This is a genomic window from Cytobacillus oceanisediminis, from assembly GCF_022811925.1.
Classification (GTDB): domain Bacteria; phylum Bacillota; class Bacilli; order Bacillales; family Cytobacillaceae; genus Cytobacillus; species Cytobacillus oceanisediminis_D.
Genome location: NZ_CP065511.1, coordinates 4,658,265 through 4,772,500 on the forward strand (window position 1 = coordinate 4,658,265; position 114,236 = coordinate 4,772,500).

The 114,236-nt window shown below is 42.2% G+C and carries 101 protein-coding genes, 20 tRNA genes, 2 pseudogenes, 1 riboswitch and 2 other annotated features (1 of these 126 only partly in view); of the genes and pseudogenes, 37 read left to right on the plus strand and 86 right to left on the minus strand.

Annotated elements, in window-relative coordinates:
• Positions 1-64: 64 nt before the first annotated feature.
• Positions 65-667: a 30S ribosomal protein S4 gene (rpsD, locus tag IRB79_RS23355; RefSeq protein WP_009333317.1), complete on the plus strand. Its 603-nt coding sequence runs from the start codon at positions 65-67 to the stop codon at positions 665-667.
• Positions 668-765: 98 nt separating this feature from the next.
• Here the strand turns inward: rpsD and tyrS are convergent, their stop codons facing one another.
• Entirely contained in the window at positions 766-2,025 is a 1,260-nt protein-coding gene (gene tyrS, locus IRB79_RS23360; protein ID WP_243505342.1) for a tyrosine--tRNA ligase, read from the minus strand.
• 77 nt (positions 2,026-2,102) lie between these two features.
• Positions 2,103-2,328, minus strand: a binding site (T-box leader).
• 154 nt (positions 2,329-2,482) lie between these two features.
• Between tyrS and IRB79_RS23365 the strand changes: the two genes are divergently transcribed.
• On the plus strand, positions 2,483-5,368 hold the full coding sequence (locus IRB79_RS23365) for a transglycosylase domain-containing protein (protein ID WP_243505345.1): 2,886 nt from the start codon (positions 2,483-2,485) through the stop codon (positions 5,366-5,368).
• Positions 5,369-5,549: 181 nt separating this feature from the next.
• Here IRB79_RS23365 and acsA read toward each other — a convergent pair whose 3' ends face one another.
• Positions 5,550-7,268, minus strand: a complete 1,719-nt coding sequence (gene acsA / locus IRB79_RS23370) for an acetate--CoA ligase (protein WP_243505352.1) — start codon at positions 7,266-7,268, stop codon at positions 5,550-5,552.
• A 221-nt stretch (positions 7,269-7,489) separates the two neighbouring features.
• Between acsA and IRB79_RS23375 the strand changes: the two genes are divergently transcribed.
• The 3 genes from IRB79_RS23375 to IRB79_RS23385 all read left to right on the plus strand — a co-directional run bounded on the left by IRB79_RS23375 (position 7,490) and on the right by IRB79_RS23385 (position 10,036).
• Positions 7,490-8,122, plus strand: a complete 633-nt coding sequence (locus IRB79_RS23375) for a GNAT family N-acetyltransferase (protein WP_243505354.1) — start codon at positions 7,490-7,492, stop codon at positions 8,120-8,122.
• Positions 8,123-8,219: 97 nt separating this feature from the next.
• Positions 8,220-8,867, plus strand: coding sequence for an acetoin utilization AcuB family protein (locus tag IRB79_RS23380; RefSeq protein WP_243505356.1), 648 nt, complete (start codon positions 8,220-8,222; stop codon positions 8,865-8,867).
• Complete coding sequence (locus tag IRB79_RS23385) at positions 8,864-10,036, plus strand: acetoin utilization protein AcuC (RefSeq protein WP_243505358.1); 1,173 nt, start codon at positions 8,864-8,866, stop codon at positions 10,034-10,036. Before IRB79_RS23380 ends, IRB79_RS23385 begins: the two co-directional genes overlap by 4 nt.
• Positions 10,037-10,120: 84 nt before the next feature.
• On the opposite strand, the gene motS is transcribed toward IRB79_RS23385, so the two are convergent.
• From motS to IRB79_RS23405, 4 genes are all read right to left on the minus strand, one after another.
• Positions 10,121-10,858: a flagellar motor protein MotS gene (gene motS / locus IRB79_RS23390; protein WP_243505360.1), complete on the minus strand. Its 738-nt coding sequence runs from the start codon at positions 10,856-10,858 to the stop codon at positions 10,121-10,123.
• Positions 10,848-11,666: a flagellar motor protein MotP gene (gene motP, locus IRB79_RS23395; RefSeq protein WP_243505362.1), complete on the minus strand. Its 819-nt coding sequence runs from the start codon at positions 11,664-11,666 to the stop codon at positions 10,848-10,850. Before motP ends, motS begins: the two co-directional genes overlap by 11 nt.
• A gap of 269 nt (positions 11,667-11,935) precedes the next feature.
• Entirely contained in the window at positions 11,936-12,934 is a 999-nt protein-coding gene (gene ccpA / locus IRB79_RS23400; RefSeq protein ID WP_221878634.1) for a catabolite control protein A, read from the minus strand.
• 250 nt (positions 12,935-13,184) lie between these two features.
• The gene (locus IRB79_RS23405) at positions 13,185-14,261 is read right to left on the minus strand and encodes a bifunctional 3-deoxy-7-phosphoheptulonate synthase/chorismate mutase (protein ID WP_243505364.1); all 1,077 of its coding nucleotides are present in this window, start codon (positions 14,259-14,261) and stop codon (positions 13,185-13,187) included.
• Between the two features lie 279 nt (positions 14,262-14,540).
• Here IRB79_RS23405 and pilM point away from each other — a divergent pair, with 279 nt between their 5' ends.
• On the plus strand, positions 14,541-16,718 hold the full coding sequence (pilM, locus tag IRB79_RS23410) for a cell division protein FtsA (RefSeq protein WP_243505371.1): 2,178 nt from the start codon (positions 14,541-14,543) through the stop codon (positions 16,716-16,718).
• A 27-nt stretch (positions 16,719-16,745) separates the two neighbouring features.
• Here the strand turns inward: pilM and ytxJ are convergent, their stop codons facing one another.
• The 3 genes from ytxJ to IRB79_RS23425 form a co-directional block, all read right to left on the minus strand.
• Positions 16,746-17,075, minus strand: coding sequence for a bacillithiol system redox-active protein YtxJ (gene ytxJ / locus IRB79_RS23415; RefSeq protein ID WP_243505373.1), 330 nt, complete (start codon positions 17,073-17,075; stop codon positions 16,746-16,748).
• Positions 17,076-17,173: 98 nt separating this feature from the next.
• Positions 17,174-17,677 carry a YtxH domain-containing protein gene (locus tag IRB79_RS23420; RefSeq protein WP_243505374.1) on the minus strand — a complete coding sequence of 168 codons (504 nt, stop codon included), beginning with the start codon at positions 17,675-17,677 and terminating at the stop codon, positions 17,174-17,176.
• A gap of 22 nt (positions 17,678-17,699) precedes the next feature.
• Positions 17,700-18,185 (minus strand): DUF948 domain-containing protein, encoded by a 486-nt coding sequence (locus IRB79_RS23425; RefSeq protein ID WP_243505376.1) that lies wholly within the window; start codon positions 18,183-18,185, stop codon positions 17,700-17,702.
• Positions 18,186-18,412: 227 nt separating this feature from the next.
• Between IRB79_RS23425 and IRB79_RS23430 the strand changes: the two genes are divergently transcribed.
• Positions 18,413-19,528, plus strand: a complete 1,116-nt coding sequence (locus IRB79_RS23430) for an aminopeptidase (protein ID WP_243505377.1) — start codon at positions 18,413-18,415, stop codon at positions 19,526-19,528.
• 82 nt (positions 19,529-19,610) lie between these two features.
• Here the strand turns inward: IRB79_RS23430 and murC are convergent, their stop codons facing one another.
• The 8 genes from murC to IRB79_RS23470 form a co-directional block, all read right to left on the minus strand.
• On the minus strand, positions 19,611-20,906 hold the full coding sequence (murC, locus tag IRB79_RS23435) for a UDP-N-acetylmuramate--L-alanine ligase (protein WP_113882561.1): 1,296 nt from the start codon (positions 20,904-20,906) through the stop codon (positions 19,611-19,613).
• 201 nt (positions 20,907-21,107) lie between these two features.
• Positions 21,108-21,761, minus strand: coding sequence for a hypothetical protein (locus IRB79_RS23440; protein ID WP_243505379.1), 654 nt, complete (start codon positions 21,759-21,761; stop codon positions 21,108-21,110).
• A gap of 37 nt (positions 21,762-21,798) precedes the next feature.
• On the minus strand, positions 21,799-22,896 hold the full coding sequence (locus IRB79_RS23445) for a nicotinate phosphoribosyltransferase (protein ID WP_243505381.1): 1,098 nt from the start codon (positions 22,894-22,896) through the stop codon (positions 21,799-21,801).
• Positions 22,897-23,062: 166 nt separating this feature from the next.
• Positions 23,063-26,155: a DNA translocase FtsK gene (locus IRB79_RS23450; protein ID WP_243505383.1), complete on the minus strand. Its 3,093-nt coding sequence runs from the start codon at positions 26,153-26,155 to the stop codon at positions 23,063-23,065.
• 337 nt (positions 26,156-26,492) lie between these two features.
• The gene (locus tag IRB79_RS23455) at positions 26,493-27,293 is read right to left on the minus strand and encodes a DUF1444 domain-containing protein (RefSeq protein WP_243505385.1); all 801 of its coding nucleotides are present in this window, start codon (positions 27,291-27,293) and stop codon (positions 26,493-26,495) included.
• Between the two features lie 189 nt (positions 27,294-27,482).
• Positions 27,483-27,800 (minus strand): thioredoxin family protein, encoded by a 318-nt coding sequence (locus IRB79_RS23460; protein ID WP_243505393.1) that lies wholly within the window; start codon positions 27,798-27,800, stop codon positions 27,483-27,485.
• Entirely contained in the window at positions 27,797-28,819 is a 1,023-nt protein-coding gene (locus IRB79_RS23465; RefSeq protein WP_243505396.1) for a PTS sugar transporter subunit IIC, read from the minus strand. Before IRB79_RS23465 ends, IRB79_RS23460 begins: the two co-directional genes overlap by 4 nt.
• Positions 28,820-28,989: 170 nt before the next feature.
• Complete coding sequence (locus IRB79_RS23470; protein WP_243505398.1) at positions 28,990-29,502, minus strand: hypothetical protein; 513 nt, start codon at positions 29,500-29,502, stop codon at positions 28,990-28,992.
• A gap of 163 nt (positions 29,503-29,665) precedes the next feature.
• On the opposite strand from IRB79_RS23470, the gene IRB79_RS23475 reads away from it, so the two are divergent.
• Positions 29,666-30,112, plus strand: a complete 447-nt coding sequence (locus IRB79_RS23475; protein WP_243505400.1) for a YtoQ family protein — start codon at positions 29,666-29,668, stop codon at positions 30,110-30,112.
• A gap of 21 nt (positions 30,113-30,133) precedes the next feature.
• Here IRB79_RS23475 and IRB79_RS23480 read toward each other — a convergent pair whose 3' ends face one another.
• Together IRB79_RS23480 and IRB79_RS23485 are read right to left on the minus strand one after the other, a co-directional pair.
• Positions 30,134-30,646, minus strand: coding sequence for a DUF84 family protein (locus tag IRB79_RS23480; RefSeq protein WP_243505407.1), 513 nt, complete (start codon positions 30,644-30,646; stop codon positions 30,134-30,136).
• Between the two features lie 54 nt (positions 30,647-30,700).
• Complete coding sequence (locus tag IRB79_RS23485; protein ID WP_243505415.1) at positions 30,701-31,774, minus strand: M42 family metallopeptidase; 1,074 nt, start codon at positions 31,772-31,774, stop codon at positions 30,701-30,703.
• Between the two features lie 235 nt (positions 31,775-32,009).
• Here IRB79_RS23485 and IRB79_RS23490 point away from each other — a divergent pair, with 235 nt between their 5' ends.
• Positions 32,010-32,324 (plus strand): PepSY domain-containing protein, encoded by a 315-nt coding sequence (locus tag IRB79_RS23490; protein WP_009333347.1) that lies wholly within the window; start codon positions 32,010-32,012, stop codon positions 32,322-32,324.
• A 169-nt stretch (positions 32,325-32,493) separates the two neighbouring features.
• Here the strand turns inward: IRB79_RS23490 and IRB79_RS23495 are convergent, their stop codons facing one another.
• Positions 32,494-33,336 carry a YtnP family quorum-quenching lactonase gene (locus tag IRB79_RS23495; RefSeq protein ID WP_243509636.1) on the minus strand — a complete coding sequence of 281 codons (843 nt, stop codon included), beginning with the start codon at positions 33,334-33,336 and terminating at the stop codon, positions 32,494-32,496.
• 166 nt (positions 33,337-33,502) lie between these two features.
• Complete coding sequence (gene trmB / locus IRB79_RS23500; RefSeq protein WP_243505417.1) at positions 33,503-34,141, minus strand: tRNA (guanosine(46)-N7)-methyltransferase TrmB; 639 nt, start codon at positions 34,139-34,141, stop codon at positions 33,503-33,505.
• A gap of 232 nt (positions 34,142-34,373) precedes the next feature.
• On the opposite strand from trmB, the gene IRB79_RS23505 reads away from it, so the two are divergent.
• Complete coding sequence (locus IRB79_RS23505; RefSeq protein WP_243505419.1) at positions 34,374-34,652, plus strand: YtzH-like family protein; 279 nt, start codon at positions 34,374-34,376, stop codon at positions 34,650-34,652.
• Between the two features lie 3 nt (positions 34,653-34,655).
• Here IRB79_RS23505 and IRB79_RS23510 read toward each other — a convergent pair whose 3' ends face one another.
• From IRB79_RS23510 to thpR, 5 genes are all read right to left on the minus strand, one after another.
• Complete coding sequence (locus tag IRB79_RS23510) at positions 34,656-35,429, minus strand: phosphotransferase family protein (RefSeq protein WP_243505421.1); 774 nt, start codon at positions 35,427-35,429, stop codon at positions 34,656-34,658.
• 602 nt (positions 35,430-36,031) lie between these two features.
• Positions 36,032-38,182 (minus strand): type I pullulanase, encoded by a 2,151-nt coding sequence (gene pulA / locus IRB79_RS23515; RefSeq protein ID WP_243505423.1) that lies wholly within the window; start codon positions 38,180-38,182, stop codon positions 36,032-36,034.
• Positions 38,183-38,244: 62 nt separating this feature from the next.
• Positions 38,245-39,231, minus strand: coding sequence for a diacylglycerol/lipid kinase family protein (locus tag IRB79_RS23520; protein WP_243505425.1), 987 nt, complete (start codon positions 39,229-39,231; stop codon positions 38,245-38,247).
• The gene (locus IRB79_RS23525; protein ID WP_243505427.1) at positions 39,221-40,198 is read right to left on the minus strand and encodes a nuclease-related domain-containing protein; all 978 of its coding nucleotides are present in this window, start codon (positions 40,196-40,198) and stop codon (positions 39,221-39,223) included. The genes IRB79_RS23520 and IRB79_RS23525 overlap by 11 nt, the downstream gene beginning before the upstream one ends.
• A gap of 65 nt (positions 40,199-40,263) precedes the next feature.
• The gene (thpR, locus tag IRB79_RS23530) at positions 40,264-40,842 is read right to left on the minus strand and encodes an RNA 2',3'-cyclic phosphodiesterase (protein WP_243505438.1); all 579 of its coding nucleotides are present in this window, start codon (positions 40,840-40,842) and stop codon (positions 40,264-40,266) included.
• 255 nt (positions 40,843-41,097) lie between these two features.
• Between thpR and cysK the strand changes: the two genes are divergently transcribed.
• Complete coding sequence (gene cysK, locus IRB79_RS23535) at positions 41,098-42,030, plus strand: cysteine synthase A (RefSeq protein WP_243505439.1); 933 nt, start codon at positions 41,098-41,100, stop codon at positions 42,028-42,030.
• A gap of 49 nt (positions 42,031-42,079) precedes the next feature.
• Here cysK and dat read toward each other — a convergent pair whose 3' ends face one another.
• The 5 genes from dat to IRB79_RS23560 all read right to left on the minus strand — a co-directional run bounded on the left by dat (position 42,080) and on the right by IRB79_RS23560 (position 47,824).
• Positions 42,080-42,949, minus strand: a complete 870-nt coding sequence (dat, locus tag IRB79_RS23540; RefSeq protein WP_243505446.1) for a D-amino-acid transaminase — start codon at positions 42,947-42,949, stop codon at positions 42,080-42,082.
• A gap of 87 nt (positions 42,950-43,036) precedes the next feature.
• Entirely contained in the window at positions 43,037-44,455 is a 1,419-nt protein-coding gene (pepV, locus tag IRB79_RS23545; RefSeq protein ID WP_243505448.1) for a dipeptidase PepV, read from the minus strand.
• A 103-nt stretch (positions 44,456-44,558) separates the two neighbouring features.
• Entirely contained in the window at positions 44,559-45,737 is a 1,179-nt protein-coding gene (locus IRB79_RS23550) for an ABC transporter permease (RefSeq protein WP_243505450.1), read from the minus strand.
• Complete coding sequence (locus IRB79_RS23555) at positions 45,727-46,443, minus strand: ABC transporter ATP-binding protein (RefSeq protein ID WP_243505452.1); 717 nt, start codon at positions 46,441-46,443, stop codon at positions 45,727-45,729. Before IRB79_RS23555 ends, IRB79_RS23550 begins: the two co-directional genes overlap by 11 nt.
• A 106-nt stretch (positions 46,444-46,549) precedes the next feature.
• Entirely contained in the window at positions 46,550-47,824 is a 1,275-nt protein-coding gene (locus tag IRB79_RS23560; protein WP_243505454.1) for a M48 family metallopeptidase, read from the minus strand.
• A 455-nt stretch (positions 47,825-48,279) separates the two neighbouring features.
• Between IRB79_RS23560 and IRB79_RS23565 the strand changes: the two genes are divergently transcribed.
• Positions 48,280-48,501: a DeoR family transcriptional regulator gene (locus IRB79_RS23565; protein WP_026041817.1), complete on the plus strand. Its 222-nt coding sequence runs from the start codon at positions 48,280-48,282 to the stop codon at positions 48,499-48,501.
• A 64-nt stretch (positions 48,502-48,565) separates the two neighbouring features.
• Here the strand turns inward: IRB79_RS23565 and IRB79_RS23570 are convergent, their stop codons facing one another.
• Together IRB79_RS23570 and IRB79_RS23575 are read right to left on the minus strand one after the other, a co-directional pair.
• Complete coding sequence (locus tag IRB79_RS23570; RefSeq protein WP_243505461.1) at positions 48,566-49,285, minus strand: pseudouridine synthase; 720 nt, start codon at positions 49,283-49,285, stop codon at positions 48,566-48,568.
• 92 nt (positions 49,286-49,377) lie between these two features.
• Entirely contained in the window at positions 49,378-50,991 is a 1,614-nt protein-coding gene (locus IRB79_RS23575) for a putative polysaccharide biosynthesis protein (RefSeq protein WP_243505469.1), read from the minus strand.
• A 230-nt stretch (positions 50,992-51,221) separates the two neighbouring features.
• On the opposite strand from IRB79_RS23575, the gene IRB79_RS23580 reads away from it, so the two are divergent.
• On the plus strand, positions 51,222-52,490 hold the full coding sequence (locus IRB79_RS23580; RefSeq protein ID WP_243505471.1) for a BaiN/RdsA family NAD(P)/FAD-dependent oxidoreductase: 1,269 nt from the start codon (positions 51,222-51,224) through the stop codon (positions 52,488-52,490).
• Between the two features lie 29 nt (positions 52,491-52,519).
• Here IRB79_RS23580 and IRB79_RS23585 read toward each other — a convergent pair whose 3' ends face one another.
• The 6 genes from IRB79_RS23585 to IRB79_RS23610 all read right to left on the minus strand — a co-directional run bounded on the left by IRB79_RS23585 (position 52,520) and on the right by IRB79_RS23610 (position 60,083).
• Entirely contained in the window at positions 52,520-52,702 is a 183-nt protein-coding gene (locus IRB79_RS23585) for a sporulation protein Cse60 (RefSeq protein ID WP_243505479.1), read from the minus strand.
• A 107-nt stretch (positions 52,703-52,809) separates the two neighbouring features.
• Positions 52,810-53,115 (minus strand): rhodanese-like domain-containing protein, encoded by a 306-nt coding sequence (locus IRB79_RS23590; protein WP_243505485.1) that lies wholly within the window; start codon positions 53,113-53,115, stop codon positions 52,810-52,812.
• A 165-nt stretch (positions 53,116-53,280) separates the two neighbouring features.
• Entirely contained in the window at positions 53,281-55,698 is a 2,418-nt protein-coding gene (gene leuS, locus IRB79_RS23595) for a leucine--tRNA ligase (RefSeq protein ID WP_243505492.1), read from the minus strand.
• Between the two features lie 204 nt (positions 55,699-55,902).
• Positions 55,903-56,126: a binding site (T-box leader), on the minus strand.
• Between the two features lie 111 nt (positions 56,127-56,237).
• A complete protein-coding gene (locus IRB79_RS23600) occupies positions 56,238-57,014 on the minus strand; it encodes a 3-hydroxybutyrate dehydrogenase (protein ID WP_243505493.1) in 777 nt (258 codons plus the stop codon).
• Positions 57,015-57,071: 57 nt separating this feature from the next.
• On the minus strand, positions 57,072-58,391 hold the full coding sequence (locus IRB79_RS23605) for a GntP family permease (protein WP_243505495.1): 1,320 nt from the start codon (positions 58,389-58,391) through the stop codon (positions 57,072-57,074).
• A gap of 330 nt (positions 58,392-58,721) precedes the next feature.
• Complete coding sequence (locus IRB79_RS23610) at positions 58,722-60,083, minus strand: sigma-54 interaction domain-containing protein (RefSeq protein ID WP_243505497.1); 1,362 nt, start codon at positions 60,081-60,083, stop codon at positions 58,722-58,724.
• A 134-nt stretch (positions 60,084-60,217) separates the two neighbouring features.
• On the opposite strand from IRB79_RS23610, the gene IRB79_RS23615 reads away from it, so the two are divergent.
• Entirely contained in the window at positions 60,218-60,577 is a 360-nt protein-coding gene (locus IRB79_RS23615) for a hypothetical protein (RefSeq protein WP_243505499.1), read from the plus strand.
• Between the two features lie 46 nt (positions 60,578-60,623).
• Here IRB79_RS23615 and IRB79_RS23620 read toward each other — a convergent pair whose 3' ends face one another.
• The 3 genes from IRB79_RS23620 to IRB79_RS23630 all read right to left on the minus strand — a co-directional run bounded on the left by IRB79_RS23620 (position 60,624) and on the right by IRB79_RS23630 (position 62,618).
• Positions 60,624-61,805, minus strand: a complete 1,182-nt coding sequence (locus tag IRB79_RS23620; RefSeq protein ID WP_243505500.1) for an MDR family MFS transporter — start codon at positions 61,803-61,805, stop codon at positions 60,624-60,626.
• Positions 61,806-62,157: 352 nt separating this feature from the next.
• Positions 62,158-62,340: a glycogen biosynthesis protein GlgD gene (locus tag IRB79_RS23625; RefSeq protein WP_243505502.1), complete on the minus strand. Its 183-nt coding sequence runs from the start codon at positions 62,338-62,340 to the stop codon at positions 62,158-62,160.
• Positions 62,341-62,354: 14 nt separating this feature from the next.
• Positions 62,355-62,618 (minus strand): YtzC family protein, encoded by a 264-nt coding sequence (locus IRB79_RS23630; protein WP_009333375.1) that lies wholly within the window; start codon positions 62,616-62,618, stop codon positions 62,355-62,357.
• A 203-nt stretch (positions 62,619-62,821) separates the two neighbouring features.
• Here IRB79_RS23630 and IRB79_RS23635 point away from each other — a divergent pair, with 203 nt between their 5' ends.
• Both IRB79_RS23635 and IRB79_RS23640 read left to right on the plus strand, forming a co-directional pair.
• Entirely contained in the window at positions 62,822-63,790 is a 969-nt protein-coding gene (locus IRB79_RS23635; protein WP_243505504.1) for a tRNA modification radical SAM protein MnmL/YtqA, read from the plus strand.
• A complete protein-coding gene (locus tag IRB79_RS23640) occupies positions 63,787-64,359 on the plus strand; it encodes a tRNA 5-(aminomethyl)-2-thiouridylate-methyltransferase MnmM (RefSeq protein WP_243505505.1) in 573 nt (190 codons plus the stop codon). The genes IRB79_RS23635 and IRB79_RS23640 overlap by 4 nt, the downstream gene beginning before the upstream one ends.
• 27 nt (positions 64,360-64,386) lie before the next feature.
• Here the strand turns inward: IRB79_RS23640 and IRB79_RS23645 are convergent, their stop codons facing one another.
• On the minus strand, positions 64,387-65,475 hold the full coding sequence (locus IRB79_RS23645) for a tetraprenyl-beta-curcumene synthase family protein (RefSeq protein WP_243505507.1): 1,089 nt from the start codon (positions 65,473-65,475) through the stop codon (positions 64,387-64,389).
• Between the two features lie 84 nt (positions 65,476-65,559).
• The gene (locus tag IRB79_RS23650) at positions 65,560-66,363 is read right to left on the minus strand and encodes an alpha/beta hydrolase (protein ID WP_243505509.1); all 804 of its coding nucleotides are present in this window, start codon (positions 66,361-66,363) and stop codon (positions 65,560-65,562) included.
• Between the two features lie 177 nt (positions 66,364-66,540).
• On the opposite strand from IRB79_RS23650, the gene IRB79_RS23655 reads away from it, so the two are divergent.
• From IRB79_RS23655 to IRB79_RS23665, 3 genes and pseudogenes are all read left to right on the plus strand, one after another.
• Positions 66,541-67,062 carry a gamma carbonic anhydrase gene (locus tag IRB79_RS23655; protein ID WP_243505516.1) on the plus strand — a complete coding sequence of 174 codons (522 nt, stop codon included), beginning with the start codon at positions 66,541-66,543 and terminating at the stop codon, positions 67,060-67,062.
• An 81-nt stretch (positions 67,063-67,143) separates the two neighbouring features.
• Positions 67,144-67,992: a C39 family peptidase gene (locus tag IRB79_RS23660; protein ID WP_243505517.1), complete on the plus strand. Its 849-nt coding sequence runs from the start codon at positions 67,144-67,146 to the stop codon at positions 67,990-67,992.
• 463 nt (positions 67,993-68,455) lie between these two features.
• Positions 68,456-69,783, plus strand: a pseudogene (locus IRB79_RS23665) (IS3 family transposase).
• Between the two features lie 66 nt (positions 69,784-69,849).
• Here the strand turns inward: IRB79_RS23665 and asnB are convergent.
• From asnB to IRB79_RS23680, 3 genes are all read right to left on the minus strand, one after another.
• Positions 69,850-71,754, minus strand: coding sequence for an asparagine synthase (glutamine-hydrolyzing) (gene asnB, locus IRB79_RS23670; protein ID WP_243505519.1), 1,905 nt, complete (start codon positions 71,752-71,754; stop codon positions 69,850-69,852).
• A 343-nt stretch (positions 71,755-72,097) separates the two neighbouring features.
• Positions 72,098-73,294, minus strand: coding sequence for a methionine adenosyltransferase (gene metK, locus IRB79_RS23675; protein ID WP_243505522.1), 1,197 nt, complete (start codon positions 73,292-73,294; stop codon positions 72,098-72,100).
• A gap of 317 nt (positions 73,295-73,611) precedes the next feature.
• Positions 73,612-73,727: riboswitch (SAM riboswitch) on the minus strand.
• Positions 73,728-73,832: 105 nt separating this feature from the next.
• Positions 73,833-74,207: a thiol-disulfide oxidoreductase DCC family protein gene (locus IRB79_RS23680; RefSeq protein ID WP_243505529.1), complete on the minus strand. Its 375-nt coding sequence runs from the start codon at positions 74,205-74,207 to the stop codon at positions 73,833-73,835.
• A gap of 218 nt (positions 74,208-74,425) precedes the next feature.
• Between IRB79_RS23680 and pckA the strand changes: the two genes are divergently transcribed.
• A complete protein-coding gene (gene pckA / locus IRB79_RS23685) occupies positions 74,426-76,012 on the plus strand; it encodes a phosphoenolpyruvate carboxykinase (ATP) (RefSeq protein WP_243505531.1) in 1,587 nt (528 codons plus the stop codon).
• A gap of 209 nt (positions 76,013-76,221) precedes the next feature.
• Here the strand turns inward: pckA and IRB79_RS23690 are convergent, their stop codons facing one another.
• Both IRB79_RS23690 and IRB79_RS23695 read right to left on the minus strand, forming a co-directional pair.
• Complete coding sequence (locus tag IRB79_RS23690) at positions 76,222-76,464, minus strand: DUF2584 domain-containing protein (RefSeq protein WP_243505532.1); 243 nt, start codon at positions 76,462-76,464, stop codon at positions 76,222-76,224.
• Positions 76,465-76,513: 49 nt separating this feature from the next.
• Positions 76,514-77,329: an alpha/beta hydrolase family protein gene (locus IRB79_RS23695; RefSeq protein WP_243505534.1), complete on the minus strand. Its 816-nt coding sequence runs from the start codon at positions 77,327-77,329 to the stop codon at positions 76,514-76,516.
• Between the two features lie 165 nt (positions 77,330-77,494).
• Here IRB79_RS23695 and IRB79_RS23700 point away from each other — a divergent pair, with 165 nt between their 5' ends.
• From IRB79_RS23700 to IRB79_RS23710, 3 genes are read left to right on the plus strand one after another with little or no spacing between them, the layout of a single operon-like run.
• Positions 77,495-78,490 carry an ABC transporter substrate-binding protein gene (locus IRB79_RS23700; protein ID WP_243505536.1) on the plus strand — a complete coding sequence of 332 codons (996 nt, stop codon included), beginning with the start codon at positions 77,495-77,497 and terminating at the stop codon, positions 78,488-78,490.
• A 22-nt stretch (positions 78,491-78,512) separates the two neighbouring features.
• A complete protein-coding gene (locus IRB79_RS23705; protein ID WP_243505538.1) occupies positions 78,513-79,292 on the plus strand; it encodes an ABC transporter ATP-binding protein in 780 nt (259 codons plus the stop codon).
• Entirely contained in the window at positions 79,270-80,079 is an 810-nt protein-coding gene (locus IRB79_RS23710) for an ABC transporter permease (RefSeq protein ID WP_035330410.1), read from the plus strand. The genes IRB79_RS23705 and IRB79_RS23710 overlap by 23 nt, the downstream gene beginning before the upstream one ends.
• 29 nt (positions 80,080-80,108) lie before the next feature.
• Here IRB79_RS23710 and ytkD read toward each other — a convergent pair whose 3' ends face one another.
• Positions 80,109-80,576, minus strand: a complete 468-nt coding sequence (gene ytkD, locus IRB79_RS23715; RefSeq protein ID WP_243505545.1) for an RNA deprotection pyrophosphohydrolase — start codon at positions 80,574-80,576, stop codon at positions 80,109-80,111.
• A 154-nt stretch (positions 80,577-80,730) separates the two neighbouring features.
• Here ytkD and IRB79_RS23720 point away from each other — a divergent pair, with 154 nt between their 5' ends.
• Positions 80,731-81,609, plus strand: coding sequence for a DUF6612 family protein (locus IRB79_RS23720; RefSeq protein ID WP_243505547.1), 879 nt, complete (start codon positions 80,731-80,733; stop codon positions 81,607-81,609).
• Positions 81,610-81,637: 28 nt separating this feature from the next.
• On the opposite strand, the gene IRB79_RS23725 is transcribed toward IRB79_RS23720, so the two are convergent.
• A complete protein-coding gene (locus IRB79_RS23725) occupies positions 81,638-81,967 on the minus strand; it encodes a hydrolase (RefSeq protein ID WP_243505549.1) in 330 nt (109 codons plus the stop codon).
• 277 nt (positions 81,968-82,244) lie between these two features.
• Between IRB79_RS23725 and IRB79_RS23730 the strand changes: the two genes are divergently transcribed.
• A complete protein-coding gene (locus IRB79_RS23730) occupies positions 82,245-82,502 on the plus strand; it encodes a DUF6154 family protein (protein ID WP_035330414.1) in 258 nt (85 codons plus the stop codon).
• Positions 82,503-82,607: 105 nt separating this feature from the next.
• Here the strand turns inward: IRB79_RS23730 and IRB79_RS23735 are convergent, their stop codons facing one another.
• Positions 82,608-83,045 (minus strand): Dps family protein, encoded by a 438-nt coding sequence (locus IRB79_RS23735; protein ID WP_206839236.1) that lies wholly within the window; start codon positions 83,043-83,045, stop codon positions 82,608-82,610.
• Between the two features lie 127 nt (positions 83,046-83,172).
• On the opposite strand from IRB79_RS23735, the gene ytzI reads away from it, so the two are divergent.
• From ytzI to IRB79_RS23750, 3 genes and pseudogenes are all read left to right on the plus strand, one after another.
• Positions 83,173-83,355: a YtzI protein gene (gene ytzI, locus IRB79_RS23740; protein ID WP_243505551.1), complete on the plus strand. Its 183-nt coding sequence runs from the start codon at positions 83,173-83,175 to the stop codon at positions 83,353-83,355.
• Positions 83,356-83,445: 90 nt separating this feature from the next.
• Entirely contained in the window at positions 83,446-84,894 is a 1,449-nt protein-coding gene (gene cls / locus IRB79_RS23745) for a cardiolipin synthase (RefSeq protein WP_243505553.1), read from the plus strand.
• A gap of 201 nt (positions 84,895-85,095) precedes the next feature.
• Positions 85,096-86,257 (plus strand): annotated as a pseudogene (locus IRB79_RS23750) (IS3 family transposase).
• A gap of 55 nt (positions 86,258-86,312) precedes the next feature.
• Here the strand turns inward: IRB79_RS23750 and IRB79_RS23755 are convergent.
• Complete coding sequence (locus IRB79_RS23755) at positions 86,313-86,786, minus strand: S-ribosylhomocysteine lyase (protein WP_243505555.1); 474 nt, start codon at positions 86,784-86,786, stop codon at positions 86,313-86,315.
• A gap of 141 nt (positions 86,787-86,927) precedes the next feature.
• Here IRB79_RS23755 and yidD point away from each other — a divergent pair, with 141 nt between their 5' ends.
• Complete coding sequence (gene yidD / locus IRB79_RS23760; protein ID WP_243505556.1) at positions 86,928-87,167, plus strand: membrane protein insertion efficiency factor YidD; 240 nt, start codon at positions 86,928-86,930, stop codon at positions 87,165-87,167.
• On the opposite strand, the gene IRB79_RS23765 is transcribed toward yidD, so the two are convergent.
• Positions 87,164-87,727: a beta-class carbonic anhydrase gene (locus tag IRB79_RS23765; protein WP_243505557.1), complete on the minus strand. Its 564-nt coding sequence runs from the start codon at positions 87,725-87,727 to the stop codon at positions 87,164-87,166. The genes yidD and IRB79_RS23765 overlap by 4 nt on opposite strands.
• 324 nt (positions 87,728-88,051) lie before the next feature.
• Between IRB79_RS23765 and IRB79_RS23770 the strand changes: the two genes are divergently transcribed.
• The 4 genes from IRB79_RS23770 (at position 88,052) to IRB79_RS23785 (ending at position 91,920) form a co-directional block, all read left to right on the plus strand.
• On the plus strand, positions 88,052-89,089 hold the full coding sequence (locus IRB79_RS23770) for a metal ABC transporter substrate-binding protein (protein WP_243505558.1): 1,038 nt from the start codon (positions 88,052-88,054) through the stop codon (positions 89,087-89,089).
• A gap of 130 nt (positions 89,090-89,219) precedes the next feature.
• On the plus strand, positions 89,220-90,581 hold the full coding sequence (locus IRB79_RS23775) for a cytochrome ubiquinol oxidase subunit I (protein WP_243505559.1): 1,362 nt from the start codon (positions 89,220-89,222) through the stop codon (positions 90,579-90,581).
• A gap of 13 nt (positions 90,582-90,594) precedes the next feature.
• Positions 90,595-91,644, plus strand: coding sequence for a cytochrome d ubiquinol oxidase subunit II (locus IRB79_RS23780; protein WP_243505562.1), 1,050 nt, complete (start codon positions 90,595-90,597; stop codon positions 91,642-91,644).
• A 117-nt stretch (positions 91,645-91,761) separates the two neighbouring features.
• Complete coding sequence (locus tag IRB79_RS23785) at positions 91,762-91,920, plus strand: DUF1540 domain-containing protein (protein ID WP_113885567.1); 159 nt, start codon at positions 91,762-91,764, stop codon at positions 91,918-91,920.
• A 382-nt stretch (positions 91,921-92,302) separates the two neighbouring features.
• Here the strand turns inward: IRB79_RS23785 and menC are convergent, their stop codons facing one another.
• The 6 genes from menC to IRB79_RS23815 all read right to left on the minus strand — a co-directional run bounded on the left by menC (position 92,303) and on the right by IRB79_RS23815 (position 99,870).
• Positions 92,303-93,409 carry an o-succinylbenzoate synthase gene (gene menC / locus IRB79_RS23790; RefSeq protein ID WP_243505569.1) on the minus strand — a complete coding sequence of 369 codons (1,107 nt, stop codon included), beginning with the start codon at positions 93,407-93,409 and terminating at the stop codon, positions 92,303-92,305.
• Position 93,410: 1 nt separating this feature from the next.
• Positions 93,411-94,898 carry an o-succinylbenzoate--CoA ligase gene (locus tag IRB79_RS23795; protein WP_243509638.1) on the minus strand — a complete coding sequence of 496 codons (1,488 nt, stop codon included), beginning with the start codon at positions 94,896-94,898 and terminating at the stop codon, positions 93,411-93,413.
• A gap of 81 nt (positions 94,899-94,979) precedes the next feature.
• Entirely contained in the window at positions 94,980-95,801 is an 822-nt protein-coding gene (menB, locus tag IRB79_RS23800; RefSeq protein ID WP_221878702.1) for a 1,4-dihydroxy-2-naphthoyl-CoA synthase, read from the minus strand.
• Positions 95,802-95,869: 68 nt separating this feature from the next.
• On the minus strand, positions 95,870-96,715 hold the full coding sequence (menH, locus tag IRB79_RS23805) for a 2-succinyl-6-hydroxy-2,4-cyclohexadiene-1-carboxylate synthase (RefSeq protein ID WP_243505576.1): 846 nt from the start codon (positions 96,713-96,715) through the stop codon (positions 95,870-95,872).
• A gap of 6 nt (positions 96,716-96,721) precedes the next feature.
• Positions 96,722-98,467, minus strand: a complete 1,746-nt coding sequence (menD, locus tag IRB79_RS23810) for a 2-succinyl-5-enolpyruvyl-6-hydroxy-3-cyclohexene-1-carboxylic-acid synthase (protein ID WP_243505578.1) — start codon at positions 98,465-98,467, stop codon at positions 96,722-96,724.
• Positions 98,464-99,870 carry an isochorismate synthase gene (locus IRB79_RS23815; RefSeq protein WP_243505590.1) on the minus strand — a complete coding sequence of 469 codons (1,407 nt, stop codon included), beginning with the start codon at positions 99,868-99,870 and terminating at the stop codon, positions 98,464-98,466. The genes menD and IRB79_RS23815 overlap by 4 nt, the downstream gene beginning before the upstream one ends.
• Before the next feature lie 416 nt (positions 99,871-100,286).
• Here IRB79_RS23815 and IRB79_RS23820 point away from each other — a divergent pair, with 416 nt between their 5' ends.
• Both IRB79_RS23820 and IRB79_RS23825 read left to right on the plus strand, forming a co-directional pair.
• Entirely contained in the window at positions 100,287-101,219 is a 933-nt protein-coding gene (locus tag IRB79_RS23820; protein ID WP_243505592.1) for a 1,4-dihydroxy-2-naphthoate polyprenyltransferase, read from the plus strand.
• A 290-nt stretch (positions 101,220-101,509) separates the two neighbouring features.
• Entirely contained in the window at positions 101,510-102,265 is a 756-nt protein-coding gene (locus IRB79_RS23825; protein ID WP_243505605.1) for a TraR/DksA C4-type zinc finger protein, read from the plus strand.
• Positions 102,266-102,330: 65 nt separating this feature from the next.
• Here IRB79_RS23825 and IRB79_RS23830 read toward each other — a convergent pair whose 3' ends face one another.
• Complete coding sequence (locus IRB79_RS23830; protein ID WP_035330432.1) at positions 102,331-102,543, minus strand: hypothetical protein; 213 nt, start codon at positions 102,541-102,543, stop codon at positions 102,331-102,333.
• A 154-nt stretch (positions 102,544-102,697) separates the two neighbouring features.
• Here IRB79_RS23830 and IRB79_RS23835 point away from each other — a divergent pair, with 154 nt between their 5' ends.
• Entirely contained in the window at positions 102,698-103,546 is an 849-nt protein-coding gene (locus tag IRB79_RS23835; RefSeq protein ID WP_243505607.1) for a dimethylarginine dimethylaminohydrolase family protein, read from the plus strand.
• A gap of 321 nt (positions 103,547-103,867) precedes the next feature.
• Here the strand turns inward: IRB79_RS23835 and IRB79_RS23840 are convergent, their stop codons facing one another.
• Genes IRB79_RS23840 through glgB form a run of 5 tightly spaced genes read right to left on the minus strand, consistent with a single transcriptional unit; the run spans position 103,868 to position 111,833 of the window.
• Positions 103,868-106,279, minus strand: coding sequence for a glycogen/starch/alpha-glucan phosphorylase (locus IRB79_RS23840; RefSeq protein ID WP_243505609.1), 2,412 nt, complete (start codon positions 106,277-106,279; stop codon positions 103,868-103,870).
• Positions 106,269-107,720, minus strand: coding sequence for a glycogen synthase GlgA (glgA, locus tag IRB79_RS23845; RefSeq protein ID WP_243505618.1), 1,452 nt, complete (start codon positions 107,718-107,720; stop codon positions 106,269-106,271). The genes IRB79_RS23840 and glgA overlap by 11 nt, the downstream gene beginning before the upstream one ends.
• Entirely contained in the window at positions 107,717-108,745 is a 1,029-nt protein-coding gene (locus tag IRB79_RS23850; protein ID WP_243505619.1) for a GlgC family sugar phosphate nucleotidyltransferase, read from the minus strand. The genes glgA and IRB79_RS23850 overlap by 4 nt, the downstream gene beginning before the upstream one ends.
• A 54-nt stretch (positions 108,746-108,799) precedes the next feature.
• Positions 108,800-109,945, minus strand: a complete 1,146-nt coding sequence (locus IRB79_RS23855; RefSeq protein ID WP_243505620.1) for a glucose-1-phosphate adenylyltransferase — start codon at positions 109,943-109,945, stop codon at positions 108,800-108,802.
• Entirely contained in the window at positions 109,887-111,833 is a 1,947-nt protein-coding gene (glgB, locus tag IRB79_RS23860; RefSeq protein WP_243505621.1) for a 1,4-alpha-glucan branching enzyme, read from the minus strand. The genes IRB79_RS23855 and glgB overlap by 59 nt, the downstream gene beginning before the upstream one ends.
• Before the next feature lie 223 nt (positions 111,834-112,056).
• Between glgB and IRB79_RS23865 the strand changes: the two genes are divergently transcribed.
• Complete coding sequence (locus tag IRB79_RS23865; protein ID WP_243505622.1) at positions 112,057-112,254, plus strand: hypothetical protein; 198 nt, start codon at positions 112,057-112,059, stop codon at positions 112,252-112,254.
• A 91-nt stretch (positions 112,255-112,345) separates the two neighbouring features.
• Here the strand turns inward: IRB79_RS23865 and IRB79_RS23870 are convergent.
• The 20 genes from IRB79_RS23870 to IRB79_RS23965 all read right to left on the minus strand — a co-directional run.
• Positions 112,346-112,417, minus strand: a tRNA-Glu gene (locus IRB79_RS23870).
• A gap of 4 nt (positions 112,418-112,421) precedes the next feature.
• Positions 112,422-112,512, minus strand: a tRNA-Ser gene (locus IRB79_RS23875).
• Positions 112,513-112,517: 5 nt separating this feature from the next.
• A tRNA-Asn gene (locus IRB79_RS23880) sits at positions 112,518-112,592 on the minus strand.
• Between the two features lie 14 nt (positions 112,593-112,606).
• Positions 112,607-112,683, minus strand: a tRNA-Ile gene (locus tag IRB79_RS23885).
• Positions 112,684-112,687: 4 nt separating this feature from the next.
• Positions 112,688-112,761 (minus strand) — tRNA-Gly (locus tag IRB79_RS23890).
• 14 nt (positions 112,762-112,775) lie between these two features.
• A tRNA-Phe gene (locus IRB79_RS23895) sits at positions 112,776-112,851 on the minus strand.
• 23 nt (positions 112,852-112,874) lie between these two features.
• Positions 112,875-112,951 (minus strand) — tRNA-Asp (locus IRB79_RS23900).
• A gap of 3 nt (positions 112,952-112,954) precedes the next feature.
• Positions 112,955-113,028: transfer RNA gene (locus IRB79_RS23905), tRNA-Met, on the minus strand.
• Positions 113,029-113,045: 17 nt separating this feature from the next.
• Positions 113,046-113,138: transfer RNA gene (locus tag IRB79_RS23910), tRNA-Ser, on the minus strand.
• A gap of 13 nt (positions 113,139-113,151) precedes the next feature.
• Positions 113,152-113,228 (minus strand) — tRNA-Ile (locus tag IRB79_RS23915).
• A 17-nt stretch (positions 113,229-113,245) separates the two neighbouring features.
• Positions 113,246-113,322 (minus strand) — tRNA-Met (locus IRB79_RS23920).
• An 18-nt stretch (positions 113,323-113,340) separates the two neighbouring features.
• Positions 113,341-113,416 (minus strand) — tRNA-Ala (locus IRB79_RS23925).
• Positions 113,417-113,425: 9 nt separating this feature from the next.
• Positions 113,426-113,502: transfer RNA gene (locus IRB79_RS23930), tRNA-Pro, on the minus strand.
• A 7-nt stretch (positions 113,503-113,509) separates the two neighbouring features.
• A tRNA-Arg gene (locus tag IRB79_RS23935) sits at positions 113,510-113,586 on the minus strand.
• 15 nt (positions 113,587-113,601) lie between these two features.
• Positions 113,602-113,690: transfer RNA gene (locus IRB79_RS23940), tRNA-Leu, on the minus strand.
• A gap of 6 nt (positions 113,691-113,696) precedes the next feature.
• Positions 113,697-113,771: transfer RNA gene (locus IRB79_RS23945), tRNA-Gly, on the minus strand.
• 8 nt (positions 113,772-113,779) lie between these two features.
• Positions 113,780-113,864: transfer RNA gene (locus tag IRB79_RS23950), tRNA-Leu, on the minus strand.
• Positions 113,865-113,879: 15 nt separating this feature from the next.
• A tRNA-Lys gene (locus IRB79_RS23955) sits at positions 113,880-113,955 on the minus strand.
• Between the two features lie 143 nt (positions 113,956-114,098).
• Positions 114,099-114,174: transfer RNA gene (locus IRB79_RS23960), tRNA-Thr, on the minus strand.
• A 20-nt stretch (positions 114,175-114,194) separates the two neighbouring features.
• Positions 114,195-114,236 (minus strand) — tRNA-Val (locus IRB79_RS23965) (it continues 34 nt past the right edge of the window).

Below are 114,236 nucleotides of genomic sequence, written 5' to 3' on the forward strand. Positions count from 1 at the left end.
TGTTGTGCGCATCTGTTTCTGTTTTTATTTTACCCAAATAAAAACACAAAAGGAGGAGTCTTAAATGGCTCGTTATACTGGTCCAAGCTGGAAATTATCCCGTCGTCTTGGAATCTCTCTAAGCGGAACTGGTAAAGAATTAGAAAAGCGTCCTTACGCTCCTGGACAACATGGTCCAAACCAGCGCAAAAAATTATCTGAATACGGATTACAATTGCAGGAGAAGCAAAAGCTTCGTCATATGTACGGAGTAAATGAGCGTCAATTCCGCAATTTATTCGATAAAGCTGGCAAAATGCCTGGTAAGCACGGTGAAAACTTCATGATTCTTCTTGAATCACGCCTTGACAACGTGGTTTACCGTTTAGGTCTTGCACGCACTCGCCGTCAAGCTCGTCAGCTAGTTAACCATGGTCACATCATGGTTGATGGATCTCGCGTTGATATTCCATCATACCGCGTAGCACCTGGTCAAACAATTACACTTCGCGAAAAATCTCGCAGCCTTGACATCGTTAAAGAAGCAATCGAAGTAAACAACTTCGTACCTGACTTCGTATCTTTCGATGCAGACAAGCTAGAAGGAACTTTCACTCGCATGCCTGAGCGTTCTGAACTTCCAGCTGAAATCAACGAATCTCTAATCGTTGAATTCTATTCTCGTTAATAATAGTAAAACTGCCGAATACATTTCGGCAGTTTTTTTTCTGTCTGGAAAATTCCTGGGTTGTGCAAAAAGCCCTCCGTCACAGGAGGGCTTACATTTTAGTATTTAATTAAAAAGTATTTCTTCTTTCCGCGGCGAATGACAGTAAATTGGCCTTCAATCTTGTCCTTATCAGAGAGTGTGTAGTCAAGCTCCGTTATGCGTTCTCCATTTACTGAAACAGCTCCATTCGTCACATCTTCACGTGCCTGGCGTTTGGATGGAGAGATTTTGGCAGCAACAAGCAAATCAACGATCCCCAATTCTCCGCCTTCTGAATGCTCATAAGATGGAACATCCTTAAAGCCTTGTTTGATCTCTGAGGCCGAAAGGTTTTTAATTTCTCCGCTGAATAACGCTGCTGTAATCTTAATAGCCTGTTCCAATGCTTCATCCCCATGGATCAGGCGTGTCATTTCTTCAGCAAGTGCTTTTTGGGCTTTGCGGAGATGCGGTTCTTCCTGAACAGCTTTTTCAAGGCCTTCAATTTCTTCACGGTATAAGAATGTAAAGAACTTAAGGTATTTGATTACATCCGCATCTGCTGTGTTAATCCAGAACTGGTAAAACTCATAAGGAGATGTTTTCTCCGGATCAAGCCAGATTGCTCCGCTTTCCGTTTTGCCGAATTTAGTTCCATCCGCTTTCGTAACCAGAGGGATGGTCAGACCATATGCCTTGGACCCTTCAGGCGCCATTTTGCGGATGAGCTCAAGGCCGGTTGTGATATTCCCCCATTGGTCGCTACCGCCAATCTGCATTTTGCAGTTATGGTTCTCATATAAATGAAGGAAATCCATTGCCTGCAGGATGGTGTAAGTGAATTCAGTAAAGGAAATTCCCGTTTCCAGTCTGGAAGAAATGGTGTCTTTAGCGAGCATGTAATTGACTCCGACATGTTTCCCGTAATCACGCAGGAAAGTAACGATATCCATGGAGCCTGCCCAATCATAGTTGTTAACCATGATTGCACCATTTTCACTTTCAAAATCAAAAATTCTTTTTAGCTGGTTCTTTATGCAGTCCACATTATGCTGTACAGTTTCCAGCGTCTGCAGCTTCCGCTCTTCGCTTTTACCGCTTGGATCTCCAATCAGGCCAGTGGCTCCGCCTACAAGAACGATTGGACGATGGCCTTCTTTTTGAAAGCGCCTTAAAGTCAAAAACGGCAGAAGATGCCCAATATGCATGCTGTCAGCTGTTGGGTCTACACCGCAGTATAAAGAGATTGCCTCTTTTCCGAGAGTGTTCTCAATGCCCTCTTCATCTGTCTGCTGGTAAACAATCCCTCTCCATTGCAAATCTTCAAGTAAACTCATCTTAACTCCTCCTAATTAACGGCTATTTTCAAGGCATTAACAGGGTATCACCCATACAAAAAACGCCCCTGCAAATATGCAGGGACGCATGATCATTTTTGCGCGGTACCACCCAAATTGAGGACAGCTGTCCTCCACTCTTTCAGAATAACGGATAATCCGTCCACTGCTATAACTGCTGTGCAGGTTGACAGTGAAAGCTCAGGGAGGTAATTCATCCTTCTATTTGTACCGGCTCGCAGCGAACGCCGGCTTTCTGAAACAGGGATAGAAGCATTACTGGGTTCCCATCAATGCCTGTAAAATATTTTAACGTCTAAGATAAAACATTTTTATCATAAAAATCAGCCAAATGTCAAATGCCTGTGCAAAAAAAGGAAATTTCAGATAAATGGCGAACCTTGTCATATTACTATGTCGCAATATGCTATAATAGATGTGATTTAGGGGGATTGATATGATGAAAGAAAAGTTTCAGATGTTATTTGATAAATTAAGGCAAACTCCGGGCCTTTTCGGGAATAAAAAAGCAGCTAAAGGAGCGAGTATAACGTACCAGGTTATCTGGAATCTTACTTTGCTCTTTATCATACTGGCTGTCGTTGGCGGTGCATTCGCGGGAGGACTTGGAGCTGGTTATTTCGCGTCGCTGGTAAAGGATGAACCCATCCGATCCTATGCCAGCATGAAAAAAGATATTTATGACTATGAAGAGACATCGCAAATATACTTTGCAAATAACGTATATTTAGGAAAGCTGAGAACAGACCTTGAACGTGAGGAAATTAAGCTTGATGATGTTTCGGAACACTTAATTAACGCAGTTGTCGCTACTGAAGATGAATATTTCTACGAGCATGACGGAGTGGTGCCAAAAGCGATTATGCGCGCACTGTTCCAGGAAGTAACAAATTCATCTGTTCAATCCGGCGGAAGTACACTTACACAGCAGCTGATAAAGAACCAAATCTTAACGAATGAAGTTTCTTTTGAAAGGAAAGCAAAAGAGATCCTGCTTGCTTTGCGACTGGAGAAATTCTTTGATAAAAAAGAGATATTGGAAGCCTACCTGAATGTATCTACCTTTGGAAGAAATGCATCCGGACGTAATGTTGCCGGAGTTGAAGCAGCTGCCAAAGGCATTTTTGGGGTGAGTGCTAAAGAATTAACTTTGCCTCAGGCCGCATTCATAGCAGGGCTGCCTCAGAGTCCATTCGGCTACACTCCTTTTACAAGGGAAGGAACGGTCAAAGAGAATCTGGAACCAGGTTTCTCGAGGATGAAAACCGTTCTGAAAAGAATGTATGACGATGGAAAGATTGACCAGAAGCAATACGAGGAAGCTTTGGCTTACGACCTGACCAAGGATTTCACAACGCCTTCAGAAAGCCCATTGGAAAAGTATCCATATTTGACGTATGAAATTGAAGAACGTGCAGTAAACATCATGACTAAGATTCTCGCAAAAAATGATGGATACGAAGAGCAGGACTTAAAAGAAGATGACGAGCTCCGAGAGGAATACAGGACTCTGGCAGACCGGACGATCCGCCAGAATGGCTTCCAGATCCATACGACGATTAACAAAGATATTTATGATAAAATGCAGCAGGTGAAAAATAATTACCCTTATTATGGGCCAGACAAACCTGAGACGATTAAGGACCCGGAAACCGGTGAAGATAAGCAAATCATGGAGCCCGTAGAGGTTGGTGCCATATTGATTGAAAATAAAACCGGTAAAATCATCAGCTTTGTCGGCGGACGCGATCACAAACGCGAGCAGCTGAATCATGCTACAAGCGCTCTAAGGCAAAATGGTTCAACCATGAAGCCGCTTTTAGTCTATGCTCCTGCAATGGAACTTGGAAAAGCAGCGCCCGGCACTATTCTGCCTGATGTGCCGCTATACCTAAGTCCAGGATTAAATAGGCCTTGGCCAAAGAACTATACGAATACCTATAGCGGGCTCGTCTCAGCCAGACATGCACTCAAGCATTCATACAATGTCCCAGCTGTTAAGCTCTATAAGGATATAGTCGGACAGCGGCCTGCCGCTTATCTGGAAAAAATGGGCTTTACCTCTCTGATCGGCCCTGACTATACAAACTTGTCTACATCCATTGGTTCTTTGGAATATGGGGTAACCGTTGAAGAAAATACGAACGCCTTTACTACATTTGCCAACGGCGGGAAGTTTGTTGACGCCTATATGATTGAAAAAATCACAGATAAAGACGGGAACATAATATTCCAGAATAAATCCGAGCCTGTTGATGTATTTAGTCCACAGACAGCGTACCTTACAATCGATATGATGAGAGACGTTATTAACAGCGGAACTGCCACATCGATTAAGAGCAGATTGAAGTTCAGTTCTGATTGGGCAGGGAAAACAGGTACTGGTACTGAATTCATAGATGCATGGTTCGTGGCATCCAACCCGAATGTCACTTTCGGCATATGGTCAGGATATGATACGCCTAAATCATTAAAAGCCCCTGGACCGCTAAGCTATAGTTTGCGCAATAACTATCTCTGGGCGGATTTGATGAATGCAGCATATGACGTCGCACCTGATCTTGTTGATCCGAGCGAAAGCTTTAAAATGCCGGGCGGAATCGTAAGACGTTCATTCTGTGCCATTTCAGGCCTGCTTCCTTCTGAAGCTTGCTCAAGAGCCGGTCTGGTTGAAACAGACTTATTTAATGCAAAGTTTGTTCCAACAAAGGTGGATGATAGCCTGGGCAATGGAAAACTTGTCAGAATCGGCAACAAGAAATATATGGCGCTTGATTCAACTCCTGAAGAATTTACAGAGCCGGGATTGGTTGTGAATCCAGATTATATCGAAAAGCTCTTCGGAATTAAGGCGAATCCAAGCGACCTTATTCCGAATAAAGAACGCTGGAAGAGCATACTGACTAGCGCTGACCAGCTCAAAGATAACGGTAAAGCACCCGCATCCCCAGGCATAAAAGCTTCTGGCGAAACTATTACTTGGGGTGCACATCCTGAAAATGATGTAATTGGATACCGCGTCTATAACGGCGGCAAAAAAGTTGGTACGATAAAAGCAGGTTCCTCCCTTAGCTTTAAGGCTGGAAGCGGCTCGATCCATGTAACAGCCGTTGACATTGCCGGCAGAGAGTCTGCTCCTTCCAATGTAGTAGAAATCGGCAAAAAGCCGGAAGAAGAAAAACCGAAAGAAGAGAAGCCTAAAGAAGAAAAGCCGAAAGAGGAGAAACCTAAAGAGGAAAAACCTAAAGATCCTCCTCCAGCCGAGGAAAAGCCTGATGCTGAGAAACCATCAGAACCCAGTGAAGGTGAAGAAACTAATTAAAGAAAAGCAGAATCCCATTGGCCCAAACAGGGCTTGGGATTCTGCTTTTTCTTTATAGAAATAACAATTGCCAAAAATATATTCTGGATACTTTACTAAACAATATTATCAAAGAGTTTATAACTATCAGGCTTGAAACAATAACAAAAACCGCTGCTCATTTATGCAGCGGTCTCCTCTATTAATCTTCCATTGTAGACAAATCGCCAGTTGGCAGGTCCAGTTCCCATGCTTTAAGCACCCGGCGCATAATTTTGCCGCTTCGGGTTTTTGGAAGTTTGTCGCGGAATTCAATTTCACGCGGGGCAGCGTGGGCAGCAAGGCCTTTCTTAACGAATTGGCGGATTTCTTCCACCAGTTCTTCAGAAGGTTCATGTCCGTCTCGTAAAGCAACAAATGCCTTTATTATTTCACCACGGACAGGATCCGGCTTTCCGATAACTCCAGCTTCTGCAACAGCTGGATGTTCGATCAGCTTGCTCTCTACTTCAAACGGCCCTACACGTTCGCCAGATGTCATGATAACATCATCTACACGACCCTGGAACCAGAAATATCCATCTTCATCCATATATGCCGAATCTCCCGAAACATACCAGTCACCTGGCATAAAATAAGATTCATATTTTTGCTCGTTATTCCAGATGGCATTCATCATGGAAGGCCAGCCTTTTTTAATCGCAAGGTTCCCCATGCGGTTTGGCGGCAGCTCATTTCCCTGATCATCGACAATGGCTGCTTTAACACCCGGAATCGGCTTACCCATGGATCCCGGCTTAATTTCCAGGCAAGGATAGTTGCAGATGAGCTGTGCACCTGTTTCTGTCATCCACCATGTATCATGGATGCGCATATTGAATACTTTTATACCCCATCTGACAACTTCAGGATTTAGCGGTTCCCCGACACTGAGGACATGACGGAGGGAGCTTAAATCAAACTTTTTCACAACTTCATCGCCCGCCCCCATCAGCATGCGGAAAGCGGTCGGAGCACTATACCAAACCGAAACGCCATACTCCTCAATCATTTTATACCAAGTCTCCGGATTGAATCTGCCCCCGACAATAAGGTTTGAAGTCCCTGTCAGCCACGGGCCGAAAATGCCATATGAAGTACCGGTTACCCAACCAGGGTCAGCAGTGCACCAATATACATCTTCTTCTTTTAAGTCGAGCACCCATTTAGCCGTCTGATAATGCTGAATCATTGCATTATGTACATGCAGAACTCCCTTTGGCTTGCCTGTAGAACCGGAAGTATAATGCAAAATAAGGCCATCTTTTCCGTCAACCCATTCAATTGGAAGCTTTCTGCTTGATTCAGCCATTCTTTTATTAAAGTCCACATATGGGCCTGTTTCCTCAATATTTTCCCCAACAAGGAAAACATGCTTTAAGTCAGGCAGCTGGTCAACAGGCACACGTTCCAAAAGCTCAGGTGTTGTAATCAGAACTTTTGCTTCACTGTCATCAAGTCTGTCACGGACTGCTCCTTCCATAAAGGCTTCAAACAGGGGACCCACAATGGCTCCCAGCTTAATAGCTCCCAATACTGCAAAATAGAGTTCAGGAGAGCGCGGCATAAAGATGAAAACTCGGTCTCCTTTCTCTACATCCCCATATGCTTTTAATGCATTTCCCGCTTTATTGGATAGTTCCTTCATTTCTTTGAATGTATATTTCTCATTTCTCTGTCCATCGCGATAATAAAGGGCAACCTTATTTTTTCTGAAAGATTCCGCATGACGGTCAATGGCCTCATAGGCCATATTCATGCGGCCGGTTTCTTTCCAGGAAAATTCTTTTTCCGCATCAGCCCAGTTAAAATTTTCATAAAGCTCATCATAGCTTTTTAAATTGAAGTCCCCTTGTGTTACTGGCAGCGCTTCCACTTTCATATATCGTTATCCCCCTTATTTAAGATTTGATATTATTATAGTATAAACATTATATTTTCTCAATTTTTAAAATTTTAGAGTGAAAAAAATTACTTATGAACCAAATAATAAATTGTCACAAACTTTTTTAAATTACACAGAAAATTATGTGAAAGCGCTTTATCCTCCGTGTTTTTATGTATAATAGAAGTTACATTGATCATGTCTATGGCGGTGAATAAATGGAACATAAAAAAACGTATAATGCAAAAGAATTAAAAACAGCCAAAGGAAAATTAATCATTGAGGGGCCAATTTCATCTGAAAAATTGGCAGATTATGAGTTTCATAAAGATCTTGTTGCTTTCAGGCCTCCGGCTCAGCAGCATAAAGCCCTGGTTGAAATTGCGGGATTGCCGGAGGGAAGAATTATAGTGGCCCGTGACAGACATACCATTGTCGGCTATGTTACTTACTTGTATCCAGACCCTCTTGAGCGCTGGTCTGAAGGGAAAATGGATAATTTAATCGAATTGGGTGCAATAGAAGTGATCCCTGCTTTCCGAGGTTCAGGGACAGGCAAGAACCTGCTGAAAGTATCCATGATGGATGACGCAATGGAAGACTATATCGTGATAACGACTGAATATTATTGGCATTGGGATTTAAAAGGAACTGGCCTGAATGTATGGGAATATCGAAAAATCATGGAAAAGATGATGAATGCTGGCGGTCTTGAATGGTATGCCACAGATGACCCTGAAATCAGTTCTCATCCTGCAAATTGCCTAATGGCCCGGATCGGAAAAAGAGTGGACCAGGATTCAGTGCAGCAATTTGACCGCTTGCGCTTTATGAATCGCTTTATGTATTAAATCTTATTAACAGCGTCAATACATAATTCATGCCTGTATTCAGACTATTTTTTCGGCATGAATGTATCTCCATATATTTTATAAGGAGGCATTTAAAGTGATTGTTGAAGAAATTATGAAAACGGATGTCACGTCCTTGTCAAAAGAAGACACCATTGCCGACGCCATAAGAATTATGAACGAAAAAAGAATACGGCATTTGCCTATAATAGATGAAGCGGGCAGATTGCAGGGACTTGTAACAGATAGGGACATTCGTGATGCCACACCATCTATTTTTCATACAGAACTATTTAAGGAAGATCTGCAGCGACCATTAAAAATGATTATGAAGACAGATATCATCACGGGACACCCTCTTGATTTTGCTGAAGAAATTGCTGCGGTTTTTTATGAACAGCGGATTGGCTGCCTGCCAATATTAAACGATAATAAGCTGGTTGGAATTGTCACAGAAACCGATTTGCTTCATACGCTAGTTCAATTGACGGGAGCTCATCAGCCAGGTTCGCAGATTGAAGTGAAGGTGCCAAACAGGGCGGGCATGCTGTTTGAAATCGCTGAAGTCATCTGCAAAAGAAAAGCAAATATTCAGAGTGTCCTTGTTTACCCTGACAAAACGGATGATAAATACAAAATACTGGTGATAAGGGTACAGACTATGAACCCTACGCTTGTAGTTGAAGATTTAAAAAAAGCAGGCCACCATGTTTTATGGCCCAGTCTGCCGGGGATTTCACTATGACACATGATTCAGTATTTGTTTTTTCGGAAGACCTGCTGAACTATAAATTCAGCAAAAATCATCCTTTTAATCAGATAAGGCTGAAACTGACACTCGAATTGCTCAAAAATATCAATGCCATCGATGACTGTCATATTATTCCCCCGCGCCAGGCTTCCGATGAAGAGCTTCACTTGATTCATGATCCTAATTATGTGAATGCTGTCAAGCTTGCCGGCCGGGGACAGCTTCCTGAGGATATCTGCGAAAACTATGGTCTCGGAACAGAAGACACACCTATTTTTCCAAACATGCACGAAGCAAGCTCCCTTTTAGTAGGAGGCACTCTGGCAGCCGTTGATGCAGTCATGAGCGGACGTGCTAAGCACGCACTTCACCTTGGCGGCGGCCTTCACCACGGTTTTCGGGGAAAAGCTTCTGGATTTTGCATCTACAACGATAGCTCCGTAGCCATAAAATATATACAGGAAAAGTATAAAGCCCGTATTCTGTATGTGGATACAGATGCCCATCATGGTGATGGTGTCCAATGGTCATTTTATGATGACCCGGATGTATGCACCTTATCTATTCATGAAACAGGCAGATACCTTTTCCCCGGAACCGGAAATGTAAATGAACGAGGACAAGGGAAAGGATATGGATTCTCTTTTAATATTCCCGTGGATGCATTTACTGAAGACGATTCTTGGCTTCACGCATACCGTACAGCTCTTCGGGAGGTTGCAGAATTTTTCAAACCGGATGTGATTCTGACGCAAAATGGTGCTGATGCACATTATCTTGATCCTCTTACCCATTTGTCATCTACTATAAAGATTTATAGGGAAATTCCGAAACTGGCCCATGAAATTGCCCATGAATATTGTAATGGGAAATGGATAGCCGTCGGCGGCGGCGGTTATGATATTTGGAGGGTTGTTCCCCGGGCATGGGCCATGATATGGCTTGAAATGACTGAAAACTCTAATTGTTACGGCAATATACCGGAGGAATGGATAAACAAGTGGAAAGAACACGCCCCTGTCCCTCTTCCCCTGGAATGGGACGATCCGGCTGATTTATATAAGCCTATCCCCCGTAAGAGCGAAATAACTGAAAAAAATGCCCGGACAGTGGACAAAGTCCTTTATCCCATCCGGAACAGATCAATGACAGAATCTTTATAAGAACAGCGGCCGGGAACATTTTACCGGCCGCTGTTCATTTCTGCATAAACAAATAAACAGGTCTGACTATTACCAGACCTGTTATCAATTATGAATATTGTTATCTTCATTAAATTTCGGATCAGAAATAATGATTTCAACACGCCTGTTTTTCTCCCAATTCTCCGGTCCGGAATTAGGGACGATAGGACGGGTTTCCCCGTAGCCGACAGCCATAAACCTGTGGCTGTCAAGATTATGCTTTTCTGTTAGATATCTGATTACAGTACTTGCCCTGGCAGCAGATAACTCCCAATTGGACGGATATCTGTAAGTAGTTATGGGTCGGTCATCAGTATGTCCTTCCACCTTCACAAGGTTTGGCATGTTTGCTAAAAGGGTTCCTACTTTATCCAGGAAAGAGTATGAACTGTCTATCAGACTTGCATCTCCGGATTCAAATAAAACCTGTTCCTGCAGAACGAGAACGACCCCTCGTTCCGTCCTGTTTGCCACAATCACTTTTTCTAAGCCATTCTTATCCAAAAACGACTGAATCTCCATCAGAAGCTCATCAAGCGAATCGGATTGCCCGCTGTCTTCATTTTCTTTAATTTCTTCATTTTGTCCCGGGTTCTCTGCAGGAATGATAGACGGCTGGAAATCCAGCACCTGCCTGTCCCGGAAAGAATCGGATAATGCCTGAAACTTCATTAAATCAATCTGTGACATCGAAAACAGCAGAATAAAAAATACCAATATCAGTGTGACGAGATCGGAGAAAGTCACCATCCATCTTGGGGCGCCTTTTGGAGGCTCCGGAGATCTTCTCCTAGGCTTCATAATCCAGTGCCTCCCCCTCATTTACAGCTTTCTCCAAATCTCTCCGTTCTTCTGAGGATAAAAAGGCGCTCAGCTTTTCTTCCAATATTCTCGGATTCTGTCCGGATTGAACACCGATAACCCCTTCAATAATAATCTGCTTCAAAAAAACTTCCTTCTCTGTCTTTAAAGCCAGCTTTGCTGCCATCGGCAGAAAAATCAGATTGGCCAGCAGGGAGCCATATAAAGTAGTCAGTAAGGCAAGAGCCATATTGGGCCCAAGTGTGGAAGGATCATTCAAATTCTTCAGCATCAGAACCAGTCCGATCAGGGTCCCTATCATTCCCCATGCCGGTGCGTACTCTCCGGCTCTTTCGAGAATGCTTCTCCCTTTTCTGTGCCTCTCTTCCATCGCCATAATTTCGGCATTCATAATGTCAGTAATGACATCTGGTTCTATACCATCCACAGCCAGGTAAACGCCTTTCCGAATGAAAGGATCTTCCACCTTCTCGATTTCAGCCTCAAGCGATAACAGCCCTTCACGCCGGGCACGCTCAGAGAGTTTGACAAAAATTCCAATCAGCTCGCCAACGCTTTGCTCTTCACTGGAAAAAACCTGTTTAAAAACGGTGGCCATATGCCTGATATCTTTTAAGGGAAAACTTACAAGCAGCCCAGCTATTAAACCGCCCAAAACAATAAGAATTGAAGAAGGGTCAACAAAGGATAAAAAACCATCAGCTCCTCCATTCCACATGATTCCAAAAATCAGCATAGCAAGCCCCACCATTAACCCTGCCGGTGTTAAAATATCAAACTTTCTCATACTCTCTCTCCCTGATCCATTGCGAATTGCCTTTGTCTAATGGTTTATTTATGTCCTCGAAAACAGGTACGATTGCTAAAATTGGCAGAAAGAAACGCCTTTTAATTAAGGCGCTTCTCTTTCTTCCCTTTGTCTAGCTGCAGTGCCTAGCCCCTCGAGTCACTTCGGTCCAGATGCTGAAGTCAAAGAACGACTTCAACTTCTGGCCCTCCAGCGCTTGTCGGGGCTGGTCGAGGCGCTTCCGCTTTTCTTTTATATCGGCAAGTCCATTATTTTGTTGAGCTTCGTTCTTCAATTCGGTGAGGGAGTACAACAATTTGCTCATCGACTGATTCCTTATTCATAAGTTTCGTAAGCAATCTCATGGCAACTGCACCAATATCGTACAAAGGCTGTACGACTGATGTCAGCTGAGGACGGACCATTAATGCCAATCTGGTATTGTCAGAGCTGATGACCTCAAAGTCTTTCGGGATATTATAACCTTTATCCTCCGCCCCGTGGACAATTCCCAATGCCATTTCATCAGATCCTGCAAAAATAGCTGTTGGACGCGGATCTGCCTCAAGCAGCTTTTCAAAGGCTTCTATACCTGAATCGTACGTATAATCTCCTTCAACCACCAATTCATCGCGGAAGGGCACCTCAGCTTCTTCCAATGCCCGCTTATAGCCTGCAAGCTTTTTTTCCTGATTAATCGGCTCTCGGAGAGGTCCCACCACGATAGCAGCATCTTTATGGCCTTTTTCAATAAATGACTTGGTCACATCAAATGCTGCCTGTTCATAATTAATATTTACAGATGGGATTTTGCCTGTTTCTTCAATAGAGCCAGCCAGTACGATCGGAACTGGTGACTTTTCAAACTCTTCAACATGCTCGGACGTAATATTGCCGCCCATGAAGACTATTCCATCCACCTGTTTCCCGAGCATAGTATTGAGCAAGTGCAGCTCTTTTTCAATATTTTGGTCGGAGTTGCTGAGAATGATATTGTATTTATACATTGTCGCAATATCCTCTATGCCCCTTGCCAATTCTGCAAAAAAAGTGCTGGAGATATCGGGAATGATCACACCGACTGTAGTAGTTTTTTTGCTTGCCAATCCTCTTGCAACCGCGTTGGGGCGGTACCCAAGCCGGTCAATAACTTCCATTACTTTTTTTCTTGTTGCAGGCTTAACATTCGGGTTGCCATTTACAACACGAGAAACCGTTGCCATTGATACATTCGCTTCTCTTGCCACATCGTATATTGTTACATTCATTACTGACACTCCTTCTTTAAATAGCGGTCACTTCAATTACTTTATATTTTACAGCAACACGGCGTAACCTACTCATTTTTTATCCTAATTTGTGAGTGGTTACACATGTACAATTATGTATTTAATCATACGACAGTCCAGGAATTGCCGCAATGTCAAGGCTTGTATTTTTGAAAAAAACTTAAATTTGCACTTTAAATGCAAAAAAGAGCCTCCTGCAACTGGCAGAAGGCTCTCCATATTTAGATGGCTACACTCTCAGCAATGCTGAAGATTGAAGTTCAGCCATAAATTGATCAAATTGATTCAAGTCCATTTGCTGTGCTGAATCTGATAGGGCAACAGCCGGGTCTGGATGAACTTCTGCCATTACACCATCTGCGCCGATAGCCAGCGCTGCTTTTGCTGCTGGAAGAAGCAAATCTCTGCGGCCTGTTGAATGCGTAACGTCAACCAGTACTGGCAAATGTGTTTCCTGCTTAAGAATTGGCACAGCCGAAATGTCCAGCGTATTGCGTGTTGCACGTTCGTATGTGCGGATTCCGCGCTCACATAGGATGATCTGTCCATTCCCCTGGGACATGATATATTCCGCTGCATTGATGAATTCTTCAATTGTAGCTGCAATCCCGCGCTTTAAAAGAACTGGTTTGTTTACAGCCCCCGCTGCTTTTAATAGCTCGAAGTTTTGCATGTTTCTTGCCCCGATTTGAATGACATCAATATAATTTACAGCCGTTTCAATATCATTAGGGCTTACGATTTCAGAAATAACTGCCAGATCGTATTCATCTGCCACTCTTTTTAAGATTTTTAGACCTTCAAGACCAAGACCCTGGAAATCATATGGCGATGTTCTTGGTTTATATGCGCCTCCGCGAAGGAGCTTAAGTCCTTTTGCTTTTACAGCTTCAGCAACAGTTGCCACCTGCTCATAAGATTCAACTGCACAAGGGCCAAAAACAAGATGAGGATTGCCGTCCCCTACTTTTTCACCCTTTAAGTCTACAATCGTATTTTCAGGCTTCTTTTTGCGTGAAACAAGAAGCGCCTTTCTATGATCATCTTTTTGAAGTTCAAGACCTGCTTTAAAAATTTCCTTGAACATATGCTCAATTGTTGAATTTTCAAAAGGACCGTCATTATGCTCTTTTATCAAGTCCAGCATCTTGCGTTCTCGGACAGGATCATAACGATAAACCCCTTGTGTTTCCTTTACTCTTCCGATTTCCTGAACAAGTTCTGCTCTTTCATTGATCAAAGCTAAAAGCTGGAGATTCAGCTCATCCACTCGACCGCGAAGTTTATCTAGCTCTTTATTGCTCATTTCCTGTCCCTTCCTTTCGAATCTGAATTTAAGCCGTGTTGGTTTCAGGATGTATGCACATAGCGCGCATCTAAATGCGCACAGCGTTAAACATTTCCATCTTTCTCTTTTACGGCCTCTGGATATGTGATACATTTTTTATAATTAGGGTTATTATATATGAATTATTCAGACATGTCACGAAAAATTTCTTTATTAATTAAACGCTTTTAAGTGATAAAGCAATTTCAGGGCATTATTTAAGCATTCTATGACATTTTACAAAGAAGGTGTACTGCTTTGGACGAACAAAAAAAGCTTTTTGCACTGGATATCGGCACCCGCACGGTGGTCGGAATTATTCTCGAAGAAAACGGCGGGCAATATCATGTGAAAGACATCGTGATTAAGGAGCATGCAGAAAGGGCCATGCTCGACGGACAGATCCATGATGTACTGGCTGTATCAAAAATTATAGCAGAAATCAGGGATGAACTAGAAGCAAAACACGGCCCATTAAAAAAGGTGTGCGTTGCAGCGGCAGGCAGGGCTTTAAAAATAGAAAGATCTGAAACAGTTATCAGTATTAAAGGAAAACCGATGATGCAAAAGCAGGATATACTTCACCTTGAATTAAGTGCAGTTCAGCAGGCACAGGCAATGGCTGCTGAAAAGCATGAAACTGAAAAAAGCTATTATTACTATTGTGTTGGATATTCCGTTTTATACTATCGTCTTGATAGAGAAGAAATCGGCAGTCTGATTGATCAGCAGGGGGATGAAGCATCCGTTGAAATCATTGCTACTTTCCTGCCCAAGGTTGTAGTGGAGTCACTAATCTCAGCTCTTCAAAGGGCTGGCCTGGAAATGGAAGCTTTGACACTTGAGCCAATCGCAGCTATTAATGTGCTGATTCCTCCTTCGATGAGAAGGCTGAATGTTGCTCTTGTTGATATCGGTGCCGGAACATCCGATATTGCCATTACAGATATGGGCACAGTTACAGCTTATGGAATGGTGCCTGTAGCAGGCGATGAGATAACTGAAGCAATCAGTGACCAGCTTCTGCTGGACTTTCCTTTAGCCGAAAAGGCAAAGAGAGATTTGCATTTATCGGATACAATCACTGTCACGGATATTCTCGGCTTCCAGACAGAAGTCAGCAGGGAAGAAACAATTGAAAAAATTTCTCCTGCGCTTGAACGTTTGACAAATTCCATCTGCGATGAAATATTGCGGCTAAATAACAGGCCACCAAAAGCCGTCATGCTGGTAGGCGGCGGGAGCTTAACACCTGGACTTCCTGAAAGGATAGCGCAAAGATTGGGCCTTCCAGCGAATAGAGTCGCAATTAGGGGAATTGATGCCATAAGCGGGCTGAATTTACCGGATTTTACAGACAGAGGCCCTGAACTTGTCACCCCAATAGGAATTGCCATCGCTGCTAAAAAAGCTCCGGTCCAATATTGTACAGTTTACGTCAACGATCAGCCTGTCAGGCTATTCGAGGTCAAGAACCTGACAGTTGGGGATTGTCTCCTGGCAGCAGGCATAAAAATGAATAAGCTTTACGGGAAGCCCGGACTCGCCATGATAGTCAAACTAAATGGGCAAAGCGTTACGATTCCGGGAAGCCATGGAGAAGCTCCTGTCATCAAACGCAACAGCCTTACAAGTGCTTTGGATGAAGAAATCAAATCTGGGGATATCATTACTGTTTCAAGAGGACGAGACGGATTGCCTGCTGAAGTCCGCATAAAAGATTTGATTGATGAGGTTCCGGAAAAGTCAATCACTATTAACGGAAAGCAGTACACCATCCAGCCTGCCATTACCTGTAATGAAAAAGCTGCCTCGCTAGAGCAGATCATTGCTGATCGGGATAAGGTGGAGTGCAGGATTCCGGAAACGTTTGAAGGAATCTTAAGAATTTTAAACCTAAACGATTTATTAAACGAGCTTACGCCTTTTAGAATCAGCATTAATGAAAAAGAGACATTTCTGCCCCGCCATACCGGAAAGCTTTTTAAAAACGGCCTTGAAGCGAATTATCATAGCATAGTAGACGATGGTGACAATCTGCGGATTGAAAAAAGAAGCACACTAACAGTAAAGGAATTAGCAGATATTAAGCAGCTGGCACTTCAGCAGAGGATCCCGGTCATGTTTAACGGTAAGAAATTAGAGCTTTCCAGGGGAATACTTGAATTTCAGAGAGAAGGAGCTGTCCTCACCGAAGATGATCCCATTCATGCTGGAGATGCGATTACACTCGTGAAAAAACCAATGTCTCCCTTTATTTTTCAGGATGTATTCAGCCATGTTAGTGTAGATATGCCTGCAGCATCTTCCGGAAACTTCATTCTCTTAAAGAATGGGGAAAAGACATCTTTTCATGAACCTGTAGAGCCTGGTGATCACCTCAAAATTGTGTGGCCTGCCATAAATAATAAAAATTCAAATGTGAAGTATATATAGCAAACCCATCCGATTGGATGGGTTTTTTTATCTGTTCTCCTTCACAGCATTCACCAGGGAATCATATGTAATCTTCCAATGTGATGCATGCCAGGCAACATCTCCATTATTAAATAGGATGGCCTGAGGTGACTCATGTTTGATATGAAAAGCTTCTGCAATGTGATTTGACAAAGGACGATCTTCCTGAACAACTAGGTAATAAGCATTTACATCTTGATGCTCTTTCACATAGCTTTCATATTCATCATACGCTGCTCCGCTTACCGGGCAAGTGGAACTGTGTTTTAAAACCAGCAGCTGCTCTCCTGCTTCTACTGCTTGATCAAATGCTTCTTGGCTATCAAATTTTTTCATTTTCTTGCCTCCCCAACTAAGCCAGGCAAAGCCTCGCTCTTTAAATTAAATAACGGTGAAGTAATCGTACCACTTCACCGTTGTTTAAACAAATAATATTAATTATACTTTTGCTCGGTTTCGTCAAAAGCTTTTTTCGTCTCTTCCAGCTTCATTTGGATTTCCGCATCATTTACGGGTGCGTTCCCTTCTGCCTGGAATGTCTCGTTATTGATGGCCTCTCCATTTTCTTCGGCTGCGCCGTTTGCAGCAGCTTGTCCATTTTGAGCGTCTTTCAAGCTTTTCACTTTATTTACAAGTTCATTGGATTGTTTTGTTACCGTTTGAGTTAGCACATTTGTTTTTTCTTTTGCAGCATTAGCCAGTTCGGTACCTTTTGTCATAGCTGTTTCACGGTACTGTCCTGACTTTTCTTTTAATAGGGCAGCCTTTTCGCTTAAATCGCTCTGAAGCTCCTTGCCTGATTTAGGAGCCAGAAACAGAGCGGTAGCTGCGCCAACCATGCCTCCGATTAAGGCACCAATCATGAAATCTTTCGTATTAATGTTTTCATCGGTTTTGGGCTGATTTGAATCAAATTGAGTACGGTCTTGGCTATTCATTCTCTTTTTTCCTCCTTTTAATCTAGTATTTTGCTCTTTCTCTCTGGCGTTCGGGCGGAAGCATTTGTTTCTCGCTGACATTGTACTGATAAGGGTCTTCTTTTCTCATTTTCCACTTATCTTTAATTTCAAGGAGAACATTGCTCCACTGTACCACCTGTGAGATTTTATCTTTATTCTGTTCAAGCTGTGTGTTTACAGAAGATGTGATTTTCTGAATGGATCCATTAAATTTGCGGACAGAGTCACCAACTTCTTTTACCGCAGTTACGACACTGTTCAGGTTCTCAGATTTCTGCTGAATGTCTGTAGCCAGTGAATTGGTTTTATGCAGCAGGACAGTTGTTTCCTTCGTGACACCATCTAATTGCCTTTCAAGGCCTGCCAATGTGTGTGATACATTATCTAATGTCCCCTGTAAGGATTTTAACGTTTTCGCCAGATAAATGACCAAAACAAGAAATGCTATAGCAATGACTGCTACACTTAAGTATAAAATAATTTCCAATTCTTACACCTCCGGTTGTCTGTATACTAACTTTTTACCCAGATGCACTGCCTCTAAACCAGGAGTACATTAATAGATTCCACTTGTGAAGTCCAAATTCCTTCTCTAACAGGTATTTTCATCAGTTAAAGTAAATTTTAGCACAATTGGAAAAGGTTAAACAAAACCTTTCATTTCGGGTACAATAATAGTTGTCGGAAAAATAAATTTACTGGAGGTATTTATCCATGAAAGATCCCCGTATTGCAAAACTGGCAAAAAATTTGATTAACTATTCAGTCCGACTTCAGAAGGGTGAGAAGGTCCTTATTGAAAATTTCGGACTGCAAAAGGAATTAGTGACCGCGCTGGTTAAGGAAGCATATGCAGCAGGAGGATACCCGTTTGTTTCCTTAAAAGATCATCAGGTTGATCGTTCCCTGCTTTTAGGCGCACAAGAAGATCAATTCAATATGATGGCTGAGTTTGAAGCAAATGTTATGAGCAAAATGGATGCATACATAGGACTGCGCTCCGGAGACAACATCAACGAGCAGGCTGACGTGCCGGATGATAAAATGAAAATTCATGGATCAACCATCGGACAAAAAGTGCATAGAGAAATCCGCGTGCCAAAAACGAAATGGGTGGTTTTGCGTTATCCTAATGCTTCCATGGCCCAGCTGGCTAAAATGAGCACAGAGGCATTTGAAGATTTCTATTTTGATGTCTGCAATTTGGATTACGGCAAAATGGACAAAGCAATGGACAGCCTTGTGGAATTAATGAATAAAACCGATAAAGTCAAAATAACTGGCCCCGGTACTGATCTATCCTTCTCGATTAAAGATATTCCGGCAATCAAATGCTCCGGCCAAATGAATATCCCAGATGGAGAGGTCTATACGGCCCCTGTACGTGAGTCTGTCAACGGCGTCATCACCTATAACACTCCATCTCCATACCATGGTTTTACATTTGAAAATGTAAAACTGACATTCAAAGATGGGAAAATTGTTGAAGCGGAAGCGAATGACAGCGAACGCATCAATAAAATCTTTGATACGGATGAGGGTGCGCGCTATATAGGTGAATTCGCTATCGGGGTTAACCCTTACATTCTTCATCCGATGCAGGATATTCTGTTCGATGAAAAAATTGACGGAAGCTTCCACTTCACACCTGGACAATGCTATGACGAAGCCTATAATGGCAATAAATCCAATATTCATTGGGATATGGTTAACATCCAGCGCCCTGACTATGGCGGCGGTGAAATCTACTTTGATGATGTATTAATCCGTAAAGACGGGCGATTTGTCAATAGTGAACTTGAAGCATTAAATCCGGAGAATTTAAAGTAATAAGAAAGCTCCAGGCAGTTATCAACGTTTAAAATTATATTTAAAAAGGATGCTTCCTTAGCGGAGCATCCTTTTTTATGATTTATATTTGGTTTTCGTATGCCTGCTGGAATTTTTGGATATCCCCGGCACCCATAAACATAATTACGCTATCTTCATGATTCCTTAGTACAGCCGTTTCTTCTTCATTTAGAATTTGTGCATTGGGAATTTTGGCCTTTAAGTCATCAATCGTGAGTTTTCCATGGTTTTCACGGGCAGAGCCAAAGATTTCGCATAGGTACACTTTGTCAGCCAAATTAAGACTTGACGCAAAATCATCAAGAAAGGCCTGAGTCCTTGTAAATGTATGCGGCTGGAAAACTGCGACAACATCCTTCTCAGGATACTTTTGTCTGGCAGCTTCTACAGTCGCTTTAATTTCTGTCGGATGGTGGGCATAATCATCAATAATTACCTGAGAGCCCACTTTCTTCTCGGAAAATCTTCTTTTCACCCCTTCAAAGGAAAGAAGCTGTTCCTGAACAATCTTCGCATCGATCTCTTCATAATGACATAGAGCGATAACAGCTAAAGAGTTCAAGACGTTATGATCTCCATAGGCTGGAATAGAGAAAGTCTCATAGAATGTGTTGCGTACAAATACATCAAATGTTGTTCCTTCTGTAGTTTTAACTACATTGCGTGCCTGAAAATCATTATCTTCTCCAAAACCATAAAATACCACGGGCACTTTAGCCTGGATTTTTTGCAGCTGCTCGTCATCACCGCATGCGAAAATCCCCTTATTCACTTGCCATGACATTTCCTGAAAAGCAGAGAAAACATCTTCAATGTTGGCAAAATAATCAGGGTGGTCAAAATCAATATTCGTCATTATTGCATAATCAGGATAGTAAGAAAGGAAATGCCTTCTGTATTCACAAGCTTCGAAAACAAAATATTCCGCTTCCTTGTCCCCTTTGCCCGTACCGTCTCCAATAAGGAATGAAGTTGGTTTTGCGCCTCGCATTACGTGCGCAAGCAAGCCTGTAGTGGATGTTTTCCCATGAGCTCCCGTCACTGCAATGCTCGTGAAATTCTTCATGAAATCACCTAAAAAGCGATGATAACGTACAACAGGCAAGCCAAGCTTCATTGCTTCCTCAATCTCTTCATGTGTATCCGGATATGCATTCCCGGCGATTACCGTCATGCCCGGCTGTATGTTTTCCTTTTGAAAGGGAAGGATCTTTATTCCGGATTTTTCAAGTGCCACCTGAGTAAAAAAGTGTTTCTCAAAATCGGAGCCTTGAACCTGATAATTCATATCATGCAGAACTTGTGCCAATGCACTCATTCCAGACCCCTTAATACCTACGAAATGGTAAATAGTCATATAAAGAACCTCCAACCATCGTATATCTGTAAAACAGTATATGACATATATCTAGTTTTGCGCATATCCCCTTAGAAGACATGCTCCCATGACTGTGCTGCTAAGCTTTTCCGCTGTCACTTTTATATACTTACACTTTAATGTATTGAATCATTATATCATTAATCAATTCTAAAAACTATGTAACGTATTGCCAGCTATTTATTCCCCAAAAATAAAATACAAAACATTAGATTTCAGGAAGGCTCTCCACGTAAGGTCAGGCACTTTTAATTTTGACTTCGAAAAGGCCTCCGTTAAACGGTTAACTGCTTCATTACTTTGAATAGAGATAAATGGTCCAATAGGCAGATCATACATCTGGATTGGTATCCTTCTAATAAAATACCACCCTATTGACAGTTCCGGCCGGAACACCCCGTGCTGACTTAAGAGAAAAGAAGTGTTATCTTCCGCACCGGAGGCGGAGATTTCCTTTTGACTTACATCTAAAATCCTGATGGGTTCCATGACTGATGTTAAAAAGAGAGCCCCCTGAATGAGATCTGATTCTGAAAGCTGCCGGGAATTGTTTTTTATGAACAGACTAAACATAGTTGAGCCTTGAATGGTTTTATAATCAAAGAGAAACCAATCCTGAAAAACTTCCTGCTGAATAGGCGAAAAAGCCGCTTCAGGAGCAAGACCGAGTGTTTTCCGAAATAAATGCTTTGCCCGGACTTTCTCTCTGATATTAGCTGTCCGTTCCGTATAATCCTTGCTTAATGTGTATAAACGCAGAGCATTATTCTCTCCCTGGAGCTGTTTAGCTTTACGGAAAGAATGTAAATCCAGAATTGAGCCGTCCATATCCATTTAGGATGCTCCTTACTTTCTTGTAAATAGCGTTCTGTTATTCAACCTTTTCAAGGCGGGGGTTTGGACGATAACGCCTTCCTGCCTTAGCTGCATGCTTACCGTCAATCATTACATTGTCTCCAGTGAATCCTGTGGTGATCTTCAGCAGGCTGCTTCCAATTCCATAGGTATCAACCGGAACACCCTGTTCTTCAAATTCGCGGATTCGGGATTCAGTAAAACCGCCGCTCACCACAATTTTCACATGTCGGAAACCTTCATCATCCAGCGCTTTTCTTAAAGCAAAAATCAGTTCTGCATTGACCCCGCGCGGGTCAAACGTTCCCAGCAAATGCTGATTTCTTAAGAAATATTGATCAATCATTGTTCTTGATGTGTCAACCCGGACTCCTCTAAGCTCTTTGCCAAAGGCTCTTGCCACTTTCAGGGAATCGGTGATGGCATCATTGTTGTAGTCTACCAGAGCAACTAAATCGTCTTCAGGAAACGTCTCCTGATAAGCCTTAGTAGATGCAACGATATCTCCCTCGAACATTTGGATCAATGCATGCGGCATTGTTCCCATGCCTTTTTTGCCCCACCATTCATTCATCGCATGCGTGGCCTGGGCTGTTGCACCCCCAATAAAGGCTGCATAGCCATCTCCTGCCTGGGTGATATAATGATCATCCCGGTCCCCCATGAAGATGACCTGCTTTTGAACACCAGAAACACCTGCCGCTTTTACCACATTATAGACATTCGTGGCAACTGAAGTTCTTCTGGCCAATATGCCGTCAATTATTCCTTCGAGATATCCGAAATCCTGATATCTTCCTGTAATGGTTAATACTGTTTCAAAGGGTGAAATCTTATCACCGTCTTTTAATGAATGGATTTCCAGATCATCCGGGCGGTCCGCAAATGTTTTTAATAGCGCAATGACTTCATCCGTACCGCATAGAACAGCATGATTCTTTTGGAAAAACTGCATGGTTACGATTTTATCTTCATGATATTTCTTAACAATCTCTCTTGTCTTAAGGAAGTAAACCGCTGAAAACCAGCCATCTCTTACACGTTCATCGAATTTAAAAGTCTGGTTTGTCAGACGTTTAATTTCTCCTTTAACCTTCATTTCAATTTCCTTCATCCCTAAAGCTCCTTAGAAACATTAAAGAAAGCAGGTGCGCCTGCTGACTTGGGTTTGCAAGGAGCAGGCCTCTATGCCGGCAGCCCGCCAGCTTAAGAATGCTTTCTTCGTTTATCATAGTTGTTATTCATATTATTTTAAACATGCAAGTAAAGAATACCATGGATTAATTTAATGTACTAGTGTCTTGTATGGATTCAAGATCAGCTTCTGTAATGAGGACATCCCTTGGTCTGCTGCCTCTATTTTCAGAAATGAACCCTTGTTTTTCCATCATATCAATCAGCCTTGCTGCCCTATTATAGCCTATTTTGAATCTTCTTTGCAGGCTTGAAGTGGAAGCCGTCCCCTGATCAACAACAAACTCGCATGCTTCAAAAAACAATTCATCCTCTTCTTCTATGGCATGGGCTTTTTTCAGAAGTTCTTCCTGTTCAAATAAGTAGTCGGGATCGCGTTCCCTGCGTACATGGGCTACCACATCATCAATTTCTTTATCTGAAACAAATGTCCCCTGCAGCCTCACTGGCTTTGAGGATCCATTTTCAAGGAAAAGCATATCTCCCCGGCCAAGCAGTTTTTCAGCTCCGCTTATATCAATAATTGTTCTTGAATCGATTTGAGATGACACGGAGAATGCAATTCTTGTAGGCACATTCGCCTTGATTAGGCCGGTAATAACATCCACGGAAGGACGCTGGGTTGCGATAATCAGATGAATTCCGCATGCACGGGCTTTTTGTGCAATCCGGCAAATGGCTTCTTCCACATCGGCCGGCGACATCATCATTAAGTCTGCCAGCTCATCAATCACAATGACCATAAATGGCAGCTTCTCTGAATATTGCTGATGCTCTTCTGCCAGCTCATTAAAACGGTTTATATCCCTCACACCGGCATGGGCAAACAATTCATATCTGCGTTCCATCTCCTCGACAGCCCACTTCAAGGCAGCCGTTGCTGCTTTTACATCGGTAATAACCGGGCTGACCAAATGTGGAATTCGATTATATGGTGCAAGTTCGACCATTTTTGGGTCGATCAGAAGAAGCTTCAATTCATCGGGACTCGCCTTGTACAGCAGGCTTACCAGGATCGTGTTAATACAGACGCTCTTCCCTGATCCCGTTGCACCGGCAATCAAACCGTGCGGCATTTTCCGTAAATCCGTCACAATCGGCTTCCCTGAGATATCAAGCCCCAGCACAGCCGTTAATGGGGATTGGCCAGTCTGGAACTCCGGGGTGCTGATGATCTCACTGATAAATACCGGACGGCTGCTCTGGTTCGGAACCTCAATGCCGATTGTATGCTTTCCTGGTATTGGCGCTTCGATCCGAATATCCCTTGCTGCCAGACTCAGCTTTATATCATCTGAGAGGTTCGTGATTTTATTCACCTTGACACCTGGTTCAGGCTGTACTTCAAACCTTGTTACAGAAGGTCCTTGCGTAACATTAACCACCCTCGCCCTGACATTGAAATTTTGCAGTGTGGAGTTTAACATCTGTTCCTGTTTGTAAAGCCAATCGGAAGCTTCCTCCATGATTACTGGCGGTGTCAGCAATGTCTGGGAAGGGAATTGGTAATAAAAAATTTCTTCATCCGCCAGATAATTCTGTTTATCCTCAATTCGGACCGATTCCAGTGCAGGCGGTGACTGTTCTTCCATAGGCAAATGGTTCTCCGCTGGATGATCCTCGATCTTTTCTGCTGCAGCAGCAGACTGCTGGATGTTCTCAGACGGAAACATCGCGATATTATTTTTTTTTTCGTCTGACAGTCTTGCCGTTTTATCCTGCTGATTCATTTTTTTTCTGTCATTGTTCAGCATGATGACATTAAATGGAATTGACCCTCTGGATGAAGGCTTCTTCTCTTCTTGAACATTTTCAGCCTGCTGCGGGTTTGACGCAGCAGACTTTGTTTTCGTTTCTAAGTATTCATTTGCATCTGCAGTCTGATTTTGCCCTGCAACCTCAGCCCTGTTTATTTCAGAAATTAGTTCAGCCTGAGAAGAGAACAAGCCTGTAAATTCCCCGCTATCTTCGGGATCAGAACTTAATTCAGCTTTATCAAACGTCTCCGGTCCTTCCGCTTGTGAGTTTCCCTTTTCTAAGTTTATATGGATAAACTCTTCCGAATCACTTTTAGCATCAATCCCTAAATCGTGATGGAAATCATTTTTTTCTGCACCCTCTTCAGCTTCAATCTCAAGGATCGCATGAGTGCTCAATTCGCTCTGTCCTGAGAGTTCAGCTGTATATTCTTCTTTTTCTTCTTCATGCAGAGCCTCTTCAATCAAGTTTGCGAGTGATCTGCTGATTTCGGATTCTTTTTTATGACCGATGCGACCCTCACTGTTTGGAAATTCATCGTCGGGCTTGGAAGATCCAAGCTGCCTGGCAGGTTCCTTTTGATCTTGCCATGTTGGATTTGCTTCCTCTTCATGACGCTCTGTTTCTTGGTTATCTTCCGGAACTTCAAACATTAATTCAGACGCTTCTCCTATTTTGTATTTTTTTGCTGCAGCTTCCTCTGTTTCCAATGCAGAAGCCTGTGCCTGGAAAGCTTCCAGTTTATCGGAAATGGCAGTTTCTCTTTCTTCATCCGAAACAGCTTCGGTTATCTTCGGCCGATTAGGATGAGTCTGCTGAATTTTGCGCATAACCTCATCGTATGTAAGTTCCCTGTGGTTATTTTCCTGTTCCCCGTTATCTGATTTATCTTTCGAGGCATTTGGCCTTGGTCTCTTAAATCCATATATCGGCGATGGAATTTCTGTTGGCTGGAAAGGCCTTTTCTTGCTGGCAGCCTCTCTTTCATTACGGGTCAGTACTTTTTCTTCACTGGCAGGTGGTGGCACAGTCTTTCTTTGCCGCTCCCTTTCTGCAGAACGAGGAGCCCTTTTTTCATGGATTGGAGTATCCGCCGGCTTTCTCTGCCATTCCGTTTCTCCTGCCCTTGACTGCCGTTTTTCAGTTTTTTTAACTGTCTGCCCACGATTAGGATCCTGTCTATGCTGTCTATGCTGTCTCTTAGTCTCCCGTTCTGCTTCATGGTCAGGTATGACCGGAAAGCGGAATTGGCCTTTGGGGTATTGGTAAACTACTTTAGCATCTATGTCTCTTGAACCTTCTTTCGTATTTTTAGAAGGCGGCTGTTTCTCATAGTTAGGCTCATCTGCATGCTCTTCAAATTCCTCATATTCTTCTTCATCATTTTTAAACATATGGAACAGCTTTTTAATCCAGCTCATTTATATCAACTCTTTCTATTAAAAACTTTGTTAGACTATCAATATTATTTTAGCAGTTATTCACAGATTTTGAATAAGAAATCCGAGAATGAGTCCTTATAAAGACAGAATGGGTAAATTTACAAACAAACTAAAGGTTACAGACATACTTTCGACTCAGGCGGGTGATTAAAGGTTCATATGTACAGACATCTGACTTTTTACCCGGAACTGTTTATTTCATTTGAAATAACTGATCTTTATATAATTCGGTAATGATTCTTCTCTCCTGGGGGTTTATTGCCTTGTTTTCAGCGCGTAAACAAAAAAGGACCACATTGCTGTGACCCTAAAAAAATTACTTCTTTTTATTCTTACCCAAAATAAATATTGGTTCAAACTCTCCATTCTCATATAGGAATGACAGGGAAGTGATGGGCACTCTGCCGCTCGCAAAGAAACTCATAGTCATCTGGGCGAGAACGTCATAGCCTGTTTCATTTTTTATATCAGCAATGATCAATACATCTTGATGCGGAACTGCAACGGCCATGGATCCTTCTACTTTCCGGCCCATTTCTTTGATAAAGGAATCATTCAGTATTCTGCTTGCATCATATCCATCATTCTTATTTAAGAAATAGAAAGTATTGCCAGCAACAGCATCCGATTTCATATCTGTCGACAAGGATCTTACGTTGAAGAGAGCCGTTTCTCGTATTCTTTCCGGATCCCAGCCCTCTCTTTCCATTAGCTTTGCATCAATAAGGCGATACGTTTTTCCGAGATCGAGCGCATAATAGATTCGGGTTTCAGCCGTGTGTTCATCTGTTAAAAAAGGAACTCCTTCCTGTGATTCAGCTGGAAAGGAGGTTGATCGGATGACTGGAAAAATGTTTTTTTCATGTCCGGACAAATGGACATCATCCACCATTGCTTCCAGCCCTTCCTCCACATAATAAACGACTTCGTCAATTGCCTTTTCCTTTTGCTCCTGCCATTTAGCAATAATGCCCGGAAGAGAGACGGTAATCCCTTTTCCCGTGTCTTTATTTTCAATTCTGAGCTGATCTTTTTCCCTGTCAAAAGAGAAAGTCCGATTCTCTTTTGCTAAGCGCTGCTCCAATTCATTTTTCATCTTTCTGCTATCCATTTTCATATATAAGCCCCTCCTTATGGGGATTGATTTCCGACTATCATTTTACACTAATAAACCCTCCTGCTCAAAAGAGATGCAGGAGGGTCTAAAAGCGGAAGCGCCTTGCCCACCCCCGACACCTCGAGGGGGTAGGCTGCTTGCGCTAGACAGTTATCAAAGTAAAAATTTGAACACTAAATGTAAACAGGCTTAGTTTTCCAGAGTTTGAATAAAATTCTCTATTTCTTCCTGGGTTTTGCGGTCTTTGCTGACAAAGCGGCCGAGTTCCTGGCCGTCCCTGTATCCAATGAAGCTTGGGATGCCAAAGATATCAAGCTCTATGCAAAGATCAATGAATTGATCACGATCTACATAAATAAAAGTGTATTCATTATATTTTGCTTCAATTTCAGGCAATACCGGTTCAATAACCCGGCAATCCGGACACCAGTCAGCTGAAAACATGAAAATATGTTTCCCATTGCTGCGCATCTCGTTAAATTGCTCTGCTGATTCCAGTTTTTTCATTTTCTTTCGCCCCCTGTGCTGATTTGCATGTCTCCATATTGGATCCAGCCTTTTTTCCTCATATATTCAGATAATATCAGGCTGATAAGAGCCGGTCCAATAAAATGCAATATAATGACCTTCATCCAAACATCTGAACCAAAGCCCATCGTTGTAAATGTCATTATCTGGCCAACAAGCCCGCTTGTTCCCATGCCTGCTCCTGCAGCATTGTTTTCCATTAGCCAGACGGTCGTGCCGAAGGGTGCCAGGACCGCTCCTGCAAGAGTAGGAGGAATCAGGATACGCGGGTTTCTAATAATATTAGCTACCTGCAGCATGGAAGTTCCAATTCCAATCGCTACTAATCCTCCCATCTTATTTTCCCTGAAGCTGCTCACTGCGAAGCCGACCATTTGAGCTGCACAGCCAATCGTGGCAGCTCCTGCTGCAACTCCGTGCAGATCAAGCATAAGCGCAATGGCGGCTGAAGAAATGGGAGCCGTCAAGGCAAGGCCCATTAATACCGCCACAATGATGCCCATGATGATTGGCCTTTGCTCAGTCCCCCACATAATCAGGCTTCCAAAGCTCTTCATTCCATAATCGATCCCCGGGCCAATTAATGTTGAAACGATATAACCAGCCGCAATTGTAACAAGCGGAGTTACAATGATATCAACCTTTGTTTCCTTACTGACAAGTTTTCCAAGCTCTGTGGAAATAAGGGCTGCGGCGAAGCTCCCTGCTGGACCGCCAAGAGCCGCGCCGGCAGCACCGCTGGCAATGGCTGAAAAGATAACCAGCGGCGGTGCATTAAGTCCGTATGCAACTGCAACACCAATTGCAGGGCCCATCAGCCCCATAGCCAAATTGCCCATATCCTGCAGGTATTTGAAATCAGTCTGTTCGCCAATTGTCTTAATAATCAGCCCAATAATCAGCGAAGCGAATAATCCAAGCGCCATGCTGCTCAGTGCATCTATAAAATATACTTTAGGTGAAAGGGTTACCCCTTTTCTATTCAGAAAGGCTCTCATTATTTTCCCCCTATGTAAAAGTTCTGCAACTATAAGATAACACATGTAAAGACACTTGTAATATAAAATCTTTTGTATTCTTATTGTTCTTTATAATAGGGGTTTTCTATCATATTTATTAAAATTCTTTTAAAAAAGTAAAATAAAAACGAAGGACATCGCCCTTCGCTTTAATTCTTCACCTGGACAGAATTAGCTATCTCCATCATCGCAGCGGCCTCAGAGGATAAATTCCTGGTCGCAGCCTGCGTAGATAATTTTACTCCGCCAATCCCGACTACCAATTCATGTTCATCTTTTTTTCCGCTGTTGATTAACAGGAAGCCGTTATGTCCATCTTTTGTAAACGTCTCTTTAACTTCATATACATCTTTCTGCTTTAGAGTAGCATCATATACAACCTTGCTGTCCGGACCTTCATGCTGGTTGTAAAAAAGGATATACCGTTTGGAGCCATTTTTTAAGATGATGTTATTTGGACTTTCCTCTTCTACTTCGTAGCCAAAAGGCAAATAATATTCTATATCTTCAAACTCATGGTTTGCCTTTTCAGGTGATTGGCTAAATGCTTCCTCTGCAGCATTCTTTGCGGCAGTTTGCTCTTCTTCCAACGATGCTGAACAGGCACTGAGCAGTATAAATGAAATAAATAAGAGCAAGGCTGCGGTGAATTTTTTATGCATTCTAATGTCCCCTCCTTGCATGGAATCTCATATCCTTCCCTATCATACATTTCTTCTTAATAGTCTGACAACCCTTCATACCAGGATTGAGAGCCTTTTCACTGCGTTACTTCTTAGAAGAAATGTTAAAATATAAGAATATTGCATAAAGGAGGAAAAAAGAATGGAAATAACCGTCTACTTAGCAGGTGAAATACATTCCAATTGGCGCAATGAATTAAAGGAGAAAGCTAAATCACTTCAGCTGCCTGTTCATTTTACAGGTCCTATGGAAAACCATGACCGTTCTGACATGATCGGAGAGGAAATTCTCGGGAAACAGCCGGATACAATCTTCCGTGATGAAGCCGCTTCAAGCATCAATAACTTAAGAACACAGCTTCTTATCCAAAAATCAGATCTCGTGATTGCTTTGTTTGGTGAAAAGTATAAGCAATGGAACACTGCCATGGACGCAAGTGCTGCTGCTGCACTTGGAAAACCGCTGATCCTCATCCGGCCCAATGAGCTGCATCACCCTTTAAAGGAGCTTTCAAGTAAAGCAAATGTTACAGTTGAAACGGTCAACCAGGCCTTGAAAGTTTTGTCGTACATCTTCGAAACCGAATAGAAAAAGGGGGTTAGCACTTAGCTAGCCCCTTTTTCTATATTCATATTGCCCAATAAGAAGCTTCATGACATGTGAGAACATGTCAGCACGATTTACCTGCCCATTTGTAAAAATTCCAACTGCCCCTTCATTTTTGCGGACGTTTTCTTTATTTGCGTAATCATCCATTACAGGACCCAATTCTTCGCCAGCAAGAAGCCTTGCTGAAATTTCCTCAAGAAGCGGAATCCTGGCTCCCCCTGCAATAATCGGAGGCTGTCCTTTTTCCGCCAGTGCTCCCCAGTTACAGAGAAAAAGCCCGTATTCTGTTTTTTGCACACCGCCTTCAAGGCCGATGCCAATTTGACCGCCGGATGCTTCAAGGGCTCCATAGGCTCTATTGATGGCCCCTTTTATGGTTTCTTCATCCGAGAATGGCTGGTCGTTTACTCCTGAGGGCACATCTTCGGATATAATAGCAGCTTCATAATGGCTAAAAGCAGTTTGTACTGCCAAAATCTTTGCGGGATTCTTTGAACCAATGATGACTTTCATGAGAACTCCTTTCATATTACAGGAAAAAGAGACAGCATCTGCTGTCTCATCTGCTTAACTGTTTTGACGGATCGTTTCTACCGTTGAACGGTCACAAGCTTTTACAAGTTTAACAAGCAATTCTTTTGCCGCTGCATAATCATCGACATGTACGATAGATGCATGTGTGTGAATATAACGGGAGCAAATGCCGATTACGGCACTTGGAACACCTTCGTTGGATATATGAACTTTACCTGCGTCTGTTCCGCCTTGCGAGACGAAATACTGATATGGGATGTTGTTCGTTTCGGCTGTATCCAGAACAAATTCCCTCATGCCGCGGTGCGTTACCATTGAACGGTCCAGTATGCGCAGAAGAGCTCCTTTGCCTAGATGGCCAAATTCATTTTTATCACCGGTCATATCGTTGGCAGGGCTTGCATCCAAAGCAAAGAAAATATCAGGATTGATCATATTTGCTGCAGTCTGTGCACCTCTTAAGCCAACTTCTTCTTGAACTGTTGCTCCGGAATAGAGAATATTGGGAAGTGCTTCACTCTGGACTTCTTCTAAAAGCTCCACCGCCAAACCGCAGCCATAACGGTTATCCCATGCTTTCGCCAGGATTTTCTTTTCATTTGCCATTGGTGTAAATGGACAAATCGGCAGAATTTGCTGTCCTGGCTTAATGCCTATTCTTTTTGCATCTTCACGGTCATCTGCACCAATGTCAATCAGCATATTCTTTATTTCCATCGGCTTGCTGCGCTTTGCTTCGTCTAAAAGATGCGGAGGAATTGAACCGATAACTCCCGTTACAGGTCCATTATCTGTAATAATTTGGACTCTTTGTGCCAGCAAAACCTGGCTCCACCAGCCTCCCAGTGTCTGAAAACGGATCATGCCATTATCAGTTATGGAAGTGACCATGAATCCAACTTCATCCATATGGCCTGCCACCATTACAGTTGGGCCGCTTTGATCGCCTCTTTTTACGCCGAAGATGCCTCCAAGCTTATCCTGAACGACTTCTTCTGTATACTGGCTGATTTGTTCACGCATGAATTTCCGTACTAAATGCTCGTTTCCAGGTGCCCCTGGCAACTCTGTCAATGTTTTAAAAAGCTGCAATGTTTTTTCGTTCATTATTCTTCTCCTTTATCACTTTCCAAATTGGCTATGTAGAATATGTATAATTTCATTTTACAGAACTTTCATACGTCTTTCCACCATTTCAGACATGAAACTTCGATTGGCGAAATTTAGGCTGTGTATTATTTATTTTAGTTTAAGCCTATTTTTGGTAAGATAGAATTGGAAAACAGCTAAAAAAATGTAAAAATGAACTACTTTTTTATCATCAGCCTGGGGAGGTGCAATTATGAATTGGAAGTCATTTATGTTAGGTGTTGGGGTTGGTTTGGCAAGCGGATACGCAGCAAGGGAATTGCTCTCGCAAAAAACTGCTGTTTCCCCGGAGAAAGCTTTGGCAAATGCAAAGGATGCATTTAAACAGGAAGGACCGATAAGCGGATCATGGATTCATATGAAAGCTGAACCTTATGAAAAAGGACATTTAAAATATCAGGTTTATAAGGGCGGCATTTCGAGGTTTTCGGGTGAAGAAGCCGAGCAGTATGAATTCATTGCCGACGCAGAGACTGGAACCATTTTGGACGTTTTTCCACTGCATTAAGAAAAGCGCAAGAGCCTTGCCCACCCCCGACAAGCACAAGACGGGCCTCACGGAAAGGCGTCCTTTGCCTTTTTGGGAGGATCGGCTTGTGACCTCGAGGGGGTAGCCGCTGGAGCTAGACAGTTATCGACGTTCAAAGTGAATTAAAAAATCCCCGGACGGGGATTTTTTAACTTTGTTTCTTTTCCACTTTCTCAAGCATGTTTCCTGATTCATCCCACTTGACTGACCGGTAAAAAGCATCATGGTAAAAAGTGAACCATGCATTTTTTTTCAACCCGTATCCCATCCATTTTTCCTTGGCGCTTATGGAATCCATCGGGTAGTCATCGTAAGCGAGAACCCATAATACATTCGCATGGGCATGAGTTGGCATGATATCAGCCATATGAATGACGGTCTCATCCTCATCTTCTATAACAAGTATAGAATGTCCATCACTATGGCCGCCTGTATGCACCATTTTAATAGGGCCGAGCGTCCACTCTCCCTCAAAGACTTCCACCTGATCCTGAATGGACTCCCAGTTTTCTTTCCAATATGTATTCCTTGAGCGGATATTAGGATTTCTCATTTCTTCCCATTCCACTCGTGATGCAATGATTCTGGCATTTGGAAATACAGAAGAAAATTTTCCTTCTTCCGGTTTTGTCAGTCCGCAGGCATGATCAAAATGAAGATGGGTCATAAGGATATAATCAATGTCCTCGGGTGACAAGTCGTGCTTGGCTAAATCCTGTTCAACAAAAGACTCTTCAAGCGCTCCGAAATTCCTCTTCTGTTTATCATTCAGCTTCCCGTTTCCAAGACCCGATTCGACTAGAATATTTTTACCGTCATATTGAATAAGAATGGGATCTGTTCTCAGTTCGATCTGATTATTTTCATTGCAGGGATATCTTTTAGACCACAAAGGCTTAGGGACTACTCCAAACATGGCTCCTCCATCAAGATGTGTGACACCTCCGCGAAGCCAGTACAGATTTACGTTCTTTAACTCCAATGCTTCCATCATTATCTCCTCCATTTAAGTTTTCTGAGCAAGCGCTCGCTTTCCCCATATCTCATATTAACATTTAAGCGCTTACTTGTAGAAATATTTAGATTATTTCATGTACATGCAAACAGCCAATATTGCAATATCAATAAAAAAAGCCTATCCATCCGGATAGACTTGCTTATCTGTATTGGGCTTCACATCGGAATATACGGCTCCCCCTTGAAGAAAACTTCTCTTCATATTCGGTCATGATGTTTCCTTCATAATCGCTATTGTGAAGGTCCAGGCTGACAAATGTCAAAAGCATGCCGTACTCGGAGAAACTCATAAGAGATGATTCAAACAATCCCTGGTTATCAGTCTTAAAGTGAATTTCTCCCTTATCTCCAAGGATATCTTCATAAATCTCCAGGAAGCTTCGATAAGTCAGCCTGCGTTTTGCATGGCGTTTCTTTGGCCATGGATCTGAGAAATTGAGGTAGACACGATTGACTTCGCCTTTTTCAAAGTAATCCCGAAGATCATTGGCATTCATATTGAGAAGCTTTACATTTGGAAGTTCATCCTCGATGATACGATCGAGAGCAGTGACAATGACGCTTTCAGCCAGTTCAATTCCAATATAGTTGATATTTGGGTTTGCTTTTGCCATACCAGTTATGAAGCGGCCTTTTCCTGTCCCAATTTCTATATGAAGGGGCTGATTTTTATCAAATGCTTCATTCCACTTTCCTTTAAATTTTTCAGGTTCTGAAATTACATATTGCGGATATTCGGCTAGTTTATCTTTCGCCCAAGGTTTATTTCGCTGTCGCATTATGACACTCCTAAAAATTAATATCGTTCAAACAATATCATGCCTATCACAGTGATGCAACTTTAATTTAGGGGGATTTACTGAATTGGTTCATCCCTTGTTTGTAGTTTAACCCAATGGCATCCAAACGCCTAAATTACAATCGCCAATGAATAAAAACAAAAGGAATCCACAACCTAAAAGTGAATTCCTTTTGTTTTTATTTTCAGGTTCTATAGAAAGGATGTTTTTCATGCCGCTTGGACACCAGGATCAATTAAATTTATTAAAAGATATTTTAAGCAATCATCAGACAGATTGCTGTGGCTCTATTTCAGAATGTGAACAATTGGAACGTTTGGTAAAATCATTAATGATCAACGGAAATATTAATCAAAACGTAAAAACAGTATTAGAAGAAATTTATGAATACAGTCAGCACGGGATCAATTCTTCCCAATTGGATAATCACATTGAATCCCATCAGAATGAATTATCACAATGGGTACAGGATATAGATCAATTTTCGTAATTCTTAAAGGAGCTCATCCAGATAGGAAAGCCACTTTTCCATTTCCTGGTACCTGAATTTATTTTTATGCCATTGGATAGATGTCAAAGTCTGTGCAACCACATACCATTTCATGCGGAGCAGCAAATCATCTGTCAATTGAATGCCGTACCGCTCAAGCCAATTTGGCCATTCTTCTTTAGGAATATACCAATACAATAGCATCCCCAGATCAATGGCCGGATCTGCTATCATGGCTCCATCCCAATCAATCAAGTACAGCTGGTTGTTTTCCGAAAGCAGCCAGTTGTTATGATTCACATCGCAATGGCACACCGTATTTTCCTCACAGCGGATATGCGAGACCTCTTTCTTCAGGAAATCGACTGACTGAATAACAGCAGCCTGCTCCTTCAGGTCACAATCCAGTTCTTCCTCAATCAAACGCAAAAGGGTTTCGGGCTGCAGCGGAGACTTCCCCATTCTTGTCAGCATACCAAGTAGCGGCTTTGAAGAATGAATTTTCCTCAAAAGCTTTGCTACGCTTTCCTGGTTCATGTCAGAAGCTTTAAGCTCTCTTCCATTAAGCCATTGCTGGGCAGTTATAACGTCCCCATTTTCCATTCTTTTTGTCCAGATAAGTTTCGGGACGATTCCTTCCGCAGACAGAACCGCCAGGAAAGGAGAAGAATTTCTTTTAAGAAAAAGCCTCTGCTCTTCGTGCTTTGCATAGAAGGCTTCCCCTGTCGCCCCTCCGGCGGGAACAATCTCCCAGTCATGTCCAAATAAATGTTCCAAAATTGTTCACCTGCAATTTAGTAAGCCATTGGTTGTAGAAAAGCGCAAGCGCCTTGCCCACCCCCGACAAGCACAAGACGGGCCTCCCGGAAAGGCGTCCTTTGCCTTTTTGGGGGGATCGGCTTGTGACCTCGAGGGGGTAGGCTGCTTGCGCTAGACAATTCTCGAAGTTAAATAATAAAAAGTTGAAAAATAAGCCCTGTTTTTTGCAGCAAGACTTATTTTGCCATGGCCGATAAAATGGCCTTTGCTTAGTTATGTTGAGTTCTATTCGACTATACTGCTTTTTCGCAAATATAGCTGTTTATCAGGTTAATCAAGTAAAGCACCTATAAAGCACAAAGTCAATCAGGCAAATACAAAACCAGCAATGTACTGGGAACTTAAAATAAAAAAAGAGCTATTGATGTAAGTTCCTCACAATAGCCATCTTTATAAATTTTATTCTTACTGGCTTTTTTCGTCAAGTGCATCTATTTAGGTTTACGGAATATCATCTGAAAAAATGAAGATTTTTCTGGTCAATTCATCAGTATTTTCTATTTAAGGATAATGTTTGCAGAAAATAGTACTGAACAGCCCGTATTCCTCTCAAACTTCTTCTATCTTCTGCAAACCAATACATATGAACATAATGGCGGCATTTCAAATCTGGTGTTAATCTTGCGAATAGTGGAAATCCCGGCTTCACGTTCATCCGCAATAAGGTCCCAATCCCCTTCCGGGAGAAAAATTTCTTCTTCTGTCATTGAAGGATTGATTATAACGGCGGCATGGCTGCACTCTGCATTTTGATCACTGCTTGTTAACACATAACCTAATAGCGGTTTTTTAATATCCAGAAACCGCATGGAATTCCGGATCATTTCTGCATTGGCAAGCCTGAAAAGAGGAATTGACCTTCTAATGCTGATCATCCCTTTAATATATTTAACATTATTTAAGTAATGGGATTTCCTCTCCCAGTCCAGATTATTAATGGAGTCTGGGGCACGGTAGCTGTTTCCATTTCCTTCTTTGGTCCGAAAGAATTCCTGTCCGCTATGCAGAAATGGAATTCCCTGGGAAAGGAGTACCATTGCGGTTGCCAAGCGGTGCTTTTGCTGCTGCACAAGAGGATCCGCATTTTCAGAACAAACCTGTATTTTATCCCATAGAGTATGATTATCATGGGATTCCACATAATTTACAGATTGAGACGGGGAAAGGAAAATACCTTTTTCCTTTTTTTCGAGGCCAATGCTTCCACCCAATACCTGCTTTGCCGCATCATAGTAATAATCATTCCCCAATGCATATCCTTTATCATATAAATTAAACGTACTGCCTTTGATGGAATCTCTGAACCAGTCATTGAATTGGCCGATTCCCGGCATCTTTTCCTGATTGCGGATGCTTGCTTTTTGGTCATCCGGTATAGGGGTATTCAAATCCCAGCCCTCACCAATAATAATGACGGATGGGTCAATCGATTCCGCATTCTGTCGAACCTCATTCATCGTTTCAATATCGAGGATACCCATCAAATCAAACCTGAACCCATCAATTTGATATTCCTTCATCCAGTATGATACGGAATCAACAATAAATTTCCGGGCCATCATGCGTTCAGAGGCAAAGTCATTTCCAACTCCGGTGCCATTTGACGGCATTCCATATTCATCATGCCGGAAGAAATAGCCCGGTACGATTTTTTCAAAAGAAGAATGCTCGCGAATATAAACATGATTATAGACTACGTCCATAATGACTCTAAGTCCCTGGGAATGAATAGCCTGAATTAAGGTTTTCAATTCTCTGATCCGCGAATAGGGATCTAGAGGATCAGTAGAATAACTTCCTTCCGGAACATTAAAATGGAGCGGATTATAACCCCAGTTGTATTCTTCTTTTGGACTTTTTTCATCCACACCTTCAAAGTCATGGACAGGCAGAAACTCAATATGAGTAATACCGAGCTGCTTGACATATGACAGGCATGTCGGCTCCCCATCTCTGCCAACAGTGTTTGTCTCTCCCGCTCCTAAATAGAGGCCTTTCTGTGCTGCCCCGCTCTCGGGATGAATGGTAAAATCCCTAATATGTGTTTCATATATGATGGCATCTGTCGGCTGAAGAAGCGGCGGAAGCTCCGGCTTCTTTATTTTTGTATTTTCCAGATTGACTACCGCACCATATTCCCCATTTCTAGCCGAAGATACTGCGTATGGATCAACAGCTTCTTTCCACTCCAGGTTAATGCATATAAGGAAAGAATAAAGAAAACGATCCAGGTCGCCTTTTACTTCACAGCTCCAGACTCCTCTCTCTTCTCTGCCCATCGGAATAAGCTCAGCTTCCTCCTCCAATGCTCTTTTAAGCTTCAGCTTTACCTTTGCAGCTGTCGGAGCCCAGAGCCTGAAATGCGTCCTTTCTTTGCTGTACGAGAACCCCAGCGGACCGTCATAATAGAATTTCTCATCAAAATCACTTGTTCGAATAACAGCACCAATTTGCAGATCTGTTTTTCCCCCATATTCATCCACTATCCAATATTGTTTCCCGAATTCCACTTCATGGTCTATTCTGCATGTATATTTAACGGCATCCTCAATCGGCATGCTTTTCAATATTTCAACAGGAAAATCTTCTTCCCAGTCAGTAAGGAGAGAGAACCCGGAAGAACGTCCCTGATGATAGCTGAAAGGAAGTATAATCGTAATGATGTGCATTTCGTCTAAGTATGCATTAAAAGCCCGTTCAATCGTTATCATTCCGAATTCATCTCCTTTACTTAGTCGGACGGTAATTTAAGATCAGCTCTCTCCTAAAATCATCACCCATCTTTTCCATTGCCTATAATTACAGGAAGGGCTTCGGGGCAAACAGAGGCTGAAATCGGGGTGCTGCCTAAGGCCTCGCCATCTGCGTGAGCAGGGATGGGGTGTGAAGATCTAATGCTGATATTTTGGCCCTGAAGAACTGTGACTTCTTTAAATCCTATATGACGCCCCTTGAAGACAGAGGCAAATACAATCAAAAGTTTAATTCTTGATATATTGTGGACGACCGTAACATTTAGAATTCCATCAAAAGGATTTGCATCCGGGGAAATCTTCATACCGCCTCCATAGAATGGCTGATTGGAAATAGTAATAAACCAGGCTGAGCTAAAATGGAGTTTTTTGCCATCAATGACGATTTCAAGATCAGAGCATTTATAGGTAAACAGCTCTTTTACAAGAAAGAGAGCGTATACAAATTTGCCCAGAGATAACTGATTCAAGATACCTTTCATCCTTGAACTGTTTACTTTCCGGGAAATCAGTGCATCAAATCCAGCACCCATATTATTAATAAAATATGTTTTTTTCCCATCTATGTGTCTAATCATTCCGATATCAGCTTTCACAGAAGAATGATTGATCCCCTTAAGGATTGAGTTTAAAGACTCTGCGGGGTCTTTAGGAACTCCAAAGCCCCGCGAAAAATCATTCCCAGATCCTCCCGGAATAAATCCGACAGTCACATTCTGATGCCTCGCAGCGCCATTCATAATCTCATGAACCGTCCCGTCTCCGCCCACAGCAACAAGATACAATCTTTGCCCGCCTGCCTGTTCTGCATAAATCTTCGCCAATTCCCTGGCATGGCCGTGATATTCTGTCCTAACTGCAGAGTAAGAGATATTTTCCTCTTTCAGCATCATCTCAACTTTTTTCCAGACTTTCAGACAATAGCCATTTTTCGCCTGCGGGTTAATAATGAACTTAAGCTCTTCCCTGCTATGAGCTTTATCTTCGAGGGAATTTTCATGATTCATCCCGATTCTCCCACTCCAGCCTTTTGACTGATGCAGTCTGGCAATATTGAAGCAGTGCCTGTGCCCCTTTTAATTGAACATGCTTAAGAGGCGAACGCTGGCTTCTCATTGTCTGAAACCATTGATCATAGTTCCTTTTCTCGATTAGCTGAACATCAATAGGAGCTGCTGGATAATCAATATAGCCATTTCGGGTAAGTACAGCTTTTTTAATCGGCAATTCAATAGAATGAATTTCAAATATTTTACGGACAATCTTTTCAGTTCTATTTAATGCAAGCAGCGGATTCAGGACCTTCCTTTCTTCCCCTTTTCCCTTTTTTGTCCAGAATCTATCCTTCGAACCTGAGAATACCGCTGAATCTTCTTCCTCCAAAAAGCTGATGCACCATACCTCTGTCGGACTTATAACAATGATTTCTGTTTCCACCGGCGCCTTTTTCAGTAAAAAGATCGGATTGTACATGACAAGATACGTATCCGGATATCTTTGCAAAAAATACTTTAGCTTCTCATCATAATAGTAATGCTTATCGGGAAATGATTTTTCCGTTAGTGTGGAGGTTGCCCATTTCATCTGGAATCGGTAAAGCTGGTCTAGAAACTGGTGTTTTAAATTCTCAATTGTTTCTGGACGCACAGCAAAGGAGGCTTCAAATTCAAGCACATCTTCCTCCTTTTTCAACTCATTCCCGGCAGCCTTGTTTTCCTCTAATTCTTCATTTTTCCCCTGCTTTAATAACCCCTTTAGCTTTTCCATCAGCGGCTCTTTTTCTTCCTCAGGCCAGTCTTCCGTGCCGGCTGTATATTGCTGCCCGGATTGGGGGTTGAAGGATTCATTTGTTTCCCATGCTTTATGCCATTTATCCCACTGCTGTTTTTTTAGCCTGACAAAACGGGAAGGATATACAAAAATGTCCTGTTGGTAACGTGAAACATAATCCTGCAATTTAATTAACTGTCCCATTCTCCTAGCCCTGCTTTCGTATATAACTTTCTATCTATCATTTACAGTTAAAGTATGTATTTATTTTATTCCGCCAAAAGCGGAAAGATGGCAATGCTTTCATATTTCGGTGTTTTGTCCAGATGGGTCTGGTATAGGACTACTTCTGAAGCCTTAAATTCAAGGAGCCCGTCTATAAATGGACTGTTATCGTCCAGCATACTTTCCTGAAATGGATGAGTGCCAGCCCATTTTCTTGCCATTGTGATATGAGGTTTAAATGGTCTTGTCTCCAATTCAAAGCCCGCTTCTTGACATGCTGAATATACTTTCGATCTTAATTCTTGGAGATGTTTGTCCTGCTGTGTTCCACACCAGAAAATTCTTGGCGCGTCTTGTTTTCCGAATACGCCAAGTTTGCAGATATGAAGGGGAAATCTTTTTTCGTTTCTGATTGAGTCAGCGACAAGCTTGGCTGCTTTCTGCAGATTTTCTTGGGGGGCAGACCCAAGAAATGCTAGTGTAATATGATAATCCTCATGATGGACCCAGCGGCTAAAAGGCAGCTTTGAACTTAAATTCCCGCAGTATTCTTTCAATTTTCCCTTTATTTCATCCGGTAATTTCAACGCAAAGAAAAAATGATCATTCAATTGTTTGGACACTTGAGATTCCTCCATATTTTCACTTATTTTAACAAACATCAGTTAAAATTGGCAGATACTTTCTGTTTGTCCTCTCATTTTAAGTATTTCTTCCAATTCCTTTTGATTTGATTGGAATAGTCTGTTTTAGTATGATGGATATAATATGAATAGTTATAGATTTCCTTTGTTAGGATGAAATTAAACAGATGGACATAAAATAACAAAGTATTAAACTTCCTTGTTATTACAGTCTTATTCGAAAGGGAGAGTCAGATGAAAGTTGTCAACAATCTCGCGGACTTAATTGGAGATACTCCACTTGTTAAATTAAATAAGCTCGCCCCTGAAAATGGAGCAAGTATTTATGCAAAGCTTGAATTCTACAATCCAAGCCGCAGTGTAAAAGACCGTGCGGCATATAATATGATTGTCGAAGCTGAGAAAGCAGGCAAATTGAAACCAGGTTCAACCATTATTGAACCAACCAGCGGAAACACCGGCATCGGGCTTGCAATGAATGCAGCAGCACGCGGCTATAAGGCCATTCTGGTTATGCCTGATACCATGACGGCAGAGCGCATCAACCTTTTGAAAGCATATGGAGCAGAAGTTTTCCTGACTCCTGGAGATGACAAAATGCCCGGTGCTATTAAAAAAGCAAATGAACTGGCGGAGGAAATTCCTAACAGCTTTGTGCCGATGCAATTTGAAAATAGGGCTAACCCTGATGCACACCGCCATTCAACTGCAGTCGAAATTATTGAGGGCATGAAGGAAATCGGCAAACCACTTTCTGCCTTCGTTGCCACAGCAGGTACGGGCGGCACGATTACCGGTACAGGTGAAGTTTTGAAAGAGCATTATACTGGATTGGAAGTGCATGTTGTAGAGCCAAAAGGCTCACCTGTCCTATCGGGCGGAAAGCCTGGCAGGCACAAGCTTGTCGGCACAAGTCCCGGATTTGTTCCGGAAATTCTCAATACGGATGTTTATGATGAAATCCATCAAATCAAAGATGAAGAAGCATATGATACGACACGCAGAATGGCAAGAGAAGAAGGGATATTAGTCGGTCCATCCTCAGGAGCAGCCTGCTATGCCGCCATCCAGGTAGCAAAAAGGTTAAAGCCGGATGATGTTGTCGTATTTATTGTGTGTGATACTGGAGAAAGATATCTTTCAAGCGATCTGTTTCAGTTTGAATAAGTAAGTTAAAAGACCCCAGGGCTTGTTCCTGGGGTCTTTCGTTTTAGAACTATCTAATTTTTACCGTCAAACTGCCGCACTGTTTTTCAATTGCCTCTTCAAAAAGGTTCTGTAATTTATTTGTGATGGGACCAGGACTTCCATTACCAATCGGCTTTCCTTCAATCTCTGTAATCGGAGTAATTTCAGCTGATGTACTGGACATAAAGACTTCATCCGCGTCCAGAAGATCTTCCTTTGTAAAAGCAGATTCCTCAAGTGCAACTCCATTTTCCCTGCAGATCTCATTGATCTTACGGCGGGTAATGCCATTTAGGATCAGATTTGTTGCTGGATGAGTATATAGTGTCCCATCTTTTACGATTGCAATATTGGAGGAACTCCCTTCAGTCACCGTATCCCCGCGATGCTGAATCGCTTCATAGCAGCCCGATTGTGCTGCTTTTTGCTTTGCCATGATATTGCCAAGCAAGTTCAGACTCTTTATGTCACAGCGCAGCCAGCGTATATCTTCAATCAAACTAGCCTTAACACCATTTCTCATGCTCTCAACAGGTCTTGAGGTTTCACGGGTATAGGCGGTAAGCACTGGTGCAACGTCTGCACCAGGATAAGCATGATTTCTTGGAGAAGTCCCCCTGGAAAATTGCATATATACGATTCCCAGTTCAAGATTATTCCTTTCGATCATCTCTGCAAGCATCTGTTTAAGCTGCCCTATAGAATAAGGGATATCGAGCTCTATTTTCCTTCCGCTCTCAAGAAGCCTTTCAAGGTGCTCATCTGCCGTAAACATTTTTCCGTTATAGACGCGGATTACTTCATAGACGCCATCACCAAATTGATAGCCCCGGTCCTCGATATCTACTTTCGCTTCTGATCGTTCAATCAAGTCTCCGTTTAAAATAACATATTCCATTTCCCTGCCACTCCCTGTATATGTTTTTTTGTCTAATCTATTAGCTGTTTATGTAAAATCTTTCAGCCATCATATCAGGTTTCAGAGCTATTTCGCAAGTTCATAAATCGCCTGTGCATAAATAGCTGCAGCTTTTATTAAATCCTCAATAAACACATATTCATCTTTTTGATGGGCCACGTCTTCCCTGCCTGGGAAAAGCGGGCCAAACGCCACACCAGACTTCAAGGAACGTGCATATGTGCCCCCGCCAATGGATAAAAGCTCTGCCTTTTCGCCAGTCTGCTGTTCATACACTTTTTTCAGGGTTTGGATAAGAAAATCATCTTCTTCCACATGATGCGGCTTGGCATCAGTGAAATTCTCTAATCTGAAATGTTCGTCTTCAATCAATGACTGAAGCTTATTTTTCGTATCATCCATATTGTTAGTGACGGGATACCGTACATTAAGGCCTAAACGGCCGCCATTTTCTTTCGTATATGAAAGTTTTCCTACATTAACGGTTAAATCACCGGTAATCTCATCCGTACAGGCGATGCCAAGCTTTCTTCCTCTGGAATCATCACATAAGTATCGTGATACAAACTGAAAATATTGGCATGCCTTCTCATCCAGCTGAAGGGATGCCAGGAATGATGCCATTAGAATACCTGCATTTTTCCCATTATCAGGCTCCATCCCATGAGCCGATACCCCCTGAAGCTCCAGAATCAGTTCGCCGTTATCTATGTAATACTTTCCTTCAAGCTCAGTCTTTTTCAGGAAATCAATATACCTTTGCACCACTTCAGTGTGTTCAAGATGGACTACAAGACTAGCTTTTGCAAAATCAGGAACCATGTTATATCTTCTTCCTGATTGGAAATGCACGACCTCTGCCAATACTTCCCTGTCTATTTCTTCGGTATGGCCAATTTGGACAAGATCAAAATCAGAGAGGCCCTTTTCTGCATAGATGATTGGGAAATCTGCATCAGGTGCAAATCCCATTGCTGGCATTTCTTCGTGTTTAAAATAATGCTCTACACAGCGCCAGTCACTTTCTTCATCTGTTCCAATAATCATTCGGACCCGTTTGCTTAATGGCAGCTCTAATTCCTTTACAATCTTCATAGCATAATAAGCAGCCATCGTTGGGCCTTTGTCGTCGATCGCACCTCTGGCAAAAATCTTTCCATCGCGAATTTCTGCACCAAATGGGTCGCTAGTCCATCCATCTCCTTCAGGAACTACGTCGACATGACAAAGTACACCAACAATTTCTTCACCCTCTCCAAATTCCAGATGACCAGCCAGGCTGCCGACATTTTTGACAGTGAATCCATCCTTTTCTCCAAGTTCAAGCATGAAATCGAGCGCTTCCTTGACACCTTCACCAAGGGGCGCATCCTCTGCTGCATTCTCTTCATCCAGCAGGCTTTTAATTCTCAAAAGTTTTTGAGTATCTTCAATTAAAGCGTCTTTTCTGTTATTAACCTCTTTTTGCCAATCCAATACGTTCATAAAGTTACCTCCTTATCCTGATTTGAATATTTATGATTTACCCATTATAACCCATTTTACCTGCAATTTGCTTATGGGACTGTTTAATAAAAACATACCTTTATTATGCACCAAGAATGCTGAACCTTGCCAAGATGATTGTCAAGACGCTTACAATCAGGCCTAAGATTAAAATGGCGAGGAAGAATAAGGCCATGACCGTTCTATTCCTTGCAGTGAAATAGAAATCTTTTTCACTATATTTTTTCGTAAAGGGATGGGACATAATGGCTTTATCCCAGGTGATGGAAAGCCATGTATACATTAAGAAAAGGAAGACACCCGACACAATTACTTTTATCCATAGTGGCGGAATGGAAATAATCCCCGCTGCGCTTACGGAAATGATTTGAAAATAACTGAAAATATATGAGGGATTCCGTATGAAAATCTTTATAAATAATTCTATCAGTCCCGTAATGGGTGTTCTCTTTTTAAAGATCCGTCTGGAGTTTCTGAATAATAGAGGTTTTGTCCTCATTGAAATAGCAGGCTTTTCTATTTCAGGAGACATCATAAATATCCATTTGATATACTTTGTTTTTTCCTCCTGCTCAAGCATAATTTCAAAGTCTACGGCCGATATCCTTTTCAGCATCTGGGAGACTCTCGTTAAGGTGCCGGAAAGCAGCACTGCCGATATCATGTAAACCGGAAAGTCTGCACCGGAATTCCACAGTGAATAGACGAGCTGGCTGAACCAGCTCAATAATACAAACAGCAGAAAGCCAATTACATATCTTCTAAACTTCCCTTCAATCCTTTTCAGGTAATTGGAAACTGTCATAATCGCCCATTTCAGAGTAATGAAAAAAATCAGCAGGGCAATGATTTGACTCCATTGCAAAAAATAACTGTTCTTTAGAAAGGGAAGAAGAAGAGCTATCATCGCGCCTGTACTGACCGCCTGATAGAAAAGTGAATAGCCAAATCCCCATTTTCTCATTCCCAAATAGAGGCTCTTATTTTTCACCAGAAATACTTTATCAGCCTCTTGTATAAACGGGCGGAAGTTTCCCAGCCATGAAAAAATATAAAGCAGGAAGAAAAGGAGAAACATTGGCAAGTTTGCAATCCATTCCGGCGTTTCTAACCACCAGGAGCGATATATCATTCCAAAAATGACAGCACCGGGAACAATGAGATAAACCATGATGGTCCAATCTGCAATGGAACGGAAAATACCAAACTGATACTTCCAGCTATTGATTAACCTTCTAAGAAAGAGCGAACTACTTCTCATTGTCATTTCCCTCTGCAATCTGATGAAAGCAATCATAAAGCGAACCAGCCAAAAGACCGCATTGCTGCCTGATATCGTCTAATGAGCCGGAAGCCTTCAACTTGCCATCATGCACAATTAGAAAGCTGCTGCATACTTTCTCTGCCGTATCCAGAACATGCGTGGACATAAGAATGCCTGCGCCCCTTTGCCTCTCTCTTTCAATTGATTCCAGAAACAGTTTCATAGCATTAGGATCCAGCCCAATAAACGGTTCATCAATAATATAGACATCCGGCTTGGCAATCATCGCAAGAATCAGCATGGCCTTTTGCTGCATTCCCTTTGAATATGTGCCGGGAAATTTATGAGCGTGTTCAGACAGATTATACTCCTTCAAGAGCTCTGCTGCTCTCTTCTTATATTGCACTTCCGGCATTCCTTCCACTGCTGCTGTAAAATCAAGATGCTCCCACAGTGTCAGCTCCTCATAAAAAATGGGGCGTTCAGGAATATAGGAATATTTGACTCCCTGCTTAAATTCCACTTCCCCCTTTTTATGTTCCAATAATCCCAGGATTGTTTTAATCGTTGTGCTTTTTCCTGCCCCGTTAGGACCTATAAGTCCGATCAATTCCCCTTCCTTTAACTCAAATTGAATATTATGTATGATCGGTTTTTCTTTTTCATAGCCTGCTGATGCTATATCTGCGTTTAATAAGTTCATTTACTCTCCTCCTGACTATACATACGGATATAATTGGAAAAGGTTTGCTCTTTTTCATATATTCTTTAAACCTAAATAAAACTGCCCCTTCAAAGGAGCAGTTTAATTATGGCTGGAGGATATCCATTAATTCTGTATTTTCAAAGTCTGCAGCGTAATCATAGGCTGTATAGCCATCCGCATCCTTCACATCGGGATCTGCACCATACTCCAGGAGAAGCATGGCCATTTCAGTATCCTCATTAAATACTGCACTCATTAAAGGAGTGGTTTGATAGTTATCTGCCGTATTAGGCTCTGCGCCATTTTCCAGCAGAAGAGCAGCGCTGTCATACTGGCCATAAGAAACAGCCCAATGTAAGGCAGTAGTGCCATCTGCATCCATTTCCTCAATATTCGCTCCATCAGCAAGTAAAGTGTGGATCATTTCAGTATCATTTTCGCTCGCTGCATTCATAAGAGCGGTAGCTCCTTCAATGCCCATAACCGTTTCAGTCCACAAATCCATTTTTTCAAGTGATTTAAAACCAAACCAAAGTCCGCCGGAAAGAATAGTCAGCGTTAGGACTGATCCTGCTATCCCCAGCCATATCCTGCCCATGGGTTCTTTTAACTCAACTGCAGAGTCTTCAGCAAAAACTTTTGATAAAGCATAAATTCTTTTTGGCAGGTGAGGATGGGTGGAAAGTTTCTCATTCAGCCAGACAAAAAATCCGGTTTCCGTTTGGAGCTGCTCCATGTATGCCTGCTTATTGACCTTAGGATAAAGTTCTTTTCCAATGGCAAGCATGGTCAAGGCATCTCTTGATGCTTCAAACGACTTTATATAATAGGCAGCATAACGATCACATGTATACTCGCATGCTCTTAGGTACGCATTCCCGAGGAATGGAACCCACATAGCAGGAAGCAGTAGAAGGCTTATGATAACATGTTTTCTTTTTAAATGAGCGAACTCATGGGCCAGGACGAACAGCACTTCCTTTTCAGCTCCCCGAGCAGTCAATTCAAAAATACCAGAATATAAGACAACCATATTCCTTCTGAAAAACCTGGTCGCAAAGGCATTTAAGACACCTTCAGACTCAATCACGTATATATCCGGCAGATCTTGCAGACCCATTTCCTTCGCAGTAAGTACTGCTTTTTCATAAATCTCCGGAAATTGTTTCTCACTTATTCTTACTCCGTTTCTTCTGATGCCGCCCATCATAATACCATGGAACAGAAGAGATACAATGATTAATGCCAAAATAATGACAATCCCAATAATAGAGAATGCGAGAAAAATATAAGACAAAATACTAAATAAAGCAACGAATGCAAAATAAATATTTTCCTTCGGGTATACCAGGCGATCTCTCAGCGAGTGAGCTTCCATAACACTTTCTTCCTTTCAATCTCTTTTAAATATACCAATTGATTATAATCAAAAAACAAATTTTAGGATATAGAAACTTTCCTGAATTATTATTTGAATTTTCAGTACATATTACAAGCCCCTTCTGCCATAAGGTATAGTAATAGTCCCTTTTCCCATCGAGGTTTAATCGCAAATAATTAGGGAATTAAACATACATTAAAAAGGAGGGGAACGTAAAGACTAAAACACAAACAGCATTATAAATATTTTGTAAAATTGCACCCTTAAAGTAGAAATAATCAGATAATAGCGTTACAATATAGTCAGAGGTATGACATCTTGACTAAAACAAGAATAAAAAGGGGTTGTCTGGGGAAAAGAAAACTACATACGATTGAAGGAAAATCCTTCAATGTAGCTGTCGGTTGCAGGAAATTGCCATGGGGTTTGAAAAAAGGATAGGGAGTGGTTTTTTGAAACCTTCAACTAACCGGATGTTAAACCGTGTAAAATCCGTCTACATGTTTATAAGTAAGCGCGGAACTGTAACAACTCAGGAGCTTGTAGAGGAATTTGGTATTACTCCTCGCACCATTCAAAGAGATTTAAATGTCCTCGCCTACAATGACTTGGTTAAGAGTCCGAGCAGAGGCAAATGGACCATAACTCAAAAGAAAGTAAAGATGTCATCTTAACACGCAAAGCATAACCAACCTAATAAATAAAAAATCGCCCTGCTGTCAGGGCGATTTTTCCGTCTCATTTCACTTCATAATTCATCAGCTTATCAAGCTCTTCCTCAGTCAATTCCCGATATTCACCCAATTCCAATGTTTCATCCAGTTCAAGCGGGCCCATTGAGATTCTCTTTAAATAGATGACTCTCTTTCCCACTGCCTCAAACATTCTTTTCACCTGATGAAACTTTCCCTCCGTGATGGTTAACTCAATATCGGATGTCATGCCGGATTTAAGGATCTCCAGGTCCCCAGGCTTGGTTTCATAGCCGTCATCCAATATAACCCCTTTTTTAAATGCGGCAATATCATCAGCTGTGACTTCACTGTCTATGACTGCAAAATAGGTTTTAGGAACATGCTTCTTTGGAGAAAGCAGCCGATGTGCCAGCTGGCCGTCATTGGTCAGCAGCAAAAGCCCCTCTGTATCCTTATCGAGACGCCCTACTGGAAAAGGAGAAAAAACAAGGTCTTCCATTTCGAGCAGGTCCACCACAGTTTCAAATTGAGAGTCCTCTGTTGCGGAAATGACGCCTGGCGGTTTGTTCATCATCAAATAAATGAATTCCTTATATTCAACCTTTTCCCCATTAATGATGACAGCATCCTGTTCAGGATCGACCTGGTGCTTGGGATCCTTTACTTTTTCATCATTAACGGTTACAGCTCCATCCTTTAGTAGCTTTTTAACATCCTTACGGCTCCCGTAGCCCAGATTGGCCAGCATTTTGTCAATTCTCATGATTGCCCCTCCTCCAAAATAATTTTGAGTGAGCGAAAGGCTTTAACATACCTCCGCTTTAAAAAGGCCCCCATCACGGAGACCTTCTATTTTTATGCCTTCAATCTTAATTTCTTCAGCATGCTATCGACTCTTGATCCAAATAGGTGATAGATTAATTTTGTTCTGAAGCTTAAGTAGAAATAGACTCCCGCTCCTGCAGCTGCACAAATGGCAACAATAATCATCGCCTGCACATTTGTTTCCGGCGATAAAAAGATCGTAGTAACCCTGTACATAACACCTGCTGCGACCATCATTAATAAGGTAAAAATAATAATTAATAATCCTCTTCTGAACACTAAACTGTATTTATAGCCTGAAAAATACTTAATGACAAAAAGATTAATTAAAATTGCACACCCATACCCCAAAGCTGTGGCCAGGACAGCTCCCTTTGTCTCCATTACTTTTATTAAAGGGATATTCAAACTTAATTTGATTAATATCCCAACCAATAAGCTCAGAACAGTAAAACGCTGTTCGTTAATTCCCTGAAGGATTGCTGCTGTAACTGAATATATAGCAAACAATATTGCTACTGGAGCATATGCCCTCAACACTTCACTGCCCTGCAAGTCATACTCATAAAAAAGAGTATAAATTGGTTCAGATAATATTGCCAATCCAATAGCAGCCGGTAAAGTTAAAAACATAAGCACTTGAAATGTCTGATTTAATTGTTTGTTCAGACTCAATTGATCATCTTCTATAAATGCCTTTGTGATGCTTGGTACAAGTGTTAGTGAAAAAGCTGTCGCCAAAGAAACGGGAATGATGACTAATTTATGGGTTTGATAATTTAAAATAGAAAGAGCCTCTTCAGACAAATTTCTAGGGATCCCTATAGAAACCATCGCTCTATTAAAGGTCAACAAATCAACGAATTGGAATACAGGATTGGCTATACCCACTAAAATAAACGGAATAGAGTAAATTAAAATTTCTTTATACATCTCTTTTAGCGAGATGTTTATCGTGCCTTTATCCTGTAAAAGAAGCTCATCAAGGTAGGGCTTTCTCTTGTACCAATACCAGAATAAAACAGCAAGGCTTCCCAATCCACCAACAAATGCTGCAAAAGTAGCCACACTGACGGCTGTTACCATACTGCCCTTTAAAACATTTAATACAATGAAAGCACCAGCAAGCAGAAACACAATACGAACAATCTGCTCTACCACCTGGGAAACAGCGGATGGCCCCATAGACTGATGTCCCTGGAAAAAACCGCGAATTAGACTCATAAAAGGGATAATAATCAGCGCAAAACTGACAGCACGAATAACCGTTACTATTTCAGCTGATCCTGGTCCTCCATCATCCCGAATCGTCTCTGCAAGGATAGGAGCAGAAAAAAATAGGACAAGAAAGGCGATGAATCCGCTAATCAGCATAATAATTAAACCTGATTTAAACAGCTTCCTGCCAACAGCATACTCTTCCAAAGCATTATATTTAGATATAAATTTAGAAACTGCAAGCGGTACGCCTGCTGTTGCAATGCTAATGAAAATGGTATAAGGCACGTAAGAGTATTGGTAAAGGAGTGTTCCTTCCTTCCCAACAATAGAATAAAAAGGAATAACATAGAACAACCCGAGAAACTTTGAAATAAAGGTTCCCAGCGTTAATATAAAAGTACCTCTTAAAAGCTTAGATGACATATAATCCCTTCCTTAAAAACTGCTGCATGCAAACTATAACAGTATATGAATGCCCAAGCTAAGTTCGTCATTTTTCTATCTTTTTAGACACACTAGTTGTAGTGTACTCTTCTTGCTGAAGAAATTCCACTTGCAATACCGTATAATGGGGCATTATTTTTAGAAATAGGATATTTGATTTATAATAGAGCTATTGCTTTTTTAGCGAATCAAGATAAGTTGGTGAAAACATGAAATATGATGTAATAGTTATAGGCGGTGGTCCTTCGGGATTGATGGCAGCAATCGGTGCAGCGGAACAGAAGGCAAAAGTCCTGCTGATTGACAAAGGAAACAAGCTTGGAAGGAAACTTGCCATTTCCGGAGGAGGCCGGTGCAATGTCACAAACAGGCTTCCAGTGGAAGAAATCATTAAGCATATTCCCGGCAATGGCCGGTTTTTGTACAGCGCATTCTCCATTTTCAGCAATGAAGATATTATCCGCTTCTTTGAGAATTTAGGAATTAAGCTGAAAGAGGAAGATCACGGGCGGATGTTTCCTGTTACCGACAAAGCACAATCTGTTGTTGATGCCTTGATTTCAAGGCTGAAAGAGCTGAAAGTCGATATCAAAACGAACAGCCCTATACAGGATGTTCACTATGAAAATGGCAGGGTGAAATCGATAGAATTAAAAACAGGCGATGTATATGAAGCAGACTCAGTTGTGATAGCCGTCGGAGGAAAATCAGTCCCTCATACCGGCTCAACCGGTGATGGCTATGCATGGGCGGAAAAAGCAGGCCATACGATTACAGAGCTTTTCCCAACCGAGGTTCCGCTGACATCTTCTGAGAATTTTATTAAAGAAAAAATGCTGCAGGGATTGTCGCTCCGGAGTGTGGCGCTTAGTGTTTTAAATCCTAAAGGAAAAGCGCTCATAGCCCATCGGATGGATATGATTTTTACCCATTTTGGCATTAGCGGCCCGGCCGTTTTGCGCTGCAGCCAATATGCTGTGAAAGCGATGAAAAAGTGGAATTTAAAAGAAGTGGTCATGAATTTGGACGCTATCCCGGATACAAAGGAAGAGCCTCTTTTTCAGGAAGTGTCCAAAAAGATTAAAGAAGATCCAAAGAAAAGTATTAAAAATCTCTTAAAAGGGATGCTTCCCGAAAGATATCTTTTGTTTCTTCTTGAGCAGAACGGAATTGATCCGTCCTCACAGGGAGCTGCGATTTCAAACGAAAAGATCAGAAGTTTTGTTAAAGCCTGCAAATCTTTTCAATTTAAAGTAAATGGGACGCTGCCTCTCGATAAAGCCTTTGTTACCGGCGGAGGGGTCTCCGTCAAAGAAATTGAACCGCAAACAATGGCTTCAAAATTGATGGAAGGACTTTTCTTCTGCGGAGAAATCCTGGACATCCACGGCTACACAGGCGGGTATAATATCACATCCGCACTTGTAACAGGCAGGTTAGCCGGATTAAACGCAGCAGTTTCAGCTAGAATCGTATAATAAAGATAGAGCCTGATGCTCCTCAGACATCAGGCTCTATATATAACCATGGCAGAGAAACAATAAATTTGTTCGTCTTCATCCTCTTGCACTGCGGCAACATTATATTTTATATCCAGCAGCTTTTTTTCCTCAAGCTTCTCCAGAAAATGATTCATATCCTTTTCCAGGTCTTTTTCATGTTCATGATCAAATAACTTTACCTTAATCACAGGAAACTTCCTTTCATAGTTTTTTATCAGCCTGGCCAATTTTCTGAATTTTTAAAACCGAAACATAAAAAAAAAAAAAACGAAGCCTGCTGCGGCTCCGCTCTTCTTTATTTTGTTTCCCCCTGCCAGTTCAGCATGCCCCCGGTCATATTGCGGACTTTATATCCCTGGTCCTGCAAATAGTGGCATACGTTTCCGCTGCGATTGCCAGAACGGCAAATAATAATGTACTCCGTATCTTTATCAAATTTATCAAGATTCTCAGGTATCGTGCCCATACGGATATGTCTCGTCCCTGGAATCATACCGGATGCAACCTCTTCATCTTCCCTTACATCAACAAGCTCAAGCTTCTCCCCTGCTTCAAGCTTTTTTTGCAATTCTTCTGTTGTAATCTCTTCAATACGGTCCAATCCTAACACCCTTTCTGGAAAGCTTTTTAAATAGCACTTAACATTTAATATTGCTGCCACTCCTATAATACCCTATATGGCACGAAAAATATAAATGAGAAGTTTCTATAACACAAATACAAAAACCACCCCTGATCAAATAGAGGTGGTTTCATCTGATATAACTTAATTTGCAACGATATTTACAAGTTTACCTGGCACCGCGATGACTTTACGGACGGTTTTTCCGTCAATTTGTTCTTTTACTTTGTCATCGCCCATTGCGATTTGCTCCAATAGGTCTTTTTTGGCATCAGCAGGAACCATAAGCTTTGCTTTAACTTTGCCGTTGATCTGGATAACGATTTCGACTTCATCATCTGTCATTTTGGCTTCATCATATGCAGGCCAAGCTTCATAAGCAATGGATTCACCATGGCCTAATTTTGACCAAAGCTCTTCGGACATGTGAGGAGCAATTGGTGAAAGCATTTTTACAAAGCCTTCTGCAAAGATCTTTGGAAGCACATCTGCTTTATATGCTTCATTGATGAATACCATCATTTGAGAAATAGCTGTGTTGAAACGCAGCCCTTCGTAGTCTTCAGTTACTTTTTTCACCGTTTGGTGGTAAACCTTTTCAAGGCTGCTGCCTTCTTCAATGTCCTGAATTCTCGGGCTTAATTCACCAGTCTCTTCCACAAACAAACGCCAGATGCGGTCAAGGAATCTTCTTGAACCATCCAATCCATTTGTAGACCATGCGATGGAAGCTTCAAGCGGACCCATGAACATTTCGTATAGACGAAGAGTATCTGCACCGTGGCTTGCTACAATTTCATCCGGATTAACGACATTGCCTTTTGATTTACTCATTTTCTCATTATTTTCCCCAAGAATCATACCTTGGTTAAATAGCTTTTGGAACGGTTCCTTCGTATGGACAACTCCCACATCGTAAAGGACCTTGTGCCAGAAGCGGGCATATAGAAGGTGAAGAACCGCATGTTCGGCTCCTCCGATATAAATATCAACCGGAAGCCATTCTTTTAATTTCTCAGGATCTGCAAGAGCTTCACTGTTTTTCGGATCAATATAGCGAAGATAGTACCAGCAGCTGCCTGCCCATTGCGGCATTGTGTTCGTTTCCCTGCGGCCTTTTTTGCCTGTTTCAGGATCCACGACATTAACCCACTCATCGATGTTTGCTAATGGTGACTCTCCAGTGCCGGATGGTTTGATTTCCGTTGTTTTCGGAAGCACTAATGGCAGCTGATCTTCCGGAACGGCAGTCATTGTGCCATCTTCCCAGTGGATCACTGGAATCGGCTCGCCCCAATATCGCTGGCGGCTGAATAGCCAGTCACGAAGACGATAAGTAACCTTCTTAGTGCCAATGCCTTTCTCTTCAAGCCATGCGATCATTTTCTCAATCGCATCCTCTTTGTTTAATCCATCAAGGAAGCCTGAGTTCACATGCTCGCCATCGCCAATGTATGCTTCTTTTTCAACATCTCCGCCGGCAACAACTTCTATAATAGGAAGATCAAATTGCTTGGCGAACTCATAGTCGCGCTCGTCATGAGCTGGAACCGCCATGATGGCCCCAGTTCCATAGCTGACTAAAACATAATCTGCAATCCAGATTGGCATTTTTTCGCCAGTGACCGGGTTAATCGCATACGCACCAGTGAAGACACCTGTTTTCTCTTTAGCAAGATCTGTCCGCTCTAGGTCGCTCTTGCTCTTTACTTTGTCAATGTAAGCCTGAACTGCCTCGCGCTGCCCTTCTGCTGTGATTTTATCAACAAGCGCGTGTTCTGGAGCAAGAACAGCATATGTTGCACCATATAATGTGTCAGGTCGTGTTGTGAAAACAGTGAACGTGCCATCATGGCCTTCAATATTGAATGTTACTTCTGCTCCTTCAGAACGGCCGATCCAGTTTCGCTGCATATCCTTAAGGCTCTCTGGCCAATCCAATAAATCAAGATCTTCAAGCAGGCGATCCGCATAAGCTGTAATTTTAAGCATCCACTGTCTCATTGGACGGCGTTCTACCGGATGGCCTCCGCGTTCACTTTTTCCGTCAATGACCTCTTCATTTGCAAGCACTGTTCCAAGTGCGGGACACCAGTTAACAGCTACTTCATCGATATATGCAAGTCCTTTTTCATAAAGCTTTAAGAATATCCACTGAGTCCATTTATAGTATTCAGGGTCTGTTGTGTTTACTTCACGATCCCAGTCATATGAAAAGCCTAACGCCTTAATCTGGCGGCGGAAGGTGTTGATATTCTGTTCTGTGAATTCTGCAGGATCGTTTCCTGTATCAAGGGCATATTGCTCGGCAGGCAACCCAAATGCATCCCAGCCCATTGGGTGAAGGACATTATAGCCCTGCATGCGCTTCATGCGGGAAAGGATGTCTGTTGCCGTATATCCTTCCGGGTGCCCGACATGAAGTCCTGCGCCTGAAGGGTAAGGGAACATATCAAGCGCATAAAATTTGCGTTTGCCTTTATCTTCAGTTGTTTTGAAAGTTTTATTTTCTTCCCAGTAGCCTTGCCACTTTTTTTCAATCTCCTGATGATTGAAACTCATTTTTGTTTCCTCCTAATATCAGAAAGCGCAGGGCGCCCGCTCATCGGCGACAAGCATAAGACGAGCCGGCGGAAAGGTTGTTCTTTAACCTTTTTGACGGATTGGCTTAGCCGAGAGCCGATGGCGCACGGAGCTAGACTACTTTCTGACTTCAAAAATTTGTACTTCATTTTTTTAATACAATAAAAAAACCTCTCATCCCAAAAAAGGGACGAGAGGATTATGTATAAATCTCCCGCGGTACCACCCACATTAGTGAACATGTCACTCGCTTCATTCATCCTTAACGCGGAAAACGGCAAGCATTACTGGTACTTCACACTTGCTGCTCAAAGGCGAGTTCATGATGTGCCCGGCTGACTTGCACCTTCCGTCAACTCTCTAAAACGGGCTGCTGCACCACTACTGCTCCTTATCTAAGCATTTTAGTATAAGAATATGACTATTGTAATAAATTTCCCGCCAGGATGCAAGTAGGCTTATCCTGACAGGAATTTAATATCTAGAATATGCAATGCTTTTCGAAAATGTGCCTGTATTTACTGAACAGTATATCCTCCATCAATAACTGCCGCCTGGCCTGTAATTCCTTTAGCTCCTTCACCAGCCAAAAAAATCGCATAATCTGCAATCTCTTCCACCGTCAGCAGCCTCTTCTGCGGCACTAAAGGATAAATGACTTCTTCCAGCGCTTTTTCAATAGGTACATTTCTTGTTTTAGCAAGGTCATTCAGCTGATTTCTTACGAGTGGTGTATCTACATAGCCCGGGCAAATGGCATTAACCGTAATGCCATCTTCAGCAGCCTCCAATGCTGCGACTTTAGTAAGGCCTATAACGCCATGCTTAGCACTGTTATAAGCTGCTTTACCTGCGAATCCAACAAGACCGTTAATGGATGCCATGTTCAGGATACGGCCGGATTTTTGTTGTTTCATAACGGGCATGACATGTTTAATGGCCATGAATGGTGCAGTCAGCATCACCTTGATCAGAAACTCGAATTTCTCAGTAGGAAAGTCTTCAATAAAGGAAACATGCTGCAGCCCTGCATTGTTAATGAGCACATCCAAAGCACCGAATTGGCTGACGGTTTCATTGATGGCCGCTTGTATATCAGACTCTGAGGTCACATCACATTTTAGCCCAAGCGCTTCAAAACCTTCATCCTGCAAATTTTCTGCAGCTTTTTTCACGGCATCTTCCTGAATATCTGTCAGAACAATTTTCGAGCCGTGTTCAGCAAATCTCTTGCCAATTTCATAGCCAATTCCCTGAGCTGCACCGGTTATAAAAACTACTTTATTTTGTACCATGAATAAGCTCCTTTCAAAAACAAAGCCGGGGCTCTATTTTATGAGCCCCTGCCGAAATTAGATTCCTAGTCCGAGTGAGAACAAGATAATAGCAATTGCAACTCCAATTAGCGGAACAATTACTGTAACAGCAGCCACAGCGCCATATGCAGCCTGGTGGGTTTCACCGCAGATAGCCCGTACCGTGGTAACGACATAGCCATTATGCGGCAAAGAGTCAAGGGCACCAGATGATATGGCAACTGTTCTGTGAAGGGCTTCCGCATTGACGCCCATGTCCATATAATGCGGGGCCAGAATCGGCAATGCGATCGCCTGACCGCCAGAAGCTGAACCGGTCATGCCGGCAATAACACTTACTGCAATGGCACCGCCAATCAGCGGGCTTCCAGGAATACTTGTCATCCAATCTACTGCTGTGGCAAATGCCGGCACTGCCTTTGCAACACCGCCAAACCCTACAACAGCAGCCGTATTCCCTATCGCAATCAATGCACCTAATGTTCCATCAGACACAGCATTCCAGAAATTTGTGAAATACTTTCTGTTCAATAGATATGTGGCAATAACTCCGCCCAGTAATGCAAGAATAAGTGCAGATTGTGCAAGAGAGTCATGGAATACGAATGAGATAATTAAAACGACAGCCAATGGAAGAACCCCCATAATAGGGTGCGGTAATTCTTTATTTTCAGTCACAGGATCCTGCTTGCGGGATTCAAAGGTTTCTCCTTTGTTTACAGCCTTTGTGATCATGCGCTTCAGCCACCAGTAGCCAAAAATCATCATGAACACAGCGACAATTAAGCTGACTTCCCAGCCTGCATATGGAGTCGTTCCAAGAAATTCAATCGGAATCCAGTTTTGAATTTCAGGTGAACCCGCAGAAGTCATCGTAAAAGTTACAGATCCAAAGGCAAGTGCTGCAGGGATGAACCTTCTTGGCAGATTTGCCTGTTTAAATAAACTTAATGCCATTGGATATACAGAGAAAGCAACAACGAATAGACTGACACCGCCATAAGTTAAAATGGCACAGGAAGCGACAATGGCAAGAACGGCATATTTCATTCCTAACTTATCCACTACCATTTTGGATACACTGTCGGCCGCACCGCTGTCTTCCATTACCTTCCCAAAAATTGCACCCAATAGAAACATTAGGTACCATGATGTAACAAACCCTGAAAAGCCGGACATATAGTTCCCGACCAAATTTGCCTCTCCTTCACCTGCCAGCTGCGGAAACAATGGCATGCCGCTAAAAAGAGCTACAAACAAGGCAGATAACGGCCCGACAACCAGCAGGTTCATTCCCCGCATAGTCAGGTAAATCAGCAGGGCGAGCCCGCCTATTAATCCAATCATACTTAGCATTTCATTTCCCCCTTTGTTTTAAAAATAAGAAAAAAACTTGTAATCCCCCTTCTTTGAAAACGTTTGCAAAAATAACAGAAAAATAACTTGCTGAGAAATTATAATGCAAGAGGCGTGCCAACATGAAATGCTTGTATGTAAAGGGAATGGTGAACAATAAATGAATCATTTTTCCAGAATTCTGGAATGCATAGGGAACAAGTCCACTGATACAATAGACTAGTTTTCTGATAATTCCGTCTAAGAGTAGGACTGAGTGTACATAAAATTACAAGAATGAAAACAGTCCAGAATCCTGGAACGTATTCCGGATTTCTGGACTGTTTATATTTATTCAATTCCATATTTCTTTAGTTTTTCATACATAGAAGATTTACTGATTCCTAGAGCCTTTGCAGCTTCTATTCGGTCATGGTTATATTTACTCAAGCTTTGTGTCAGTATACGCTTTTCTGTTTCTTCCAGAATATCCTTCAATTTCTTTTTTCCAACGGGATAAACTGCAGATTCTTTCATATAATCCGGCAATGATTCTGTAGTGATACTTTCATTGCTTGTTAAATGAATGGATGCCTCTATTACATTTTCAAGCTCTCTAATATTGCCGGGCCAGCTATATTGATGAAACTTTTCTATTACCTCATCTTCAATTGCACTTATTCTCTTTCCCGATTTTTTCGTTATTTTTTTGATAAAGCTATCGATTAAGAGTGATAAATCTTCCATCCTGTCGCGCAGAGAAGGAACCATAAACGGCACCACATTAATCCGATAGAATAAGTCCTCCCTAAAGCGCTTTTCTTCCATCATTTTTTCGAGCGGTCTGTTAGTTGCAGCGATAATCCGGACATCTACTTTAACCGGAAAAGTCGAACCCACGCTTTCAATCTCGCCTTCCTGCAGGGCACGCAATAGCTTCACCTGCATATTAAGCGCCATATCCCCGATCTCATCCAAAAATAAGGTCCCTCCATCAGCAAGCTGAAATTTCCCCTTTTTGCCTCCCTTTTTCGCACCTGTAAAAGCTCCTTCTTCATAGCCAAACAGTTCAGACTCCAGCAGATGTTCAGGTATGGCTCCGCAGTTAATTTTTACAAACGGCTGATGGCTCCTGTTGCTGAGCTGATGAATACTATGGGCAAATAGTTCTTTTCCAGTCCCGCTTTCCCCGCGGATTAAAACGGAAATATCACTTGCTGCCACCATTTTCACCTTTTCTTTAAGGCTATGAATCTGGCTCGAGTTTCCCAGTATATCATCAAGGCTGTATTTTACACTGGGATCAATTTCCTGGATATAGCTCTGGATTTTTGTCAGCATGCTCTTTACATGGCTGTTCATCTGCATCCATTCTTTTGTATCCCTAAAAAAGACTGTCCCGAAAGCGCCAATTACTTCGCCATCAGAAAAAATGGGAATGCGGTTTGCTATCATATAGTTGCCTCTTATATATTGCAGATCTGCAATTTCTTCCTTGCCTGATTCAGCCACAATATGCATACGTGAATTTTCAATAACCTCGGACACATGCTTCCCCAGAACCTGTTCCCTCTCCACTTCCAGAAAATCACAATAATTTTTATTGATGTAAATGATCGTTCCTTCTTTATTCACAACTACCAGCCATCCAAAGGCGTTCTCAACAATGGTTTCAACAATTTTCACAGGCAAATCGAATAATGCACTTTTCATTTGAATCCCCTCATTTAGGACTATCTACTATTATGATCACTATTTTATCATATTTTTCTGAAAACAAATTCACTTCAATGGGTATTCTTATTGCTTTTACTGCCCATAACATTAGTAATCGGCAGACATAGGAGGTGTTTCAGCTGAAAGGCATCTATTTAATTAATCCGCACTGGCAATCTGGTAACAAATCAAAGCAGGAATGTGCTCAAGCGCAAAAACAGGCGCTGGAAACCTATATTGAGGAGCATAATATTTTTACAGTGAAACTAAATCAATGGCAGCTGAATGACTATTACACCATTCCGCATGCCCTTTTGTATGATTTGAAACAAAAAAAGGCAGATCTGGATGTCCTGCTTCTTTATTCAGAAGAGGTTCTCGAAGACTTTATCAATTCTTATCCAGCGAGATGGCTGATTTTGAAAAGCTTCTTCACTGAAGTTGTATTTGCTGCTGAGCAAAAAGAAAATTACTTCGAAGGCGCCGGTTAAGAACTAAAATTTAAAAACCTGCAGCTCAAAACTGCAGGTTTCTTTCTTATGATACATGCGCCAATTCTTTAGGCTCCTTCAATTTCCGGTCATAAACAAGAGTTGTCAGAATGGCAAAAACAAATAGAACCATTAATACCGCAAACAGCATGGAAATTCCGTAAAGGTCAACCAGAATTCCCCCCAATAATGGCCCGATCATCCTTCCGCCTGTAGCAGTGCTGTTTACGATTCCCTGGTAAAAACCTTCCCGCCCTTTAGGAGCAAGCTGGTTGGCAATGGTCGGAACTGCTGGCCATATAAGCATTTCACCAATCGTCAGAATAACCATGGCAGTAATAAAAGCTGAGAACTGTTCTGCACTGGCTGCAGCAGCAAACGATCCTATAAATATGACCATGCCGGCAATCATCTGAACCTTTAGCGTTTTGAACCATTTTACCAGAGCACTGATAAAAGGCTGACCCAATACAATCAATGCTCCGTTAATTGTCCACAGCAGGCTGTATTGCTTTAAAGAAATATTCAATTCCTGTGTGTAAGCAGCGATAGTCGATTGCCATTGCACATATCCGACCCAGCACAATAAATAGCCCGCGCATAATATAAGCAGCGCGTAAAGCTTGGTATGATTTTTAACCTTGCGATTTTCCTGAAGGATGGAGGTCTGCTGACCCGTAACAGTATTTATTCCCCTGTATCCAAAAACAGCGATCAGTAAAAAAACGATATACATGACAGTATTGGCAAGGAAAATTAACTGAAAAGAGTATGATGCCACAAGACCGCCGAGAGCAGCACCAATGGCCACACCGGCATTCTGAGCTACATAGATGGCATTGAAAGCTTTGCGGCCGCCTTCTTTCCAGACAGATCCCGCCATCGCAAACATAGAAGGAAAAACAATTCCAGATCCAAATCCGACAAAGGTCAGGAACACCACGTATGCAGGCCATCCATGCCAAAAGGTCAAACCGAGGAGTGCCATTACCGTGATGACAATTCCAAGAAGAATCGAACGATAGCCGCCTATTTTATCATATAGGCTTCCCCCTATTAAATTTCCTGCTACGCTGGCAGCTGCGTTCACCATCAGAACCAGGCCGGCTACCGATAAGGATTTGCCTAAGTGGTCATGGATGTAGATCGTATTAAGTGGCCACAAAAAAGAAGATCCCGTTACATTCACTGCCATCCCAATAATTAAAAGCCATAAGCTCCGCGGCATAAGAATACGCCCCTTTTTTCATATTTTTTATGTTTAGCCGGCACATTACCACCCGGCACTATTTCGAAATCCAAAATAATTTTAGTTGGTTTTTCCTGTCCTTGCAATAGGTTTTCATTCGATTTTAATAGACAGAATACTTCTTCTTTTAAACTTGAGCTGAATGTGGATTTTTAAGGAATGCACCTATTGAGGATAAGTCGTTAAACGGCACAAAAATAAAGCCCCGATTTTGAGTAATCGGGGCTTTCCATATTTCATAAAATAATTAGAGTTTGAATGTCGATAACTGTCTAGCTCCAGCGCCTACCCCCTCGAGGTGGCGGGGGTGGGCAAGGCGCTTCCGCTTTTCTTATGATGATTGTTCCGGCTCAGGGTGAAATTTTGATTTTACAGGCTGGCCCCCTGATTTCTCATAGTTCTTTTTCGACTGCTTTACCGCATCAAAATCCCGGCCAAGTTCAACATCCTGGCTATTGGCGCCATTGCGGGTCTTTTGTTCCGGATTGTGTTGTTTTGAGCGCTTTTTTACCATCTTTGGACCACTCCTTAATGAGGAAGTATTATCATCTGATTTTGGAGCTGCTGCAGCTGGAGCCTCATCCGGTGAAGCTGTTCCCGCTGCTGGGAGTTGGCGCTGTGCGCCATCTGGGTTATATCGTTATAAGCAGCTTCCAAAGACTGAAGTGCATTGGAGTATTCATTATCATTGTAATGCTCCTGCGTCCTGCCTGATTCAAACTGCTCCTGGGCAAAACGGATTGCATCCTCACACTGCTGCAGGAGTGTATCCATCGATTCTCGGGTTGCCATTATCTGTTCCCCTCCTTAAAGAATGGGTCTAGAAGCTTGCATGCTTCATTAATTAGTTTGTTCATTTTTCCGTAATCCTTACCACTCTATTTCCTGCCAATTCCCCTTGGATAAGATTTTGGGTCATGATAAGATTAATTTTATGAAATCCTTCATATTCATTTTTACCTTATAGATTACTCTTTGAAAAAGGAGGGATAATTATGGATAAAGTAAATCCTTTTCCATATGCATCCGATAATAAACGGTACCATACATGGAATTTTCATTTGCGTAATGAATTTGGCCATAAAGTTTTCAAGGTGGCACTCGATGGCGGTTTTGATTGTCCAAACCGTGATGGCACGGTCGCACATGGAGGATGTACATTCTGCAGTGCCGCTGGTTCGGGAGACTTTGCCGGGAACCGCGCTGATGATTTGGAAACACAGTTTAATGCAATAAAAACAAAAATGCATCATAAATGGAAAGACGGAAAATATATGGCCTATTTTCAGGCCTTTACGAATACACATGCCCCTGTGGAAGTGCTTCGTGATATGTATGAGAGGGTGCTTGAGCAGGACGGAGTTGTCGGGCTGTCTATTGCGACCCGCCCTGACTGTTTGCCTGATGATGTAGTTGAATATCTGGCAGAGCTTAATCAGCGAACCTATCTCTGGGTAGAACTGGGGTTACAGACTGTACATGAACGGACTGCCCTTTTAATTAACCGGGCACATGATTATCAATGCTATGTGGAGGGAATAAACAAGCTCCGCAAACATGGCATCCGCATCTGTTCACACATCATTAACGGCCTTCCGCTTGAAACACCGGAAATGATGATGGAAACCGCACGGGAAGTTGCGAAGCTGGATGTGCAGGGCATTAAAATTCATCTCCTTCATTTATTAAAAGGAACCCCAATGGTTAAGCAATTTGAAAAAGGCATGCTTGAGTTTCTGTCTCTTGATGAGTATGTAAACTTAGTATGTGACCAGCTGGAGATTTTACCTCCAAAAATGATTGTCCACCGCATAACAGGCGATGGGCCAATCGATTTGATGATCGGGCCAATGTGGAGTGTGAATAAGTGGGAAGTGCTCAATAGGATTGATGCGGAATTAAAGCTAAGAAACGGCTGGCAAGGCAAATTTTACAACCCAAGCCAAATGGAGGCATTGTCATGAAGCTTGAAAGAATCTTACCTTATGCAAGACAGCTGCTTGAGAAAGCAGTATCACCTGGAGATATCGTTATTGATGCTACTTTGGGCAACGGACATGATACAATATTTCTGGCGGATCTGGTAGGACCTAATGGAAGAGTTTATGGATTCGATATTCAGGAAGAGGCTGTCCAGAATACAAAAACACGCCTGGCTGATCATGACCTGTCAGACAGAACTACCCTTTTCCATTCAGGACATGAATTCATTCTTGAGAATGTGCCGCCTGTCCATCATGGAAAAATAACTGCAGCCATTTTTAATTTAGGTTACCTCCCTGGCGGTGATAAAGATATTGTCACCCGTCCGCAGACAACCATTTCTGCCATCGATCAGCTTTTGGAACTGATGGCTCCGGAAGGGATTATTCTTTTAGTGATTTATCACGGCCATATTGAGGGAGCTGTTGAGCGTGATTATCTGCTCAGATATGTAAAGCAGCTGGATCAAGGCCTTGTTCATGTATTACAGTATCAGTTTATTAATCAAAAAAATAACCCGCCGTTTATTGTAGCAATTGAAAAACGATAAAAGCCTGCGAAAAATGCAGGCTTTTAATTATTTTTCAATTGAAAAACCAGCGGGCATCATCTTCTGCAAAGTCCGGTAAGCTCTTCCGTTCACATAAAAGAAATAGCTTACCATTCCGCCTGTTCTGATCATGCTTTTGGCTAATCTTCTGACATTCCGCTGCTTCCGGACCTTCTCATCGGATAGATAGACCCCAAGCAAGCCGCGATTAATCAGTTTATGGAAATGTTTATGAGGCAGCTTTTCAGTATGCTTATCTGCTTCGGCAACAAAATGTTTCAATCTCGAAAACAGTTTTTCTTCGTTCTCATAGTAAAAGCAAAAATTCAAGTCTCCCCCGGCTTTGTCCTCTTCTTGATCAATCAGATAATCAAGAAGAATGTGGAGACCCTGGATGTATGGAAAATATCCATTTCGTATATTTACAGCATGCTCCGATTCAAAATCATCTCTCAGTGCGTAGGAAACAAGGCAAAAAATTCCCAGAGTCGATCCCGAGCAAGCAGAGAACTCATACCATTCCATCTCAGGAATATCAGACCGATATTGGTCAAACCAGTTTTGCAGACGGGGAACTCGTTCTTCCACCACAACATGCTTATGTATTTGCAGATCACAATAGTAACGGCATAATTCAAGCAGATGGCTTTTTATATGTGTGTAATGCTCCAGACTGGACAGCACTTCCCTGCAGGCTGCTGCTAAATCTGCAAGATAGTTTCCATCATCCTGTTCATTTCTCAGCCGATAATAATTTTTTTCTGCTGCATCCGTATCGAGGGCATCCTCCATTGACTCGTGAAGTGCCGCAAAGTCCCGGGGATCAAGCGAGGTGCTCCGGTCGCAGAGATTGTCCAAGTAATCACTGATTGTCTGATAAGCAACGATAAACTTAATCGCTTGTTCATATTTTTCCTTGGCCATTAATGACATAATAGCTCCGCCTTCACAGTGGAAGGTTTTATGCTCAATGCTGGCAAGAGCCTGCTTTCTTAACTCCGGATCAGGAATTGCTTCGGCTCTGCTTCTCCAGTATGCAAGTTCCTTATGGACAGCAGGCAGAACCTTCCGGTAGACATGTGACATTAAGCTAATTGGCATGGAAGGGACACTCATGACATGATAAACCTCCTTTTGCTTAGGGGATAGGTGAGCGTTTCTTATGTTAAGCCTGCACCCTCCATAATTAAAACCCAGTCCTTAAACCACATAACCAAGTGCTTTTAATTGGCTGTTCACGAAATCCTTCGCATATTCAAAGACTTCTTCACGTTCAGGTTCATTAAAGACTTCGTGGTAGCATTTAGGCCATTCTTTGAACCTTTTCTCTGAGAAAGGGGCAAGATTAAACCATTCTCTGACAGTTGTTTTATTCACGATCTTATCATCTCCGCCCTGTATTACGAGAAGAGGTACATCCTGGATTTTATCAAGATTCTCAAATGCAAGCTTTATAGCAGAAACAAGTTCCCTGTACCATCTGACCGACACTTTTGTCACATACAGTGAATCATTTAAATCAGCATCAAGGACATCCTGATTCCTCGTCGCCATGTCCACGGATAATCCGGCATCCATTTTCAGGCCTGGCATCACAGAATTGAGTCCAAGCGATAAAAAGTTCAGAAATTTCGAAGGCTGTTGAACCAAACCTAAACATGGAGATGACAAAATCACTCCAGCGAGATTCATTCTTTCCTCCTGCAGCAGGCGAATGGCAATCAGTCCGCCCATGCTGTGTCCTAAAAGAAAGACCGGCAATTCAAATTCATAGGCAGCCTGTACCCAATCCTGAACTTCAAGTATATATTCATCAAAGGAATCAATATGGCCTCTTCTGGATCTTGAAGTCATCCCCTGGCCAGGAAGATCTCCCATAATGACATGGAAACCGGCCAAGCGCCACATTTCAATCAGCCAGCCATAACGGCGGTGATGCTCCATTGCCCCATGCACCATGACAATAACGCCCTTTGCATCTCCTTCAGTTTCCCATTTCCACATAGTCAATCCTCCCAGCCTTTTTACGTACTGTCTTATGTATATATATTATAGCCTAGATGCTAAAATTGTTCATGAATCAAACCTTTGTAAAATTGGAATTCTTTTTGCCAGAATAACGTTTATCATGCCTCTTATGATAAAATCAAAATAATCAAACTGCATATAGGAGTGTTCCACGTGATCTATCCATATAAAGATAAAGAACCTAAAATTGCAGAATCCGCATTTATTGCAGATTTTACTACCATTACCGGCGATGTTGAAATTGGCGAGGATTCCAGTGTTTGGTTCAACTCCGTTATACGCGGAGATGTAGCACCAACAATAATCGGCAAAAAAGTCAATATCCAGGACAATTCCGTCCTGCATCAGAGCCCGAATAACCCGCTGATATTGGAAGATGAAGTGACAGTTGGCCATCAGGTAATCCTTCATAGCTGCACTATCCGTAAAAAGGCTTTAATAGGGATGGGCTCGATTGTATTAGATCAGGCTGAAATCGGAGAGGGAGCATTCATTGGTGCAGGGAGCCTTGTTCCACAGGGAAAGAAAATTCCTCCCAATACACTTGCATTCGGCAGGCCTGCAAAAGTGATCCGCGAGCTGACGCCAGAAGATATCAAAGATATGGAACGGATCAGCAGGGAATACGCCGAAAAAGGGCAGTACTATAAGTCTTTGCAGAAAAAGCCTGAATAACTCTCCTGCCCCCTTTTATTAATAAAAGGGGAAAAAGGCCGATAATAAACATAAGGCAATACCAATGGGCGGGTGAAGAAATTGAATTTTTATATTGCGGCTATTGTTCTTTTCTTATTTTTAATAGTGATATTCAGAAAAACAATGTTAAAAACGGCACCAATGTTTTTAATTGTCTTCATCCTGATTTCTGGAGCATTTGTTTATGACAACCTTTTTGGAAGCCAGCCTGCTTCAGCCGTAAACCAAATTAAATCATGGCTGTCTGAACCTGCTGAGAAAGCCAGCTCTTTCCTTGGACACAACACTGCCGTAATTAAGATCAAGGAAGAAACAATTATAGATGCTCCCGCAGTCAATCAGTTTCCTGAGCTCCCCAGGGGATGCGAAGTGACGAGCTTATCCATGCTCCTTCAGCATGCAGGGATACAGGCTGATAAAATGACACTTGCTAAAGAAATAAAGAAAAATCCTGAGCCTTATCGCATAGAAAACGGAAAAATCTATTTCGGGCACCCAAATGACGGGTTCATAGGCGATATGTATTCCTTTGATAATCCAGGTCTCGGCGTTTATCATAAACCCGTAAAAGAGCTTGCGGAAAAGTACATGCCTGGCTCCATTGAAGACCTTACCGGATCCGATTTTGAAGAATTAAAAATCCATTTGTCAGACAGCAGACCTGTCTGGGTTATTATCAACACAGCCTATAAACAGCTTTCTGATGACTTTTTCCAGACCTGGCATACGCCAAGCGGAAAAATCCAGGTTACCTATAAAGAGCATTCAGTCCTGCTCACAGGCTATGATCAGGAATACATGTATTTCAACGACCCGCTCACAGGCGAGAAAAATAAAAAAGCACCCATAACCGATTTTGAAAAAGCATGGGTGCAGATGGGCAAACAGGCTATTACTTATCTCCCATAAGAAAAGCGGAAGCGCCTTGCTCACGAAGGAACGCAGACTAAGATCGCCACGTCCTGTGGCAACGTCTGCATGACCCGCATCCTGCGGGCCTCAAGCACAAGACGAGCCTTCCGGAAAGGCGTCCTTTGCCTTTTTGGGAGGATTGCTCGAAATGTGGAGGCGACTGCCCAGGGACGACAGGCATAAGACGGTTCCTGTAAGAAGGCGTTTTTCCTTCTGAAAGGAATCGGCTTATGACCCCGAGTCCCTAGGAGCCGAAACAAGACAAGCTTGTGACCTCGAGGGGGTAGGCGCTGGAGCTAGACAATTATCTAACTTAAGAAATTTATACATTCTTATAATTAATTAAAAACGTCCACCAGGTTTGAACTGTACCCCGGATAGCGGACACTGATAAAAAAGTGCCCCTATCTGGGGTTTTTTGTGTTTCAATAGATTTAATGAATATAGGCGGAGGATTATCATGAGTAAGAATATTTATAATGAATTCCAAATTAAAGAGCTTGAGAAGAATCCCAATGTTTTGAACGCTTCTGAAAGGTCAATCTCCTATAGTCCGGGATTTAAGCTAAAAGCAGTTAAGGATTACAAAATGGAAAACCACCATCGCAAATCTTTATTGAACAAGGCTTTGATCTTGAGATGATTGGCAAAGAACAGCCAAACGTTGCCTGCGCTGGAGAGAAACATTTGAAAGGTATGGAGAGAAAGGTCTCCTTACGGAACGTCGTGGTAAAGGGAGTACTGGACGTCCTTCTTCAAAGCAACTTTCCATTGAGGAGAAACTAAGGAAGGCTGAGGCAAGGATTAAATTCCTTGAGGCAGAGAATGATTTCTTAAAAAAGCTGGAAGAACTAGAAAGGCAGGCGTTGAAGAAGAAACGATTCTAACGACAGCTGTAAAGTTTTCTCTAATCGAGAAAACCATCAGAATACATCAGTTAAAGAAAGCTGTTGCCTACTTGTGTGAGCTGGCAGGTGTTAGCAGAAGTGGCTACTATGATTGGTTGAAGGCTGCACATTTACGGGCACAACGTGATGAGCAGGATGAACTGGACATAGAGTTGATTCAAGAAATATTTATAAGCAAAAAAGAAAAAGTAGGTGCCCTCCAGATTAAAATGATCCTGGAGAATAATTATTCAGCTGTAATGAACCACAAAAAGATTAGGCGTTTGATGGCAAAATATAATCTTGAAACAAAAGTAAGGAAAGCCAACCCTTATCGAAAGATGGCCAAGGCAACCCAGGAACATCGAACCTGCCCGAACCTGCTTAACCGAGAATTCAATCAGGAGGAACCAGGGAAAGTCCTGCTTACTGACATTACATATCTCTATTATGGAAGGGTCAAAGAGCATATTTATCCTGCGTAAAGGACGGAGCTACAAGGGAAATTATTGCGTACCACCTGTCCACGTCATTAGATATGGACATCGTCTATAAGACGTTGAAAAAGTTGGAGGCAGCTGTTGGCAATTATTTTCACCCTGAAGCCATATTACATTCTGACCAAGGTATGCACTACACTCATCCTCTATTCCAAAGCAAAGTGAAAGAGCTTGGCTTAACTCAATCAATGTCCCGAAAGGGAAACTGTTGGGATAACGCACCAATGGAGAGCTTCTTTGGACATTTTAAAGATCTGGCAGAGTATAAATCACTGGATAATTTAAAGGAGGTAACGAAGGAAGTAGAGCGAGTAATCGAAGATTATAATCATCACCGTTATCAATGGGGCTTAAATAAAATGACCCCGGTACAATACCGAGGTCACTTACTAGCCGCATAGGCGCTTTTTTAAAACTGTCCGTAAATGGGGGTACAGTTCAGTTTTCTCCTGATGGACGTTTTTATTTTAGCCTTTAAGTGGCTGCAAGTCTTTATTTAACAAATACTCTTTCTCAAAAGAATACTTTTTCTCCACATATACCTGATGCCAAACCATGAACATAAGAACTGTCCAGATTTTGCGGCTGTTATCTGCTTTATCCTGGCAATGGTCTTCAAGAAGCCCTAACACATAATCTTTATTGATTAAGTGATCCACATTGCTTTCACGGATAATATTTTTAGCCCACTCATTCATCTCGTCTTTCAGCCAGTGGCGGATTGGCACAGGGAATCCAAGCTTCTTACGGTTCAGCACATGGTCTGGAACGACTCCTTCAGCAGCTTTGCGAAGAATATACTTCGTAGTGCCATTTGCCGTTTTCAGGCTGGTCGGAATTTTGGAAGCCACTTCAAACACTTCTTTATCAAGGAACGGAACACGAAGCTCGAGAGAATGAGCCATCGTCATTTTGTCCGCTTTCAATAGAATGTCTCCGCGCATCCAAGTATGAATGTCGATATACTGCATGCGGTCAACCGGATCATATCCGTGGCTTTCTTCATATAGCGGTTTAGTGATATCCGTATAATTTAAGCGGTCTTTATAAACATGAAGCAGGCCGCGTTTCTCTTGCTCTGTAAACATTTTTGCGTTTCCAATGTAGCGCTCTTCCATTGGCGTGACACCGCGTTCGATAAAACTTTTCCCCTTCATTCCCTCTGGCATCATATTTGCAATCATGCGAAGAAGCTTTTTGCCGATGGCAGGAATTTTATTGAAGACTTCCAGGGATTGTGGTTCACGGTAAATATTATAGCCGCCAAATAGCTCATCGGCTCCCTCACCTGAAAGTACAACCGTTACATGCTTCCGTGCTTCTCTTGCCACAAAATAAAGGGGCACACAAGCTGGATCAGCAAGCGGATCGTCCATATGCCACATGATTCTCGGAATCTCATTCATGTATTCCTCAGGAGTAATGATGTAGCTGATGTTTTCGACACCCAGCTTTTCTGCTGTTTCTTTCGCTACATCCACCTCGCTGAAGCCATTGCGTTCGAAGCCAACAGAGAATGTTTTAATGGCAGGATGGAATTCTTTCGCAATGGAAGCAATGATGGAAGAATCGATTCCGCCTGAAAGGAATGAACCTACCGGAACATCGGCACGCATATGCATTTTGACTGAGTCGAATAAAACATCTCTTATTTCTTTCGTAAAATCGGCTTCTGACTTCTGCACTGGATGGAAAGCAGCTTTCCAATAACGCTTAATATCCATCGGAGCTCCGATTTTTTTAGTAAAATAATGACCAGGCTCAAGCTTATGGATTCCCTCTGACATGGTGTTTGGCTCAGGCACAAACTGATATGTCAAATAATGCTGGAGGGAGTCATAGTTTAATACATCATTCTGAAGCGCCAATAGAATGCTCTTCTTCTCTGATCCAAAGAACGTGCGGTCCCCCTTATCGTAATAAAAGAAAGGCTTAATCCCAAACGGATCTCTGGCTCCATATAGGGACTGCTCCTGTTTATCCCAAATGACAAACGCAAACATACCGCGCAATTTTTCAACAGCCTTTTCTTTCATATGGCTGTAAAGGGCAATTATGACTTCTGTATCGGAGCTTGTTTCAAAGCTTAAGCCTGCTTTGAGAAGTTCTTCACGAAGTTCCACATAGTTATAGATTTCACCATTAAAGATAATCCAATAACGCTCATTCTCGTAAGTCAGCGGCTGGTGTCCGCTTTCAATATCGATAATGCTCAACCGGCGGAAGCCGAATTGAATATGATCATCAAAATAGTATCCTGAATCATCCGGACCCCGATGGGTGATGATATCATTCATATTTTGGAATTGTTCTTTATCTGCGTCACGGTAATTTTGTGCTTTTTCATGTACACAACCAATAAAACCACACATTATGTACGTCACCTACTCCATTCTTTTCTCGATATTTAGATATAGCCTTAACGGCTCTTTGTCTTAGAAAACATACCCTATAATACTACCACTAATCATTTATAATTAGCACGTGGATTATAAAAAAAATATGCGCGGAAAATTAAGCCATTATCCGAAGTTTAAACGATAACATATAATTATAAACGACTAAAGAGCATAAAGACCGAAAAGTGAATAAACATCCTATATGTATAATGACGCAAAAAAGAAAGCGGGAGTTACATGATTAATGCAACTCCCGCTTTTTATATTATTGTCTCCCCCTTAAAGTATCGGGGATGGCCAAAGAGCTTCCGCTTTTCTATTCAGCTTCAGAACGAAGAATTTCTGCCTTATCTGTACGCTCCCAAGGAAGATCAACATCTGTACGTCCGAAATGTCCGTAAGCAGCTGTCTGCTTGTAAATTGGGCGGCGAAGGCCAAGCATGTTAATAATTCCTGCAGGACGAAGATCAAAATGCTTTCTTACTAGATCAACTAGTACATCTTCGCCCACTTTGCCTGTTCCGAATGTATCAACAGAAATCGATACAGGCTGTGCCACACCGATCGCATAAGCAAGCTGAACTTCAACTTTTTCAGCTAAGCCGGCTGCTACAAGGTTCTTCGCTACATAACGAGCAGCATAAGCAGCAGAGCGGTCAACCTTTGTAGGATCCTTACCGGAGAACGCGCCTCCGCCATGACGGGCATATCCGCCGTAAGTATCAACAATGATTTTGCGTCCAGTCAGGCCTGCATCCCCTTGAGGTCCTCCGATAACGAAACGTCCTGTTGGGTTGATGAAGTACTTAGTATTCTCATCGATTAGTTCTTTGGGAACAACCGGGTTAATAACATGTTCCTTCAGGTTGCGCTGGATTTGCTCCAGGCTGATCTCAGGGTGATGCTGAGTAGAAATAACAATTGTGTCAATGCGGACAGGCTTGTCATTTTCATCATACTCAACCGTTACCTGAGTTTTTCCGTCTGGACGAAGGTAAGGAAGGATTTCTTCTTTACGAACTTCAGTCAGGCGGCGGGAAAGTTTATGTGCTAAAGAAATCGGAAGAGGCATAAGCTCTTTCGTTTCGTTGCAGGCAAAACCGAACATTAAGCCCTGGTCTCCTGCACCAATTGCTTCGATTTCCTGATCGCTCATTTGTCCTTCGCGTGCTTCAAGGGCCTGGTCAACACCCATTGCAATATCTGCAGACTGCTCATCAATGGAAGTTAATACTGCACAAGTTTCGGAATCGAAACCATATTTAGCACGGGTATAACCGATTTCTTTTACCGTTTCACGAACGATTTTTGGAATATCTACGTATGTAGATGTTGTGATTTCACCTGCAACTAATACAAGTCCAGTTGTTACAGAAGTCTCTGCAGCAACACGGGCATTCGCATCTTTAGCTAAAATCGCATCTAAGATTGCATCAGAAATTTGGTCACAGATTTTATCCGGATGACCTTCAGTAACTGATTCAGAAGTAAACAAACGACGCTTTGTTGACATCTGGCTTCCTCCTTATAAATAGAAAATTGAGCGAGAATTAAGAAATGGGGAAGCGGAAATACTTTTCCCTGTCATTTCATGGATCTCTGTTTGATACGGAACTCATTCCCTTAGTAGTATGAAATAAACATGGAGTTTTTATTAGAAAAATAGGCAGCGCTGGCCAGAAAGCCAGGCATCCATTTTTTCTTATGCATCTCTGCAAGCTGCTAAAAACTCACATAAATAGTACATTCCAAAAGCCGTTCATTTCATTGCAAAATAAAAAACCTTCTCATTAGTGAAAAGGTTGAAAGCAAATCGATTCGCGCCTTTCACTCTTATCGTTCAAGGAATTACGTCCTTGCGTCAGGTTAGCACCTTTGCTGATAATTGCCTTTAGCAGGTTGCTGGGTTTCATAGGGCCTGTCCCTCCACCAGCTCGGGATAAGAGAGTATCCGTTCAAGGTTGAATCATACCGTATTTTAGCGAATCATGTCAACAAGTTTTCATTATTTTTCAGAGTAAAATTTCAGCATTGAAAATTATGCTCCATACTTACAGCGAACAGCTTCCGTCATCACATTTTTTCTTTAGAAATTTATGCCTGTTTTTAGCAATCCATTTGTAGATCGGATCGCCCAGTATTGGCGTCAATGGGAGATATAAAAGGAGGCTAATTAAAAAGGATGCAGGAAAGAGGAACAGCAGCCTCCTTACTGCAGAATAACCCTTTTTCACGCCACCCGATGGAGTAATAATATGAAGCTCTCTGCGCAAATCATGTCTTGAAAATGAGAGAGAATTCGGGATTTTTTCATACTCCTGCAGAGAAATCCATTCCACTTTATTCAGCCAATCGAGTTTTTTAAAAATCTTCTTTGTTTCCTTGCATAAGGAACAAGTTCCATCATAGAGGGCAATTGTCTTCATTTTAGATCAGTCCCATGTTAAAATTAACACTTTCTTCTATATTAACATATACAAGTTATAAGGTGATTTAAGTGGATTACTTGTCCAATTATGACATTTTTATATCATGAATAAAAAAGTTTCGTAATAGTATAGACTAATCATTTTAATGTGTTATACTAATTTCGAGATGTAATCACTTTCATAAAAAAATCGGGAAAAAGGAAGGTATTCATCAGATGAACTCTGTAAGCATATCAAACGAATTGAGCGAATTACTAAATGGCAGCAACATTCAAGTGCAATTATCTGTTCCTCAGCTTGTGGAAAAAGTATTAAACCGCAATGAAGGGTCCCTTACCTCTACTGGTGCCGTACGCGCTACTACAGGAAAGTATACAGGACGTTCTCCTAAAGATAAATACATTGTTGAAGAAGCATCAAATAAAGATAAAATGGACTGGGGCAGCGTAAACCAGCCTATTTCTGAAGAAGCATTCTCTAATCTTTATAATAAAGTAATCAACTACTTAAAAGAAAAAGAAGAAGTATTTGTTTTCAAAGGCTTCGCAGGTGCCGATAAAAAGCACCGCATGCCAATCCAGGTAATTAATGAATATGCCTGGCACAATCTTTTCGCACATCAGTTATTCATTCGTCCGGCAGAAGACGAGCTATTGGATCATCAATCAGAGTTCACAGTCATTTCTGCACCTAATTTCAAAGCAGACCCTGCAGTTGACGGCACAAAGTCCGAAACATTCATCATCATTTCATTCGAGCGCCGCACTGTTTTAATCGGCGGTACTGAATATGCAGGCGAAATGAAAAAGTCCATTTTCTCTGTTATGAACTACATGCTTCCAGAAAACGGGATTCTTCCGATGCACTGCTCCGCGAACGTTGGCCGCGAAGGAGATGTCGCTTTATTCTTCGGCTTATCCGGAACAGGGAAAACAACCTTATCTGCAGACCCTAACCGCAAGCTGATTGGTGATGACGAGCATGGCTGGTCTGCAAATGGTGTATTCAATATTGAAGGCGGCTGCTATGCGAAATGCATTAACTTATCCCGTGAGAAAGAACCGCAAATTTTTGATGCTATCCGCTTTGGGGCTGTATTGGAAAATGTGGTGGTAAACAGCGAAACTCGGGTTGCTGATTACGATGACAGCACTTTAACTGAAAATACACGTGCGGCATACCAGCTTCAGGCCATCGATAATATCGTTGACCCAAGCATTGCCGGACATCCTAATACAATCGTATTTTTAACAGCTGACGCATTTGGCGTATTGCCTCCAATCTCTAAACTATCAAAAGAGCAGGCAATGTACCATTTCTTAAGCGGCTATACTTCCAAGCTTGCAGGAACTGAGCGCGGCATTACTTCACCGCAGGCAACGTTCTCAACTTGCTTTGGATCACCTTTCCTTCCGCTTCCTGCAAACCGTTATGCTGAAATGCTTGGCGAGAAGATCGATGAGCATAATGCAAAAGTATTCCTGGTAAACACAGGATGGACTGGCGGAGAGTACGGAGTCGGTGAACGCATGAAACTTGCTTACACTCGTGCTATGGTGGAAGCTGCACTTGAAGGCGAACTGCACAACGTAGAAACAGTCAAAGACGAAATTTTCGGATTGGAAATTCCGCAGCACGTTACTGGTGTGCCTGACGAAGTTCTTCAGCCAAATAAAACATGGGCAGATCAGGCTGCTTATGAAGCAAAAGCAAAAGAACTCGCTGCAAAATTCCGTGAAAACTTCAAGAAATTTACAAGCGTTTCTTCTGAAATCGAAGAAAAAGGCGGACCAATCGCATAATATCAAAAAAGGAATTGCCGTATAAGCGGCAATTCCTTTTTTGATATTTTATTTTGTAATTCAGCCCTCTCGAACGAATATGTTTCCTGCAAACGGGCTTATAATTGCCGATCTCTCTTTCTCTTCCTTAATTTAAAAGCACTATTCCCACTTGCAGTTTGCAGAAAAATTTTGAACGAAAAAACGCCGGACTTAGTCCAGGCGCTCTTTTAGTTTGTTGAGTTTAAGGAAACAAGCTGGTAAGTAATGAGGGTCCGGCTGTTTTCCCATTCCACTTTTCTGATGACACCCATACCGTTCAGGTCGCCATCAATTGTTCTTTTTACCTCGACCGGGATATCGAGCGGATATAATCTGTACCCGTCTTTGACAAGTGAAAAGAAATTCTCATCAAGTCTGGTCTCCTTTCCCTTTGTCACGATCATTGTGTTCAGCTCTAAAGGCATACCCATTGGTATCTCTCCTTCATTCTTAATATCCTTTTCTCTATTTTACCCCACCTTATTGCGCTCTGAAAGTCCTTAATTTCATCTGCCCTTTGCTTTTCATCCACGCGCTTAAATCCTCTACCGTCTTCCGGTTCACGGCTGGCGGAAAGTAGTGGGTATATTCAGGGAAATACCAGCTGCCCACTTCTTTTTTTAGAGCCTTAAGCCTTTTTTCCAGGCGATAGGAATGCTCCACCGAAACATTATGATCCTGTTCTCCATGGATGATTAAGACAGGTGCCTGCAGCTGCTCCAGCTGAAAAAGCGGGGTGCGATATTTATACCGTTCCGGAAACTTAGTCGGGGTTCCGCCTATTACACGTTTCATCATTCTCCGGAGATCCTTGCGCTCCACATAGGTGAGAAACATATCACTGACCCCCCCCCATGTTACAATGGACGCGGCTTCCGGAAACTCGATTGCAGTAAGCAATGCCATCACGCCACCGCGGGAAAAGCCAAATATATGGACTCTTTTTACCCGGGCATGCTCCTGAAGAAGAGTAAAAGCGGCAAACGCGTCCTGTCTGTCCTCCCCTGCAAAATCTTCGTTTCCGTCTCCCCCTTGATTGCCTCTGTAAAAAGGCGCGAATACAATAAAACCTTCACAGGCAAACTGTACAATCCGGGAAGGCCTTACTTTCCCGACATTTTTTATGCCTCCTCTCAGGTAAAGGAATCCATCATATAGCCCCTCCCCCTTTGGCTCTGCCAGCAGGCCTTTTATATGTAATCCATTTGCATGATATGTGACAACAGATAATTCGATTGCCGGATTTGGCGAAGGAAATCTCTGTTTATTTATCATTTGGCCATTTTTGAAATCCATGTCCTCATTCCCCTCTTGAAGTATTCTGGATACGACTAATAGTATGAGCTTTAAGACCTCCGCCTAAAAATGTTTCCATGGGCATTCACACATTTTTTCGATTTTCATACGATATCCTAGGCATTTAAATCTGACTTTTTTAGCATAAGGGAGGTCTTATGGCTTATGAAAAAATGGATGAAAGTAAGCATGCTGTTTTTGCTTGCGGTGATACTTATCGTTCCTTTGGCAGCCTGCGGAAAGGATGAAATGCAAACTGTCCGTATTGCCGAAGTGACACGTTCCATCTTCTATGCTCCGCAATATGTAGCCCTTGAGAAAGGTTTCTTTGAAGAAGAAGGGCTTAAAGTAAAGCTTACGACAACTGCCGGCGGAGATAAAACGATGACTGCTCTGCTGTCGGATAGCGCTGATGTTGCACTTGTAGGTTCCGAAACTTCCATTTACGTTTCGGCTCAGGGCTCCAATGATCCGGTCATTAACTTTGCACAGCTCACTCAAACGGATGGAACATTTCTTGTTTCCCGCAATAAAATAGATAACTTTTCATGGGATATGCTAGAAGGCAAAACATTCCTGGGTCAGCGCAAAGGCGGCATGCCGCAGATGGTTGGCGAGTTTGTTTTGAAAAAGCATGGCATTGACCCGCACCAGGATCTGGATTTAATCCAAAATATCGATTTTGCCAATATTGCCCCCGCCTTCGCTTCGGGAACCGGTGAATTTGTCCAGCTGTTTGAACCTACTGCAAGTGTATTTGAAAAAGAAGGAAAAGGATACATTGTTGCTTCTTTTGGAACCGAATCCGGACATGTACCATATACCACATTCATGACGAAACAAAGCTATATTGATAAAAATAAGGAAACAGTTGAGAAGTTTACAAGAGCGATCTATAAAGCACAGCAATGGGTTGAGACACACAGCGCGAAAGAAACGGCTGAAGCCATTCAAGGATATTTTGACAATACTGAACTTGACGTCATTGAGATGGTAGTAGACCGCTACAAGAGTCAGGGGTCATTTGCAAAAGACCCTATCCTGGACACTGAAGAATGGGAAAACCTGCAGAACATCATGGACGAAGCAGGAGAGCTCCCTAATCGCATAGAGCATGACACACTTGTCAACACAGATATCGCTGAAGGTGTAATGAAGTAAATAAACGAAAGAGGAGGCCGACATGAATTTTCTAAAAGTAGATGCTGTCCACCACACTTATTTTACGAAAACCTCTGCTGTAACGGCCCTCTCCAATATTTCGCTTGAAGTGGAGGAAGGAGAATTTGTTTCCTTCCTCGGCCCAAGCGGATGCGGCAAGACGACTTTGCTTTCCATCATAGCAGGCTTGTTTGAACCTACTGAAGGCACTGTAACACTTGAAGGAAAGCGGGTTAAAACAGCAGAAAATGAAATTGGCTATATGCTGCAGCAGGATTATCTTTTTCCCTGGAAAACGATTGAAGAAAATATCCAGCTGGGGCTGAAAATCGGGAACAGCCTTACTCCTGATAAAAAAGCTTATGCACTGCAGCTCCTTCAGGAGATGGGACTGAAAGGTGTAGAGTCACAGTTTCCGAAGCAGCTTTCAGGCGGAATGCGCCAGCGCGTTGCCCTTGTAAGAACACTAGCAACCGAACCAAAGCTGCTCATGCTTGATGAACCCTTTTCCGCGCTGGATTATCAAACCAAACTGAAGCTTGAGGATTTGGTCTCTAACACGCTTAAAACTTTCGGAAAAACAGCCATACTGGTTACCCATGATATTGGTGAGGCAATCAGCATGAGTGATCGCGTTTTTCTCTTTTCCGCTAGGCCCGGACAGCTTCATAAAACGTTTGTAATACCAAAAGAATTAAGAGATGAAACCCCTTTTAACGCAAGAAATCATGAAGCATATCCAGCGATTTTTCAAACTATATGGAAGGAGCTGGAGTCCCTTGAGCCCGCAGGAGAACGTTAAATTCCTCCACCAGAAATATATCCAGTCGTTGAACCGTGAAAAAAAGTGGGTCCGCTTCTATCAGGCTGTCATCTTTATCGTGTTTTTTTCCGGATGGGAGCTGGCAAGCCAAAAGCAATGGATTGACCCGCTGATTTTCAGTGCGCCTTCTAAAGTATGGGGATTATTTTTAACCAAAATCCAGGATGGTACCTTGATGGTGGATTTAGGCTACACTTTGTCAGAAACCGTATTTGGATTCATTTTGGGCACTTTTCTAGGCACATTGCTTGCAGCCATTCTCTGGTGGTCACCGATGCTTTCAAAAATAGCGGATCCCTATTTGGTTGTCCTGAATTCAATGCCAAAGGTTGCTCTTGGTCCGATATTAATCGTCGCATTAGGCCCCAGCTTTACTTCAATCGTAGCCATGGGCGCGATTATTTCCATCATCATCACAACCATTGTCGTGTATACATCTTTCAAAGAAGTTGACCCCAATTATATTAAAGTGCTTCAGACCTTTGGGGCAAATCGATTTCAAATCTTCAGGGAAGCCATTTTGCCTGCTTCCTTCCCGACCATCATCTCCACTTTAAAGGTGAATGTCGGGCTATCATGGGTCGGTGTTATCGTAGGCGAATTCCTTGTATCCTCAAAAGGTCTCGGATACATGATTATTTACGGCTTCCAAGTATTCAACTTTACCCTTGTCATGCTGTCATTACTGGTAATTGCTGTTTTTGCAACAGTGATGTATCAGCTCGTCGAACTGCTCGAGCGAAAACTGATAAAAAATGGGTCATAATAAAAAACGGCAGCGATAATGCCGTTTTTTTACTTTCCCTGCATGATTTTTTCGAGGCTCTTTTCAACTACTTTATCCTTCATGATAAAACTGTATTGACTGCTCCACCTGTCTTCCAGCAAGTTTCCCGCTGTCAGAATGGGACCGTTTGTTTCAAAATATTGATCCGTTTTGTTAAGGCTTTTCACCTCTGCGAAAAAAATGGCTTTGACAAAACGCTCTGTTCCCAAATTAACTTCATATTCACCAATAAAATTTAAATTCTTTAAGTCTGCTCCTGTTTCCTCATAAACTTCTCTTCTGGCTGCCTCTTCAAGAGACTCACCCTTTTCTCTCTTACCGCCCGGAAATTCCCAACCCCGCTTTTTGTGATTCGTCAGCAGCCATTGATCGCCATAGCGGCAAATGACCAGAACATGTTTTGGCTCGGTTCCGAAAGCTCGTTTATTAAAAGAAAATCGTACTTCCCCGCCGTTCTCATCCAAAAAGGTTTCCATACTTTTCCCTCACTCGATAATTAAATTCTGATGTTATCATTATAAAGGTTAATCATATATTTAAAAACTTCTGGGGCTAAAGTATCAAATTACATATTTTTGAAACTTTTTCCTTTTTTCCCCGTAAAATTAGCTGACTAACCTAAATAGAGGAGTGTATACCTTGAAAAAATCCCTTGCAATCATTACTGGCTTCTTAATGATTCTAATGCTGGCTGCGTGCAATGAAACAGCCAAACCTGTAAATGAATCTGCTGGCGGCACGGACAAGGAAGAGACAAAAACAGAAGAAGCTTCAGAATTGACACTGGAGGAAGTTTTAACGAAATCTACCGAGGCTTCAGAAGAGCTAAAAAGCTTCTCGGTAAATATGGATATGAGCCAGGAAATGAGTTCAGGCACTGAAGGGGAAAATATGAATATCGATTCTGTCATTGATATGGATGTTACAACAGATCCGATGGCCTTCTACCAAAAAATGACTATGTCGATGGACGGCACAGAAGAATCGTATGATATTGAAAGCTATTTTACTGAAGAAGGCATGTTCCTATATGATGCAGCCGGTGAGCAGTGGATGAAGTTCCCTAAAGAAATGTCGGATGATTTGCTTCAAATGTCCAGCCAGCAGACTAATCCTGGTGAAGAACTAAAGAAATTGCAGGAGTTCGTGGACGACTTTACGTTTGAACAGGATGCAAAAAGCTATATCCTAAAACTGAAAGCCGATGGAGAAAAATTTAATGATTTTGTGAAGGAAACAGCAGCAGAAACACTTCCGCCTGAACTGGCAGCCAACGGAGAAATGCTTGATAACATGAAAATTAACGGCGTGGAATACGAAATCGTGATTGATAAAGAAACTTTTTATCCAAGCGTGCTGAATATGATTATGGAAATGGAAATCACGGCTGAAGGCCAGACCATCTCCATGAAGCAGAACATGAACGGCCAATATGCAAACTATAATAAGGTAGAGGCTATAGCCGTTCCGCAGGAAGTTCTTGATACAGCTGTAGAAATGGAAATGTAAGAAAAGCTGAGGCATTCGCCTCAGCTTTTTATTTATGTTCCTCTTCAGTAAGGATCCCCATGCTTTCAATATGTTTTCTTGCTTCATCATCTCCAAGATCATAAATCATTCCATATATTTTCTTCATTGTATCATCATAAGCATCATTTTCACGGTCATAATGGTATTGAACATAAGGAACATGGGCTCTGAAAAAATTCTGCCACTCAGTTGAATAGTTCTGGTCAAAATATTCTCTTAAGGCAATGATTTCATCATCTGTTGCCTCTATTTTAAAATTCCATGTTGAGCCAGTGGCACTTTGTGAAATCTCCCCAGAACCAAGCGTTATATAATACGTCTTTTTATTCCCTTCCATCCTGTCAGCCCCTTTTTTGTTCATTCCTGTGACGCAGTTTCAACACCGGTTACTTTATCATTATTTATCATGACTTTTTCATTTCTATAGTTATCGTATCCCACATTTGTGATAAAATTATACGAAATTACGATCATTCTTCATAAGCTTACATATACTAAGTTAAATAATTGAGAAACAGCTTCTCAATTTATCTGCGGTGAATATTTTCCTGCATCAGGGGTATTAAATTAAGTATACTATATAAAACGGGAGTATTTTTTAAGGAGGTGTTATCATGAAACTGATTGATGAGCTATATGAACTTTACAGGAATAAGCTGACAGGTGATGAAGAGGATATCGATATGCTCGCTTTTGCCTTCTTAGAAGAAATGGACAGAGAAGACCTGCTGAATATTATCAAGGATCTCGATAATCAGGAATTATATGATTTAATGGGGCTTTATTTGATTGAGAGCTTAAAAGGGAAATTTGCCAGTGAGAATTACGGCCAGCGCAGAAGCCCGATCATTCATCACCGGAACATACACTAAACTATACATATCCGAATTATTAACTATCCATATTATTTGAAGGCGGCGATAAGCCGCTTTTATTTTGCATATAAAAAGACCAGCTTTCCAGCCAGTCTTTGTTTATTATCCAAGGTATGCTTTTAGCATCCAAATATGTTTCTTTAAGCTTTGCTTTACAGCAATCAGCATGTCGCCTGTTCCTTCATCTTTGGCTTCTTCTGCAAGCTCAATTGCTTCCTGAAGCTCGTCCACCATTTTTTCGAAGTCATCAACGACAGATTGGACCATCTGTTCTTCATTTTCTTTTCCTGTCGCTTCTTCGAGAGAACTGGTCTCAAGAACTTCCTTCATAGTCGCAACCGGCTTAGCCTCAAGAGCGAGGATTCTCTCAGCTAGTTCATCTACATGTACGTTGGCTTCATTATAAAGTTCTTCAAATTTTGCGTGAAGGGTAAAAAAGTTTTTCCCTTTAATATACCAATGGAAATTGTGAAGCTTTACATATAGAACAGTCCAGTTTGCTACTTGCTGGTTAACAGCTTTTACTAATTCTTTACTCATATAAATCATCCTCCCAACAATAGATTACCCACAATAACAAAATTCAAACCTGTGCCTTGGCCATAGCGAAATCTTTCATGAAAGAGCTGCTTTCATGGTAAAATATTGAGAGAAAAGGGGGAGAAACATGTATACGGTATTAGTCATATCGATTATCATTGTGATCGTGGTACTGCTTTTAAGCGTCATTACCACTTCAAAAGCTTACCAATTCAAGCATACGGTAGACCCAGTTGATCCGCTTCCTGACAGCGAGCAGGGACAAAAAGAGGTTAAAGAAGAACAAGAAGATAACCAAAACCGTTCATAAGCATACGCTATTATATATACAGCCTCCGTACAGCCGGAGGTTTTCCTTTTAAATGGACGGAAATAACATACATGTGGAGAGGACATTGAGATGGATATATACTCCATGATGCTTACAGTATTTTTAGTATTAAATATTATCCTGGCTGTATTTGTTATCTTTCTGGAGCGAAGGGATGCAGGCGCCACATGGGCATGGCTCATGGTTTTGTTTTTTATTCCTCTTCTTGGTTTTTTCATGTACCTCTTCTTTGGGCAGAATTTAACCAGAAGAAAGATGTTCCAATGGGAAGACCGCAAAAAGATTGGAATTGATGAACTGCTGAACAATCAAATCAGAGGAATCAAGGAAAAGGATTTCCATTTTCGAAATGACATAATTAAAAACTCCAAAGACCTTATATATATGCATCTTGTCAACAATGATGCGGTATTGACACAGGACAACGAGGTCAGGATTTTTACGGATGGGAAAGAGAAGTTCAATTCGCTTGTGGAGGATATCAAAAATGCAGCCGATCACATCCATCTGCAATATTATATCTTCAAGAGAGATAATCTGGGGAAAAGCTTAATCAATCTTTTGACGGAAAAGGCAAGGGAAGGCGTAAAAGTAAGGCTTCTCTATGATGAACTGGGCTCAAGAAGCCTGCATAAAAGGGCGTTTAAAGAGCTGATTGCGGCAGGAGGAGAAATTGAGGCCTTTTTCCCTTCCCGGCTGCACTTTATCAACTTGAGAATTAATTACCGGAACCATCGTAAAATTGCCATTATTGACGGCCAAATTGGATATGTTGGCGGGTTTAATGTCGGGGATGAATATCTCGGGCTAAATCCAAAGTTTGGGTATTGGCGTGATACTCATTTAAGAATTAGAGGGAGTGCTGTCCATTCCCTGCAGACTCGCTTTATCCTTGACTGGAACCAGGCTTCGCACCGCCATGATATTTACTATGCCCCTGAGTATTTTCCGCTGGCCGAGTCTCGCGATAGCGTAGGGATGCAAATTGTTACCAGCGGTCCTGATTCGGAATGGGAACAGATTAAAAATGGGTATATAAAAATGATTTCATCGGCCCGTAAATCTATTTATATCCAGACCCCATATTTCATTCCGGACGCAAGTCTTTTGGATGCATTGAAAATAGCCGCATTATCAGGTGTGGAAGTGAACATTATGGTACCGAACAAGCCTGACCATATGTTTGTTTATTGGGCAACCTACTCCTATATAGGGGAAATGTTAAAAGCTAATGCGAACATCTTTATTTACGAGAATGGCTTCATCCATGCAAAAACCTTGATTGTTGACGAGAAAGTTTCTTCGGTTGGAACCGCGAATATAGATGTAAGAAGCTTCAGGCTGAATTTTGAGGTAAATGCCTTTATATATGATGAGGACGTTTCGAAAGAACTGACTGAGAGCTTTCAGGAAGATATCCAGCTATCAACTAACCTGACTGCAGAAGATTACAGAAATAGGGCCTTAAAAATCAAATTGAAAGAATCCGTCTCAAGACTCTTATCGCCAATATTATAAGAAAAGCGCAAGCGCCTTGCCCACCCCCGAACCTCGAGGGGGTAGACGCTGAAGCTAGACAGTTTTCGACGTTCAAAATTTTATACTTATCTTATAATAAAACGGGCTGACTAGTCTGAAGAGACCTAGCTAAATGAGACAAAGGAAAAAACACCCCTTAAGTCGTAATTATAATTATGACTTGCAGGAGGTGTTTTTCTTATGGAGAGAAAAAAGAATTTCTACTCTTATGAGACAAAAATGAAAGCTATTGAGATGAAAAATGTCGGGCCGATATTTCAATCGTGAAATTATGGAGGAATTGGGGATTGTTAATGACTCTCAGATAAGGATTTGGCTGATGTGGTATAGAAAAGGAGAGATGTATCGTTTTGCACAGCCTTCTGGTAAGCAATATAGCTATGGAAAAGGACCTGAGGGGCTGACTGAGATTGAGCAGCTGAAAAGAGAAAACCAGCATTTACAGATTCAATTAGAGATATTAAAAAAGTACAAGGAGATCGAAAGGAGTTGGTACCAGAGGTTGTCTTAGATCTTGTAGAAGTCTTAAAAGAAAAATACTCCATTTCTCTTATTTGTGAGGCTATAGGGGTTCCACGATCCACTTATTATCGATGGAAAAAAAGAGGACCTCGCAAACCTAATGAATTAGAACGGCAAATCTTAGAGATTTGTGTAAAACATAAGTTTCGAATAGGACATCGAACCGTAAAGGCATGGCTTAAAAGAGATTATAAGGTGGAAGTCAATCGAAATACTGTTCAAAAGGTAATGCAAAAATATACCTTTTTCTTTTGCTAGCGTTTGAAATGCTTTAGACGTGTATTGTGCACCTTGATCACTATGTCTCCAATGTCGAGTAAAACCCAAAAAGAAGGTAAAATTCTCAGGAGAAAGCCATATTGTTGTCCCTAATCGTTTGGAGCGTAATTTTAAAGCATCTAAACCAAATGAAAAATGGGTTACAGATATAACATATCTTCCATTCGGACAATCCATGATGTACCTTTCAAGCATTATGGACCTTTATAATAATGAGATAATTGCTTATCGAATAAGTTTGATCCAGGACGTTACACTTGTATTGGATACTCTAAAAGACGCTGTTCAGAATCGGAACGTTGAAAATGTAATGTATTATCACAAGCATGTCTCGGAAAGGCAATTGCTTGGATAACGCCGTCATTGAATCCTTCCACTCTACCTTAAAGTCAGAAGAATCTACTCTCAGCCACGAGAGTATCTTACAAATCTTATTGTAGTGGAAAAAGTAAAAAATTTCATCCATTATTACAATCAAATACGACTCCAGGCAAAATTAAACTACCTGTCTCCTATTGAATATAGGGAACAGGTAGCATAGGTGTTTTTTTCTGGTGTCTCAAATTGATAGGTCAGTTCAAGTCAGCCCGTTTTCTTTATGCAAAAACCTGTTTCAAGCCATCCTTCGATTGTTCCAGCCAGAATCTCATAAGACGTTTTGCGCCTTCAAGGTCATGAAGCTTTGCCTGTCCGCATTGCTTCTCATTTGCAGCAGGAATCTCGGTTATTTCAACCGCATCTTGCATTGTAGCTTCAAGCAGATCGATTATTTCTTCAATTGCCGGCTCTCCGCTAACGACTAAATAATAGCCTGTCTGGCAGCCCATTGGGGAAATATCAATAATATCAAAATGATCATATTTCTCTGCATGTGTACGGATATTAAACGCAAGCAGATGCTCAAGTGTGTGAATGACATCCGGCTTCATCGCCTGCTTATTTGGCTGACAGAAACGGATATCAAACTTGTTAACTAATCCGTCACTTCCCACTTTATGCACACCGCAGTGCCTCACGTATGGAGCTTTAACAGCATTGTGGTCCAATTCGAAACTTTCTACTGAAGGCATTCAAAACACTCCCCTAAAGTTTTCCTTTTATTATAACGTAATATCCGACTAAATTCATCAAATTAATATGAAAATTATGACGTTTTCACGATTATATGTTATTTTAAAAGAAAATATGTTTTAACCAGGAAAGGTAATGTCATGTTTAAAAAAATATTGATTTCGATATTTCGTTTCTATCAAATTGTGATTTCCCCGCTGAAGCCTCCAACATGCCGGTTTTATCCGACATGTTCCCATTACGGGCTGGAGTCTGTTAAGCGATTCGGCACCTTAAAGGGCGGATGGCTGACTATAAAAAGGATCCTTAAATGTCATCCCTTTCATCCAGGGGGTGTTGACCTGGTTCCGGAGGAATGGCCCAAAAAGAAAAAGAATTAACCCTCGTATCCGTCCACTACCAGGTCAAGCTTGCCTGTGCCAGGATGAATAACAAGCCCATGCACAGGCACATCTGCCGGCATCAATGGATGCTTTTTCACCATATGTACGCTATGGGACACACTATCCTCCACGTTTTCAAAACCCTTCAGCCAGTCTTCTGCAGCGATTCCTGAGTATGTCACCGTGTCTAATGCATCCTCCGTAATGCCTCTCTCCTTCATGCTGCTGACAACCGTATCTGCTTTCATTCCGCTCATGCCGCAGTCATGATGGCCAATAACAAACACTTCTTTTGCCTGAAGCTGGTAAACAGCTACTAAAATGCTTCTCATAATACTTCCAAACGGATGCGTTACTAAAGCTCCTGCATTTTTGATAATTTTCACATCACCGTTTCTAACATTGAGCGCTTTAGGCAGAAGCTCCACTAAACGTGTGTCCATGCAAGTCAAGATAACCATTTTCTTATTAGGGAATTTCGTTGTTTCAAATTCTTCATACTTTTTCTCTTCAACAAACTGCTGGTTATGGTTTAAGATTTCTTCTAAAAGTTTCAATTGTTCCACTCCCTGTCTTTTATGCATTCCTTTGCTTTGAGCAGACATAAATGCTGCAATACTTGACTAAAAGATGTCAATACTAATGATGACCTTTAACAGGCATCTATATTTATGATACATAAAGCTTGAGCTTCAAACAAATTTTTATCCTTGCTTTTTAGCTGGATATTTTGTAAGATAACTAAGTGAAATCGTAATGATTACGTATTATTAATCACTTGGACGCTGACTGCGGCAATTAACTGCCCTAATAAACATTATCTAACATATAGTCCGTGCTTTAAATCGTAATAACTACGTTTTATAAAAGGAGGAGAAAAAATGACAAAGAAATTTTTAGTATTTATTCTAGGCCTAATTCTTGTTCTATCAGGCTGCTCAGATGAAAAAACAGAGGAAAACAGCAGCAATAAAACTACAGTTTATACAACGGTATATCCGCTTCAATACTTTACTGAACGGATCGGAGGGGATGCGTTAGAAGTTGAAACCATCTATCCTCCCGGATCGGATGAACACACTTTTGAACCATCACAAAAAGATATGATGAAGCTGGCTGATTCAGATCTTTTTATTTTTATAGGACTCGGCCTTGAAGGCTTTGTGGAAAAAGCAAAAGAAACATTGAAAAATGAGAAAGTTAAAATGGTCGCAGCAGGAGAAAATATAGAGTTTGTTCACTCAGATGAAAATCATGATCCTGCACATGAAGAAGAAGGACACTCTGAAGAGGCAGAGCACGAAGAAGAACATGCAGATGAACACGGAGCTGAATCTGAAGAAGGCCATGATCATGAAGGAGAATCCGAAGAAGGCCATGATCATAACCATGGAGATATCGACCCCCATGTTTGGCTGGATCCTTTATACTCCAAAGAATTGGCTGAATCAATTAAAGATGCTTTAGTGGAACAGATGCCTGAGCAGAAGGAGCAGTTTGAACAGAATTATCTGGAGCTTGCCCAGGAGCTTGATAATCTCCACAATAACTTTGAGCAGACAGTTCAAAATGCTGGGCATAAGGAATTCATTGTTTCACACGCAGCATATGGTTATTGGGAAGAACGATATGGTTTGGATCAAATCAGTGTATCCGGTTTAAATTCTTCCAGCGAGCCTACTCAGAAAGAACTGCAGAAAATCATCGCGGAAGCCAAAGAACATGATTTGAAATATGTCTTTTTTGAACAGAATGTCAGCTCAAAACTGACTGAAATTCTGCAAAAAGAAATCGGCGCAGAGCCGTTAATGCTTCATAATTTATCGGTCCTGACGGAAGAAAATATAACAGAAAATCAAACATATTTTACACTTATGGAAGATAATCTGGCTTCATTGAAAAAAGCGCTAAATGAATAAGTTCTCACTAACCTCCCACATAGGGAGGTTTTTTCGTTTCTTAATATAGCTAATTCAGGAAAAATTTACATAGTTGTCTGTTTTTTGAACAAACTATTTCCATTGAAGAAACTGAAGGGATGAAAATGCAATGAGTGATTTATTGATTGCGAGGTCTTTATTTGGGACTACAATGGGCTTTCATATTATTTTTGCAACGATTGGAGTTGGCTTGCCGCTGATGATGCTGACAGCGGAACTTCTTTACCAGAAAACGAAAGATCATGATTACGTCATTATGGCCAAAAGGTGGACCAAGGCATTTGCAGTGCTTCTTGGAGTAGGAATTCCGACTGGAACCATAGCAGGGACGCAGCTTTCCCTACTCTGGCCTGGTTTTATGGAGGTTATCGGCAAGGTGATGGCATTGCCATTCCAGATTGAAATTTACGCTTTCTTTATTGAAGCTTTATTTATGTCAATTTATGTGTATGCTGCCGAAAGAATTCCTCCATGGATGCGTATATCAAGCCTTGTGCTGGTTGCTCTTGGCGCTTTCGCCTCTGCTGTTCTGATAACCAATGTTCACGCATTTGAAGGAACCCCGCAGGGCTTCAGGATTGTCGATGGGGAAATTGTCGATGTGGATCCATGGGCTGCATTTTTTAACCCAAGCTTTATCGTTACAGCTGGCCATGTGGCACTATCAGCTTATACAACAGGTGCATTTGTTGTAGCATCAGTTGCTGCTTTCAAAATGCTGAGAACTCCATTTGGAACACGAGTATATAACTTTCATAAAAAAGCACTTATGCTGAGCCTGATTGTCGGCGGAATTTTTTCATTTCTAACAGCTTTAAACGGCCATGAATCGGCTCAATATCTGCATGAGTATCAGCCCGAAAAACTCGCAGCAGCAGAGGGGCTGTTTGAAACACAATCCTATGCTCCCCTTTCAATTGGCGGATTTACAGACCGTGAAACACAGAGGGTTAAGTGGGGAATCGAAATTCCATGGGCACTAAGCTTTTTGGCGGGCAACAGCTTTGACACCGTTGTAGTGGGTCTGAATGATTTTTCGGAAGAAGAATGGCCTCCGCTTTTTGTTCATACTCTCTTTAATGCGATGGTCGGAATAGGCTCATTGCTCATATTATTATCACTAATTGCATTCGTATGGAATAAATTCCTGAAAAGAGATCATTTTCCGCGGTTCCTCATGTGGGCATTTGTTGCCTCTGGCCCGCTTGCAGTTCTTGGAATAGAATTCGGCTGGGTGTTTGCCTGTACCGGCCGTCAGCCTTGGACCATCTACAGGGTGCTGTCCACCGCTGATTCTGTTACGACAGCTGAAAATCTGGGGATATTATTTATCCTTTTTGCCCTGGTGTATATAGTGCTTGGAGTAGCAGTTGTGTTTGTTATGCTATATTACTTCAAAAAGAATACCGTCATAGATGATATAAGTAGAGCCGAACAGAAAAACGTTCCTCTATACGGATCAAATACATGAAGGAGTGAATCTCATGGCGGAAGAATTACTGGCCATCACGGTGTTATGGGGATTCGTCTTCATATATGCAGTTATGGCGACAATGGATTTTGGCGCAGGTTTCTGGTCCATGATTTACTTCAATCGGCCTAAAATAAAGGCGACAAATGTAGCCAACCGCTATTTGTCGCCTACCTGGGAAGTGACAAACACCTTTATCGTCGCAATTGTAGTGGCAGTTTATAGCCTATTTCCGACTGCAGCCTATACACTGGGAACTGTACTTCTAATACCAGGCAGCATCATATTGCTATTACTGGCGATCCGAAGTGCATTCCTCGTGTTTTCCAACATTGCGGAAGAATACAGGAAGCCGCTCACCTATATTTCTGGCCTATCCGGAATCCTTATCCCCGGATTGCTGATTAGCGTTTTGCCTATCACCCATGGAGATTATGTTGAATTTAATGATGGCAGGCAATCTCTGGACCTTGCGCATCTTTTTACAAGCCCGAATGAATATGCTTTTATTGGTTTTGCAATCAGCAGCACATTGTTTTTGTCTTCCCTTCTCCTCGCCGACTACTCAAAAGCCTCGGAAGAGATGGAAGCTTACTCAGTATACCGCAGGGATGCAATCATTCTTGGACCAGTTTCAATCATAATGGCATTTCTTATCATGTTTACTTTAAAAAGGGAAGCATTTTGGATTTATGAAAAGATGATAGATGATTTGCCTTTGCTTTTGCTGTCTCTTGGATTGTTTCTGATAGGAGGGCTTGCACTGTTCCTCCCATCCGTAAACAAAAAAGGAGTTAGGGGTATTCCCAGATTGGCGGTTATTGCCATAACCCTCCAATACCTTGCTGCCAGCTATGTATATGGAAAAGCCCATCTTCCCTATATCGTATACCCTGAAGTGACTATTGCTTCTGCATTTACAGATCCGAGCTCATTCCGGGCCATATTTGCCACCTATATTGCAGGATTCCTTATCCTTTTCCCCGGGTTCATATACTTTTGGAGCCTTTTTATGAACGACAAACGATATCTGCGGCAAAAACAAACCAAAGACCCTGCATGATATTCCTGCAAATGCCATGACTGAACAAAAAAGCACTGCAGAAAATAAAAAAGTGACATGCTCCGGAAATTTGTCAATTTCATGTGGTCACAATTTTCTGATAAGGGGTGTTTGAAAATGGCAAAAGACGTTTTATGTGAAGTTAATAACTGCACTTTCTGGAAAAATGGGAACCGATGCAGTGCAGACCAAATATACGTAGTCAGCCATACTGGCGAAACTGCAGACAACAGCAAAGAAACAGACTGTAAAACATTCGAGCCTCATGACCTTTAATGGGTGACATCACCTTCCGGGTGCTATCGGATTGCTGGTCTTACATTTCATTCGCTGATTAGGCGAGATTCTGCAAAAGCGGTGCATTTTATGCATCGCTTTTGTGTTTTTAATAAAAATAAGTTTATTAAGATTTTTACCGGGAATGTATAGAGTAACAACAACTTATAGGAGTGATACATATGTTATCAACCATCATTTTGCTTGGAGCTGCTTTTGCCGCTGCTGCTGGATTAAGCTCCTTTGCCATTAAAGAGGATTCATTTATTAAAGACGAAATTACACAATAATTTATAAATAAAGGGCGCTGATAATGCGTCTATTTTTTTTGAAATATAACTAAAACCGCAATTCTGCTAATAGCAGAACTGCGGTTTTTTCCTTATAAAGCAATGATTTCTTTTGAGGTGGAAACTTCATTCAGCCTTTTTTCATTAATTTCATAACCGATCCCCGGCTTATCAGGAACTTTTATCATCCCGTTTTCCACGGTGACTTCTGGCAGAATGATGTCTTCTTCCCAATACCTGCCCGATGCTGAAATATCACCAGGAATGGTAAAGCCCTCCATGGAGGCAAGAGCAATATTATGTGCACGGGAGATACCGAACTCCAGCATGCCTCCACACCAGACCTGGATCCCTTTATCCAGGCAATAATCATGAATCTTCTTTGCTGTCCCCAGACCTCCAACCCGGCCAATCTTAATATTGATTACTTTACAGCTTGCCAGCTCGACCGCTCTCCTGGCATCATTAAAGGTGACAATACTTTCGTCCAGGCAAATCGGTGTTTTCAGTTGTTTCTGAAGCTTTGCATGATCAACAATATCATCATATTCCAGCGGCTGTTCAATCATCAGCAGCCCGAAATCATCAAGCCTTTTTAAATGTTCAATATCGTCTAATGAGTAAGCTGAATTAGCATCTGCCATGATTGGCAGATCGGGGTAAAAGCGGCGGATCTCTGAAATAAATTCATAATCATTCGCGGGGCTGATTTTTACTTTGATCCTTTGATAACCGCTCTCCAAATAGTATTCAATTTGCCTTCTTACTTCTTCCTTTGTTTTAGCGCCAACAACCACGCCGGATGGAATCAATTCCCGCTTGCCGCCTATATATTTCGATAAAGAAATATCTTCTTTTTTGGCTGCCAAGTCCCATAAAGCCGTCTCAAGCGCTGCTTTCGCCATTTGATTCCTTCTGAAGGCGTCAAAAACCCGGCCTGCTTCTGAAGGATGCTTTATATCCGCATTACGCATTATTGGGATAAGGAATTCTTTAAGCATATGATAGCTTGTTTCAACCGTTTCCTCCGTATACCAGGGTGAAGAAAAAGCGACTCCTTCCCCGTAGCCTTTCCGTCCTTCTTGATCGATTACCTCAACAATGATTCCCTCTCTGTCATTCACTGTCCCTAAATGAGTGGAAAAGGGCGTTTTCAAAGGCATCGTGATTTTATATAAAGTAATTGTCTTTATTTCCATGCTAATTCCCGCTTTCCTCAAGCAGTTCCCGAAGCTTTCTTCTTAAAATCTTTTTAGAAGCGTTCCTTGGAATTTCATTAATAATGATAAGTTTTTTAGGTGCTTTATACTTTGCCAGCTTCTCTAAGCAGTACAGCATCACTTCTTTTTCATCCAGATTCTCGTCTCCGGCAATAAAAGCGACAGGCACTTCACCCCAAACGTCGTCCTTCATGCCAATAACCCCTGCATCCGATATTTGGGAGTGTGAAACAAGTACACCCTCGACTTCAGCTGGATAGATATTTTCTCCGCCTGAAATGATTAAATCTGACCGCCGATCAAGTACATATAAAAATCCTTCCTTATCCACATATCCAATATCTCCAGTTGAAAGCCAGCCACCCTTTAGTTTTTCTGCTGTTTCCTCTTTTCGGTTTAAATACCCTTTTGTCACATTTGGACCTTTTACAAGAATTTCGCCCGCTTCTCCGGGGTTAGCATGCTTCCCATTTGGAGCATCAACTTTCAGCTGGGAAGGAAATAAAGGCTTACCGGCCGAACCCAATTTGCTGAAACTGTATTCCGGAGCCAGTGTAACAATCTGGGACGAAGTTTCTGTCATTCCGTAAGTCTGGTAAACAGGAATTCCCTTCTCTCTGCAATCTTCAAGAAGAGATTTTGCTGCTGGCCCTCCCCCTAATAACATACATCTAAAATACTCCGGCAGCTTTTCACCTTTAAGTGCATCTGCTATCCTGGTCAGCATCGTACTTACAACAGACATGATGGTCACTTTTTCGATGGAAATGGCCTCAATAGCTTTCTCTTCATTGAAAGATTCAAAAAGAACCATTTTCATGCCGTAGATAATGCTTCGCATTAAAATGGAATAGCCGCTAATATGAAAAATCGGGACTGCACACAGCCAGCTGTCGTTTTCATTCAACCCTAAATTCAATGCAGACCCCACAGCACTCCACCAATGATTTCCGTAGGTTTGCAGTACACCTTTCGGATTGCCGGTTGTACCGGATGTATACATGACGGTACAAACCTCATCAAGACTTATTTCTTCTACTAATGACGGCTCATCAGGATCTTTCCTGAATAGATCTTCTTTATGGATTGCCGAAATTTCTCCTAAAGAGTTTACAACCCTTTGGCTTACTTCATTAAAAGTATTCTCAGTTAAAAGGAAAGCGGACTTCGAATCATTCATTTGCCAAATCAATTCCTCAGCAGTCAGCCTGTTATTTAATATGACGGCCTTTACATCGATTAGCTGCAGGGCCAACAGAATAAAAACAGTGTCTTCATGATTTCGGAGAAGGACACCTGCAAACTGTCCTCTCATGCATCCAGCTGCCTGCAACTGCCCTGCTATCGTGTATGCACGCTCATATATTTCAGAAAATGTATAGGTTTTCCCCAAAAAGGAAAGGGCAGGGCGATCGGGGGTTAAAAAAGTCCGCTTTTGAAGAAAATTCGGCACTATTTGCACTTCCATCATATACTCCTCATTTCATGCGATTTTTCATATAAAAACAGCCTGATGGCAAGCCATCAAGCTGAAAAAATTAATATTCAATCAAGGGAAACGCGGGAATTGGCCGAAGTCAGGCTTGCGCTTTTCTTTAAATGCGTCACGGCCTTCTTTCGCTTCATCCGTTGTATAGTATAGAAGTGTTGCATCTCCGGCGAATTGCTGGATTCCTGCAAGCCCATCAGTATCGGCATTGAAGGCAGCCTTCAAGAAGCGGATAGCCGTCGGGCTCTTCTCAAGTATTTCTTCACACCACTTAATTGTTTCTTCTTCCACTTTCTCAAGCGGCACCACCGTATTGACAAGCCCCATATCCAAAGCTTCCTGAGCGCCGTACTGGCGGCACAGATACCAAATTTCGCGTGCTTTCTTATGGCCGACGATTCTTGCAAGATATCCTGAACCATAACCAGCATCGAAGCTTCCTACTTTAGGTCCTGTTTGTCCGAATACAGCGTTATCTGCTGCAATCGTTAAGTCACATACGATATGAAGGACATGTCCTCCACCAATTGCATAGCCTTTTACCATTGCAATAACCGGCTTAGGAATGACACGGATTAGGCGCTGCAGATCCAGTACATTTAAACGAGGGATCTGGTCATCGCCTACATATCCGCCATGTCCTCTGACAGATTGGTCCCCGCCTGAACAAAATGCTTTGTCTCCAGCACCCGTCAGGACAATAACACCTACATTTTCATCATCACGTGCGTACGCAAATGCATCAATTAATTCCATTACCGTTCTTGGAGTAAAGGCATTATGGACTTGCGGTCTGTTAATCGTAATTTTCGCAATTCCATTGTATGTTTCATACATGATTTCTTCGTACTGTTTTCCTGCAACCCATTCAACAGCTGACATACATAAATCCTCCTTAATATGTATTAAAAAGCGTTAATTGCCGCACAGCTTTTGCGCAAGCATTGACATCATTCTTCAATCTTTGCTGCTTTTGTATTAATCTCCCCTGTTTGCGACAAAAACCCACTTACTATTGTACCAAATAATTCAGGTTTCTCCACATGAATTGCATGTCCTGCATCTTCAATTGACTTCCACTGGACATTTGGCAAAATTTTCGACATCTCTTCTGCAATTCTGCAGAATTTTTGATCCAGTTCTCCGGTAATTAGAAAGACTGGCATTTCGAGCTGAACAAGCTCGTCCCACCAGGATGGCTGCGAGCCAGTTCCCATGCCATTCAGGCTGTTTGCCAGACCATCAATAGAATTGGCCAAACGCTGGCTTCTTATTCTTGTGCGAATTTTTTCTGGAAGGCTTTTTTGACTTTGGAATAAAGGGATGTCCTCCCAATAGTCAATAAAATTATTAATGCCTTCCTGCCGGATTCTTTTAGACAATTTTGTATCCTGAATCCTTCTGTCATGCCGCTCCTTTTCCGTCCTAAGCCCAGGAGAAGCACTTTCCAAAATCAACATGCGGACCTTTTCAGGATATTTAACCGCAAAAGTTAGCGCAAGGCGCCCTCCCATAGAATATCCAAGAACATCGATCTTCCCGATTCCCATCTTTTCTAATAGACTGTTAATCACTGCGGCCGACTCTTCTATTTGATAATGGCCAATATCAGGTGGTGATCCAGACTCTCCATGGCCGATGATGTCCAAAGCTATTGTCTTCGAATGATCCTTCCAGAAGGGAGCGAACTCTTTCCAACCTTCACTATTTCCTGTGAAGCCATGTAGAAGCAGAAGCGGAAATCCCGCCCCCCATGTATCGACATGATATCGAACTCCATTAATGACATATTTCATCGGCATTCACCCTTCCAGCAATCGACTTATTTCCCGGGAAACAGATTCCCACAATTCTCGATGCTCGGTTAAATTTCTGTCCCGATTTGTCGTAATTTCCATTACCTTTATGCCTGATCTGTCCATGTTCTGTTTGAAGACGGAAATAAAATGCTCCCAATCTTTGATTAAATCATATTGGCCGCCAAACATCTTAATGGCATGGCTGAAATCCAGATCAAGCGGTGTTCCAAACAGTTTTTCAAAGTTCCGGGGGTGATTGGCCTGCGGAAGGAATGAGAAGATTCCGCCTCCATTATTATTAATCAGCAATATATTGATATCAATCTCATACTGTTTAGAGGCAATTAAGCCATTTAAGTCATGGAAAAAGGTTAAATCACCAAGCACTAGATAAAGCGGCTGTGAGGCCATCCCAGCACCAAGAGCAGTTGAAACGGTGCCATCAATGCCATTTGCTCCCCTGTTGGCCATTACTCTAATGCCCTTTTGATTATAGTGGAAGAATGTATCCAGGTCCCGTATAGGCATACTATTTCCTACAAATAGGGTTGAGCCTTCCGGCAGCAATTCCGCCAGCTGGAAAAATAATTTCCCCTCGCTCAGTTCGTCCACTGCATTAATATCCGCAAGCCTTGATCTGGTAAGATCATTGATTTTCTTCCATAGAGCAATGAATTCATCATTCTCGGGAGTGTTTAAATATGGGTAGACAGACTCGCAGAATAGCAGCTCATCGCAATGAATCATTTCGGTCGAGAGCAGTGCAGGATCCCGCCATCCGCCGCCTCCATCAACAATAATTTGGCGGGCAGTGCTATTTTCTTTCATAAAAATGGTCAATGGCTTCGATACAGGCATTGCCCCGAAGCGTATAATGACATCCGGCTTGAGTTCCTTTTTCGCATCCTCAGTTTTCAAAAAGCTATCATATGCATCAATAATGCAGCTTCCTTCGTGAAGCCCGCTTCTTAGCTGGGATAATGGATCGGCAATGATCGGATATTTCAGCTTTTCCGCCAGCTTAATCACGGCTGCAGGGAAGTCAGATTTCTCCAAAGGACCGCAGACAATAATCCCTTTTTGTGCAGAGTTTAATATCTGTGCCATTTCCTTGTACTGTTCGTTATGCAACCCAAACTGGCCACCCTGAATATTTACATAACCTTCGGTGCGCTCATGAAGCTCAAATAAATCAGCACGATCGAGCTGTGGAACCAGCGGCTCACGGAAAGGAAAGTTAAGATGAACAGGTCCTGCCGGCGAGCCCTGGGCAGCAGAGGCTGCTCTTGCACATACTGTGCGGGCATAACGAAGCATTTCTGCTGTATTCTCAGGAGGAGCCATCTCAACAAACCACTTTGCATTTTTACCATATAAATGGATCTGATCGATCGCCTGTGGAGCACCCACATCTCTTAGTTCATGAGGCCGGTCCGCAGTAAGTACAATTAGCGGCACTCTGGAATACCGGGCTTCCACAATGGCAGGATAGTAATTGGCTGCAGCCGTTCCAGATGTACACAGCAAAGCTGCTGGTTTTTGGGATGCCTTAGCAATCCCCAACGCAAAAAAGGCAGCCGAGCGCTCGTCCACATGGATATGTACACGAAGCTCCGGATGCTCTGCCATTACCATAGCCATTGGGGTAGAACGGGAGCCGGGACTGACCACGACATCCTCTATCCCGTTTTTTACTAATTCAGCCACAAATGCGGCTATATATGAAGTTAAAGCTTCCTGATGATTCACTTTTCATAACCCCCAAGAGCCGTAAGCATTGGCCGGAATTTAATCTTTGTTTCCTGGTACTCGCTTTCGGCATTTGAATCCTGCACCACTCCGCAGCCTGCAAATAAGGATGCTTCATTTCCCTGAATAAGTCCAGATCTGATTGCAACAGCATATTCGCCATTTCCTCTGAAGTCCATCCATCCTAATGGAGCAGCATAAAAGCCCCGATCCAGTTCTTCTGCTTCTCTTATTTTTTCCACTGCTTCTTTTTTAGGCAGACCCCCAAGAGCAGGAGTCGGATGCAGACGGTCAACTAAAGCAAGAAGGGAAGCATCTCCCTTGGTTTTTCCTATTACAGGAGTATACAAGTGCTGAATATCTCTCATCTTCATCAGCTGCGGCTCATCCGGCAGTTCAACTTCTGAGCAGGATTCCTCCATTGCTTCTTTAATCATATCAACCACATATTGATGTTCGGTTAAATTTTTCTGATCATGCAATAAAGCATCGCCAAGGATATGATCATCTTCTTCCGTTTTGCCTCTTGGGATGGAACCTGCCAGACAAGTTGTAAAAACATTTTCTCCATATTTCTTTATAAGCCGTTCAGGTGAGGCTCCAATAAAGCAGTCACCGTTCGATTCAAAAGCAAAGATAAAGCTTTCTCTCTGCATGTGCATCAGATTCCAGAGAACTCTTTCAATCTCAATCGGCTTATCATAAATGAGCCTGGATTCCCGGGCAAGCACAACCTTTTTTAAAGATCCGGATTTAAGTTCATCTACAACCGCATCTACCGTCTCCATCCATTTTTCCGGATTGATATCCGCTTCCTTCTGAAGAGTGTTTGCACTCTCAGGATGATAATCTTTGATTGAAGCCATTAGCATGCCTCGTTCGGCCACTATCTTTTCAAAAAGAGAATCACCATCATGCTGAGTGCAGACAACATTTGTTGTCAAATACGCCTGTCCATTCATTTCACTGTACATATAAGTCGGCACATGAAAAAGGGAATCGGAATACTTCGACCAAAGCTTTGTTTTCTTCTTTAGCGGATCGAAAGAAAAGCCGCCAAACATCACGGGCCCTGTAGCATTTTTATCATAAGGGTTAAAAATAATGCTGTTATTAATAAAACGCTTCCATTCCTTTTCAACACGATTAAATCTGCCTGTACTTTGATCTGACTGGATTTGCTTGCAAATCCCAAGCCCGATTATATAAGTTTCACCAGAAGGATCCTTCCAGAAAAAGCGTTCACCAAAAAAACGGCTCTTTCCTGCCGCATAAAAAGAAAGGGGGTCTATATGATTTATTTTTTGAACTTCGCTCACTAAAACAGGCTTTGACAAGGCTTTTGCCCTCTCAATCGCCTCTTGGATCCCTTCTTTTAGTTCCGTATCTTGTATCGTAACCAAAAAAATCCCTCCAATAACAGCTTAGATTGCCGTTATCCTACTTTAAACTTATTCTAAGATACACCTGTGATTCAGGGAATGTCAATGATGTCAATCACGCCATTCCTTTTTGCATCCATATTATATTATAGCTTACTTTAGGCATCTATAATATGAATTGAACTCAATTCAGCAAATAGCGCTGTTAATTCCGGAATGTGCTGCTTTAAAGTTTCCTTAACTATGGAAAATACCGGTTCTATTTACGGCAATAATACGTTGACACTCTTTCATTATTTACCTAAACTTAAGGTGTTTGGATATAGCCGTATAGCGGTTTACTTTGACAATACCCTGGTAATCGGTTAAAATAAACAAGTTTGAATGATGCAATGAATGATATCATTACAGAATAGATAAATAAGGGGAGAGTTATCATGCAACCACAAGCACAGACCAATTTTCCGCCTGCTTCCAACTCAAAGAACTGGAGGGTCTGGTGGCAGCTGACCAGGCCACATACTCTTACTGCTGCCTTTGTGCCGGTTCTGCTTGGAACAGCTCTTGCAATGGAACTTACTGAAATAAATTTTGGCCTGTTTTTTGCCATGCTGGCAGCAAGCTTGCTGATTCAGGCTGCCACTAATATGTTTAACGAATACTACGACTTCAAAAGAGGGCTTGATACGGAAGACTCTGTCGGAATTGGCGGAGCTATTGTCCGGGAAGGAATCAAACCAAAAACGGTTCTGAACCTGGCTTTTGGCCTTTATGGGATTTCGATATTGCTTGGATTCTATATTTGCATGAACACAAGCTGGTGGATTGCAGCAATTGGACTGGCCTCCATGGCTGTTGGATATTTATATACTGGCGGTCCGCTTCCGATTGCCTACACACCATTTGGTGAATTATTTGCAGGTTTTTTCATGGGCATGCTGATCATCCTAATTTCTTTCTATATACAGGCAGGAACCGTAACAGCAACAAGCGTTCTGGTTTCCTTCCCTATATTGATTCTTGTTGGCGCCATCCTGCTGGCCAATAATATCAGAGACCTGGACGGCGACAAGGAATTCGGCCGCAAAACATTGGCCATTCTATTAGGGAAAAAAGGAGCAATCAAGCTGCTTGCCGCAATGTTTATCGTTTCGTATGCATGGGTTTTCATATTAATCGCCATGAATATCATAACACCATGGCTTGCTATCGTTATCCTTAGTGCGCCTAAGGCCATCAAAGCAACAAAAGGCTTCATCGGAAAAACACTGCCTATGCAAATGATGCCTGCGATGAAAGCCACAGCCCAGACAAATACAATCTTTGGCTTTCTTTTATCAGTAGGCCTGTTTATCGGATATCTTTTATAATTTAAAGGAACCTCTGCTTTCATAGCAGGGGTTTTTTGTTTGGAAAAAAACAGCAGAAAGCACCATCTTGGTTTCATCCCATATTTAACGGGTATTTTTTACTTAAGGAAGATGCTTGACCCTAAAATTATTTCTTCCGTTATGATTTTGCCAAATACGTCCATACTAAACCCATATGGACTAAGATTCTTAATACTCGGCAGAGCAAGAGCGGCAGAGCTCGGCTTTATTATGGGCTTGTATCAGCAAGCCTTTTATAAAATTTATCAAACCCAAGGATGTGACATAATATGTTGACCAATGAACAAATCAGCCATTTAAAAAAAGAATTGAATGATGAAAAAAAATCACTGGAATCCCAGCTACAGGGCAATAAAGAAGGAAGCCTGGAAGGTGCAAGCGCCAGAGATACAGTGGGTGAGCTTTCCATGTATGATAACCATCCAGCTGATATGGGCTCTGAACTTTATGAACGTGAAAAGGATTTTGCTTTAGAAGAGCATCACGACTCTGAGTTAAATAAAGTGAATGCAGCGTTGCAGGCAATTGAAAATGGTTCATATGGCAAATGCAAGGAGTGCGGTGCTGAAATTCCATATGAGCGACTCGAAGTGATTCCAGCAACCCTTTACTGCAAGGAACACAGTCCTGAACAAAATGTGCCGGGAGACCGTCCTGTCGAAGAGGATGTACTTGAACCTGCGCACGGGAATACCTTTCAGCATCATCAATTCAGAGAAGTCGTGGATAACGAAGACAGCTTCCAGGAAGTTGCCCGTTTTGGCACTTCTGAGACACCCTCAGACTTAAGAGGGGACTATGAAGATTATAACTCCCTTTATAATGAAGGGCATGATGACGAAGGTTTCACAGAAGATTATGAGACGTTTATCGGAAATGACCTTGAAGGCAAGGGGAGAAAAGTCTATCCTTCCAAGAAACAGGAAGAGTATGAAGCGATGCTGGATGAGAATGATATCGAAGCACCTTATGGTGATGTGCCGTATCATCAGACTGACGGCTATGTGGATGAAGATAAGGATTAAAGTAAAAGCGATGCGGCTGCATCGCTTTTTTATGTCAAATGGCAAAATAAGATACCCTTATATATTTATAGTTTGGATTCGATATCCTGAATAATCTCATCAATCGTATCAGAAACATCGTTTGTGCGGCGGGCAATGGAGATGCTGAATTCCAGCAGTTCTTTATAATTTTTCACCGGAATAGAATCATTTGTTTTCTCGAATTCATTTAGTTGCAGTCCAATATTTTGAAGATGCAGCAAAACTTCTTCCATCGATCCTCTCTCGATTTGGTACATTTAACAGCTACCCCCTTTATATCTAATGATTTCATTATCAGGGTTTTTAAACCTTTTTTGAAGTGGCAATTATTGTTAATAAATTTACTTTGCAGAGTAAAACTGCTTCTCATAGGCAATATTATTTTAAGAATAACTAGCTGGGAGGTTCATTATGTCCGGACAAATAAAAGCAGCATGCTTTTCAGAATATGACAAACTTGAACAAGTAGTGGTATGTGAACCGAAGTACATGACGATTGTAGATACAATTAATGAAACACAAAAGCATTATGAAAAAGAAGGAATTAATATAGACGCAGCAATGAAACAGCACAGACATTTTGTCAGTGCATTAAAGGATCAGGGAATCAATGTGGTTTTGCTGTCCCCGCTTGAAAAATATCCAGAGCAGGTTTTTACCCGTGATATCGGATTTACACTTGGAGAAAAGGTTTATGTTGCAGAAATGGCAGCAGATATTCGGCAAGGAGAAGAAAATGTTCTGAAACAATGGCTGGAAGCAAACCAGGTTCCATTTTACAATCTTACGGGAGACCTCATAGAGGGAGGAGACGTCCTGATAGATGGCCAAACCATATATGCTGGAGTGAGCAGCCGTACCCACGAAGAAGCGATCGAGCATCTTCGCAGCCTTATGCCCGATTATGATGTCGTATCCATCCCTTTCACAGATACATATCTGCATCTTGATTGTGTATTCAATATTATTTCTCCTGAGGAAGCTCTTATCTTTCCAGGAGAGATCCACGGGGAAAAAGTTAAAATGCTGGAATCACGCTATGATTTAATAAAAGTGTCGGAAGAGGAGCAATTCACGCTCGGAACCAATGTCCTCTCTATCGGCAATAAAAAAATCTTCAGCCTTCCCATTAATAAGAATGTCAATAAAGAGCTCAGGTCCAGGGGCTATGAAGTCATTGAGGTAGACATTACTGAAATTATCAAATCCGGAGGTGCCTTCCGCTGCTGCACGATGCCGGTTAGGCGCAGTAAAGGGTAGATCTCCTGCCTCAATGAACTGGAATAATGATTATAGATTCTCTTAGAAACCGCCTTTTTGTGATTAGCTACTGTTTTCTCTTGGGCATATACAGTTTGGAAATTAACCCTCGTGGTTAACTCCCTTTTTCTCTTGAGCACCTTCTTTTTGGGCGTTATTCCCCCTGATTAACTCCCTTTTTCTCTTGAGTACTTTCATTTTTGGCGTTATTCCCCCTGATTAACTCCCATTTTCTCTTGAGCACTTTGGTTTTTGGGCATTATTCGCACTAATCAACAAAAAACAGCCTCTTCTCACTGGAAGGGCTGTTCTCCTTTTTACTTATTTTATCATCTCAACGCCAGCGGGCTTGATTTTCCAAATTTCCCGCGCATATTCGCTGATTGTGCGGTCGCTTGAAAAATAGCCTGAACCGGCAATATTCATTAAGCTCATTTTCAGCCAATGTTCCCGATCCTCATATGCTTTCCCAGCTTCTTTCTGGATATTGACATAGGAAGCAAAATCCCTCAACACAAAGTATTGGTCATTTTCCATCAGCAGTGAATCGAAAATGGGCTCGAACTCATCATCGGCATCCGGGAAGAATCCATTCACGAGCTGGTCGGCAACCTGGCGAATTCGCTTATCATGATGATAATACTCTCTGGAATTATATCCGCCATTTTGATAATAGCTGAGCACCTCATCGGCCGTTAGGCCAAAGATGAAAATATTGTCATCTCCTGCTTTTTCTTTTATCTCAATATTGGCTCCATCCAGCGTACCCACTGTCAAAGCGCCATTCATCATGAATTTCATATTGCCTGTACCGGAAGCTTCCTTGCTTGCTGTTGAAATTTGCTCGCTGATATCTGCAGCCGGGAAAATTTCCTCCGCCAGCGAAACCCGGTAATTCTCCAGGAAGATAACCTTTAGAACATCTTTTATCTGCGGGTCATTGTTCACCTTTTCAGCCACGGTATTAATTAGTTTAATGATCTTCTTTGCATAGTAATAGCCTGGCGAAGCTTTAGCCCCGAAAATAAATGTCCGGGGATGCATCCGGAAATTGGAATCTTCCTTCAGCCTATTATATAAATGCATAACATGAAGAATATTTAACAGCTGGCGCTTATAAGCATGCAGACGCTTAACCTGAATGTCAAAAATTGAAGACGTATCAACAATTATGCCCTGCTGCTCCTGGATGCGCTTCGCCAATCTTTCCTTGTTCAATTGCTTAACCTTATGCAGCTGATCAAGGAAAACTCTATCATTCTTAAAATCTGCCAGTTCGTGAAGCTTTTCCGGTTCCCGAATCCAGCCAGCCCCAATGCTTTCATTAATAAGACCAGATAAAAGCGGATTGGCTTTCAGCATCCATCTTCTGTGTGTGATCCCATTGGTTTTATTATTAAACTTCTCAGGAAAAATATCATAAAACTGATTCATTTCCCGCTTCTTTAAGATTTCTGTATGAAGCGCGGCAACACCATTGACGCTTGAACTGCCGACAAGGGCAAGGTGTGCCATCTTAACCTGGTCATGTGCGATGATCGCCATATCCTCAATCCGCTTCCAGTCACCCGGGTATCTCTCCCAAAGCCCTCGGCAAAATCGTTCATTGATTTCATTCACTATCATGTAAATCCGCGGCAGTAAAGGCTGGAAAATGCGGACAGGCCATTTCTCCAAAGCCTCTGAAAGAGTTGTATGATTCGTATAGGCAATCGTCCGGACCGTAATGTCCCAGGCTTCCTCCCAGTCCATTCCCTCTTCATCCAGCAGGATTCTCATAAGTTCAGGAATGGCAAGGACCGGATGTGTATCATTAATATGAATGCTCACATATTCATGGAAATCTCTTAAACTATTATGCTGCTTTCGATAGGAACGCACAATGGAACGGATACTGGCCGAAACAAGAAAGTATTGCTGCTTAAGCCTCAGAATCTTCCCCTCATCATGGGTATCATCAGGATATAGAAACTCCGAAACCGATTCGGTTTCCCGTTTATATTTTAAAATATCATGATTTACAGGATATGGAGACGGTTCAGCATTCCAAAGCCTTAGAGTGTTAATCGTATCTGTTTTATAGCCAGCGACAGGCATATCGTAAGGAACAGCCGAAATTGTCTCAGCATTCACATGGCGGAACACAAGCCTGCCGTTGTCCTCTGCCGTTTCGACTTTGCCCCAAAAAGGAACTTCAATTGCCAGGTCTGCTTTTCTTACTTCCCAGACATGGCCGTTCCGCAGCCACTGCTCCGGAAGCTCCACCTGATAGCCATCCACAATTTTCTGCTCAAATAGGCCATGCTTATAGCGAATTCCACAGCCATGGCCTGGAAGATTTAAGGAAGCCAGTGAATCCATAAAGCAAGCTGCCAGACGTCCCAGCCCGCCGTTTCCAAGCCCTGCATCTGCCTCGATTTCTTCAAGGCGGTTCAAGTCAATTCCCAGATCTGCCAGGCCTTCCTGGACAACCTGCTCAATTCCCAGATTTATCAGATTATGATGAAGCAGGCGCCCCAATAAAAACTCGATGGATAAGTAATATACCTGCTTTTCTCGGTCGATGCGGTACCGTTCATTTGTATTAATCCACTCTGTACTCACATGTTCCCTGATCATATTTCCGAGCGTGAAGTAATGATCTCTTTCTGTGCTTTCACCAAAGCTTTTACCGCATGTCATCTCCAGTTTCTTCAGGAATTCCTCTTTGAACTCATCGCGATCAGAAAACATGGCTTTCACTCCTTGAAACAAGGCCTGCATATAGCTGATTGTATTTGAAAGCAGATTGCGCCCAGCTGTTATCCATTCCCATTGCATTTTTCATAATTTGCTCCCATATTTTGCTGTCACCGTAAAAGCTTATTGCTCTTCTAATAGTGTACAGCATATCATGGGCATTAAAATGGCTGAAGGAAAAACCGTTGCCTTCTCCTGTGTCTTCATTATAAGAATGAACAGTATCATTTAATCCGCCTGTTTCCCTGACGATGGGAATTGATCCATATCTCATTGCAATCATCTGCCCTAAACCGCATGGCTCAAATTGTGAAGGCATTAAGAATAAATCGGACCCTGCATAGAACTCATGTGCAAGCCCTTCATCAAACCCAATATATGCTTTGCATTTATCGGGGTAGCCCGCTTCCATCTCCCTGAAAAATTGCTCAAACTCAGGATCCCCAGTCCCCAAAACAAGGACTTGAATATCATCCTGCATAAGCTCATGGAACACACATTTAACCAGGTCTAGGCCCTTTTGTTTTGTCAGCCTCGTAACCATGGCTATCAGAGGAACCTCTTCCTTAACCGGCAGGCTGAATTTTTTCTGAAGATGCATCTTATTCTCTTTTTTAATCTGAAGCTTTTCAACGGCATAGTTCTCTTTTATAAATGGATCCTTCTCAGGATTATAAAACTCATCATCAATCCCATTTAAGATGCCTTCCAGATCATAAGCTCTGCGCTTCAGCAAATCATGCAGTTTCTCTCCGTAATATTTCGTTTGAATTTCATCTTTATAGGTAGGGCTGACTGTTGTAATCTTATCAGCAGCGACAAGTCCGCCTTTCATAAAATTGATATTTCCGAAGAATTCAAGCTTATCTGGATGAAAGTGGCTATAGTCAAGCCCTAATAGATCCCCTAAAGCACTCCCCGGCATGATTCCCTGAAACTGAAGATTATGAATGGTAAAGACTGTCCGAATGAACTCATACCCCTTTTTCGCACGATACTCAACCCTCAGCAGAAAAGGAATCATCCCGGTATGCCAATCATGGCTGTGAATGACATCTGGATAGTAATCAATATGCTGAAGAGCATCCAGCACGGCCCGGTTAAAATAGGCAAACCTCTCTCCATCATCATAATACCCATATAATTTTTCACGGTTGAAGTAGTATTCATTATCAACAAAATAGAATAGGATTCCCTGATACTCAAGTTCTTCAATTCCGCAATACTGGTTTCTCCAGCCTACCTGAACTGTAAACTCGCACTTTTTAGACATTTTCTTTTTTAAATCATCTGATATGGAACCATACTTAGGAAGGATAACCCGTACGTCAGTCCCCTGCTTTGCAAGTTCTTTCGGGAGAGAACCAGCTACGTCAGCAAGACCTCCGGATTTAATGAATGGAACACATTCAGAAACAGCAAACAATACTTTCACGAGTTCATCAGCGCTCCTTGTACGGTACCTTTGCGAATAACCAGAGGCATTTCATGTCTTCCCTCAATCCTGGCACCGGATTCTACCTTAACATCTTTATCTAAAATAACGGAGTCTAAAACACAGTTTTCTCCAATTTGGGTTTTTTGCATAATTATGCAGTTTTTCACGACTGAGCCTTTGCCAATTTTTACCCCGCGGGAGATAATGCTGTTCTCGACTGTCCCTTCAATCATGCATCCATTCGCAATCATTGAATTCTTTGCACTCGCACCTTTCATATAACGGGTTGGCGGTTCATCCTTTACTTTTGTATAAATCGGCTGGCTGCGCAGAAAAATATTTTTCCATGCCTCCGATTCCAATAGGCCCATGCTGGCAGCAAAGTAATTTTCAATGGAATCAATCATGACGGCCAAACCGGCATATTCATAATTGCATATCGTGTAGGAATGATGGATGTCTGTAACGACATCACTCATGCATGTGTATCCAGTTTCGTTTCTATTTTCTATTAAGCTAATGAGCAGCGAAGTTTTTACAAGGTACATTTCAAGGGAGCGCCCATCCTGCCGAACAACTGTAATATCACACCCCGTCATAATATGTCTATCCAGAACAGGCCTGAAATCCATATTAAAAACGGTAAAACAGTTTGAGATCAATGCATACTCCTGTTTGCTGCGATAAAAATAATCCAAATTAGCAGCAAAGTGATTGAAAGATCCAATTCCTTTACTTGGACTATCCAGCAAAGGAGATGGGAAAAAGAATAGCCCATCCCTTTTTCTGTTTAGGTCCCAGTTTTTCCCCGAACCAAGATGATCCATTAAAGAGCGGTATTGATACTTCGGAAATATGGCAACACTTTCAATATCCGAGTTGACCATATTGGAGAGAACAAAATCGATTAGCCTATAGCGGCCTGCAAACGGAACAGCTGCGAGCGACCTGTGTACTGTCAATTCCTCTAAATCTTCATGGTAGGTTGTTGCGTCTATCACACCAAGCATTCTCTTCTTCATGACATTCCCTCCCGTTTTATTGGCCAGGCGCCGTTTTGGCATCCAGGCTGTAAATTAAGAACAAATTCCCTGTATCATTTCCTGTGTTATCAGAATAATTTCATCATCTTCTTCGGAAGCACTAATCACAACGCCATCAGGTATGTTCATTCCGCTTGGCACAATAGCCTTTTCAATATAGACATTTTCACCAATTACAGCATCAGGCATGATGACCGATTCACGGATGACAGTATTCTTCCCAACCAGAACCCCTTGAAATAGCACTGACTTTTCAACTTCCCCTTCAATTGTACAGCCTTCATTTATCAAAGACTCTGCAACCTCTGCTTGAGTTGAAATAAACTGTGGAGGATGATTCGGATTCACCGAATAGATCCGCCAATCATGATCAAAAAGATTCAGCTCGCATTCATCATCCAATAAATCCATATTTGCTTCCCACAGGCTCTTTACTGTACCGACATCCTTCCAATAGCCATTGAACGGGTAAGCGAACAGCTTTTTATTTTCATCAAGCATTAGTGGGATAATATCCTTCCCAAAGTCATGACTTGATTCCGGATTGCGGTCATCCATTTCCAGATATTCCTTTAAAACAGACCAATTAAAAATATATATTCCCATGGAGGCCAGATTATTTTTTGGATATGCTGGTTTTTCCTCAAATTCTGCGACCCGCATCTCCTCATCCGTGTTCATGATTCCGAACCTGCTTGCCTCCGGCCAAGGCACTTCAATTACAGAAATAGTGGCATCCGCGCCTTTTTCAATATGATAATTCAGCATCAGCTCATAATTCATTTTATAAATATGATCACCGGATAAAATCAGGACATATTCAGGATCATACTGCTTTAGATAATTGAGGTTCTGATAAATAGCACTCGCTGTTCCCGTATACCACTTGACTTCCGATGATTCGCTGTAAGGGGGCAGCACTGTCACACCGCCGTTCTTTCTATCAAGATCCCATGCGCTGCCTATGCCAATATACGAATTCAGGACCAGCGGCTGGTATTGGGTAAGAACACCGACTGTATCAATTCCGGAATTGGTGCAATTGCTCAATGTGAAATCAATAATCCGGTATTTCCCTCCAAACGGAACGGCAGGTTTCGCCAGGCTTTTTGTCAGAGAACTAAGCCTGCTCCCTTTCCCTCCTGCTAATAACATTGCGACGCACTTTTTCTTTCCCATTTCCCTTCCTCTCCTTCCGATGTTTTACAGGGCGTAAAATTGAAATGCCAAATGGCGGAATAGACATTTCCAAACTGAACGGCTTGCCATGAAACTCTTTTTCCTCAGTCTTAAGGATCCTCTTGTTGATGCAATTTGATCCTCCAAAGCTATCACTGTCACTGTTGAGTATTTCCCGATAAGACCCCGCCTTTGGAACTCCAATACGGTAATCAGGGTAGAAAGCAGGTGTGAAATTGCAGACAATCACAAGAAAATCATCCACTTTAGAGCCTTTCCTGATAAAAGAAAAGATGGATTGGTCTGCATTATGACAATCAATCCATTCAAAACCATCCTGAAGGTGATCAAGCTCAAAAAGAGCCTTTGAACGTTTATAAACCTTTATTAAATCTTTCACATAATCATTTGCTTTTTTATGCATCTCGTAATCAAGCAGATGCCAATCAAGCTGTTCTTTGTCTTTCCATTCGGAAAACTGCCCAAGTTCGCTCCCCATGAAAAGAAGCTTCTTGCCGGGGTGGGCAATCATGTAGCCAAGCAGGAGCCTGAATTGGGCAAATTTTTGCCAGTAATCTCCCGGCATTTTATCAAGCAGCGATTTTTTCCCATGGACAACTTCATCATGTGAAAAAGGCAGTATGAAGTTTTCTGTAAAAGCATACAAAAGCGAAAATGTCATCTTTCCATGAGCACCAGATCGCCTCTCAGGAGCTGTTTCCATATATGTAAGAACGTCATTCATCCAGCCCATATTCCACTTGTAATGAAAACCCAGCCCTCCATAATGGACTGGTGCAGTCACTTGCGGCCAGTCTGTTGAATCCTCTGCCATCATGAGAAAGGAAGAGTCATATTGAGAAACAACTTTATTTAAGTTCTGCAGAAAACAGGTGCCGAATGGATTTTCTGTCTTCCCATCCCGGTTAGGCCAATAGATAATATTAGCGACTGCATCAACCCGGAAGCCATCAATATGATATTTTTCCATCCAAAAAACAGCGTTGGAAATAAGAAAGCTTTGAACTTCTTTTTTGCCGTGGTCAAAATTGGCAGTGCCCCATACTCTGTTCTCTCTGTCGCCTTCTGTTTCATACTCATACAAATACGAACCATCAAACTGGTAAAGGCCATGGGCATCCTTGCAGAAATGCCCCGGCACCCAGTCCAGAATGACCCCAACACCGTGCTGGTGGCACTGATCAACAAAATACATAAAATCATGCGGGCTGCCATAACGGCTTGTAACAGAGTAATAACCTGTTCCCTGATAGCCCCAGGAAGCGTCGAGCGGATGCTCAATTAGAGGAAGCAATTCTATATGCGTAAACCCATGTTCGACCACATAAGGAATTAGCTCATCTGCAAGCTCCCTGTATGTATACAGACTTCCAGATTCTTTTTGCTTCCACGAGCCCAAATGGACTTCATAAATGACTGCAGGCTCCGTATAAATAGACTTCATTTCTTTTTTTTGGATCCATTTGCTGTCATTCCACTGATACCCATCCAGCGAATATACTTTAGATGCTGTATTGGGCCTTACTTCTGAAAAAAAGCTATAAGGATCAGCCTTTAATAACACATCTCCTTTCTTTGTTTCAATTTCATACTTATACAAGGCACCTTCCATGTTTCCATCCAGCTGAATAAACCAGACACCTTCATTATTCACTCTATGTAAGGTATAGCCTTCTCCATTCCAATCATTAAAATCACCGACTAATCTGATAATTTCAGCATTCGGTGCCCACACACAAAAACGGGTAAGCACTTCTCCGCCATTGGAAACTACATGTGCACCAAATAACTGGTGACTCTCGTAATATGTCCCTTCATGGAACAAATGCAGCTGATAATCGGTTGGAAACAAAGTATCCACTACCATCCTTCTCCCCACCCAGTCTCGTTTCTTTTGACTTTCCTGTTATATTCGGCGAACGTGAGAAAAATCCTTGTAAAAGTTTTTTTAATTTTATGACAACAATGTTCAAATCCCGCTAAAAACCGATAGCATTCTGCCCAATTTAACAGCCTTCGACATAATCTCCGGTAAACTTAGACAAAATAAAACAAAGTATGCAAGCAAAAAATGAAAGGAGAATAATATTTTGAGCAATAAAGAAGAGGAATTTTTATTGAATGAGGCATCAAAAAATGAAACAAGAATTCCATTATTTGAAGCACCGGATGGAAAGATTATGGCCACTGGCGATATGTTTAGAGGCCCCTATACGGGAATATCTTCCGAAATCGATTTGAATAATCCAGGCAATAAATTAAGCAAGGAAGAAGAGAAGTTTGATTAAAAAACAGGGAAGTAACTAACTGAGGGAAGCTGGAACAGAACAGAAAAGACAACAAAAAAGCTGCCAACAAATTGTTGACAGCTTTTTTGTATGACCCCTACGGGATTCGAACCCGTGTTACCGCCGTGAAAGGGCGGTGTCTTAACCGCTTGACCAAGGGGCCAATATGGCGGAGAAGGAGGGATTTGAACCCTCGCGCCGGTTACCCGACCTACACCCTTAGCAGGGGCGCCTCTTCAGCCACTTGAGTACTTCCCCATATATGGCTCCGCAGGTAGGATTCGAACCTACGACCGTTCGGTTAACAGCCGAATGCTCTACCACTGAGCTACTGCGGAACAATAATATAAAATGGTGGGCCTAAATGGACTCGAACCATCGACCTCACGCTTATCAGGCGTGCGCTCTAACCAGCTGAGCTATAGGCCCATTTTGGAGCGGGTGAAGGGAATCGAACCCTCATCATCAGCTTGGAAGGCTGAGGTTTTACCACTAAACTACACCCGCGTTAAGATTAAAAATGGTGGCTCAGGACGGAATCGAACCGCCGACACAAGGATTTTCAGTCCTTTGCTCTACCGACTGAGCTACTGAGCCACATATTGTTTATTTTGTAAAAATGGCGGTCCGGACGGGACTCGAACCCGCGACCTCCTGCGTGACAGGCAGGCATTCTAACCAACTGAACTACCGGACCAGATTGCGGGGGCAGGATTTGAACCTGCGACCTTCGGGTTATGAGCCCGACGAGCTACCGGACTGCTCCACCCCGCGATAGTATTATTAAAATATGGAGGAGGAAAGGGGATTCGAACCCCTGCGCGGTTTGACCCGCCTGTCGGTTTTCAAGACCGATCCCTTCAGCCGGACTTGGGTATTCCTCCGTATAAATGAAAGTGGTGGACCTTGTAGGACTCGAACCTACGACCGGACGGTTATGAGCCGTCTGCTCTAACCAGCTGAGCTAAAGGTCCAGCATTGATTAATTAAATGGTAGCGGCGGAGGGGATCGAACCCCCGACCTCACGGGTATGAACCGTACGCTCTAGCCAGCTGAGCTACACCGCCGAAATGCTAAAATATTTATGGTGGAGCCTAGCGGGATCGAACCGCTGACCTCCTGCGTGCAAAGCAGGCGCTCTCCCAGCTGAGCTAAGGCCCCAATAATAAATGGTCGGGAAGACAGGATTCGAACCTGCGACCCCTTGGTCCCAAACCAAGTGCTCTACCAAGCTGAGCTACTCCCCGTTAATAATGGCGCGCCCGAGAGGAGTCGAACCCCTAACCTTTTGATCCGTAGTCAAACGCTCTATCCAATTGAGCTACGGGCGCATGATTAAATTCTACTGGTGCCGAGGACCGGAATCGAACCGGTACGGTAGTCACCTACCGCAGGATTTTAAGTCCTGTGCGTCTGCCAGTTCCGCCACCCCGGCAATAAATGGAGCGGAAGACGGGATTCGAACCCGCGACCCCCACCTTGGCAAGGTGATGTTCTACCACTGAACTACTTCCGCATAAAGAATGGTGCGGGTGAAGGGAGTCGAACCCCCACGCCTTGCGGCGCCAGATCCTAAGTCTGGTGCGTCTGCCAATTCCGCCACACCCGCAATATGAAATTAAAATGGTGAGCCATGAAGGACTCGAACCTTCGACCCTCTGATTAAAAGTCAGATGCTCTACCGACTGAGCTAATGGCTCATAGTTTTATGAGACTTCCTAAAGCCTGTTATGTGCAGTCAGATGTTCCAAAGCTAAACGCTTTGTCACAGATTGCTATTCGGGTGAAGTGATTCACTGGTGCTGCAATCTGCTCTACCGACTGAGCTAATGGCTCGTTGAAGTGGTGCCGGCGAGAGGACTTGAACCCCCAACCTACTGATTACAAGTCAGTTGCTCTACCAATTGAGCTACACCGGCAGCTTGAATATTTAAATTAATGGTGGAGGATGACGGGATCGAACCGCCGACCCTCTGCTTGT

What these genes read in the sequence shown, in the direction of transcription:
- IRB79_RS23830 (WP_035330432.1), bottom strand. Translation starts at nt 102,543, where the DNA reads ATGTACCAAATCGAGAGAGGATCGATGGAAGAAGTTTTGCTGCATCTT.
- IRB79_RS23690 (WP_243505532.1), bottom strand. Translation starts at nt 76,464, where the DNA reads ATGGGTATGCCTTTAGAGCTGAACACAATGATCGTGACAAAGGGAAAG.
- glgB (WP_243505621.1), bottom strand. Translation starts at nt 111,833, where the DNA reads ATGGTAGTGGATACTTTGTTTCCAACCGATTATCAGCTGCATTTGTTC.
- IRB79_RS23680 (WP_243505529.1), bottom strand. Translation starts at nt 74,207, where the DNA reads ATGAAGACAATTGCCCTCTATGATGGAACTTGTTCCTTATGCAAGGAA.
- IRB79_RS23795 (WP_243509638.1), bottom strand. Translation starts at nt 94,898, where the DNA reads ATGGAAGTGCAAATAGTGCCGAATTTTCTTCAAAAGCGGACTTTTTTA.
- menB (WP_221878702.1), bottom strand. Translation starts at nt 95,801, where the DNA reads ATGTCAGCTGTTGAATGGGTTGCAGGAAAACAGTACGAAGAAATCATG.
- IRB79_RS23580 (WP_243505471.1), top strand. Translation starts at nt 51,222, where the DNA reads ATGAAATATGATGTAATAGTTATAGGCGGTGGTCCTTCGGGATTGATG.
- IRB79_RS23625 (WP_243505502.1), bottom strand. Translation starts at nt 62,340, where the DNA reads ATGGTAAAAAAGCGCTCAAAACAACACAATCCGGAACAAAAGACCCGC.
- motS (WP_243505360.1), bottom strand. Translation starts at nt 10,858, where the DNA reads ATGAAGCCTAGGAGAAGATCTCCGGAGCCTCCAAAAGGCGCCCCAAGA.
- asnB (WP_243505519.1), bottom strand. Translation starts at nt 71,754, where the DNA reads ATGTGTGGTTTTATTGGTTGTGTACATGAAAAAGCACAAAATTACCGT.
- IRB79_RS23430 (WP_243505377.1), top strand. Translation starts at nt 18,413, where the DNA reads ATGAAAGATCCCCGTATTGCAAAACTGGCAAAAAATTTGATTAACTAT.
- IRB79_RS23620 (WP_243505500.1), bottom strand. Translation starts at nt 61,805, where the DNA reads ATGCCGCGGAGCTTATGGCTTTTAATTATTGGGATGGCAGTGAATGTA.
- metK (WP_243505522.1), bottom strand. Translation starts at nt 73,294, where the DNA reads ATGTCAACAAAGCGTCGTTTGTTTACTTCTGAATCAGTTACTGAAGGT.
- IRB79_RS23825 (WP_243505605.1), top strand. Translation starts at nt 101,510, where the DNA reads ATGTTGACCAATGAACAAATCAGCCATTTAAAAAAAGAATTGAATGAT.
- IRB79_RS23650 (WP_243505509.1), bottom strand. Translation starts at nt 66,363, where the DNA reads ATGTGGAAATGGGAAACTGAAGGAGATGCAAAGGGCGTTATTGTCATG.
- ytzI (WP_243505551.1), top strand. Translation starts at nt 83,173, where the DNA reads ATGTATACGGTATTAGTCATATCGATTATCATTGTGATCGTGGTACTG.
- ccpA (WP_221878634.1), bottom strand. Translation starts at nt 12,934, where the DNA reads ATGAATGTAACAATATACGATGTGGCAAGAGAAGCGAATGTATCAATG.
- IRB79_RS23850 (WP_243505619.1), bottom strand. Translation starts at nt 108,745, where the DNA reads ATGAAGAAGAGAATGCTTGGTGTGATAGACGCAACAACCTACCATGAA.
- IRB79_RS23820 (WP_243505592.1), top strand. Translation starts at nt 100,287, where the DNA reads ATGCAACCACAAGCACAGACCAATTTTCCGCCTGCTTCCAACTCAAAG.
- menH (WP_243505576.1), bottom strand. Translation starts at nt 96,715, where the DNA reads ATGAAATATGTCATTAATGGAGTTCGATATCATGTCGATACATGGGGG.
- murC (WP_113882561.1), bottom strand. Translation starts at nt 20,906, where the DNA reads ATGACTATTTACCATTTCGTAGGTATTAAGGGGTCTGGAATGAGTGCA.
- IRB79_RS23725 (WP_243505549.1), bottom strand. Translation starts at nt 81,967, where the DNA reads ATGGAAGGGAATAAAAAGACGTATTATATAACGCTTGGTTCTGGGGAG.
- yidD (WP_243505556.1), top strand. Translation starts at nt 86,928, where the DNA reads ATGTTTAAAAAAATATTGATTTCGATATTTCGTTTCTATCAAATTGTG.
- IRB79_RS23560 (WP_243505454.1), bottom strand. Translation starts at nt 47,824, where the DNA reads ATGGAAGCTCACTCGCTGAGAGATCGCCTGGTATACCCGAAGGAAAAT.
- cysK (WP_243505439.1), top strand. Translation starts at nt 41,098, where the DNA reads ATGAAAGTTGTCAACAATCTCGCGGACTTAATTGGAGATACTCCACTT.
- pepV (WP_243505448.1), bottom strand. Translation starts at nt 44,455, where the DNA reads ATGAACGTATTGGATTGGCAAAAAGAGGTTAATAACAGAAAAGACGCT.
- IRB79_RS23700 (WP_243505536.1), top strand. Translation starts at nt 77,495, where the DNA reads ATGAAAAAATGGATGAAAGTAAGCATGCTGTTTTTGCTTGCGGTGATA.
- IRB79_RS23470 (WP_243505398.1), bottom strand. Translation starts at nt 29,502, where the DNA reads ATGCATAAAAAATTCACCGCAGCCTTGCTCTTATTTATTTCATTTATA.
- IRB79_RS23555 (WP_243505452.1), bottom strand. Translation starts at nt 46,443, where the DNA reads ATGAACTTATTAAACGCAGATATAGCATCAGCAGGCTATGAAAAAGAA.
- IRB79_RS23635 (WP_243505504.1), top strand. Translation starts at nt 62,822, where the DNA reads ATGGATAAAGTAAATCCTTTTCCATATGCATCCGATAATAAACGGTAC.
- dat (WP_243505446.1), bottom strand. Translation starts at nt 42,949, where the DNA reads ATGGAATATGTTATTTTAAACGGAGACTTGATTGAACGATCAGAAGCG.
- rpsD (WP_009333317.1), top strand. Translation starts at nt 65, where the DNA reads ATGGCTCGTTATACTGGTCCAAGCTGGAAATTATCCCGTCGTCTTGGA.
- acsA (WP_243505352.1), bottom strand. Translation starts at nt 7,268, where the DNA reads ATGAAAGTGGAAGCGCTGCCAGTAACACAAGGGGACTTCAATTTAAAA.
- IRB79_RS23525 (WP_243505427.1), bottom strand. Translation starts at nt 40,198, where the DNA reads ATGGGACAGTTAATTAAATTGCAGGATTATGTTTCACGTTACCAACAG.
- IRB79_RS23405 (WP_243505364.1), bottom strand. Translation starts at nt 14,261, where the DNA reads ATGAGCAATAAAGAGCTAGATAAACTTCGCGGTCGAGTGGATGAGCTG.
- IRB79_RS23705 (WP_243505538.1), top strand. Translation starts at nt 78,513, where the DNA reads ATGAATTTTCTAAAAGTAGATGCTGTCCACCACACTTATTTTACGAAA.
- menC (WP_243505569.1), bottom strand. Translation starts at nt 93,409, where the DNA reads ATGGAAATAAAGACAATTACTTTATATAAAATCACGATGCCTTTGAAA.
- trmB (WP_243505417.1), bottom strand. Translation starts at nt 34,141, where the DNA reads ATGCGACAGCGAAATAAACCTTGGGCGAAAGATAAACTAGCCGAATAT.
- IRB79_RS23475 (WP_243505400.1), top strand. Translation starts at nt 29,666, where the DNA reads ATGGAAATAACCGTCTACTTAGCAGGTGAAATACATTCCAATTGGCGC.
- IRB79_RS23365 (WP_243505345.1), top strand. Translation starts at nt 2,483, where the DNA reads ATGATGAAAGAAAAGTTTCAGATGTTATTTGATAAATTAAGGCAAACT.
- IRB79_RS23695 (WP_243505534.1), bottom strand. Translation starts at nt 77,329, where the DNA reads ATGGATTTCAAAAATGGCCAAATGATAAATAAACAGAGATTTCCTTCG.
- IRB79_RS23460 (WP_243505393.1), bottom strand. Translation starts at nt 27,800, where the DNA reads ATGAAAAAACTGGAATCAGCAGAGCAATTTAACGAGATGCGCAGCAAT.
- IRB79_RS23605 (WP_243505495.1), bottom strand. Translation starts at nt 58,391, where the DNA reads ATGCTAAGTATGATTGGATTAATAGGCGGGCTCGCCCTGCTGATTTAC.
- IRB79_RS23490 (WP_009333347.1), top strand. Translation starts at nt 32,010, where the DNA reads ATGAATTGGAAGTCATTTATGTTAGGTGTTGGGGTTGGTTTGGCAAGC.
- IRB79_RS23485 (WP_243505415.1), bottom strand. Translation starts at nt 31,774, where the DNA reads ATGAACGAAAAAACATTGCAGCTTTTTAAAACATTGACAGAGTTGCCA.
- IRB79_RS23735 (WP_206839236.1), bottom strand. Translation starts at nt 83,045, where the DNA reads ATGAGTAAAGAATTAGTAAAAGCTGTTAACCAGCAAGTAGCAAACTGG.
- ytkD (WP_243505545.1), bottom strand. Translation starts at nt 80,576, where the DNA reads ATGGAAACCTTTTTGGATGAGAACGGCGGGGAAGTACGATTTTCTTTT.
- IRB79_RS23640 (WP_243505505.1), top strand. Translation starts at nt 63,787, where the DNA reads ATGAAGCTTGAAAGAATCTTACCTTATGCAAGACAGCTGCTTGAGAAA.
- IRB79_RS23465 (WP_243505396.1), bottom strand. Translation starts at nt 28,819, where the DNA reads ATGAGAGCCTTTCTGAATAGAAAAGGGGTAACCCTTTCACCTAAAGTA.
- IRB79_RS23840 (WP_243505609.1), bottom strand. Translation starts at nt 106,279, where the DNA reads ATGTTTTCTGATCGCGATGAGTTCAAAGAGGAATTCCTGAAGAAACTG.
- IRB79_RS23600 (WP_243505493.1), bottom strand. Translation starts at nt 57,014, where the DNA reads ATGGTACAAAATAAAGTAGTTTTTATAACCGGTGCAGCTCAGGGAATT.
- IRB79_RS23775 (WP_243505559.1), top strand. Translation starts at nt 89,220, where the DNA reads ATGAGTGATTTATTGATTGCGAGGTCTTTATTTGGGACTACAATGGGC.
- IRB79_RS23785 (WP_113885567.1), top strand. Translation starts at nt 91,762, where the DNA reads ATGGCAAAAGACGTTTTATGTGAAGTTAATAACTGCACTTTCTGGAAA.
- pulA (WP_243505423.1), bottom strand. Translation starts at nt 38,182, where the DNA reads ATGATAACGATTGAACGGGCTTTTAATGCATACTTAGACGAAATGCAC.
- IRB79_RS23575 (WP_243505469.1), bottom strand. Translation starts at nt 50,991, where the DNA reads ATGTCATCTAAGCTTTTAAGAGGTACTTTTATATTAACGCTGGGAACC.
- IRB79_RS23780 (WP_243505562.1), top strand. Translation starts at nt 90,595, where the DNA reads ATGGCGGAAGAATTACTGGCCATCACGGTGTTATGGGGATTCGTCTTC.
- tyrS (WP_243505342.1), bottom strand. Translation starts at nt 2,025, where the DNA reads ATGAGTTTACTTGAAGATTTGCAATGGAGAGGGATTGTTTACCAGCAG.
- IRB79_RS23505 (WP_243505419.1), top strand. Translation starts at nt 34,374, where the DNA reads ATGCCGCTTGGACACCAGGATCAATTAAATTTATTAAAAGATATTTTA.
- IRB79_RS23550 (WP_243505450.1), bottom strand. Translation starts at nt 45,737, where the DNA reads ATGAGAAGTAGTTCGCTCTTTCTTAGAAGGTTAATCAATAGCTGGAAG.
- IRB79_RS23420 (WP_243505374.1), bottom strand. Translation starts at nt 17,677, where the DNA reads ATGAATAGCCAAGACCGTACTCAATTTGATTCAAATCAGCCCAAAACC.
- ytxJ (WP_243505373.1), bottom strand. Translation starts at nt 17,075, where the DNA reads ATGAAAAAATTTGATAGCCAAGAAGCATTTGATCAAGCAGTAGAAGCA.
- IRB79_RS23480 (WP_243505407.1), bottom strand. Translation starts at nt 30,646, where the DNA reads ATGAAAGTCATCATTGGTTCAAAGAATCCCGCAAAGATTTTGGCAGTA.
- IRB79_RS23445 (WP_243505381.1), bottom strand. Translation starts at nt 22,896, where the DNA reads ATGAAGGAAATTGAAATGAAGGTTAAAGGAGAAATTAAACGTCTGACA.
- IRB79_RS23755 (WP_243505555.1), bottom strand. Translation starts at nt 86,786, where the DNA reads ATGCCTTCAGTAGAAAGTTTCGAATTGGACCACAATGCTGTTAAAGCT.
- IRB79_RS23770 (WP_243505558.1), top strand. Translation starts at nt 88,052, where the DNA reads ATGACAAAGAAATTTTTAGTATTTATTCTAGGCCTAATTCTTGTTCTA.
- IRB79_RS23570 (WP_243505461.1), bottom strand. Translation starts at nt 49,285, where the DNA reads ATGAGAATTGACAAAATGCTGGCCAATCTGGGCTACGGGAGCCGTAAG.
- IRB79_RS23520 (WP_243505425.1), bottom strand. Translation starts at nt 39,231, where the DNA reads ATGAATCATGAAAATTCCCTCGAAGATAAAGCTCATAGCAGGGAAGAG.
- IRB79_RS23610 (WP_243505497.1), bottom strand. Translation starts at nt 60,083, where the DNA reads ATGAAAAGTGCATTATTCGATTTGCCTGTGAAAATTGTTGAAACCATT.
- IRB79_RS23855 (WP_243505620.1), bottom strand. Translation starts at nt 109,945, where the DNA reads ATGGGAAAGAAAAAGTGCGTCGCAATGTTATTAGCAGGAGGGAAAGGG.
- IRB79_RS23835 (WP_243505607.1), top strand. Translation starts at nt 102,698, where the DNA reads ATGTCCGGACAAATAAAAGCAGCATGCTTTTCAGAATATGACAAACTT.
- IRB79_RS23440 (WP_243505379.1), bottom strand. Translation starts at nt 21,761, where the DNA reads ATGGATATGGACGGCTCAATTCTGGATTTACATTCTTTCCGTAAAGCT.
- IRB79_RS23450 (WP_243505383.1), bottom strand. Translation starts at nt 26,155, where the DNA reads ATGAGCTGGATTAAAAAGCTGTTCCATATGTTTAAAAATGATGAAGAA.
- IRB79_RS23495 (WP_243509636.1), bottom strand. Translation starts at nt 33,336, where the DNA reads ATGGAAGCATTGGAGTTAAAGAACGTAAATCTGTACTGGCTTCGCGGA.
- IRB79_RS23630 (WP_009333375.1), bottom strand. Translation starts at nt 62,618, where the DNA reads ATGGCAACCCGAGAATCGATGGATACACTCCTGCAGCAGTGTGAGGAT.
- IRB79_RS23375 (WP_243505354.1), top strand. Translation starts at nt 7,490, where the DNA reads ATGGAACATAAAAAAACGTATAATGCAAAAGAATTAAAAACAGCCAAA.
- leuS (WP_243505492.1), bottom strand. Translation starts at nt 55,698, where the DNA reads ATGAGTTTCAATCATCAGGAGATTGAAAAAAAGTGGCAAGGCTACTGG.
- IRB79_RS23730 (WP_035330414.1), top strand. Translation starts at nt 82,245, where the DNA reads ATGAAACTGATTGATGAGCTATATGAACTTTACAGGAATAAGCTGACA.
- IRB79_RS23645 (WP_243505507.1), bottom strand. Translation starts at nt 65,475, where the DNA reads ATGAGTGTCCCTTCCATGCCAATTAGCTTAATGTCACATGTCTACCGG.
- cls (WP_243505553.1), top strand. Translation starts at nt 83,446, where the DNA reads ATGGATATATACTCCATGATGCTTACAGTATTTTTAGTATTAAATATT.
- pckA (WP_243505531.1), top strand. Translation starts at nt 74,426, where the DNA reads ATGAACTCTGTAAGCATATCAAACGAATTGAGCGAATTACTAAATGGC.
- IRB79_RS23455 (WP_243505385.1), bottom strand. Translation starts at nt 27,293, where the DNA reads ATGAAAATGGATAGCAGAAAGATGAAAAATGAATTGGAGCAGCGCTTA.
- IRB79_RS23385 (WP_243505358.1), top strand. Translation starts at nt 8,864, where the DNA reads ATGACACATGATTCAGTATTTGTTTTTTCGGAAGACCTGCTGAACTAT.
- motP (WP_243505362.1), bottom strand. Translation starts at nt 11,666, where the DNA reads ATGAGAAAGTTTGATATTTTAACACCGGCAGGGTTAATGGTGGGGCTT.